Source organism: Corynebacterium falsenii (assembly GCF_020099275.1).
GTDB classification, from domain to species: Bacteria; Actinomycetota; Actinomycetes; order Mycobacteriales; family Mycobacteriaceae; genus Corynebacterium; species Corynebacterium falsenii.
The window spans coordinates 2363481-2478823 of the sequence record NZ_CP083646.1 but is presented as its reverse complement, the minus strand read 5'-3'; the positions used below and the strand labels follow the sequence as shown (position 1 = coordinate 2478823).

The window sequence follows — 115343 nt, the reverse complement described above, 5'->3', positions numbered from 1 at the left end:
CAGCCGAACTCAGTGGATGCACAGCGTGAGGAAGCCGATGCCGTGAAAAGCGCCCTAGACAAGCGCGTTGGTAGCACCCTGGATCCACAGGTGCGGCTCGTTCGGACGCCCGCGGTAAGTAGGGGAGATGTTCCCCAGTTCTCGGGTCTCGTGGAGGCGCTTGTCGAAGGTGCTCGGGAAATTGATTACGAGCGCCCCTACGCGGTCCTCGGTGGCCCCGGCACCGGCAAATCAACTGTGCTTGTGGAGGCCGCTGTGCGCCACATCGTGGCGGGAGGTTCCGCCGACAGCATCATGTTCTTCGCTCCGTCCAAGGACGCTGCGGCGGCGATGCGGGCGCAGATCTTCGCGCGCTTGGCGGGCGACGATGATTACGCCAGCACGGGTTCTGTGGTGCGCTCCGTCCACTCGTGGGCGTTCGCCTTCTATCGGGCCATCCGCGCGGCCGCTGGGGAGTCGTCCCCGCGATTGATGACGGGTGCCGAACACGACATGGCGATCCGCGAGTTATTGCTTGGTACCGCGCAAGACGGTAACCGGTACTGGCCGGAGAACGTGGTCCCCGCTCTGAGCTATGTGGGGTTTGCTCGCCAACTGCGCGACTTTATTTTGCGCGCAACGGAGCGCAACGTCTCCGCTAAGGACTTGGTGGATTATGGAGAGCGTTTTCACCGCCCGATGTGGCAGGCAGCCGGGCACTTCCTGGAGGAGTTCAACCAGGTACAGCGCCTCGGTGTGGCAGACAACCTCAATGCCTCCGAGCTTTTGCATGCCACCCTTGCGGCACTCGACAGCCCCGAGGGGCAGCGCATTGTCGAGGACCAGCGCGCCAAGGTGAAGCTCATCCTTGTGGATGACGCGCACAACTTGGATCCTGCCAGCGCCGCATTCATCGAATCGTTCATGGTGCCGGGCGTGCGCACTCTCATCGCGGGCGATCCCGACCAGTGCGTGTTCCACTTCCGTGGCGCGAGCGAGGACTTCCTTGACCGCCACGCTGCACACGATGATTACCGGGTGGTGCTCAGCGCCTCGCACCGACTGGCGCCGGAGACGGCGGAGGCCGTTAACGCCGTGCGGGCGGAGCTGCCGGCCAGCAGCACGCGGGTGCCGCTGCGCGGCAGCGAGCACGAGCAGAGCCCCAGCATTGAGATGACCGAGGCCGCCACCCTCACCGCTCGGCACCTGCAGATCGCCGATGCAATCCGCCGCGCACATCTTCACGACGGCGTGGCTTGGGAAGACATCGCTGTGATCGTTCGCAGCACAGGCGACATCCCAGCGCTCCGGCGGGTGCTCATGAACCACGACGTTCCCGTGACCATCGATCCCACCGCGGTGGTCCTGGCCGAGCAACCACTGGTGAAGACACTGCTGCTAGCCGTTGAAGCGAGCTACCGCAGTCTCACGGCTGCGGAGGTCCAAGACCTCCTGGAAAGCCCTGTGGGTGGCGCCGATCCGGTGATGGTGCGACGGGTGCAGCGGGCAGTCGCCCGGGCGATACGACGCGCCCGTGCCGAGGGGAGGACACTGCCCCAGCGCGACGATGGGCGCCCGCCGCAGGCAGCGGACCTGCTCGCGGATTACCTCGTGGACCCGAGCGGCTACGAGTGGGTCGCGGAGTTCTTCGGTCCCCGCGAGATCACCGTGGTGGAACGCCTCCAAGCCGTGCTCACTGCGGGTCGCGAGGCCGTGCGGGAGCGGTTGAGCTCGGAAATGGTGTTGTGGAAGATCTGGCAGGCCACGCAGCTATCCACCCGCCTGCAGGCGCACGCCCTACGCGGCGGCACGCTGGGCGCACAGGCGGACCAGGACCTCGATGCGGTCATGAACCTATTTGACCTCGCCGGAGACTTCGCGGAACGAAATCCCCAGGCAGGAGTCTCAAGCCTGGTGCGAGAAGTGCGCAGCCAGGAGCTGCCCACCGGCGGGCGCGACCGCCGCGGCGAGGTTCCCCACGCCGTGGAGATTCTCCCGGCACACGCCGCCGCCGGTCGGCAGTGGCGATTCGTGGTGGTCACCGGATTGCAGGAAGACAGCTGGCCGGCCGGCCCGACGGTCGGAGGATTGTTCGGGCAGCTCGAGCTCGTCGATCTCGTGGACCGGGGAATCGAACCGGGGACGCCCATCTCGCGCATGGCCGATGCCGTGCACGAGGAACGGCGGTTGTTCCTGCTAGCAATCAGTCGCGCCACGGATAAGACTCTCTTGGCCTACGTAAGCAGCTCCGGGGAGGAAGCCCTGGTGCCCTCGAGATTCCTGAAGGACGTTGCGCCCGTGGTGGCGTCGATCAACGGCGACAGCGCCGAGCCTGACGACGCGGAGCGATCCGACCACCGCGACCACCTGCCGCGAGTGCTCGCGGTGGAACCACTCATCGCCGAACTTCGGGATGCGGTGATGGACACCGCTCGTCCCGGGCACGAGCGGCAGGCCGCCGCGCGCAATTTGGCCAAACTGGCCGCAGCAGGGGTGTACGGAGCCGCGCCGGACCAGTGGTGGGGGAGTGCCGATCCGAGCTGCGAACGCCCCATTATCCGTGAAAACCAGATTTGGCTGAGCCCCTCGAGGCTCGAGTCGCTCGAGGAATGCCCCCTGCGGACCTTCCTGGAAAACCAGGGCGGAGTTGCCGAGGATACGGAGCCGATGCGGATCGGCATCCTGGTCCACGCCATCGCGGAGGCCATCGTGGACGGATTGAGCGTGGATGATGCGCACTCGTTGATGTCGACCGCGTTGGCGGCGATCAGCGAGGAACCCGAGTGGAAGCTCACGCAGCTGCAGGATGAGTGGCGCGAGGGCATCGACAAACTGCACGGCTTCATCACCTCCCTGCAAGACGGATCCACGACCCTGGAAACGGAACAGAAGCTCACCGGTTGTGTCGGTGAGACCGACGATGGCATCACCGTGATGCTCGGTGGCCGGATCGACCTCATGACCACCAGCGGCGGTGATGGGGAGCAGACGGAGACGGCGGACACGTATGTCTACGACTTCAAGACTGGTGCCACTGCCGTGAGCGGGGAGACGGCCGAGAACAGCCCGCAGCTAGAGGCATACCAATTCCTCGTCACCATGGATCCTCACCGCGGTCACGCGGCCGGGGCGGCGCTGGTGTACCCGCGCTACAAGAGCAAGGCCATCACCATTCGCCAGCAAGGGGCGCGAAGCGAGGACACCACCGAGCAGTTCCGGCAGCGCGTCCTGCAGCTGGCTCCCCACGCTGCCGGGCCCGTCTTCCCCGCTCTGCCCGGGGACCACTGCCAACACTGTTCCGTAAGACTGCTGTGCCCGGCACAGCCCGAGGGAAAGCAGGTCGTGTAAATGGCGACCACGATGACACACAAGGACATCCCGATGAACCACCGCCCCTACGCGGCCCCCGATGCGCCGGTGATTTCACCCGCCGAGCTGTCCCAGCTCCTCGGGCAGCAGTACGCGCCGACCGACCAGCAAGCGGCCGTGATCAGCGCGCCGGCCAACGGGGCGTTCCTCGTGGTGGCCGGTGCAGGCGCCGGCAAGACCGAAACGATGGCGGCGCGCGTGGTGTGGCTCGTGGCCAACGGCTTTGTGCTGCCCGAGCAGGTGCTGGGCCTCACGTTTACCCGCAAGGCCGCTGCTGAGCTGCGTGAACGCGTCCGCGGGAGGTTGGAGACGCTGGCGCAGAGCGCATTCATGGACACTCTGTCTGCCTCGGATCCGCGCCGGGCAGCGCTGGCGACCATCGCCCCCACGGTGTCCACGTACGATTCCTACGCAGGCGATATCGTCCGGGAATACGGACTGCTCATTCCCATCGAGCCGACCGGGCGGCTGATCAGCGACGCCGAACAGTGGATGCTCGCCCGGGACGTGGTGCGCAATTACACCGGCGAGATGTCGCTGGGGATTTCCCAAGCGACCCTGATCGAGCGTCTGCGGAAGCTCGCCTCCGAAATGGATAACCACTTAGCCTCGTCCGAGGAAGTCGTTGCGGCCTCGCTGGCGGCAAAGGATAACCTCGAGAACCTGCCACGATCGTCGCGAGCACGAACGGAATTCACGAATGACCACGTGAAGTTCATGGACGTCCAACAAGCACGCGTGCAGCTCGTTGGTCTTGTGGAGGCTTACCGCAAGGCCCTAGAGGATCGAAACCTGATGACCTTCGGACAGCAGATGTCGCTGGCCGCAGACGTGGTGACCCGCCAGCCCATGGTCGGAGAGCAGCAGCGCCGCCGTTTCCGGGTGGTGCTGCTCGACGAGTATCAGGACACCGGGCATGCCCAGCGCGTTCTGCTTCGGGGGCTGTTCGGCGACGGGCAGGATGATGCGCTGTCGGTCACCGCGGTGGGTGACCCCATGCAGTCCATTTACCAATTCCGTGGCGCGACGGCCTCCAACCTGGAGAAGTTCCGGCAGGACTTCCGCAGCTCCACCGGTTGCGAGGCCGACAAGCTTCAGCTCACGACATCCTGGCGCAACCCCGCAGGAGTGCTGAACCTGGCGAACGAGGTCTCCGGCTGGTCCATGGAGGGCCGGCGCATGGTGCAACCCCTCGAACCCCGACCCGGTGCCGGTGACGGGGAGGTGTCGCTCGCGTTCTTTGACGAAGAAGACGAAGAACTCACCTGGCTCGCCGACAATCTGCAGCAGCTGTGGCAGGACTACGACAATCAGCGCAAGGCCGCCACCGACCCCAGCACCATCAAGCCGTTCTCGGCCGCCGTGCTCATTCGCAAGAACAAGCAGGCGGTGCCGATCTTCGAGAAGCTTCGTGAACGCGGAGTGCCCGCCGAAATGACGGCCGGGCCGGGCCTGCTGGATCTGCCTGAAGTAGCCGATGTGTACGCAGCGTTGCGCGTTCTTGTGGACCCTTCCGACGACGTCGCGTTGCTGCGATTGCTCACCGGGCCGCGGTGGAACATCGGCGCGGCTGACCTGATGATTCTCGCCAAGCGCGCCGAACAAGTCGCGGCGCGAGGCTCCCATGGACAGGCTGAGGACTCCTCTGGTTCAGCTGACTCTGCTGCCGATTCTGCGATAGACAACGAGCGGCGGGAGGAGAAGATTCAGGAGTACGGCCTCGAAGGCTACCCCGATCACCTCGTGGACCAGGTTCTTAAGCTCATCCCGGATGACAGCGAGATCGGGGTGGGGCTTGCCGACGCCCTCGCCGATGTCTCCGACGCCCGCGACATGGGAATGAGTGAGAACGGTGCCGAACGCATCTCTCAACTCTCCGCGGAACTGGGGCACCTACGCCGCAATTCACTGTCCAAGCCGCTACCGGATCTCATCTCGGACATTGAACGCATGATGGGCGTGCGCACCGAGGTGCTCACCCGCTGGTACCGCGACCCCTCCGCTGGATTAGGCACGAGCCACCTCGACAAGTTCGCCACCATCGTCCGCGAGTTTTCGGAGATCTCTTCGGCAAGCCCCACTGCCCTGGTGGAGTACCTCCGAGCCGCACACGACCAAGAGTCCGGCCTGGAACCCGGGGAAGTGGTCGCCAAGACCAATACGGTGCAGATCCTCACCGTGCACAAGGCCAAGGGCTTGGAATGGGACATCGTGGCGGTACCGCACGCCAACCGCAACCAGTATGAAGATGCGATGCAGGTCAACGCGCGGGACAGCACGTGGGTCAGCGCTGCCGATCAGCTGCCCACCGAACTACGTGGAGACGCTGAGCCGGACGAGCACTCCGCCCCGATGCCGGTGCTCGACATCTCGGGGGTGGAAGACCGGAGCAAACACACGACTGCGGTCAAGGAGTTCGTCCACGAGCTCAAGCAATTTCGGGCCAAGGAATCGGACCGTGTCTTCTACGTGGCCATCACCCGTACCGAGCGGGTCTTGTTGGTATCCGGTTCGGCGTTTTCCACCGGAAAGAAGGGCGTTGACCCTGCGGTGTGCTTCGTGCTCATGCGCAACTACCTGGAGCAGAACCGCGACGGGCAGGGCATCGCACACTGGTCGGAGCTCGGCAAAACCTACGCCAAGCTGGACAAGGAATGGGAGAAGGACCCACTGCCGCGCGAGCACTCGCTCATGCTGCCCACCCCGGAGGTCAACGGGCGGCGCCTGGACTACCAAGAGGACAGGGAAGCCCGTGAGATCGAGGATGCCTTCGCCGGGGAGGCCTTCTGGCCGCGTGGCCACGCCCTCGAGCGGCTACCAGGAGCGGACGAAGCCAGGGATATTGTTGAACGCCTCATTCCCGACGCATCCGAGGAGAAGGCTCTGGGTGATGCAGGCGTAGCGGCGTCGGATAACTCGGATAACTCGGATAATAAGGCCACACCCACGCAGGCGCAGGCCTGGGACGAAGAGACCGAACTGCTGCTGCACGAGCTCGACCAGAGCACCCGAGCGACCGTGGACGTGAACCTCGACGTGAGGCTGACCGCCACCGAGATGGTTGCCCTGCGGGCCAACGAGCAGGAGTTCGCCAAGCGCAAGAGGCGGCCCGTGCCGCTCGAACCCAAACCATTCGCAAAACGCGGAACGGCCTTCCACAACTGGGTTGAGCAGCGGTATGACCACGTCTCCCTGTTGGACGACGAGCAATTGCCCGGAGCGGCCGACGCGACCTATCAGGATCCGCAGCTGCAACGGCTTAAGGACGCATTCCTCCAATCGGAGTGGGCCGACCGGCAGCCCGACAAGGTGGAGGGAGCCTACTCCGTCACCCTGGGCGGGCGCGTGTTCGAAGGCCGCATTGACGCGGTGTTCCACTTCTCCGATGACCCCCGCGACGGCTGGATGATCGTGGACTGGAAGACCGGCCGCAAGCCCGTGGGCAAGGAACTCGAAGCCGCGACTATGCAGCTGGCCGTGTACCGGCTCGCGTGGGCCAAGGTCCTCAGCCACCGGCTCGGGGTGGAGGTGCCGGTGGACAACGTTCGAGCGGCCTTCCACTACGTTGCGTTTAACGAAACGTTCGAACCGCGTACACTACCCACAGCGGAGGAATTAGAGGAGATCCTGGGCGAAAGGGAGAGCAAGTAAATGCGGGATAGGATGCGCGATCGCGTTCGCGCAGACGATGAGGTGGATGAGCTCCCACCTCACGCCCTTCTGAACGTTGTCCAGATTCCCAACACGCAGGTGCAAAGCCCGTGGTGGCTGATCATCCGGAGGATGTTCTACTCCTTCATCCTCGTGTTCATTGTGGCGATCCTGGCCTACGTGGACCGGGATGGCTACTCCAACATGGACACGCTGCTGGACTCCATCTACTACGCGGCCGTGTCGCTATCGACCACCGGCTACGGCGACATCGCCCCCATCACGCAGCACACCAGGCTCATCAACACCGTTGTGGTAACCCCAGCCAGGATCCTGTTCCTGATCCTGTTGGTCGGCACCACGCTGTCCGTCCTCACCGAGGAATCCCGCAAGACCCTCATGATCCGGCGCTGGAGGAAGAACATGCGCAACCACACCATCGTGATCGGCTACGGCACCAAGGGGCGCTCCGCCATCACGGCCTTGCTGGCGGACGGCGTATCGCCCTCCCAGATCGTCGTCATCGACACGGACCGGGGAGTGCTCGACCAAGCCAGCGCCAAGGGGCTGGTGACCGTGCACGGCACCGCCACCCGCTCTGACGTGCTCAAACTCGCCGGGGTCAACCGCGCTCGCGCGGTGGTCGTGGCGCCAAACCAGGACGATACCGCCGTGCTCGTGACACTATCCGTGCGCGAGATCGCCCCGTCCGCCACCATCGTGGCCAGCGTCCGCGAGTCCGATAACTCCCACCTCCTGCGCCAATCCGGCGCCGACTCCGTGGTGGTGTCCTCAGAAACCGCAGGCCGACTCATGGGCCTAGCGACCGTCACCCCATCCGTGACCGAAATGATGGAAGACCTGCTCAGCCCAGACGAAGGCTTCTCAATTGCTGAGCGCATCGTCCTCGAAGAAGAGGTGGGCGGCAACCCCCGCGTGCTGGAGGACGTGGTGCTGGGAGTGGTTCGCTCCGGCGAGCTCTACCGCATCGACTCCTCGGAAGCCGAGACCGTGGAGCCCGGCGACCGCATCCTCTACGTCCGTTCCAATACTGGGCCCCAGGAACAGATCAGCTAAGCGGCGTTCCCAGCGCTTGAAGGTTCACCAGCTCGGCAAAACACGCTAAACACGTCAGAAAGGACTCTGTGGCTCTGTGACACAGGCGACACAGCCCCTCGAAGGACTCGACCCAGAACAGCTCCGAGCGGCGACCGCACCGCGCGGTCCCGTCAGCATTATCGCGGGCGCTGGAACAGGCAAGACCCGCACCATCACCCACCGCATCGCACACCTCGTGAACGGTGGGTTCATCAATCCTGCCCACATCCTCGCCGTGACGTTCACCAAGCGCGCCGCCGCCGAGCTGCGCGAGCGCCTCATGCTCATGAACATCCCCAAGGTGCAGGCCAAGACTTTCCACGCCGCCGCCCTCGGCCAGCTCAACTACTTCTGGTCCGCCTACGCAGGATCAATACCAAAGCAGATCCTCGACCGCCCGTTCCCCCTCGTGGCCCGCGCTGCCCGCGGAGCCGGAGTGGATGCCGGAACCACGATGCTCAAGGACCTCCTGGGCGAGATCGACTGGGCAAAATCCTCCATGGTCTCCCCGGAGGACTACCCCGCGCTGGTGGAACCCCGCCGCCGAGACTGCCCCGTGGACCCCAGGAAATTCGTCGAAGTCTTCAACAACTACGAGGCGCTGAAAAACACCCCGCAGGGGATCATCCTCGACTTCGCCGACATCCTCCTCCACACCGCCGCGGCCATCGAGACCAACCCCGGCATCGCGGACGAGTTCCGCTCGCGCTACCGCAGCTTCGTCGTAGACGAGTACCAGGACGTCACCCCGCTGCAACAGCGCGTCCTCGATGCGTGGCTGGGGGAGCGCGACGACCTCACCGTGGTGGGCGACGCCAACCAGACCATCTACAGCTTCAACGGCGCCACCCCCGACTACCTCCTCGGCTTCACCAGCCGCTTTCCGGAATCCACCACCGTGCGCCTGCACCGCGACTACCGCTCCACCCCGCAGGTCGTCACCCTCGCGAACAAGGTCATCGCCAAGGCCACCGGGCGGGCGGCAGGAACAAAGCTGAAGCTCGAGGGCCAGCGCCCCACCGGTCCCGAACCGGTGTTTACCGAGTACCCCGATGCCACGGCGGAAGCCGTCGGCGTAGCCAAGCAGATCAAAAAGCTCATCAACCAGGGCACCAGCCCCAGCGAAATCGCCGTGCTCTACCGCATCAACGCCGACTCGGCCCCGCTGGAATACGCCCTGGAGCAGGAAGGCATCGGCTACCAGATCAAGGGCGGCACCGAGTTCTTCGAGCGCCGGGAAATCCGCGAGGGCCTCGCCGCGATCTATCAGGCCGCCCAGCGCTTCGACCCCGAGCCAGACGACGTGGTGCCTGCCGTCCGCGCCGCACTCATCCCCGTCGGCCTCACCACCACCGAGCCGACGGGCGCCCAGGAACGCGCGCGCTGGCAATCCCTGCGCGCCCTCATGGGCCTCGTGGAGGAGATCGTCTCCACCTCCACCGTGGGCATCTCACTGCGCACCGTCATGGGCATGCTCAAAGAACGCACGGAATCCAAGAACCCGCCGCGCATCAACGGCGTGACCCTCGTGACCATCCACGCTGCCAAGGGCCTGGAGTGGGACGCCGTGTTCCTCGTCGGCCTCACCGAAGGATCCCTGCCCATCCGCTACGCACTCAAGGGTGCCGGTGCCGCCGATGCCATCGAGGAGGAGCGCCGCCTGTTCTACGTGGGCATCACCCGCGCCCGCGAGCACCTGTACCTTTCCTGGCCGCTGGCCGCCGAACCCGGCGGTAAGGCCAACCGGCGCCGCACCCGCTTCCTTGACGGCCTCGTCCCCGGCGAGGACGACTCGCGAGACGGCTCCCGGCGCAGCCGCGCGGCCTCCACGGGCGCGCCGAAGAACGCCTGCGTGGTCTGCGGCGCCCGCCTGGGCAGCCCAGAGCTAAAGATCCTCGGGCGCTGCGGGGAGCACGCGCCCGAAACGGATCACGTCATGCTGACCGAACTGCGGCAATGGCGCACGGACCTGTCCAAGGAGATGAACGTGCCGGCCTACGTCATCCTCACGGACGCCACCTTGCGCGCCATCACCGAAAAAGTCCCGACTACCGCCGCGCAGCTCGTCTCCATCCCCGGCATCGGCCCGGTCAAGGTGGAGCAGTTCGGCGAGGACATCATCGCCATCACCAGCAACTACGCGTAGAGAACGCGCACGCTGTGGCAGGAGTAGCACCGTGAATCCGCCACCGCCTTGTGCCGGTGCACTACGCCGCCCGAAAGGTCCATGACGCGCCGCTCGGCGAGGATGCCCGGTATGGCGTCGAACCGAGGGCCGGAATTCCACCACGGCAGCAGGTGCTCGGCGACGAGCCCCGCCGTGACCACGCCCAACGCGCGAACCAGCGGCATGTCCTCGGCGAGCGGGCGGGCGGCCGCCTGCATCCTGATGCCACGCCAACCATCGTCGGTGAGGTAGTACCCGTGATCGACGCACGCCAGGCATGGGGTGTGCCCGGGGACGATGAGCGGGCCGCACACGAGCATTCCATCGACCACGCCGGTGGGGTAATGCACGGCTTGCCGCTCCATGAGACCCTGTTGAATATTCGCAGGTGGGAAGACCATTCCGGGGAGCACGGCGAGCCTGCGGTGGGCGTCGCGCGCGCTGGTGATCGTGCGGCTGGGAATGTGCCGGCGAGTGAGCTCGGCCCGCAGCAGCTCCTCGGCCACGCCGGTGCTGAGCAGGTTGACCTCGGCGGAGCCGGTGTAGGCGGCTCGCAGGATCCCCGCCCGCACGAGTTCTTCCACCATGTCCGACGCCACCGTCCGCCCCAACCCACACCCCACCAGTCGGGTGACCAGCGTGTCCTGCTCCATGGGGCTGCGAGCCTGGTGAAATAGCGCCATGACGATGCCCGTGTTGACCTTCGGCGGCAGCGGAAGGATGCGGGCGTGCGCGGGGAGAACCCCGAATTGGATGCCCACGCCGGGCCGGGCCATGACAGCCGTGTGCGCTGGCAGATAGATCATGAGACGTTCCCCCTCGAACTGGTTCGCAACGCCCCCACGTTGCGTGAATGTTCTGTGTGGCTGCCAGCTTAGCGATGATCTAGCGGAGGCGCAGGTCAAGCAAGTAGCATGAGCGGTGACATGATGAACCTTGACAAGTTGGCCTCGCAGGTGTCACGCCGCCTCGGGGAGCAGGTCGACCTCGACGTGAGGTTGTCAGCACGCCGGAAGAAGACCGTGAGCGTGCGACAGGAGGGCGAGACCTACGTGGTGCTCGCCCCGAAAGCGATGTCGCAGGATCACCTCGCGGAACTTGCCGTGGACATGATCGAGCGGCTGCGAAAGCGCAACGGCAAGGCCTGGGGTGCCGCGGCTGGGGACAATGAGGATCTGCGGAAACGGGCGGAGTTCCTCAACCGCCGGTATCTGCAATCGAAGGCGACGGTGGGGGAGGTCGTGTGGGTGACGAACATGACCACACGCTGGGCCAGCTGCACGCCGTCCACCTCGAAGATTCGGGTGTCGCACCGGCTACAGCTGGTACCGGAGTATGTGCTCGACTCGGTGCTGATCCACGAGCTGGTGCACACGTTCATTCCGGATCACGGCAAGGAGTTCCGCAGCTGGGAAGCGAAAGCCCCCGACCTCCAGCGGGCCCAGGGCTACCTGGAAGCCTACCGGCGGTGGGGGTTTGATCGCGGGAACTAGTTAGGCGGTGGGGCCGTCTTTCTTGCCGTCCCCATCGTCGCCATCGTCCTTTTCGTCCTTTTCGTCCTTGTCAGACTCGTCGTTCTTATTGTTGAGCTCCCGCTCGAGCTTTTCGATCTCGCTGATGGGGTTGAAATCCTTCATCTCGTCCTCATCGAAGGCGATGTGACCGATGAACGCTGCCGGATTATCCAGGTCCTCTGCCACGGGCAGGAAGTCCGGGTGATCCCACACTGCGTCGCGCTTGTCGAGGCCCACCGCATCGTTGAGCTTGCGCCACAGGTCCGCGGCCTCATCGGCCTTGGGCGCGGTGAAGCTGATGCCCACGGCATCGGTCAGCGCATCCATGGCGGGGCTGCCGTTGTTACGGAACGATGACCACGCCGCGTTGATCATCGCGGCCTCCGGGATGCGGGAATCCAGGGCGGAGCCGACCACGTAGTCCACCCAACCCTCAACGAGGGACAGGCTGGTTTCCAAGCGCTCGCGGGCGTGCGCGTTGGAGGAGACAACCTTGGGCTTCAAGTCCTCGTTCTGCAGGCCGGCCATGATCTCCTGCATCTTGGCGGGATCGTTCATTGCCTCCGGGTTCAACTGGCCGAGGGCCTCCTGCAGCCCGGAATCGTCCAACGTGAGGCCCACCGCAAACTCTTCGACGTCGAGAATGAGGCGCTCCACCAGCCACGGGACGTGCTGGAACAGGCGATGGTGCGCGGCTTCGCGGGCGCACAGGTAGATCAGCGCCTCGCGCTTTTCACAGCCCAGCTTCTTCGCCATGTCATCGAGGTGACCCGTGGCCACGGCGGCGGTGTTGCCGCTGGCCAGCGGAACACCCCACTGCGTGGAGATGACGACCGACTTCGCGAGCTCACCGAGGGTGGCTCCCAACTGCATGCTGAAGTTCACGGCGTTGATCTGCTTGGCCATCCCGGCGAGCGGGCCGAGCTGGGAACGGATTTCTTCGGGCATGCCGCTCAGGGCGGCGTCGCCCAACTTGTCCGCGAGTGGGGTCACCACGCGCTTCCACGTGTCCATCGTCTCGTCGATCCACTGCGAGGGGCCGAAAGCCACCGAGCTCGTGGCGCCGGCGGGCAGGGTCGTGGCCTCGTCCAGCCACAGTTCCGCGAGTCGGACGGATTCGGCGACCGCCTGCGAGTCGTGGGACTTGGGCTGAGCAGCGTTCTGGACGTGCTGCCGGGCGATGCGCTCGGCCATGGAGTAGTTCACAGGCCCCTTGGCGTCCGGGCTGTTCATGTCCGAGCCGAAGCCGCTGATCATGGCGCCGAACTGGTTGAGGATGTCTCCCAGGTTGCCGCCGCCCATGCCGCCGAAGCCACCCATGCCACCGGATCCGCCCTGTCCGCCGGGGCCGAAGAAGAATCCGAAGGGGTTATTCTGGTCGCGGCGACGATCGTCGTCGGAATCGTCATCCGAGGGGTTGGAGCCAAAGCCGAATTTACTCATGCCACCACCGTACCTAGGTGTGTGCGCCGATCTCACCCCCGCGATCAGGAAAGTCGTGTGCTGATAGCGAACACGCCGGGGCTGGGTGCGCGCCGCCCGTTGGCGCGTGTGGCCTTTCATGGTTTCGCTATAGGAACTGGAAGGTCAGAAGGTAATGTGGCTCAGGTGAGTTTTTGGAATCGTCGCAATCGCACCATCGTTATCGGAGCGGTTCCCGTCATCGCCCTCGTCTCCCTGCTGGGCATGCCGCGGATCCCCGGAACGGATATTGACCTGACTGTTCCCTACGCGGCGGAGGGGAAGGGGCCGACGTTCAACACCCTCGGCGATGTCGATGGTCGCCCCGTGGTGCAGATCGAAGGCGAAGAGCCGGATAAGACGACGGGCCACCTCAACATGACCACCGTGTCCGTGCGCACCAACATGACGTTCGCCCAGGCCATGTCCCGCTGGCTCACCACCGACGACACCCTCGTGCCCATCGAACAGGTCCTGCCCAGCGGTAAGAGCCAGGAAGAGGTGCGGGAGCAGAACGCCGCCGCCTTCGCCGCGTCCGAGTCCAACGCGACGATCTCCGCGATGAACTACCTCAAGTGCCCCCTCGAAACGATGGTGGTCAACGTCCGCGAGGGTTCGCCCGCCGCCGACGTCATCAAGGTCAACGACATCATCACCAAGATCGATGACCAGAAGGTCACGCTGCCCGATGATCTGGCCAAGCTCGTCCAGGAACACAAGCCGGGGGAGGACATCACCGTCACCGTCCTGCGGCAATCCCGGGAGAAGACCTTCACCGTCAAGCTGGCGGAAACCCCCAAGAAGCTGCTCCCACCGCACACCAAGGGACCCGTGGCCTTCCTCGGCGTCACCTCCGTGGCGCAACCCTCCGGCGACCTCAAAGTGAAATACAACCTCACCGACATCGGTGGCCCGTCCGCAGGACTCATGTTCTCCATGGCGGTCGTCGACAAGCTCTCCCCGGACAACCTCACGGACGGCAAGTTCGTGGCAGGCACCGGAACTATCGACGCCGAAGGCAAGGTCGGCCCCATTGGTGGCATCACCCACAAGATCGCCGCGGCCAAGGACGCCGGAGCCACCGTCTTCCTCGTGCCGGATCAAAACTGCAAGGAGGCCGTCACCGGCGACGTCGACGGCATCACCTTGCTCAAGGTCGATAGCCTCAGCGACGCGATCAACGATCTCAAGACCTACAACAGCGGCGGCAACGCCTCCACCTGCCAGGCTGGCTAGCGGTCGTCCTCGAACGTGGCGCGCAGCGTTGCTACCACACCGGGTGCGATGTCCTCGCCGCCCAGCAGTTCGATCTTGTCCTGGGCGAACGGGTCATCCTCCAGGTCTTGCTCTGTGGGGCGCAGCTGAATGAGCGTGCGCTCGGCACCCGAGCCATCCTCACCCGCAAGCACCCCGGAGAACAGGCGGGCCTGCCGCGGCTCCTGATCCGCGCCGGGAGCGGAGTTCACGAACACAATCTCTTGAGCCAGGATGGCCCCGACGACTGGTTCCGGCCAGCGGATCGTGGCCACGTAGCTGCCGAGCTCCTCGGATCCCGGGGGAAGGTCATCCGGCAAGTCCTCTTGGACCACGAGGGCAAGGGGGTTCGTTGGGGCGTCGGAATCAACAACAACATCCGCAACAAGCTCATGGGGAACCAGACCAAACAAGGTGGCAGGGTTATCCCACCCCTCCGCGTGCACGAAATCCACCGCCTCGCGAAGGGCGGCGTTGAGTACCCGAACATCGTGAACATCAACGGACTGATTGGCGGACTGATTCATACGAAAGCTCCTGTGTGAACGCTGTGGATGCGGGCAAAAACTGGGGACCCAAGCTGGGTTATGCCTCGAACGAAATTGTACGTATTCTGGAGGAAATCACCGCCTCGGAGGAGAGACACAAGCTTTGAGTATGACCACGCCACCTACCTCTGGCTCCGCGTCCAGGAAGAACCGGCCCGGACCCAGCCGGCGCTCCAAAATACTCGGCACCATAGCAGCCATCGTTGTCGCTGCCTTTTTCCTGGTGCCCGTGATCGTGGGCACCTATACGGACTTCGCCTGGTTCCGCAGTGTGCAATATCAAGGGGTGTTCGTCAACGTCATCGTGACGCGCATCGTTTTGTTCATCGTCTTCGCACTCGTCGGGGCCCTGATCTCCTGGCTGGCCGCCTACATGGCCTACCGGGCCCGACCGGACGAGCTGGACTCCATCGGATCGTCCTCGCCGCTGGTGGAATACCGGCCACTGATCCGCCGCAACCTGCGCCCGTTCCTCATCGGCATCCCGGTGTTCGTCGGCGCAATCTCCGGGCTCATCGCGCAATCCGCATGGCGCACCGCGATGATGTTCCTCAACGGATCGAACTTCGGCGTGCAGGACCCGCAGTTCCACAAGGACCTGAGCTTCTACGCGTTCAACCTGCCGATGCTGCAGTTCATCCTGTCCACCTTCAGCGTGCTGCTCATCGTGGCATTCGTGGTCAACGGCGTGGGGCACTACCTGCTCGGCTCGATCACCACGGGTAATCCGCGCGTGGGGGAGAAGGCATCCATCACGGATGGCGCGCGCCGACAGCTGGTTATCATCGCCGGCCTGTGGATGCTGCTCAAGGCCGTGGACTACTGGTTTGACCGCTACAGTCTCATGAACAAGAACCACGACACGTTCACGGGCGCTGGCTACACAGACGTCAACGCGGTGCTGCCGGCGAAGATCGTGCTGACGATTATCGCGATCTTCGTGGCAGCGATGTTCTTTGTCACCGTGGTCATCAAGGACCTGCGCATCCCGGCGCTGGCTGTGGCCCTCATGGTCGGCTCCTCGCTGGCCATTGGCCTGGCATGGCCCGCGGCGCTGGAACAGTTCAGCGTGAGCCCGAACCGCGCGGAAAAGGAACGCGAGTACATCGCGCGCAACATCGAGGCAACGCGCTATTCCTACGGCATCGGCGACGACAAAGTGACGTACAAGCCCGATTGGGGCGCCGGTGACGAGCCGAAGAGCCCCGAGGTGAAGAAGTCTGTGGCCGACGACGGCGCGACGCTTTCCAACATCCGGCTGCTCGACCCCGAGGTGCTGAGCCCCACGTTCACCCAGCAACAGCAACTGCGTAACTTCTACGGCTTCCCCAAGGAACTGGCCGTGGATAGGTACAACGTGGACGGGCAGATGCGCGACTTCGTGGTCGCCGCCCGTGAGCTCAACCCGAATACTCTTGACGGCAACCAGAAGGACTGGATCAACCGCCACACGGTGTACACCCACGGCAACGGTTTCGTTGCTGCTCCGGCCCGCAAGGTGGATGAGGTCGCCCGCGACGTGGGATCGGCCCGCGGTGGCTACCCCGTGTACACGGTCGCCGACCTGCAGACGCTCAAGACCGGTAGCGAAGGCGGCGACCTCAAGGTCAACCTCGAACAGCCGCGCATCTACTACGGTCCGGTGATTGCGTCTTCGACCCAGCCGAACTCCGACTACGCCATCGTGGGAACCAAGTCCGGCGAGCCGGTGGAGTACGACACCGACACCGAGAACTACAGCTACACCGGTACCGGTGGCGTGGATGTGTCGAATTACTTCAACCGCGTCATGTACTCGGCTCAGTTCGAGTCCATGAAGATGTTGCTGACCGACCGTATCGGTGAAGGTTCGAAGATCGTGTACGAGCGCGACCCCCGTGAGCGCGTGCACAAGGTGGCACCGTGGCTGACCACCGATTCAAAGACATACCCCGTGGTGATCGACGGGCGAGTGAAGTGGATCGTTGATGGCTACACCACGTTGGATAACCTGCCGTACTCTCAGCGCACGACGCTGACCGACACCACCGCGGATGCAATCAATCCCGGTGGCGTGAATCAGAACCAACTGGTTACCGACTCCGTGAGCTACATCCGCAACTCGGTCAAGGCCGTGGTGGATTCCTATGACGGCTCGGTGGATCTGTACGCCTTCGACGAGGGCGACCCAGTGCTCAAGGCCTGGCGGGGAGCATTCCCCGACGTGGTGAAGCCGAAGTCGGACATCAGCCCGGACCTCATGAACCACCTCCGGTACCCCGAGGATATGTTCAAGGTTCAGCGCGAGCTCATCGCGAAGTACCACGTGTCTGACCCCGGCGTGTTCTTCACCAACGATGCGTTCTGGTCGGTGCCCTCCGACCCGACCGCTCCGCGGGATCGCCAGGAGCTGGCACAGCCGCCGTACTACGTGGTGGCCGCCAACCCCCGCACTGGCAAGTCTGAGTACCAGCTCATCACCCCGTTCCGCGGTCTGCACCGCGAGTACTTGGCTGCGCACATGACGGTCTCGTCCGACCCGAATACCTACGGCCAGATGTACGTGCGCGTGCTGCCGACCGGAACCCAGACCCTGGGCCCGACGCAGGCGCAGGACACGATGATGTCCTCGGACGCCATCGCACGGGAACGCACCCTGCTGGAAGGCACGAACCGCCTGACCAACGGCAACCTGCTGACGCTGCCGGTGGGCAAGGGGCAGATCCTCTACGTGGAGCCCGTGTACTCCCAGCGCAGCGGGCAGGACTCCGCATTCCCGAAGCTCCTGCGCGTGCTGGTGTACTTCAACGGTCAGGTTGGCTACGCCCCGACGATCGCCGAGGCGCTGAGCCAGGTTGGTATTGACGCCGCCCAGGCGACCTCTATCAAGGAAGCCGATGGATCCGTGGTGAAGCCGGAGGACAACTCCTCGGGTACCGACAATAAGGGCCAGCAGGACGGTAATCAGTCCTCGACCAAGCCGAATAACCAGTCCAACGCAGGGTCCGGAGATACCACTCCGGAGCAGCGCGTGCGCGATGCCATGGACAAGGTCAACCAGGCACGCAACAGCGGCAGCTACGAGGACTTCGGCCGAGCGCTGGACGAGCTGGATAAGGCCGTGCAGCAGCTGCAGACGACCCGTCAGGGAGAAGGCCAGTAGTCGGTAGTGGCCAGCAGCCGGTAGGCCGGCGGGTGGTCGCTGACCAGGCGATTTCACTTCTGTAGCGCAGTGCGTTACAGTAGTGGAGTCGCTGACAAGGACGGATGTTCTTGATCATGCACCCGTCGCGGGGTGGAGCAGCTCGGTAGCTCGCTGGGCTCATAACCCAGAGGTCGTAGGTTCGAATCCTGCCCCCGCTACAATGAACCCCTCAATCCTCTTTTCGAGGATTGAGGGGTTTCTTCGTGCTCCTGGGAGCCTCGGATTCTAGGGGTTTCGAGGTCCCCGTGGGCCGTAGTCGAATTCCGCAGTCATCGGGCCGAAAGCCTTCAGTCCGGCTGGCGCATCCTTCGGGTCGAGGTGCAGTTCCACGAAGGCGCCCCTGTCTGATTTGTCTGACCGTTCGATGGCCGCGAGGGCTTCGGCCAGCTCACCTTCGGTCCGCACGGAATAGGAATCCATACTGGGGTTGGCTGCGAACACTGCGGGGAGTTCTGAGTATTTCCAATTCGCAATGTCATTGTATTGGCGATCCATGCCCAGGATGTACCGTTCGATGGTGTAACCCGCGTTGTTGAGCAGGAACACGATCGGCGTTTGTTGTTCGCGGAGGATAGTGGACAATTCCTGGACGGTGAGTTGGAAGGAACCATCACCGATAAACAGGAGGTGGCGTTTTTCGGGGGCGGCCATCTGGCTGCCCATGAGCGCCGGGAGGGTGTATCCGATCGAGCCCCAGATGGCCGAGTTGATGTAGGTGACGTTGGCGGGCATCCGCTGGGCGCTGAGGCCGATGTTTGACGTGCCGGCTTCCGTGATGATCGTGTCGCCCTCTCGGAGAAACTCCTTGAGCTGTGGCCAGAGCCGGGCGTGAGTCAGCTCTGCTTCGGCATGAGGCTCAAAGGGGTCCGCTTCCGGCACGTTGTCAGCAGGCGCGGGCATCTCGCCGGTCGCCGTAGGTACGCGGTCGATGAACTCCCGTAGCACTTGCGTGGTATCCAGGCCCACGTAGTGCGTGCCATGGATATTGACATGCTGATCGCCGAGGTCGATGGTGTGCTCTTCACTGATGGATTGCGAGAAGCTGCCGGAGTTGACCTCGATAAACCGTGGGGTACAGGTGAACAGCAGATCCGCGCCTTCCACCGCCTCTTGCACGCCCGGCCACGACGCCGCACCGTTGTACACCCCAAGGAACAGCGGATGTTGCTCGCTGAGCAGCGCCTTGCCGGAGGACATCAGCGCGTAGGGCAGGTGGGTCTTGTCCACCAATTGCTCGAACAGCGTGAGGAACCCGTGGCGCTGCGCATCCTGGTCAACGAGCAAAACGGGGTTCTTCGCGGCAGAGAACTCCTCCAACAGCGCGTCCAAGACAGCGTCCAATTGCGCTGGATCGGAGGGCTCCAGGGAGGTATCCAGTGGGGCGTCGGGAACGGTGATCTCTAGGTGGGAGATATCGGAGGGGAGCTGAAGGTGGACGGGGCGCTTTTCTCGGAGGGCGGCGCGGATAGCGCTGTCGATTTCGTCGACGGCGTTCATCGGGGTGATGCGATCGGCGACCGCCGCGAAGGGGCGCACGGATTCGAGCATATTGCCGAAGTTGCCGTCGGCTAGGGTGTGGTGCAGAAGCCAACGCTTCTCGGTGGCAAACAGCGGTGGGCTGCCCGCAATGGAGATCATCGGGATGTGTTCGCAGGCCGCGCCGGCCAAGCCGTTGAGTGCGGAGAGCTCGCCCAAGCCATATGTCGTCAGCAGGCAGGAGACGCCGCGGCTGCGGGAGTACCCGTCGGCGGCGTAGGCCGCGTTGAGCTCGTTGGTGGCACCGACAAACCGGATGCCGTCTGCCGCCTCAATTTGTTCGAGCCAGTTGAGGTTGAAATCTCCGGGAACACCGATGATCTCGGTGATGCCGACTTCCTTGAGCCGCCGGATGAGGAAATCGCCGATAGTCATACGCATGAGGCGTACTTTACTCGGCAATCGCGTGCTTGTTAGCGCGCGAAGGTGATGTCCTGATCGGCGTAGGGCTTGAAATTCTCGGTGTGATCGCCAAAGAGCTTGACCACGCACTTGTCTTTCATGCAATCCACGTTCTCGCCCGTGGGGACTGCCTTGAGCTTGACGTCCGCAGTGCCGTCTTCCTTCATGCCCACGGTGCCGCCGGAGCGCTTGACCCACTGCTGAGAGCCGGCATCCCCGCGCTGGCCGGTGCAATCGGGAACGCGGCCTGTGGTGTCCTTCTTGCAGATACCCACGTAGTAGCCCAAGTCTGGATTGAGTCCGGTGAGTTTTACGGTCAGCTCACTGTTCGGCTGAACTGGCTTGTCGAGCGACGGGGTGATGGTCATGGACGTTCCCGTTGCTTCGTCGGCAAGGGCGGCCGTCGCGGAGGTTGCTGCCGAGTCTGCAGCTGATGCGGCAGCGTTGCCCTCGCTGGACACATCGCTGGCGACGTCCTTAGCCTCCTCTGTGGAGCATCCAGCAATGGCAAGCACGGAAGCGCTGAGTACAGCGACTGCACAGGTGCGGAGCGAACGGTTCGGGCGCTGGTGAAACGTCTTTTTACTCATACTTTTATTTTAAGACACTGGATGGAGCGTGGAAAGATGCGAAAATTTCGCTGAAGGGGGATAGAATCACGCCAGAGGGATGTTTTGGGCAGAAACATATACTTCGAGCAGTTTCCATCGACTCGTCACGTAAACGTCAAGAGCAGTTCACCTGCCGTTCACCATCTGTCCCTAGGCTTCTCCTGTGCTAAAAAATAGCGCTCCATCTCCTGTGTGAAAGGTCTCTGTGCGGTGGCAATTCTCAACAATGTCGGAAAAACAGCTATCGCGGCGGTTGCGGCCACTGCAGTGTCGCTGAGCGTTGTCCCCAGCGCTGCTGCTGCCGAACTCCCCGATGGTGTTTCCGTGCCCCCGGTGGCCGGTGCCGAGGCTGTGCCGACGTACCCCACGCCGGTGCATCACCCCGGCGCGCCCGTGCCGCAGCCGTTCAGCCCCGATTATGTGGGCGGCTACATCTCCGACATCAGCTCCTACGATTACGGCGTGTACTGGCAGCCCATCAACGGGTTTGAGGATCTACGCGCGAACCACCCCGAGGTCATGCAGGAGAACCTAGACCGCGTGGTGCAGATCAATAATGAGGCCAAGAACAACCCGGCCCAAATTCAGCGGGCGCAAAACGATGCGATGGCCGATAAGGACGGCGTGCTTAAGGCCTTTTCCGACGCCCTCGGATCGGAACTGGGCGGATACTTCCTCGACGCACTCAACGAGAACCGTCTTCCGAAGACCACTTTCCTGCTGGGCGGCGGCTACACCGCACGTGCTGGTGGCCTGGCTTCCTCCACCTTCGCCGAGAAGGAGTACTTCGGCTACGAGCGTCCCTTCGTTGTGGCGCCGGATCGCATCAACCGTTACGAGTCCCCGCAACGCGATCTCTACGGAACCTCCAAGTCCTTTCCCTCTGGTCACACCAACCAGGCCACCTGGGCAACCACGCTGCTGACCATGGCTCTTCCCGAGCTCGGTCCCCAGATCCTCGACCGTGGTGCCGAGGCGGGCTACAACCGCATGGTGCTCGGTGTGCACTACCCGCTCGATGTCATCGGTGGCCGCATCACCGGCACCGCCGCCGCTGCTGATCGCTGGAACGACCTGAAGATGCGCGATGCCATCCGCCAGGCCGGCGACGAGATCCGCGCGGAGCTGCAGTGGCGCGCAGGGCGCCCCCTTGCCGACGTCATCGCCACGGACACTCCCTACCGCACCACCTCGCAGGCCGTTGCGGAGTACACCCAGCGCATGACCCACGGCCTCAAGCCGGTCTACAACCAGAACGCTCCGATGATCGTGCCGCAGGCCGCCCCCGACCTGCTGCTGCCGAAGTTCCCGAACCTCACCTACAACCAGCGCGCTGAGGTGCTTCGCCAGACCGCGCTGCCGGCTGGCTACCCGCTGGACAAGCAGGGCCCGGAGGGCTCCTGGCAGCGCATCAACCTCGCTGCGGCGTACGCCGCCACGGTTGATGTGGCTGCCGACGGATCTGTCACCGTCCACTAAACGATAGTCTGGATCGCATGATTCGCGCCTTTTCTCGCAGAACCCGTGCCGCTGCGGCAGTTGGTCTCGCAATGACTGTCGCAGCTTCCGTGGTGGCACCGCAGGCGACAGCCCAGAGCTTGTCATCTGACCCGATGCTGTCGTACGAGATCAAACCTCTCGATGATCTTCTCAACGCCACGGGCGAGCCTGGCCCCCACCGCGTCCCGGGTCACTATTTCACCTCGCCGCAGCCACCCCAGGCACAGCTGGACATTGCCCCCACCGCTCTGGTCGGCCCGTCCACTCCTGTGATCGTTGGCGAAAGTGTGTGCACCCTTGCCGTCACCGGTGTCGACCGTGACGGGCACAAGGTTGGCATCACCGCCGGGCACTGCGGCAAAGCTGGGGATCCCGTCACGTCCTTCGACCTTCCCTCCACGGGCCAGATCGGAACGTTCGTGCGCGCCGGTGAGCCCGATTACGGCGTGATCGAATTCAACGACGACGTGCAGATCACGCGGACCTACAACAACGTCACCATCGACCAGCTCGGTGGCGCCCAGCCCGGCCCGTTCCAGCAGCTCTGCAAGACCGGTGTCACCACGGGCACGAAGTGCGGCCCCTTCCTTGGTGTATCCGAGCCGTTCCTCATCAGCCACATCTGCGGATCCATTGGGGATTCCGGTGGCCCGTTGTACCAAGATCGCCGACTCGTCGGCATCGTCAACGGCGGGGTCGGGCAGCTGCCTTCCTGCCACACGCCACTGCAGGGACCGATCCACGCCCCAGTCGCCGGGATGTCGTGGAACGCTATCGCCGCGGACATGGATAAGGTCGGCGGGATCGGCGCCGGCTTCGCACTGCCGGCCTAGTTAATCTCAGCCGAGCCGACCGCGCCCGAGCTGAAGCAGAGCCTTGGCGATATCGACACCTTCGGGGCCAAACTCTTGGCGGAACTGGTTGATGATGGCGACCTCGCGGGTATACACCAACTTCGTGCCGCCGGAACCCAGGCGGGTCTTGCCGATCGCTTTGGACACGTCGCTGCGCCGATGGATAGCGTCGATAATGACGCGGTCGAGGCGGTTGATTTCCTCGCGGTAAGATTGGATTTCTGAATCCGAGAGAGGGTCGTCGGTGCCCGAAGGCATGCGTACCCGGAACTCGTTGTCGCTCATGGCGGTTATTGTACTGCGTGGGAAAGATATGTGGAGCGATGTGGGAAGGCTGCGCGAAGGCTGTGGCAAAGCGATGCGAAGTGTTCAGACGAAAGGAAGGCCGAGGACGCGATGAGTGATCACCTGTTTGACCTACCTCTGCCGGAGGAACCGCCGATGGAGGACGCGCCCCCGGAAGACCTGCCACCGGAGGGGTACGAGGACGTGCTGGCGGCCTTCAACGCTTCCCGCGCGGCCGAGGCGCAACGACCCGCACGGGCAGCGGGGGAGAGCCCACGTGGGGATGAGGGTGAGCACACGGACGCGATTCTCGAGGGGCTTAACCCGCAGCAGAAGCAAGCCGTGATGCACATGGGCAGCCCGCTGCTCATCGTGGCAGGTGCGGGCTCGGGCAAGACGAGCGTGCTGACCCGCCGCATCGCCTACCTGCTGGACCACGGCGTGGCACCGTGGCAGATTCTTGCCATCACCTTCACCAACAAGGCCGCAGCGGAAATGCGCGAGCGTGTCACGGACCTGGTGGGGCCGGACGCTGAGCGGATGTGGGTGTCTACCTTCCACTCCATGTGCGTGCGCTTGCTGCGGGCCAACGCGCACCTCGTGAAGGGCTTGAACACTAACTTCACGATCTACGATTCGGACGATTCCAAGCGGCTTATCACCATGGTGATCAAGGATGCCGGTGCGGATCTCAAGGAATTCGCACCGCGGGCCGTGCTCTCGGTGATCTCCAATTGGAAAAACGAGCTCATCGACCCGCAGGGTGCGCTGGCTGAAGCCCAGGGGAATTCCGATTCCCACCGAATGCAGGTAGCTGAGTTCTACGCCACCTACCAACGGCGGTTGCGGGCGGCTAACGCGGTGGACTTCGATGACCTCATCGGAGAGGTCGTTCACATACTCAAGACCAACCCGGCCGTGGCTGAGCACTACCGCCGGAGGTTCCGCCACGTGCTCGTGGATGAGTACCAGGACACCAACCACGCGCAATATGAACTCGTGTCCACACTGGTGGGCAAGGGCGATACCGCTGGCGAGCTGTGTGTGGTGGGCGACGCTGATCAGTCGATCTATGCCTTCCGTGGAGCGACCATTCGGAACATCGAGGAATTCGAGCGGGACTATCCCAATGCCACCACGATCCTGCTGGAGCAAAACTACCGATCCACGCAGACGATCCTTACCGCTGCAAACGCGGTGATTGATCGCAACCAGGGGCGTCGACCAAAGAAGCTGTGGACCGAATTCGGCGACGGCGACAACATCGGCGGATACGTCGCCGACAATGAGCACGACGAGGCGCGGTTCATCGCCGAGCAGATCGATGATCTCGTGGACAACCACGGCTACCGCTATGGCGATATCGCGGTGATGTACCGCACGAACAATGCTTCGCGCGCGGTGGAAGACGTGCTGGTGCGCTCCGGCCTGCCCTACAAGGTAGTGGGAGGAACGCGGTTCTACGAGCGCAAGGAGATCCGAGACATCGTGGCCTACCTCAAGGTGCTCGACAACCCCGAGGATGCCGTGGCGCTGCGACGGATCATCAACACCCCGCGCCGGGGAATCGGCGACCGCGCGCTGTCGTTGGTGACGGTGCATGCAGACAACCACGGAATCTCCTTCGCCAGTGCGCTGCGGGACGCCGCTGAGGGAAAGGTCGCCCGGCTCTCCGGCCGGGGCCGCAACGGCATCGCGGGCTTCCTGGAGATGATGGACGGCCTACGCGAGCGCATGGACCAGGCGGAAATGACGGCCAGCGACGGCAGCGGCTTAGGGCTGCCGGACCTCGGGCAGATCGTCAAGGCCGTCATGGATGTCACGGGCTACGAGGAGGAACTGGAAAAGTCCAACGACCCGCAGGACGGATCGCGGTTGGACAACCTCAACGAGCTGGTGAGCGTCGGCCACGAGTTCTCGCAAGAAGCCGCGAACCTCAAGGCCTACGTGGACATGCCCGGTGAGGCCGCCGACGGGGAAGTCAACACCGCTGCGCTACTGGCGGAAGGCGAGGCGGAATTGGGGAGCCTGCAGGCGTTCCTCGAGCGCGTGAGCCTCGTGGCAGATGCTGACCAAATCCCAGCGGAAGAACAGGACATGGTCACCCTCATGACACTGCACACGGCCAAGGGGCTGGAATTCCCCGTGGTCTTCCTCACCGGCTGGGAGGACGGGCAGTTTCCGCACATGCGCGCTCTGGGGGACCCCACGGAGCTCGCCGAGGAACGCCGTCTTGCGTACGTGGGTATCACCCGTGCGAAGCGGCGGCTGTTCCTCAGCCGGGCGATCACCCGCAGCGGATGGGGCACACCGGTGACCAACCCGCCCTCACGGTTCCTCTCCGAGGTGCCCGATGAGCTTGTGGAGTGGATTCGGGAGGAACCCTCGCACGGATCCTATGGCGGTAGCTACGGTGGTGGCTATGCAGATGGCACCAGCTTTAGTAGTTCGTGGAGCTCTGGCCGTGGGGAGGATTCGGAATGGACGGCGTCTGCCTACTCGGGAGCTACTGGGGCTACCGGGTCTACAGGGGCTTCTGGGTCTTCGCGATCGTCACGCCCGAGTCCGCAGAGGACTCCCGCACGCAGCGCAGCCGGTCGTGGCGGTGCGAGGGGCGGGCAAGCCAAGGCGTTGGAGCTCGAGGTTGGCGACAAGGTCAACCACGATAAGTACGGTCTGGGGACCGTCACATCCGTGGGGCACAACGGCCCCTTCGCCACGTGCATGATCGACTTCGGCTCCAAGGGTACGGTGCGTCTCATGCTGACGGCGGGCGTGCCGATGGAGAAGCTATAGCAACGACAACAGGCCCCCGCGGAACGGCGGGAGCCTGTGAGAGGTAGTAACGACGTCTTAGACGAAGATGTTGCGGGCTGCGAGCCACGGCACGGGGTCGATGGCCTCGCCACCGCCGGGATGCACCTCGAAGTGCAGGTGAGTTCCGGTGGAGAAGCCCTCGTTGCCCATACCAGCGATCTTCTGACCAGCGGTCACGTGCTGGCCAACGGTGACGTCGATGGTGGCAACGTGGCCGTAGACGGTGATGGTGCCATCATCGTGCTTGACGCGCACCCACTGGCCGAAGCCGGAGGCGGGGCCAGCGTCGATGACGGTGCCGTCCTCCACGGAGAGGATCGGGGTGCCGATGACGTTAGCGATGTCGATGCCCTTGTGCATGGTGCCCCAACGCATGCCGAACGGGGAGGTGAATGCACCGTCTGCGGGTTTCACAGCGAGGGGAGCGCGGGCAGCGAGATCGGCTGCGATGCGCTCCTGAGCGAAACGCAGTGCGGAGTCCAGCTGGCCAGCCAGATCAGACACGGGCTTGGCCTGCGGAACCTCGAGGATCTGGGGAGTCTGGGGCGCCTCCGGAGCAGCCGCTGGTGCGGTACCCTGACCCTGAGCCAGGATTGCCGTGGCGGGGGCGTGACCAGCGTTACCGTCTTCAGCTTGAGCAGCGCCTGCGGTGGCGCCTGCAGCGCCAGCGGAGGTGACGGCACCGGCAGCGACAGCGACGAAAGCGACGCGACGCTTTGCGCTGTTATCGAGCTTGCGGTGTGCACCTGCGCGACGCGCCTCAGAGGAGATCTTCACTGAATCGTTACCTTTTCGTCATGGACGTGTGGATTTTCGTGACCACTTCGTTATCAACGAGACGTAACATTAACGCGTAAGTACCCAGTGGGCAAGCTATTTCGGCAAAAAATAACGATCCGATATCGATTACCGTCGGATTTACTGTGGTGATGGAAGCCTCAGTTCAGTAAAGGTGCAGCTCAACGGCGATTTTGGGCGGGTATGTGATTTGCGGCACTGGGGAGGGGAGGTTTGTTTGTAATATCTGCAAACTCTCCAGCGATGGTTGAAGGTTGGCTGTGCTCTGCCGAGATCTCCCTCCCCAAGGTGAGTCAGTACCACGTTTAGATCACGAGCTAGGCACAATAGATGGGGTGAGTAAGCAACCCGATGCGCAGCGCCCTGGATCCCGCCGTCCTGCCTCGCCCAGCCGCCGCACTCCCCGCAGGGGGACCGGTAGCCAGCGGTCGAGGGACGTGCGGTCTACTCGGCAGTCGGTGACCCCGAACAGGAATACTGAGAGGAAGACCGAAAGGACGCGCCGCGGCAGCGCCGCCCAGGAGAGCTTTGTTGCGGCCCCCTCCACCGCAGTCGGCAGCTCCGCCTCCCGTGCGGTGCCGACCGCGAAGAAGGGGACGGGTAGTGGCGTCGATGTGAAAAAGACATCCGCGATCGGCGCGTGGTGGGAAACATGGAAACCCCACGTTCGCAAGTACGGCCCGCAGATTCTCATTAATCACGGAGCGACCATTGGCGTGATTGCCGTGATTGCTGTGATCGTGGGCATCGGGGCCGGGTTCTCCATTATCCCCGCCACCATCGGTTCCCTGTGGATGGTGTTCAATCTCGCCCCGGTGACGATCGGCGGCGCGGAGCTTGGCTTTAGTCCGCTGTTGCCCGCGATGATTCTGGTAGCAATCCACTCGCGCCGCGCAACGGCCACGCTCGGGAACTCGATCAGCGTGCGGGGATTGCGCGTGTTCGCCACCCTCAGCCTGCTGATCCCCGCCCTGCTGACGTGCATTGCCTGGCTGATGATCTGGGACGCTAGCGGAGTTTACGACGTGTCGCCCCCGAACCTGCTGACGGCACTCGTTGCCACGGTGCTCGTCAACGGTGCCTCCGTAGTCATTGGTATGCGCCCACGGGTGTGGCGCGCCCTGCTGCTGCGCCGACAGCTGTCCACCTGGCCGGTCGAGGCGTTCCGCCTAGCGGGCCGATTCCTCGGATGGATGACGATCGCAGGCGCAGTTGCCGCGCTGATCTCCCTGCTAACGAACCTCAACGCTTTCGAAAGCGCCTACGCCATCACATCCGACACGCTCGGTGTGATCGGCTTGAGTCTTGTGGCGCTGGCCTACCTGCCGAACATTGCACTCGGCGGGGCAGCCGTGTTGCTGGGTGGAGAGTTCCACATCGGAAACGGAGCAGTCAGCCTGTTTACCGCCGACAACGTGAACCTTCCGCCCGTGCCGATTCTGGCGGCAATTCCCAACCAGACGATTCCTTACGGGGGCTTCCTCTTGCTCGTGCCGGCCGTGGTGTCCGTGGTGACGGTCTACGGCTTCGTTCGCAAGCGCGGGTACATCGAGGCGCCGGCGTTGCTGGCCATCGGCAGCGGAGCCGCGGCCGCGTTCATTGGTTTCTGTGCCGCGTGGCTATCCGGTGGCGAGCTCGGGGTCTACGGCAACACTGGGCCCCTCGTGTGGCTCTTTGCGGTCGAACTGGGCGTGTGGCTGCTGGTCCCTGCGACTGTGATCATGGTGGTTATCGCGCGTGCAGGGGACAAGGTGGTCGAGGACGTGCCGGATGTCCCGCCATCCGAAGACAACATTGAGGCGGGCAACGTTGAGGCCGCCGAAGATAATACTGAGGCGGGGGAGAACGTAGCGGCGTCGGATGACAAGGGCGAAAGCCCGGCGGAACCCGAAGACGAACAAGACACAGAAGACACAGCAGACACGGACTCAACAGAGGAAGCAGACAATGGCGGAAACGGCGATGAAGATAGTGATCCTCGCGAGCGGAACGGGAACGCTGCTCCAGAGCGTGATCGACAACGTGGACACGACGAAAATTGACATCCTCGCCGTGGGCAGCGACCGGCAGTGCGAGGCGCTCGACCGCGCCGAGCGCGCCGGGATCCCCACGTTCAGGGTGGACTACATCCCCCGCGCCACCGACCGCGACCAGTGGAACCGCGACCTCGCCGACGCGCTCGCAGGCTACGCGCCGGACCTCGTGGTCAGCGCCGGTTTCATGCGCATCATCGGCGCCCACGTGGTGGAGCGTTTCGCCGGAAAGATCATCAACACCCACCCGGCACTGCTGCCGGCCTTCCCCGGAGCGCACGCCGTGGCGGACGCGATGGCCTACGGGGTGCGCGTCACCGGAACCACAGTCCATATAGTGGATAGTGGTGTGGATACCGGCCCAATCCTCGATCAGCGGCCGGTGACAGTCCACTCAGACGACACAGTTGAGACCTTGCATGAAAGAATAAAGGAAACCGAACGGGCACTGCTCGTGGACGTTTTGCACCGCATCGCGGAGCTCGGGATCAGCATCGAAGGACGAAAGGCCAGGATCGGCAGCCATGACTGACAACAACCAGGACAAAAAGCACATCCGCCGCGCGCTCATTAGCGTGTACGACAAAACCGGGCTTGAAGAGCTCGCTGCCGGCCTGCATGAGCAGGGCGTGGAGATCGTGTCCACCGGCTCCACCGCGAAGAAGATCGCGGATGCCGGCGTGCCGGTCACCGAAGTGGAGCAGCTCACCGGTTTCCCGGAAGTCCTGGAAGGTCGCGTGAAGACCCTGCACCCGCGCGTGCACGCCGGAATCCTGGCCGACACCCGCAAGGATGACCACCTCCAGCAACTCGAAGACCTCGACATCGAGGCATTCCAGCTGGTGGTGGTCAACTTGTATCCCTTCACCCAGACCGTGGCCTCCGGCGCTGGCTTCGACGAGTGCGTGGAGCAGATCGATATCGGCGGGCCCTCCATGGTGCGCGCCGCGGCAAAGAACCACCCGTCCGTGGCCGTGATCGTGGACCCGGAGCGCTATGACGATGTGGTTCGCGCCGCCGAGTCCGGTGGATTCACCCGCGAAGAGCGTGCCCACCTGGCCGCCGAGGCGTTCCGCCACACCGCCAACTACGACATGGCTGTGGCGAACTGGATGGGGCAAGCAATCCTGGACGAGGAAGAGCGCTTCCCCGAATGGCTGGGCTGCAGCTACGAGCGCAAGAACGTGCTGCGCTACGGCGAGAACCCGCACCAGGCCGCCGCGTTGTACGCCAACGGCGAGGGCCTCGCCAATGCCGAGCAGTTCCACGGCAAGGAAATGAGCTACAACAACTACACGGACTCCGACGCAGCGTGGCGCGCCGCCTGGGATCACAAGCGCCCCACCGTGGCGATCATCAAGCACGCGAACCCCTGCGGCATCGCCGTGTCCGATGAGTCCATCGCCGAGGCGCACAAGCGCGCTCACGCCTGCGACCCGGTATCTGCCTACGGCGGTGTGATCGCTGCGAACCGCGAGGTGACCGTGGAGATGGCGAACCAGGTTGCCGAGATCTTCACCGAGGTCATCATCGCCCCCAGCTACGAAGAGGGCGCGATCGACGTGCTCTCGCAGAAGAAGAACATCCGCATTTTGCAGGCGCCGGAGCCGGGCAGCAACCGCCCGATCGTGGAGTCCCGCGAGATCTCCGGCGGCCTGCTGCTGCAGCAGCGTGACCTCATTGACGCCCACGGTGACTACACCAACAACTGGACCCTGGCTGCCGGTGAGCCCGCCGATTCGGAGACTCTCGCCGAGCTGGAGTTCGCATGGCGTTCCGTACGCGCGGTGAAGTCCAACGCCATCCTGCTGGCCAAGGGCGGCGCCACCGTGGGCGTGGGCATGGGGCAGGTCAACCGCGTGGACGCCGCAAAGCTCGCTGTGGAGCGCGCGAACTCCCTCGCAGGGGACGAGGAGCGCGCCCGTGGTGCGGTGGCTGCCTCCGATGCGTTCTTCCCCTTCGCCGATGGCTTCGAGGTTTTGGCCGACGCCGGTGTGCGGGCAGTCGTTCAGCCGGGTGGATCGGTTCGTGATGCCGAGGTTATCGAAGCGGCCAACAAGGCGGGCGTGACGATGTACCTTACTGGTGAGCGGCACTTTGCCCACTAGGGGCTGGCCGGGCCGCGTGAGGCGTTGAGACGAAGAGGTTAAAAGAATGCCCAGTGGAAATGAACCCCAGTGGGGACGTAGCGGCGATCATTCAGGTGATCATCTGAATGATGAGACCCGGATTCAACCTGCGGTGAATAATTCGCCGCGTGACCAGTGGGGATCGGGGCCACAGGGTCCGCGGGGCCCGCAGGGGCCCCAGAAGCCACAGGGTCCGCAGTATGTGTACGGTGGACCGCCTCAGCAACCTCAGCAACCACAACAGCCGCAGTACCAGCAGCAGCCCCCGTGGCAGCGGGTCCAGCCGCAGCAGCTGCAGCAACCACAACAGCCGCAGTACATCCCGGAGGAGTCTTCACCTCGCCGCCGGTCAAAGGATGGCTGGATCGCGGCGGGCATCGTTGTGCTCATCATTGCTGTCGTCATTGCACTGGGCGCTTTCCTGTATCAGAACTATTTCTCCGACAATGGTGATTCCTCGGCATCTGGGGCATCTGGTCCTGCGACGTCGGCCCGTAGCGCAGCTGGGGAGCAGGGGGCGTCGGACGGAGTCAGCTCGTCTACGTCGAGCACGGCAGCAACGTCGTCGAGCCAAGAGGCCGGCCGTCCGCGTGATCCGAAGCTGCCCAGCGGAGCCATCCCCGCCAACGATGCTGCCCGCAGCGGAGCCCCGGCGGGCGACTTCAACAACGTCTACCGCGGAACCACGATTACGTCTGAGCCGTTTGCCCAGGCTGTGCGCGATGCCTTCGTGCGGTACTACCTCGACACCGACAAGACGACCGGCATGGTGGATGCCTATTCCTCCGTCACGGGGAAGCACTACTCCATGGATTGCTCCGATAACGGCGATTACGTCACCTGCCGCGGCGGCAACGATGCGGTGGTTTATATCTCATGATGAGGGCACGTCGGTCCACTACGGCAGTACCTACGGCGATAACTGTGGCCGCCGGTGCGTTGGCGGTGAGCCTGGGGTTGAGTAGTTGCACGATCGGGGACGTTGATTCGTCTTCCCGATCAGCCAGCGGGTCAGCAAGCCCAACAGCGGAGCAATCGGCATCACCGAACCCCACGGAGCCAGGTGAGGGGAGCGCGTCGGCGTCGACCGGTCCTGTGGAAGGAGCCTCGATGGCTGGTTCGGAAGTCCTTTCCGCGCTTCCTGACGGTGTGGATATGGCCATCGGTAACGGTGGCCACTCCAACAATGGGGTGACCGTGCCGCCGTGGTCCACGATCAAGGTTCCCATCGCCATTGCGGCCCTCCGTAACGATTCCGCGGCGGCTCAGCCTTACGTGGCTCCCGCGATCACCCAGTCCAGCAACGAGGCTGCTGCGCAATTGTGGGCTTCTTTGGGAGATCCCAGCCGAGCCGCCACGCTTACCGAGCAGGTTATCAGTGAGGGCAAGAGTTCCGCGACGGTTCAGACGAAAGTTGTCCGCCCCGGGTTTAGCAGCTTCGGCCAGAGCGATTGGTCCGTGCCGGAGCAGGCGACATTCGCAAGCAACCTGCGGTGCATTCAGGGCTCCGAGCCGGTGACTAAGTACATGGGGCAGATCGCCAGTGGCGGCGGTTATGGTTTGGGCATCATCCCCGGCGCACTGTTCAAGGGCGGGTGGGGCCCCGACGAGTCCGGGAACTACGGCGCACGCCAGTTCGGTCTAGTCCCCAACGGTGCCGGGAAGTTCGTCGCGGTAGCTCTCGCGGCCACGAGTCCAGACGGCACCATGGAGGGCGCGCAGGCGCGGCTCACCGAAGCGGTGAAGATCCTGCAGCCCGTTCTGGGGGAGTTGCCCACCGCTGCCTGCTAGGCCGCTCGCGGTCAATCTGTGGGAAAACACTTCAGTTAATGGTGATTTACCACTAAGCTCATTCGCCATGAGCTCCGTCTACCCGCCCGCGCCCTCTGTGGAGGGCCTTTCCGCGCGCTCGGCCGCGAAGGCGGAGCGGCGGGTCGAGCTGCTCCGCGCGGCCGCGGAGATCATGGCGGTGAAGGGGTTTCACTCCACCCGACTCGAGGATATCGGCGAGGCTGTGGGGATCTCGGGGCCGGCTGTGTATCGCCACTTCGCCAGCAAAGATGTCATCCTCCAGGAGCTTCTCACTGGTGTTTCTGAACACCTGCTCCAAGAGAGTACAGCCATGCTGCAGGGGATCACCGAGCCGGCCGATCAGCTCAACGTGCTCGTGGACTTCCACGTGGATTTCGCCCTCAGCCAACCCGCACTGATCCGGCTGCATCAGCGGGAATTGTTTCGTCTCGACGCCACCGGGCTGGACCGAGTTCGTGCAGCTCAGGGGCATTACCTGGGGTTGTGGGCGGAAGCCCTGCGGGGTTACGACTCATCTTTCGCTGGGGAATCGGGGCGCATTACTGCCCAGCTCGTGACGGGCATGATCAACGCGAGCCAGAATACGAGCAAGTGGGCGGGGGAGGCGCTGCTGCGTCGGCAGGTCACTTTGTGTGCCCGCGCTGCGGTGGGCTTGCGCTAGATCGACCTGCGCTGAACCTGGGTGTGTGTCTGCGTATAGCTAATTGCGGGGGTCTGTGAGCTCGGCGGCGTGACATCTCCCGATCGCGACTCCCCCGAGTGGGGGTGAGTCGACCTGCTTGTTTGTTGCCACTAAACATTTTGCTGACAAATTCGATCAGCCCCTCTTGAGTGTGGCGCAGAACACATTACTGTGTGCTTCAACACATTCCGTTAATCACCATTAACCGAATTGATTGCTCGTCACACAGGGAGGACCCTCATGTCAGAAGAGTCTCAGCAAACCACCCGCGACCTCGCAGGCACGACTCACGCCGACTTGGTCGCCGAGCTGAACTCCCGCCTCCAGCGCGCCGCCCAGGGGGGAGGGGAGAAGGCCCGCGCCCGCCACGAGTCGCGCGGCAAGCTGCTGCCGCGTGATCGCATCACCAACCTGCTGGATCCCGGCAGCCCCTTCCTCGAGATCGCGCCCCTGGCCGCCGAGGATATGTACAACGGCAAGGCTCCCGCCGCCGGACTCATCGCCGGTATCGGCCTCATCGAGGGCCGCCTCTGCCTCGTCGCCGCCAACGATGCCACCGTCTCCGGCGGCACGTACTACCCCATGACGGTGAAGAAGCACCTTCGCGCCCAGGAAATCGCCGAGGCCAACAACCTGCCGTGCATCTACCTCGTCGATTCCGGCGGAGCCATGCTGCTCAACCAGGACGAGGTCTTCCCCGACCGCGATCACTTCGGCCGCATCTTCTACAACCAGGCCCGTATGTCCGCCAAGGGCATCCCGCAGCTCTCCGCCGTCATGGGCTCCTGCACCGCGGGCGGAGCCTACGTGCCGGCCATGAGTGATGAGGCCATCATCGTGGAGAACCAGGGCACCATCTTCCTCGCCGGCCCACCGCTGGTGAAGGCCGCCACGGGTGAGGACGTCACCCCAGAGGAGCTCGGCGGCGGCGCCATGCACTCCCGCATCTCGGGCGTGACCGACCACCTCGCCAGCGATGACAACGATGCCCTGCGCCGCATGCGCAACATCGTGGCCACCCTTCCCGAAAACGCCCCCACCCCATGGCTCAAGCAGGAACCGCAGGATCCTCCCCGTCCGCAGACCGACCTCTACGACATCGTGCCCACGGATCCGAAGATCCCCTACGATGCCCACGACGTCATCGAGACCATCACCGATGCTGGCTCCATCCACGAGTTCAAGGCGGAATACGGCTCCTCCATCGTCACCGCCTTCGCCCGCATTGAGGGCCACCAGGTCGGCATTATTGCCAACAACGGCGTGATCTTTTCCGAAGCCGCTGTGAAGGGCGCGCACTTCATTGAGCTGTGCGAGCAGCGCCGCATTCCGCTGATCTTCCTCCAGAACACCACCGGCTTCATGGTCGGCCGGCAGTACGAGGAGGGCGGCATCGCCAAGCACGGCGCGAAGATGGTCAACGCCGTGGCCACCGCCTCCGTGCCCAAGCTCACGGTCGTCACCGGTGGCGCGTTCGGCGCGGGCAACTACTCGATGTGCGGCCGCGCTTACTCGCCGCGCTTTTTGTGGATGTGGCCGAACGCCCGCATCGCCGTCATGGGTGGTCCGCAGGCGGCGATGACCCTGTCCACCGTTCGCCGCGCGCAGATCGAGCGCGCCGGCGAGCAGTGGAGTGCCGAGGAGCAGGAGGAGTTCGAAAAGCCGATCCGCGAGATGTTCGACGAGAAGTCCACCTGCTGGTACTCCACCGCCCGGTTGTGGGACGACGGCGTGATTGACCCGGCCGACACCCGCCGCACCCTCGCCATGGCCTTGGACATCTGCGCCCAAGGCGAATCCACCCCCACCGGCTTCGGCATCTTCCGCATGTAGCTCACTGCACTTTTCCCGCCACCGAGTATGTAAGGCTCCCTCGTGAACACACACGCTACGACCTCTGACGCATCTGACGCATTCGATACTGTCCTCATTGCCAATCGCGGTGAGATCGCGGTTCGGGTTATTCGCACCGTGCACCGGATGGGCTTGCGGGCGGTCGCTATTTACTCCGACGCCGACGCCCACGCCCCCCACGTCCTCGCCGCTGATACGGCGGTCAACGTAGGCCCCGCCGCTGCGGCGGAATCGTATCTCAACATCGATAAGGTGATCGCCGCTGCGCGCGCCAGCGGTGCCCAGGCGATCCACCCGGGGTACGGCTTCCTCTCCGAGAACGCGGCCTTTGCTCGCCGCTGCGAGGAGGAGGGCATCGTCTTCATCGGCCCGCCGGCCACCGCGATCGACAAGATGGGTGACAAGATCACCGCACGCGCCACGGTGGAATCCCGCGACGTGCCGACGGTCCCCGGCATTTCCCGCCCGGGCCTCACGGACGAGGAGATCATCGCCGCGGCGCCGGAGATTGGCTCCCCAGTACTCATCAAGCCCTCCGCCGGTGGCGGCGGAAAGGGCATGCACCGGGTAGATAACCCAGACGATTTGCCGAAGGCCCTGGTCTCCGCGCGCCGCGAGGCCGCCAGCTCCTTCGGCGATGACAGCCTGTTCCTGGAGCACTTCGTGGACACCCCGCGCCACATCGAGGTGCAGATCGTGGCCGACGAGCACGGCAATGTGGTTCATCTCGGCGAACGCGAGTGTTCGCTGCAGCGCCGCCACCAGAAGGTTATCGAGGAAGCCCCCTCGGCCCTGCTGGATGAGGCCACGCGCGAGGAGATCGGACAGTCCGCCTGCGATGCGGCCCGGGCATGCGGCTACCGCGGTGCCGGGACGGTGGAGTTCATCGTCTCCGCCAAGCAGCCGGAGCGCTTTTTCTTCATGGAGATGAACACCCGCCTGCAGGTGGAGCACCCCGTCACCGAGCTGGTCACCGGTGTGGATCTTGTGGAGTGGCAAATCCGCGTGGCTCGCGGCGAGGAGTTGCCGCTGGCCCAGGAGCAGATCACGCTCACCGGCCATGCCGTAGAAGCCCGCGTGTACGCCGAGGACCCGGCGGGCGGGTTCCTGCCCACCGGCGGCACCATTACCGAGTTGAAGTGGCCGCAGACCTCGGGCGTGCGCGTCGATTCCGGTGTGCGTGAGGGGCAGGTCATCGGCAGCGATTACGACCCCATGTTGGCCAAGATCATCACCCACGGCAGCAACCGCGATCAGGCCCTGAGCCGACTGGACCAGGCACTGGGCCACACGGTCGTGGGCGGTTTGGTGACGAACATCAACTTCAACCGCTTCCTGGTCACCTACCCGGACGTTGTCCGCGGCGACATGCATACCGGCCTGCTCGACGAGATCGTGGGGGATTACCGAGATCCCGCAACCCCAGCGATGGCCTACGTGGTGGCGGCTCTCGCTGCGGCGCGCCAGACCCGGCGCGGTCACGACACGCTGGGATCCGCCTGGACCAGCGGAGATTCCTGGCGCGCCGGGGGGACGAGCGCGCCGATCCGCCTGCTGCTCGGTGACGGCTCTGCGCAAGGCGTCAAGGAGGTCGAGCTGCAGCGCGGCGTGGATGGGTCCACCTGGTCGGCCACGGTCGCCCCGGTGCAGGAGGGCTCAGCGCAGGAGGGTGAAGACGAGGCTGCGGCCCCGGAACACGTGAGCTTCGCGGTCATCAACAGCGGTGACGACTGCGTTCAGCTCGCAGAGCATGCTGAGGGCACCAAACGGGGCACCGAACAGGGCACCGACGGCGCACACGGTGAGATCGTGCCCACCCAGCGCTGGACCATCGCCACCTCGCACGGACAGCACCTTGTCCTCTCCGGCCCCTCGGGCAGCTATGAGCTCCAGCAGCTCTCCCGCTCCGCCGCGCTGGCTGAGGCCGCCGCAGGGGATGCGGACATCACCAGCCCCATGCCCGGCACGGTTATCTCCATCGAAGTCGCAGACGGCGAGGAGGTCGCCGAAGGTCAGGCAGTGCTGGTCATCGAGGCCATGAAGATGGAGCACACGCTCACCGCGGCCCATTCCGGGCAGGTCACCGTGCACGTCGGCGTGGGAGACAAGGTGACGACCGGGGAGGTGCTTGCCGGCGTCGAAAAACACGAAGAGTGACCACAGACAACCAGCAACAAACAAGCGACAAACAACCCACAAAACCAACAAGGAGAACCCCATGAGCATTCTCAGCCCCGAGCACGAAGAACTTCGCCGCAGCGTGGAACAGTTCGCCAACGAGGTCGTCGACCCGGTCGCGGCCAAGCACGACAAGGAGCACAGTTTCCCCTACGACGTGGTCAAGCAGATGGGCCAAATGGGCCTGTTCGGCCTGCCCATCAGCGAAGAATACGGCGGCATGGGTGGCGATTACATGGCGCTGGGCATCGCGCTGGAGGAGCTCGCCCGCGTGGACCAGTCCGTTGCCATCACCCTGGAAGCAGGGGTCTCGCTGGGCATCATGCCCATCTACCGCTTCGGCACCGAGGAGCAGAAGCAGAAGTGGCTGCCAGAGCTTGTCGCGGGCGAAGGCCTGGCGGGTTTCGGCCTCACCGAGCCGGAAGCCGGTTCCGATGCGGGCGGCACTAAGACCACCGCGAAGGAGGACGGCGATGAGTGGGTGATCAACGGCAACAAGCAATTCATCACCAACTCGGGAACCGACATCACCAAGCTCGTGACCGTCACCGCCGTGACCGGGCAGAAGGATAACGGCAAGAAGGAAATCTCCGCCATCATCGTGCCCAGCGGCACACCCGGGTTCACCGCGGAGCCGGGCTACGACAAGGTCGGCTGGAACGCCTCCGACACCCACCCGCTGACCTTCAGCGACGTGCGCGTACCCAAGGAGAACCTGCTGGGGGAGAAGGGGCGCGGCTACGCTCAGTTCCTTTCCATCCTGCAGGAAGGCCGCGTGGCCATCGCTGCGCTGGCCACCGGCGCTGCGCAGGGCTGCGTGGACGAATGCGTGCGCTACGCCCAAGAACGCACCAGCTTCGGCCAACCCATCAGCTCCTACCAAGCCGTGAGCTTTAAGATCGCTCGGATGGAGGCGCGGGCCTTCACCGCGCGGCAGGCGTGGTACGCCGCGGCAGCGAAGATGGTCGCGGGCCAGGACTTCTCCAAGGAAGCCAGCATCGCGAAGATGGTGTGCTCCGAAGCCGCGATGGACAACGCTCGCGACGCCACCCAGATCCACGGCGGCTACGGCTTCATGAACGAATACCGCGTGTCTCGGCACTACCGCGACTCCAAGATCCTGGAGATCGGTGAGGGCACTACCGAGGTGCAGCAGATGCTCATTGCGAAGGCGCTGGGGCTGTAGAGAGAGCCGAGCCCGGCGACAACCTAGCGCGAGTCAAGCGAGAGCCCACAGAAGGAGATTGTGACACCATGACCACCCCCGCACCCGAGCAGGCAGTTGTCCAGCGCGGCCTGTGGTTCGAGGAATTTCAGGAATGCACCACCTACCTGCACCGCCCCGGCCGAACCATCACCGAGGCGGACAACACGCTGTTCACCACCCAGACGATGAACACCCAGCCACTGCACCTCGACGCCGCCTGGGCCGCCACCCAGCCCGGCTTCCGCGGCGAGCGCCTGGTGAACTCGATGCTCACCCTCTCCACGGTGGTCGGGCTGAGCGTTTCCCAGCTCACCCTCGGCACCATCGTGGCGAACCTCGGCTTCAAGGAGATCACCTTCCCCGCGCCGATGTTCCACGGCGATACCCTCTACGCCGAGACGAAGGTCATCGGCAAGCGCCTGTCTTCTTCCCGGCCGAACCAGGGCATCGTGGAGCTGCACCACATTGGTCGCAACCAGGAGGGCACCGTGGTGTGCACGGCCACCCGCAGCACGATGATGCAGTGCCGGCCGGTGGCGGATGCCCCGGAAGTACCGAATGCCCCGGAAGTACAGGGAGGCCAGGCATGAGTTCCCTGACCTGGCTCCCCGCCGGCCCCGCGCTGCTGTTTGCCCCGGCCGATCGCCCCGAGCGCTTCGCCAAGGCTGCGGACCGTTCCGACATGGTGATCCTCGACCTCGAGGACGGCTGCCGCGCCGAGAACCGCACCGAGGCCCGTACCAACATCATCGACTGCGACCTGGACCCGAATCGCACCATCGTGCGCATCAACCCCGTGGGCTCGCCGGATTTCCTCGACGACGTGGAAGCCGTGCAGCGCAGCCCCTTCCATCAGGTCATGGTGCCGAAGATGGAAGATCTTTCTTTGTTCGACGCCACAGTCTCCCCCACCGACGTCGTAGATGGGTGGAACGTGATCGCCCTCATCGAAACACCGAGGGGCGTGCTCAACCTCACGGCGATCGCGAACCACCCCAACGTGGTCGCGCTGTTCTGGGGAGCCGAAGACCTGACTGCGGCCTTGGGAGGGACCTCATCGCGCTACGGACTCAACGAAGCGCCCACGCTCGGCGGCGGCATCTCCGGCCACCCGGGCGGCTACCGGGAGGTTCCCCGGATGGTGCGTTCCATGGTTCTCCTCCACGCTGCTGCCGCTGGAATCGTTGCACTGGACTCGATCCATGCTGATACTGCTGACGTCGACGGTGCGGAGGCCGAAGCCGAGGACGCAGCCGGCAGTGGATTCGCCGCCACGGTGAGCATCCACCCCGCGCTGGTGCCCGCGATTCGGCAGGCCTATGAGCCCACGCCGGAGCAGGAGGACTGGGCGCGGAAGGTGATCGCCGGGGCGAAGGAGAACTCCGGTGCCTTCGCCGTGGACGGGCAGATGATCGATGCCCCGCTGCTGCGGCAGGCGGAGGTTATCGCGCTGCGGAGTCCGAACATCACCTAGTTGACAGACCTAGCTGGCAGACACAGTTTTCCACCCCTTTTTCACCACTTTTCAATCCCCGTGCGAACCCCAGCGTTCCACTTTGTGCTCGAGGAGTTGTATCCATCATGACTACACACACCACTTCCCGCCTGTTGGGTGCTCCCGAGGGGCGACCTACCCCAACGTTGACCGATCCCGCGACGATCGACCCGGCACTGTCGCACTCCGTCGGCCCCACCGACGTGCGGCTGCTCAACGAGACTCTGGGGCAGAACCTGGCACGCATCGTGGCGCAGTACCCGGACAACGAGGCCATCGTGGACCTCTACGGCGACGTGCACATGACCTACAGCGAGTTCCACCGCAAGGTGCAGCGGCTGGCATCCGGGTTGCACGCGGCCGGCTATCGCAAGGGCGACCGCATCGGCATCTGGGCCCCCAACCGGTGGGAATGGTCCATCGTGCAGTACGCCACGGCGGAGATCGGTGCGATCCTCGTGTGCATCAACCCGACATACCGGACCCGCGAGCTGAACTACGTGATGAACCAAGCGGGCATCCGAGCACTGTTCTCCGCTGGCCGCTTCAAGGACTCGAACTACCGGAAGATGATCCACACCACGGAGCACGAGTTTGATAACAACTTCAAGGAAGTCATCTTCTTCGGCTCCGAGCGGTGGAACGAGCTGTCCAACCACGCGATCGTTGACCTTAACCCCGTGCGGGACCAGCTCGATCCGCACGACCCGATCAACATTCAATACACCTCCGGAACCACGGGAATGGCCAAGGGCGCCACGCTGACCCACCACAACATCCTCAACAACGGGTTCATGGTGGGCGAGCGGTTGAGCTACACCGACCAAGACCGCGTGGTGATCCCCGTGCCGTTCTTCCACTGCTTCGGCATGGTGATGGGCAACATCGGTGCTTTCTCACACGGCGCGACCACGGTCATTCCCGGCCCCGTGTTTACCCCGCGCTCGGCACTGGAAGCGGTGCACCACGGCGAGGCCACGTCGCTGTACGGTGTGCCCACCATGTTCATCGCCGAGCTGCAGGACCTGGCCACCAGCTCGGGCAAGAGCTTCGACCTGTCGCACCTGCGGACGGGCATCATGGCAGGTACTTCGTGCCCCACCAAGACCATGCAGGAAGTCATCGACATCATGGGAATGAAGGAAGTGGGCATTTGCTACGGCATGACCGAAACCTCGCCGGTGTCGATCCAGACTCTGCCCGACGATCCGATCGACAAGCGTGTGAACACCGTGGGCCGGCCGGGTCCCCACATCGAAGTCAAAATTGTGCATCCGGATACCTGCGAAATCGTTCCGCGTAACGACCAAGGCGAGGTCCTGGTGCGTGGCTACTCCGTGATGAAGGGCTACTGGGACATGCCCGTCAAGACCGCCGAAGCCATCGACGAGGAAGGCTGGATGCACACCGGCGACCTAGGCATGATGGATGACGACGGTTACGTGATGATCACCGGCCGCATCAAGGACATGGTCATCCGCGGCGGCGAGAACCTCTACCCGCGCGAGATCGAGGAATTCCTTTACTCCCACCCGGATATCTCCGATGTGCAGGTCATTGGTGTGCCGGACGAGAAGTACGGCGAGGAGCTCATGGCCTGGATCATCATGAACGACGGGGCAGAGCCACTCACCGCAGAAAGCCTGCGCGAATTCTCCGAGGGCCACCTGGCGCGCCACAAGATCCCGCGGTACGTGCACATTGTCACCGAATACCCGATGACGCTCTCGGGCAAGGTGCGCAAGGTTGAGATGCGTGAGAAGGCCATCGACATTCTGGGGATGTACCAGAAGTAACCGGAAGTAGGGGAAATAAGGGCCCCGCCCGGCAGTGTTGTGGAACACTGTGAAGTAGACAAAACGGAAAGGTTGAGAAAACACTATGGCTGAACACAACGCTAGTTCTGCAGCTCCCAAGGCCCCCGAAGATATTGTCATCGTAGGCGCGACCCGTACGCCTCAAGGCCGCATGCTCGGTTCGCTGGCTTCCAAGTCCGCAGTGGATCTGGGCGCTGCCACCATCAAGGCTTCCCTGGAGCAGGCAGGAATCGCCGCCGACACGGTTGATTACGTCCTCATGGGCCAGGTGGTGCAGGCCGGTGCTGGTCAGAACCCCGCCAAGCAGTCCGCCGTCGCCGCAGGTCTGCCGATGCAGGTGCCGGCCATGACCGTGAACAAGGTCTGCCTTTCTGGTCTCGACGCCATAATCAGCGCTGCCCGCATGATTAAGACGGGCGACGCCACCGTGGTGGTTGCCGGCGGCCAGGAATCCATGAGCAACGCTCCGCACCTCGCTGCGGGTGTGCGCGCCGGTAAGTCCTACGGCTCCCTGGCTCTGCAGGATTCCCTGGAGCGCGATGGCCTCTCCGACGCGGTGCACGGCACTGCCATGGGTCTGGAAACCGACGAGGGCAACGAAGATCGCGGCATCACCCGCGAGGAGCAGGACGAGGTTGCTGCCCGCTCGCACCAGCTCGCCGAAAAAGCCACCGAGGAGGGCATCTTCGACGACGAGATCGTTCCCATCGAGGTCAAGGGCCGCAAGGAAACGGTTACCGTGACTAAGGATGAAGGCATCCGACCCGGAACCACCGCCGAGGGGCTCGCTAAGTTGCGCCCGGCGTTCCGCAAGGACGGAACGATCACCGCAGCGTCGGCATCCCAGATCTCCGATGGTGCAGCGTCCGTGGTTCTCACCACTCGCGCGTATGCCGAGGACAACGGACTCGAGGTGCTCGCCACCCTGAGCGCTCACGGTCAGACTGCTGGTCCGGACACCAAGCTGCACTCCCAGCCCTCACAGGCCATGTCCGCAGCCTTGGAGAAGGCAGGGTGGGTCGTCGACGATCTGGACTTCCTAGAGATCAACGAGGCGTTTGCGTCGGTGGCCATCCAGTCTCTCCGTGATCTGAACTACCCGCTGGAGAAGACGAACATCCACGGTGGCGGCATTTCTTTGGGCCACCCGATCGGCTGCTCGGGAGCGCGGTTGGTCGTGCACGCCGCCCACGAGCTCAAGCGCCGCGGTGAGGGTCACGCAGGCGTTTCCCTCTGTGGTGGCGGTGGCCAAGGCGATGCACTGTTGCTCTGGCGCTAGTACCTTGGGGTCATAGCCTCACCGATTAATGGTGGGGGTGTGACCCCCTTTTTTCTGTTACTTGTTACCCGTTCAGGAAGGCCAACTTCTCCGATGAACCACAAGCACAATAACCGGTATCACTCCAAGGATTCCCGCATTGAGCTCAACCCGCTGTTTACCCGGGATGAGTAAGCCACGGACATCCCGCGGTACAAGATTCCGGAGGAGGAGAACCTTCCCTCGACCGCGTACCAGTTTGTGCACGACGAGTCGATGCTGGATGGCAATGCTCGCCTGAACCTCGCCACCTTCGTGAGCACCTGGATGGAGGACGAAGCGCAGCGTCTGTACCTAGAATCTGCCGATAAGAACATGATCGACAAGGACGAGTACCCGCGTACCGCCGAGATCGAAACGCGCTGCTGGCGGATGCTCGCTGACCTGTGGCACGCACCGGACGTGGAGCGTGCGATCGGCTGCTCCACGGTGGGCTCCTCTGAGGCATGCATGCTCGGCGGTCTCGCGCTTAAGCGCCGGTGGCAGCACGCGCGCCGAGAGAGGGGATTGTCTACCGAAAGGCCCAACCTCGTTCTCTCGAGCGCAGTCCAGGTGTGCTGGGAAAAGTTCTGCAACTACTTCGACGTTGAGGCCCGCTACGTGCCGATTTCCATGGAGCACAAGGTGCTCGATGGACATGACCTGGATTCCTACATCGACGAAAACACTATCGGTGTGGTGGCGATTATGGGTGTGACCTACACCGGCATGTACGAACCGGTAAAGCAGATCGCCGAGGTTCTCGACCAGATCGAGTCCGAGCGTGGCTTGGACATCCCCATCCATGTCGACGGTGCCTCTGGTGGCATGATTGCCCCGTTCATTCAGGAAGACCTCGAGTGGGACTTCCGCATCCCGCGCGTCGCATCCATCAGCACGTCCGCCCACAAGTACGGCCTGGTGTACCCCGGCCTGGGCTGGGTCGTGTGGCGCGATACGGACGTCCTCCCCGATGACCTTGTGTTCAAGGTCAGCTACCTCGGCGGCGAGATGCCGACCTTCGCGTTGAACTTCTCCCGCCCCGGTGCCCAGGTGCTGCTGCAGTACTACCTGTTCCTGCGCCTCGGCAAGGAGGGCTATCGCCGCGTGCAGCAGGCAACCCAGGACGTTGCCGTGTACCTGTCGTCCAGCATCGGAGAGATGCCTCAGTTCGAGCTATGGAACGACGGAACGGACATCCCCGTCTTCGCCTGGAGCATGAAGGAAGGCCATACGAAGAACTGGAACCTGTACCATCTCTCCGAGCGTCTGCGCACGAAGGGCTGGCTCGTTCCGGCTTACCCCATGCCCGCTGACGTGGAAGCTCTCACCGTGCAGCGTGTGGTGGTGCGCAATGGCTTCAGTCACGACCTAGCCAAGCAGTTCCTGGCTGACCTCAAGGACGAGGTTGATTACCTCGACTCCCTCGATGGCCCCATGCCGGAGCCGAATCACAGCATGTCTTTCACGCACTAGTCCGTCCCCCGAAAAAACTTTCTCGGCGGACGGATAGATACTCGAGTACTGAGGCAGTACTAAGGCTCAGACAAACTCTTTGCCGAAGTATGGCCCGTAATAGTGAGGCCCCTGCGGATTGGAGGGGAGTTTCTTTCCGAGGTACCGCGCCTGAATCTCCTCGGAAGCGGTACGTCCTACGAATTCGTACCGGTTCGAATCCGCAAAGCCGTTATCGTCCCTCAGAAAGTAGTTTGTTGACCCTGCCGCCAAGCAAGCTGCAACAGACATCACATAGACCACATGGGAATCGACGACTCCGAGAATGTACTCAGCGGCATCGGCCTTCTCTTCGTTCAGTGCCCAAATTCCGCGGGTAGATTCGTATAGAGCTTGTTCGTCGTTACCATACCGCTTATATGTATCTTTGATCGAAACAGCAATGAGATTGTCCGGGAAATGATCGAGATCTTCGGAATCTAAGCTGTGCATCAGGGCTAGGGCTCCGATACGTCCGTAAGTACGGCTGTCGGTGCCACGGTTACGGTTAAGTAGGTTATCGATGCGATTAAGTCAATGCACGTGGCTTCAACTTTCCTAGCCTCGTTTTCGTCGAGGCCAAAAGCGAGAAAGTCTACTTCCCAGGATCCATCGGCCAGTCGTTCCGCCAGGTCTGCGTTGTGGCTTGCCGATACGTGACTGAAGATCCTCTTCCCCTTGCCCCTCCCGATGTAGAACGGCTCCTTGGTTACAGAGTCGTAGTACATGTAAACGTAATTCTCGAGCTTGTCGGCTTGTGTTGGCGTGACCTTGTAAACGCTGAGCCTTTCTAGGGGTTCACTGCTCATTGTTTTCCTCTCTCGAATTTGCTTGCGTTCCGAAAATAGTTTAGCTGAGGAAAAGTACAAGTGCAGCCATCACGGGAAGTGAAAGCGCCGTGGATACCACTGCAGTGTCTCGCGCGAGAACCTTATTGATGTTAAATCGCTGCGCGTAGGTAAAAACATTTTGGCCAGTGGGCAATGCAGCCACCACGGCGATGGTGAGGAGAAGCTGCGTAGAGGCGTCGAAAAGAAAATAGCCAATCGCCAGGGCAATGAGCGGGTGCACAACAGCTTTCACGAAAGAAGCCGCCCACACGCTCCGCCGTGGGCTGCGGCCGCGCTGGAGCACCCGGACCTCCGCCATCGACATGCCGAAGGCGATGAGCGCACAGCCTACGGTGGCGTCTGCGATGATTCCCACCGGCTCGGCCACAATGCCGGGCACACGCCACTGAGTATTGTGCTGCAGCAGGGAAATTCCAATTCCGACGCCAGCCCCCAGAATCAGCGGATTTCGGATGATGGTGAGGATGATGTCACGAATAAAATGCGCACGGGCTTTTGTGCCGGTCTGCATATCCAACAACATCACCGTCATGGGACCATAGAACCCAACCTGGAAAAGAATGACGGGGAGAGTCAGCGTGGGGTCTTTAAGCAAATGCGCAGCGAGCGGAATGCCCAAATTTGACCCATTGCAATATGAACACGCCAACATTGCAATGAGGGAATCGGGTGTGGAACGGTGAGCGATATAGCGATAGCCCACAAAGCCGAGCAGACCCGCACCGAGTGTGGAGAGGGCGACGACCGCGAGGTTGACGCCGAAGAGTTGGGCGATGTCCGTCTCCGACATGAATTTGATAAGCGTGGCCGGCAGCGCGATCCAGAAGACGAACATGTTGAGGGTGTACACAGCGTTCGGGCCGAGAACCTTCGACCGCCCCACGGCGAAACCGAGGGCGATGATGAGGATCACCACGCTAAAGCCCGTCAACACATTAACCACGCATCCATTAGATCAAATCCGCATGGATGCGTGGTTAAGGAGGTTGCCCCCGTTGAGAGGGGGAGCGAGGAGAGGGGAGGGGCGAAACCGCCTAGGGCTTAGTTCTTGTCGACGACGACCGTGCCAGCCCACTTGTCAGCAAAGGACTGCTTGATGGGGCTCCGGGAGATCGTGACACCCAAAGCGATGTAGAGCACGAGACCGAGCAGAATGCCGAGCATATTGAGCGCGCCGAGCAGGCTCAAGACGAGGAACCAGCTATTGCGCTTGAAGGACTCCAGCGCGGTGGGGTTCGTGCCGTTGGCGTTGATGACTCGGTTGCCCAAGGCCATGTGACCCAGGCTGCCACCCTTCGCGGTCTCCATGAGGATGCGGTAGGCGAACCACACAACGAGGCTCAGAATCGAGGCGGTGGCCAAGGAGCCGTAGGGCATGTCGGGAGCCTCAACGCCGGCCTGCGCAGCGTCGACGCTGGCTTGGATCCATTCGTTGATGGCCTCGCCTGCAATGAAGTAGGTCAGGAGGCCGCCAACGATGAGCTGGATAAGGATGAAGTCGATGAGGTAGCCGAGGAAGCGCTTGCCCGCACTGGTGTACTGGCCGTTAGGGGCCATCTCGTTGCCGGTGGTGGGGTAGGCGCCGTAGCCCTGCTGGCCCGGCTGGCCCGGGTAGCTCTGGTAGGAGTTGTCAGCCTGGTACCCCTGGCCGGTTCCGTAGGGCTGGTCTGTCTGAGGCTGCTCACCGTAAGCCTGCTGGCCGTAGGGCTGCTGCGGGCTAGCTTCCGGATTTCCGGTGTTGCTTGAGTCGCTTGCGGGGTAGCCAGGGAAGTTGTTGCCGTTGGCTGGCTCCTGCGGGGAAGAACCGTAAGGGTTCTGATTGTTGGAGTCAGAACCGTAAGGGTTCGAGCCATAGGGGTTGTTATTCGTCATGGGATCCTTTCGCGGGTGCAGGCTGGCTGCACGAGAATGTACACAAGGATCCTAACAGAGCAACTGCTACCGAACATGGACACGCCAAGAGCCCGACCCCCTGAAGGGATCGGGCTCTTGGCGTGTTATGTAAAACGTCGACCGAGTCAGTCAAGCTGCTGATGCCGAGACTCGGTGAAGGCAGCTGTGAATCAGCGGCTGTGGAACGGCAGCAGTGCCATTTCACGAGCGTTCTTGATTGCGGTAGCAACCTGACGCTGCTGCTGCGGGGTCAGGCCGGTCACGCGGCGAGAGCGGATCTTGCCACGGTCGGAGATGAACTTACGCAGCAGGTCGTAGTTCTTGTAGTCAACCGCGTCAATGCCTTCGGCCTTGAGCGGGTTCTTCTTCGGGCGGCGGGACTGCTCCATCCGCGCCTTCTTCATGTTGGTGCGCTTCATTGTGAGAGCTCCCCCTTACCAGCTGGACTTACGGACGCCCGGCAGCTCACCGCGGTGAGCCATGTTGCGGACGCGTACACGGGACAGGCCGAACTTGCGCAGGTAACCGCGGGGGCGACCATCGGCGGCGTCGCGGTTACGAACGCGCACTGGAGAGGCATCGCGTGGCTGGCGGTTCAGCTCGTACTGAGCGTCCAGGCGATCCTCGTCAGAGGTGTTCGGGTTCTTGATGATCTTCTTGAGTTCAGCGCGACGCTCCGCGTAGCGGGCGACGATTTCCTTGCGCTGCTCGTTCTTGGCGATCATGGACTTCTTAGCCATAAATTATCGCTCCTCGCGGAATTCGACGTGCTTGCGGACGATCGGATCGAACTTCTTGAGAGTCATGCGATCGGGGTTGTTGCGCTTGTTCTTACGGGTGACGTAGGTGTAACCAGTGCCAGCCGTAGACTTCAGCTTGATAATTGGGCGAATATCGTTACGTGCCATGTGTTAGATCTTCTCCCCACGGGCTCGGATCTTGGCAACGACGGACTCGATGCCATCACGGTCGATGGTCTTCAGACCCTTGGTGGAGACGTTCAGCGTGATGGAACGACCCTCCGAGGGCAGGTAGAACGAACGACGCTGGATGTTCGGGTTCCAGCGACGGCTCGTGCGGCGGTGCGAGTGAGACACAGATTTGCCGAAACTCGGCTTGCGTCCCGTGACCTGGCAATATGCCGACATGGGTTTTCTCCTTCCGTCCGACATCCTCATGTCGCCTCGCACATGGCTGACTCTGCGGTTAGACGGGCCGAGAGGGCACATGGGGGCGCGGGTTGTCGAGACGATGACGTTTACATAGACAACAGCGGGAGCCAACTTTACTCCAGTTCGCGCGCAATACCTAATCCCGTCTTGATCCCGCCCTGATTGCACGATTGCAGGGCGGCGGTTCCTGTACCAACTCCGGCGTTGATACCGGTGGTGCTGCCGATGGCTAGGGGAGTGGCCCAGTGAGAGCAGCTGGTGATTTCGGAAGGTGGGGCACTTTCCGCTAAGGTATTCAGACTGTACGTATTTGGCCCACCGGGTCAGTGCGAATTCTTGCCCGACTCAGGCACGACCACCTGCGCAACGCTAGCCGCTGTGGACCGACCTGATGTACACAACCTAAGGGAATGAAGGAAGCATGAAGAAGGATATCCACCCCGACTATCACCCCGTAGTCTTCAAGGATGCGAGCACCGGTCACCAGTTCTTGACCCGCTCCACCGCCACCTCCGATCGCACGGTCGAGTGGGAAGACGGTAACGAGTACCCGCTCATCGTTGTCGACGTGACCAGCGAGTCCCACCCATTCTGGACCGGTGCACAGCGCGTGATGGACACCGCCGGCCGCGTGGAGAAGTTCCAGCGCCGCTACGGCAACATGACCCGCCGCAAGAAGAAGTAAGACGCACCAGTCCTAGAAGACCTGAGGAGGTCACACCACCATGGCAGTTCCAAAGCGCCGCATGTCCCGTGCTAACACCCACTCCCGTCGTTCTCAGTGGAAGTCTGACAACGTCGCCCTGCAGACCGTGAAGGTCCAGGGTCAGGAAGTGCAGATCCCCCGTCGTCTCGTCAAGGCTGCTCAGCTCGGCCTGATCGATCTCGACAAGTAAAAACTAAGCAAAGCTCCCCTAGCAGCAAGTTTGTTGACTCGTCATGCTTTAGCGTGGCGATACGAAACTTTCTCTCGCGTCACGGAGTGCTTAATCCCCCGCAGAGCCGGATAATATTATTCCGGAACGCTGCGGGGGATTTTTCTGTGCGAATTTCAGGAAATTATATTCCGAGTGGTGAACTGGGAAAACGCAGGTTGCGAATCTGTATCCAATCTTAGAATTCTAAACATTTGCTAAAAAGGTCAGGGCAGTTGTTCGATCTGCGCCCACGAACCGGCACAATGGCGACATGAAGATTCTTGTTGTAGACGACGACCAAGCAGTACGCGAGTCACTGCGACGTTCGCTGATCTTTAACGGGTACACCGTTGTTCTCGCCCGCGACGGGCAGGAAGCCTTGGACTCCATCGCTACCGAGCGGCCGGATATGGCAATCCTCGACGTGATGATGCCCAAGATCGACGGCCTTCAGGTCTGCCGGCAACTGCGCAGCCAGGGCAATGAACTGCCCATCCTGCTCCTCACCGCCCGCGACTCTGTGTCTGAGAGGGTCGCTGGGTTGGACGCCGGAGCCGACGACTACCTCGCGAAGCCATTTGCGCTCGAGGAAATGCTGGCCCGAACCCGTTCCCTGATCCGGCGTGCAAGTCGTCCCGCAACAACCTCGAACGATTCGCCCGGGTACCTGTCCTTCGAGGACCTCACGATGAATCCCGAGACACGCGACGTGAAGCGTGGCGATCGGCAGATCAGCCTCACGAGGACCGAATTCGCCCTGCTCGAACTTCTCATGCGGAATCCACGCAAGGTTCTGAACCGAAGCACAATTCTCGAAGACGTGTGGGGTTATGATTTCCCCACATCCGGAAACGCGCTGGAGGTCTACATCGGCTACCTCCGACGCAAAACTGAAGCAGGAGGAGAATCGCGCCTGATCCACACCGTGAGAGGAGTGGGTTACGCTCTGCGCGAAACCGCACCGTGATATTACGTCGATTGCCGAGCCCCGCTCGACCCGCTGCTCGCCCCACGCGGGTGAGCAAGCGTAACTTTTACGCTTCGCAACCGGAGAGCGCCCATCGCTCACGGGTGCCCCGCGGGGTGCAGCCGCTGCTCTACCTCCTGCAGGGCCTATCCCTTCGCACGCGGCTTGCCATCATGACAGCGATCACCGTCATGATCTCCATTGCGGTAATCACCGGCGTGGCCTACACAACCGTTTCCCGCGGCCTGGAGCAAGAACTCGATAAAAACCTTCACACACAGGCGCAGAGCGTCATCGACTCCGGATACACCTTCCCCGCAGAGCAAGAAGGCCAAGGCGACACGTACCAGCCGGAATTCAGGGAAAACAACAGCGACGTCGGCGTGCTCGTCGTTCCCGAGGACAACACCGGCGCGCGAACTCCAGTGCGCAAGTTCGACTCCGTTCTTCCACCGGAGGCCCTCGGCGTGATCGAAGGGGAAGAGATCTACTCCTACAGCACCGACGGCCACTACCGGTACTTCGCAGTGCGGGCCGCCGACGGCAGGGTTGTCGTTGTCCGCCAAGACATCACCTTTACCAAACAAACCCTCGACGCGCTCTCGCTCGTACTTCTGCTCGTGGCCGTCACCGGCTTCCTCGGGGCAATCGTCACCGGCATCGCCGTGGCCTCCTCGGCTCTCCAACCTATCGCTCGGCTCCGACGCGCCACCGACCGAGTCACGAAGACCGGGCAGCTCAGGCAGATCCCCGTTTACAACAGGGACGAGCTCGGTGCGCTCACCGAGTCCTTCAACGACATGATGGAGGCGCTCCAGGATGCGCAGACGAAACAGAAGAATCTCGTCGCCGATGCCTCCCACGAGCTCAAGACGCCCCTGACCTCCCTGAGGACGAATATCGAATTGCTGATGTTGGCGTCGAAAAGTGACAGCCCAGCCATTAGCCAGCAGGACCGTGACGACATTGAAAGAGACGTCATCGCCCAAATCGAGGAGATGAGCACTCTCATCGGCGATCTCGTGGATCTCGCGCGGGAGGACGAACCAGCCAAGGAACTGACCACGGTGGAGGTGTCGCAGATCATCACGGAGGGCATCGACCGAGTTCAACGGCGACGTCCCGACGTGGAATTCGACGCCAAACTCATCCCATGGGAGCTTCGCGGGGATCAATTCGGACTTTCTCGGGCGCTGCTCAACGTGTTAGATAACGCCGCGAAATGGTCGCCGGCCGGGGCCACAGTGAGAATTCGAATGACCGACCTCGGCGAACACTCCAATTACATTGACGGGCACCCTGCGGTGCTCATCAGCGTGGCGGACTCCGGACCGGGCATCGCGGCAGAAGACAGACCCAAAATCTTCGACCGTTTTTACCGGTCTATTAGCTCAAGGTCAATGCCCGGATCTGGGCTCGGGTTGGCCATCGTCAAGCAGGTGATCGATCGGCACGGGGGAGTAGTGTTCGCAGAGGAATCCGACGACGGCGGGACGCTCATGAACGTGGTGCTGCCCGGTAAAGCTGTGAGCTCGCTGAGAGGTGACTGATTGTGGTCGCCGAGGAGGTAGGGAAAGATGCTCAGTTTCTCGACAAGCTGGTAGGGATATAGCAGCTAGCGAGGCGGGCATTTCTAAGTTCGCGGTGAATAATGGCTCGCATGAGTGAGAGGGAAGAAAGCATGAACAACAACGGAGGGGACAACGGTCAGTTCCCAGGACAGCCCGACTTCAGCAAGAACAACCACTACCGCCAGAACGACCACAACGGTGAAAACCTGCACTGGAACGGCCAGGGAGGCGTGAACCACCCGGCGCAGACCCATTCGCACTATGCGGGTCAGCCGAACCAGCAGGGACCGGCGGGGCAGGGTCAGCAGGGGCAGCCGAGTGATGTGGGTCGGACGCAGAGCATGCCGCCGGTAGGCGGATCGGCGCACGCTACGTCGGCACAGTCACAGCCGGGCTTCGGCTCGGGCATGGCTGCCGGAATGGCTGGAGGACAGGGGCCGCAGGGACCGCAGGGTCCGCAGAGCCCACAAGGTCCGCAGGGATACCCCGCGGGCGGTCAGACCGCAACGGCACCGCGCCGCTGGTCCACCCCGGCCGTGGCAGCGCTGCTGCTCGCCGGAGCTGTGCTCGCGTCCGGCACCACCTACGTGGCGATGGACCAGTTCGGAGGTAGCTCCAACACCGTGACCTCCTCGTTCAACTCTGCACCGGAGCAGGGCAAGAACACCGAGAACACGTCCAACCCGCCCCAGCCCGGAACCGTGTCCGCCGTCGCGGACAAGGTCCTGCCCTCGGTGGTGTCCATCAACGTGACGACCGCCCGTGGTGGCGGTGAGGGCTCCGGCTCGATCATCAGCTCCGATGGTCTCATCATGACTAACAACCACGTCATCGCCGGGGCCGATCAGCCGGGCGGCAAGATCGAGGTCATGCTCAATGACGGCCGCGCGCTTCCCGCCAAGGTAGTTGCCGCCGACCCGCAGACCGACATCGCCGTGATCAAGGCCGAGGGCGCCAACGACCTCAAACCCATCACCTTCGGCAACTCCAACGATGTGCAGGTGGGCGAGAACGTGGTCGCTATCGGCTCACCCTTGGGTTTGAGCTCCACGGTGACCACGGGCATCGTGTCCGCCAAGAACCGCCCCGTTCAGGCCACAGGTGAGCAGGGTGGCGAGGCATCGCTCATCGACGCCATCCAGACCGACGCTTCCATCAACCCCGGCAACTCCGGCGGCGCTTTGGTGAACATGAAGGGCGAACTGATCGGCATCCCGTCAGTCATCGCCACCACCGGCGGTAGCGGATCCGATACGGGCGGATCGATCGGCCTGGGCTTCGCGATCCCCGTCGACCAGGCTGAGCGCATCGCCAAGCAGCTCATCGATACCGGCAAGGTTCAGCACCCCATCATTGGCGCCAAGATCAACACACAGGCCAACGTGCTCGGTGCACAGATCGTGGAAGTCAACCCCGGAAGCCCGGCAGAAAAGGCTGGTCTCAAGCCCGGCGAGATCGTCACGCGTGTGGATGATCGACGCGTCGAATCGGGTGTGGGGCTCATTGCCGCCATTCGCTCGCATGCGGTGGGGGACAAGGTCAGCCTCACGGTCGTCAACGCCAATGGCGGCGACGAGCACAATGTTGACGTGACCCTGACTGCCTCGGACTAAGTTCGGTGCTGCACCTCAACATCCCCCTGTAAAGACTCATTTCGTTAACGATGTGTTCGTTCGTCTGTACAGGGCGGGTCTGTCGGGATACGGTGAGGGCACGCACAGGTCGCGACACCATGACCACGCAGCTTGATTGTTACTAGCTGAACACGCATCAGCTCGGAAGAGGAGTTTCATCGATGGCCTCGGAGTCCCCAAGCCAGTCCGCCCCGTCCTCCCGCGGAGGGCATCACGCCGAGCATGGGCAGCATCATTCCCAGGGGCATACCCAGCAGCACGGCGGTCATCATTCGCGCGTGGACGATCTACTGGCTGCCGCCGGCATGGATTCCGTTGATGCGTCGCACATGGAACGGCTGACCTCAGAGATTCCCGAGCCCGATGATTCGATCTTCCACACCCTCGATGCTGAGGATCGTACCCGTGGCGAGCGCCCCCTCAACCCGCTGCTCCACGCCATGGTCGTGATTGTCTCAGATGCCCCGGAGGGGGAGAACCGCTCCGGCGAGCTCGTGGCCGAGCTGCTGTCCGAGGAGGACTTCCTCGTGGACGCTGTTCTTCAGGTGGAATCCCGCAAGCCCGCTATCCGCCAGGCGATCCAGACGGCAGTTGTCGGCGGCGCCGATCTTGTGGTGACCATCGGCGGCACGGGCACCGGCCCGCGCGACAAGGCCCCCGAGGCCACCCGCGCCGAGCTGGACCGCAAGGTTCCAGGCATCGCCGAGGCCATTCGCGCGTCAGGCCTGTCGGCGAACTCGCTGGATGCCGGCCTGTCTCGCGGTGTCGCAGGCATCTCCGGATCCACCGTGATCGTTAATCTCGCGGGGTCGCGCGGCGCGATCCGCGACGGCATGGCTACCCTCGGACCGCTGGTCCGCCACGTCATCGCCGACATGAACCGCTAGGCCACCAATGCCCAGCGAATCTGCCTCGCCCCGGCGCAGGGGGCGTCGCGTGTTCGGCAAGGTCGGCGGTTCGGGGCGGCGCTCCGCCGACACCCTCTCTTCTTTTTCTTCCGACGCCACCCCGCGCATCCCCGACCACACCACCGCCGAGGACCTCGAGGGGCAGTTCGACAAGAGCTTCTGGGAAGAGCAGCGGCCTCCGCACTGGGGGTAGAACAGGGGGTTCGAACAGGAAGTTAATCCTTCTGCGGGGTATCCGTGGTTCTAGGGACCTGAGCATTCGCAGCGTTTGCAGTGCCTGCGGATGTTGCCTTCTGCTGGGCAGCCAGCAGGTCGCGGATCTCAGTAAGGAGCTCAGTTTCGCTCGCGCTGGTGGCTTCATCGGGGTCGATGCCCTTACGGGCTGCGTTGAGCTCGGCGAGCTTATTCATCGGCACGATCATGAGGAAGTAGATCACTGCTGCCACGATGAGGAAGTTGATGGCGGCGGTGATGACGCTTCCGATATCCACGAACGTGGCGTCCTGACCCGCACGGATGTGGAAACCCAAGCCGATATCCGGCGAACCACCCACAGCGGCCAGCAGCGGCTCGATAATTCCCTTCGTGAATGCGGTGACAATTGCGGTGAATGCAGAGCCGATGATCACGGCGACGGCCAGTTCCATGACATTGCCGCGCATGATGAATTTCTTAAAGCCAGCGAACACTGGTGATCCTTTCGCTTAAAAAGTGAGTGTTCCCCTCGTGTGGAGAACGGGGAACGGCGAAACAGTACAACGGGAAACGGGAGGTTTAGGTGTTGATAATGTGCAGCCCGCTGGGCGTCACCACACTATCGACCCTCAGGTCATGCTCCTCGCACGGGACGGTCGGTAGGAACTCCTCATCGTCCACCACGGCGCACAGGCGCGGAGGCGTGGGTAAGCGGTTCCGGTGCTGGAGAGCCCGATCGTAGAAACCCCCTCCTTGCCCAAGGCGAGCACCGCTGAAGCTTACCGCCAGTGCCGGCACCACGATAACTGCCGCGGACGCCTCATGCAGTTCGAGGGGAGCTCCCGTCGGTTCGGGGATCTCCCACGTGCCCGGGCGCAAGTTGTCCTGGGTGCATTCCACCCACACGAGGTGCTGATCTTGGGTGCCGCGAACCTCGTTCGCGCCGATCGACGGGAGGGGCTCAATCCTCGGCAGGATGACCCTGTGCCCCGCGGACATCAGTACATTTGGCAGGTCCTGGCCGCCCGGTTCGCCAGGCAGCGGACTAAACGCGACGACCGCGGAGCCGCGAGAACCGAGAACTTCCTGAAGATGTGCCTGGATGGCGGCGTCGCGACGAGTGCGTTCAGCGTGAGGAACACCGCGACGATGATCGCGAAGAGTGCGCCGAAGCGCTGCCTTGGATTCCACAGGTGGGGTCATGGGACGTCACCTTAGCAACCGTGAATAGCCCTACGTGGGGACAGAGGCGGGCATCATGCGTGTGCTTACACGGCAAAAGCCGCCGGGGACTGTACGATTTGGCACATGACTTCTATCCCTACAACCCACCAGACCACAGGCGCCGAGGGAGTTTCGTCCTCTCACGGGGCGCTTCGAACGGTTGTTGTCCCCGCCGCCGGTCTGGGCACTCGTTTCCTGCCTGCCACGAAGACGGTTCCCAAGGAACTGCTTCCCGTGGTTGATACCCCAGGCATCGAGCTCATCGCCCGAGAGGCCGCAGAAGCCGGCGCTCAGCGACTGGCGATCATTACCGCGCCGAAGAAGACGGGCATTATGGGGCACTTCGCCAGCGACGAAGCCCTCGAGAGCACGCTGGAGGGGCGAGGCAAGGACGAGCAGCTGGCCAAGGTTCGCGCCACCGACGGGCTCATCGAGCCCATCTCCGTAGAGCAGGACGAGCCCCTGGGGTTGGGACATGCCATCGGGCTGGCGGAGAAGGTCCTCGATGACGATGAAGAATGCTTCGCGGTCATGCTCCCCGATGACCTCGTTCTGCCCATCGGCGTAATTGATCGCATGATGGAGGTTCGCGAGGAATTTGGCGGCACCGTGCTGTGCGCATTCGAGGTGCCGCGCGAGGAAGTGAGCAACTACGGCGTCTTCGACGTGGACCGCTCGCAAGAAGCGGACGTCAAGAAGATCAACGGCATGGTTGAAAAGCCGGACGTGGACGACGCACCCTCCAACCTCGTGGCCACCGGCCGCTACCTGTTGGACCGCGCCGTCTTCGACGCTCTGCGCCGGACTAAGCCGGGTAAGGGCGGAGAAATCCAAATCACCGACGCGATCGAGTTGATGATTACTGAAGGCCACCCGGTGCACATCGTCGTTCACCACGGACAGCGCCACGACCTGGGCAACCCCGGCGGCTACATCCGTGCGTGCGTGGACTTCGCTCTCCAGGACGACACATACGGCCCCAGCCTGAAGCGCTGGCTCACCGAGCGCTTGGAGCAGGAAGACTAACGAGCGAACGCTGGAGGTCGAGGGATAGCGTTTTCGCTGATAAGGAGATAACCCATGCGGACAGTTGAAGAGCAATTGGCGGTGATCACCGCAGCGGCGGTCACGCCGGAGCCGGTTCGCATTGCCATTTCCGAAGCCCTGGGACTGCGCTGCGCCGAGCGCGTGGAGGGCACCAGCGCGCTGCCCGGATTCGACCAGGCTGCCATTGACGGCTATGCCGTCCGCAGCGTGGACATTCGCCAGGCCCTAGAGGCGGCGGAGTGGGATGGCTCCGATGATCCCGATAGTCCCGACAATTCCGGTATTTCCGGTGCGCGGGACGGATCGCGCCAACGAGTGCGGGACGTCCTCCCCATCGTCGGCGAGGTCACGGCCGGGTCCCTTCGACCGATTAGGCTGCAACCGCGCCAGGCCGTGCGCGTGCACACCGGTGCCCCGCTGCCCGCGCTCGCCGATGCAGTTCTTCCCCTCGACTGGGCAGACATTGAAGGCCGCAGGATCCGGCCGCTCTACCCGGTTGCATCGGGAGAGTTTGTTCACCGGGAAGGCTCGGATGTGCAGCCCGGCGACGTTGTCGTGGAACAGGGCGCAGTGATCGGCGCGGCGCAGGTGGGGCTGCTGGCCGCCGTGGGGCGGTCTAAGGTGCTGGTGTACCCGCGCCCGCGCATGTCCATCATCTCGTTCGGTCAGGAGCTCGTGGACATTGACCGGGAGCCCGGCCTGGGTCAAGTGTACGACGTGAACTCGTACGCCCTCGCCGCGGCCGGTCGCGAAGCCGGCGCCGACGTACACCGCATCGGTATCATGCGCGGCGAGCCGAGGAAGATGCGCGACATTATCGAAGGCCAGCTCATCCGCTCGGAAATTGTGGTCATCGCAGGCGCCGTGGGCGGCGAAGCGAGCGACCGGCTCCGTGAGGTTCTGGACGACCTGGGAGATATGGATGTCTCCCGCATCGCCATGCACCCGGGGTCTGTCATGGGCTTCGGCACGCTCGGCGCGGATCGAGTGCCGACCTTCCTGCTGCCGGCTAACCCCTCGGCCGCGCTGGTGGCCTTCGAAGTGATGGTTCGGCCGCTCGTCCAGTTGATCCGTGGCCAGCGGCAAGCCAACCGACGCATCGTCAAGGCGCGTACCATCGCTTCCATCTCGTCCATACCGCACCGGCGTGGCTTCATCCGCGGACAGCTCATGCGCGACCGCGAAACCAGGGAGTTCCTCGTCGATCCCCTGGGCGCGGCCAACGCCGGCGAGCCGACCCACCTGCTGGGAAGCCACGGTCAGGCGAACTGCCTCATAGTCATCCCCGCCGACTGGGACCACGTGGCACCTGGGCAGGAAGTCGACGTGATGTTCTTGAACAACAAGGCCTAAAATAGGCGCTCTCCGTACGCCGGCCCATCGTCAACGCCGGCTATCCCATCGATCACCGAGCCCTTGCTCACGGGAGGAACGTCGTGGCATTCACACTGCATCCAGGCTGGCCGATAACCACGCCGACCGTCATGAGCAGGGGGTATGCCACACAGCGCGACGATTCCCCGGGAAAGCGCGTCCGGATACGCCCGTTGACACGGTCGGATGGGACGCTGTGGCGTCGACTAAGAATAGACGACCAGAAGTACCTACAGCCCGTGGAACCGACGATCAAAGGTGATTGGGCGCAGGCGCACAGCAAAGACACGTGGCGGAGGACGTACAGCGGGCTGAAGAAGCTCGCCCGCGGCGGCATCGTGGTGCCCGGCGTGATCGAGGTCGACGGAGAGTTTGCCGGCCAACTGACGCTCGGAACCATCCAACACGGGGCGATCGCCAGCGCATGGATTGGTTATTGGGTGCACAGCGACTACACCGGTCACGGGGTGGCCGTGGCGGCTGTTGCCCTCGGTGTGGACCACGCGATGGGGCAGGTGGGGCTCCACAGGCTCGAGGCCACCGTGATGGAGAACAACATGGCGAGCAGAGTCGTGCTCGAGCGCACGGGATTCCGGCAGGAAGGATTCCTGCAACGCAATCTCCACATCAACGGGCGGTGGACGGATCACATACTTGTGGCACAGACGAAAGAAGAAATCCCACCCGGAGGGAAAGTCCGCGAATTAATCAATGCGGGAATCCTGGGAATAGCATCACGCCGCTGACGAGCTGCGGCGTGGCACCACGACGGTGGGAATGTGCGCGAGTAGCGTGATTAGTATTCGACTATTTGACTGCTCGATTACCCGACCGATGTCCGCGTCCTATTCGAGGAGGACCATCCACAGTGTCCGGCTCCCTGCTGCTCATCGCCGCCGTCTGGCTCGTACTGCTGGCTCCCTTGCTGCTGCGTAACCAGCGGCCGGTTCGGCGTACCGCGCCAGCGTTGAATAACACCCGAGTGCTCCACGAAGGTGGTGCGCCGCTGCGCGGCAAGCGTAAGCTGCGGCCCACGGACACCCTCTACCATCCTGATGTGGACGACGACCTCGAGCTGCTCGACGCCGAGCCGGAGTACGTCCTCATCGAGGACGACGGTAGCGGTTCGACCTCCTCGCGGGACGAGAAGCGGGGTGCCCAAGGTGCAGGGGACGCACGGGCCGCGCGCGAAGCTCGCAGCGGGCGGGCATGGGGCCGGCTGGGTGCTGCTGGGCGGAAGGCTGATAAGGCAGATAAGGCTGCCAAGGCTGGCGCCGGTAAGAGCGCACAGGACACCGACATCATCGAGACCGTGGACGCCGTGGAGATCATGGAGCCGGAGAGTGCCGTTCGTCGCCGCGCGACGGGGGCATCGGCGGACTCTGTGGCGATGAGCGCCGCTTATTCCTCGAATGAGACCAGCGAGAACATTGAGGCCGTGGAATACGTCGAGACTGTTGAGGCAGTAGAGGTGGAGGTTGTGCCGGAGGCCGACGGTGGTGATGCGAGGACTGATGGCGACGCAGACGTTGCAGGGACCGCAGCCAAGCACGAGGGCAGGGGCGAAGGTTCCGATATAGATGGTGCGAACAGCGCAGACGCTGCGGACGCTGCCGCTATCGTGGACGGCGAAGTCGTGGATGATGCCGCTGAGGATGATGCTGAGGGCAATGCCGAAGCCGAGAGTGCCGAAGCCGACAGTGCAGAGGACGACAGCACCGCGAGCACCGCAGATTCCCAACCAACCGTTGCCTACAAGGGCCATGACGATACCGACACCGGTGAGTTCGCTCCCGTCAACATCCTCGGCAAGCTGACCCACCGACTGCGCCCGCGTACCGAGCAGGGGGCCGGTGAGGCTGTGGACGTCAACGATCGGCCGGAGGACGCAGACAGCTCTGCCTCACGCAACGCGGCCGACGAGCTTCACGAGCGCAGGCAGCGCCGCTACGACTCCGTGCCGGCAGCCTACCTGCGCGGCGGTGACGTGCACGCCCACCCCGACGTTGTCGACTCCGTGGACGAGCCACAGACAACCGCCGTGGACTTTGCGCTGGCCGAAGAATCGGACGAACCCAGCGCGGATGACCTCGCCTACGTCAATTCCCGCCGCGGCCGTGGGGTGTACGACCCGGTGGCGTCGTGGGAACGAGAACAACAGCGACTACGCCGCCGCAAGCAGGTGCTCATGGTGCTGGGCCTGACCACGGTTATCTCCTTCGTGCTGGCGTTCATTCTCGGGGGAGCAGTGTGGTGGGCCCCGGTGATCAGCTTGGCCTTCAGCGTGTTCTATCTCGTGGTGCTGCGCAAGCAGGCCATCGAGGAACAGAAGCTGCGCCACCGCCGGATGGCTCGCATGCGCCGTGCCCGCCTGGGCGTGCGCAACACTGAGGATGACGAGCTGGGCGTGCCCGACCGCCTCCAGCGCCCCGGCGCGATCATCATGGAGACGGACGATGCCGATCCCGAGTTCCAGCACCTCGACTACATCGACGGTGCGGAGTTCTTCGGAGACCCTGCTGGCCCCGCTGACTCTGCTGATCCCGCTGATCCTGGCTATTCTGCCGGTCGTGCCCATGGTGGCTACTACCACCCAGATGAGCCGATCTTCGACGACGATGAGCACGGTCGCCCCACCGTCGTCCGCCGCCACTTCCGGGCCGTATAGGGCATAGCCAATGAACCATCCTGCTGTCCGGGATGCGGCGCTATTGCTGCTGCGGCTAGCCCTGGGGATCATCTTCATCGCCCACGGCTGGCAGAAGGTCTTCATCGATGGCATGAACGGTACGGGCGGAACGATCGCCCAGCTCGAAAAGCTCGGGGTACCCCAGCCGGGCGCGAGTGCGTGGCTGGTGTCCGCGCTGGAAATGCTCGGCGGGGCGCTGCTCATCATCGGTCTGCTCACCACGGCCGTGGCGACCATGCTGATTATCTACATGGCCGCAGTGGTGTGGTTCGTCCATTGGGGACACGGCTTTTTCACCGCCGACGGGGGCTTCGAGCTGGCCATGCTGACGATGGTGGCACTGTTCGTCATCGTGGTGTTTGGCGCCGGTCGCGCGAGCCTTGACCGCGCGCTGTCCCGCTTTTCCTAGGCATTGTCAGGGCATTGTCGGCACTGTCGGCATAGTCTGGGCCGCAAGCGCGGGCTTCTTACCGCAGGGCAGTAGATCGGCCCTATGGTCATTCGGGAACTCGGCGCCCGATGGGCTAGATTCGATAGCGAAGCGACCCAATGGCCAGCAGGCAGCAGTAGAGCCACAAAAGAGCCATAAAGTGCCACAGTAGGGTCAGGATAGGAAGAGGTCATCCGTGGAGTGCAGCGAGGTCCGAGCAGCCCTCTCCGCCCGGCTCGACGGTGAAGAGGCCAAGCTCCCTGACGATCTCGTCGACGCCCACCTCGAGGCCTGCTCCGAGTGCCAACAGTGGTACGCCACCGTCACCGCCCTCGGGCGCAATCTTCGGATGGGCACCGCACAAGCCCCCGCCGGCCCGCAGATCGACGCCGAGCAACTCGCCCAATCCGTTCTCTCCACCGCCGAGCAGCACCCCAGCGTGTTCGTCGGCATGCGCCGCCGCACCTTGCCGCTCATGCTGGGGCGCGTCGCCCTAGTCGTGCTGGCCGTCGTATACGTGCTGTGGGGCGGATATCTGTTATTCAGTCCCACCGGCGGGTTGCTCAGCAACGCGGTCGAGACCAGCTCGGATCCCGCCACCTCCGGTTTTATCGGCGACGCCGCCACCGTCCGCTTCGCCCTCGCCGGTGGATTAGTCTGGACGGCCTGGCGCCCCAAGGTCGCCTCCGGCGTGTTGCCTATCTACCTGGGACTTTTCGCGTTTAGTGCCGGATTTGCCGCGCGCGACATCATCGTGGGACTCGTGGGATCCGACTCTGTGGCTACCGATATTTCCACCCCTGTGTTTACCGTAGTGGTCTACGCCGCCTCAGCCCTCGCGCTCCTGGTCGTGTGGTTGGCACGCCACCACGTATTCACGCCGTTACGCCAGTCACTGCGGATGATGCTGGCCCAGCCGGTGACATTTAGCCCCGGGGATGTGCAACGAAACTCCAACTTCCGGCTCGGCGACCGCCGCCCACCTTCCGACGGGCAACTCGGATAGCGTCGGCGACGGATAGTTCTACCTCCACGATGGCAGCCACATGCGCATGTGGAATTCCATATCGTTGAGCGGCATGGCGGTGTAGATCGGCAGGAAGAACAGGAAGTTCCACACCACCAGCGTCAAGTAACCCACCACCACGATGGGGCCCGCGTACTTCCGCATCAGTCGAGCCGCCTGGTACCGTTTCACCCCCGGCCGAGCAACCGGTTCGGGAATCCGCCAGTTGAGCAGCTGGCCCAGCGTGAGCGCTATCGCGATGATGAGGAACGGCGCGAGGTTGAGCGCGTAGAACAGGTACATCTGCCGATCCAGATCGAGCAGCCACGGCAGAAAACCGGCGGCAAATCCCACCACGGGCACAGCCCAGCGGGCATCGCGGTGAATGATCAGGCACCACAGGGCCCACAGCATCACCGGCACGCAGAACCACCACACGGCGGGGGTTCCCACGAGCAGCACGATCTTGTGCACCCCGGAATCCGAGGACGGGTTGTAGTACATCAGCGATCGGGACGACACCAACCACGACCACGGCTTTGATTCCCACGAGTGGTAGTGGCCGTTGGAATTCGTCAGCGAGGTGTGGAACTTCAGTACCGACTGGTGATAGTAGATGAAATTCTGCAGGCTATCCGGCAGGAAAGACCAGAACCACCCGTTGGTTTCTGGGTAGCGTCCACTCTCCACGGCGTGCCGGAAAGCTCCTGTTTCCGACGCGAACCAGGGGCGCCACGTCAGCAGATACACGCCCACCGGAACAATGACCACTGAAAAGAACGACGGGACAGCATCCAACACCAAGGCCCCGCGCAGAGGCTTGGGCACTCCGAACTTGTGGCGTCGGAAATAATCGGCAATCGTGATGGCTACGCCCACGAAAGCCATGTAGTACAGTCCCGACCATTTCACCGCCAGGGCCAGGCCCAGAGCCACGCCCGCCGCAAAACGCCACCACCGGAAGCCCATGCGGGGGCCAAGGGGGCTGCGTGCGATGCGCCCCTCCGCCCACACGCGGATGAAGCGCTGCTGCATCTGCTCGTAGTCGCGGATGATGAAATACGCCGCGAGGCATACGAAAAGCGTCTGGGTGTGGTCCAACATGCCGGAGCGACCGGTGACGAACAGGATGCCGTCGCACAACGCGATGATGCCGGCCGCGAGGCCGACGAAATCCGAGCGCGACAAGCGCCGGGCGATGGTGGCGATGAGGAGGATGACGGCTATCGCGCACAACGCGCTGACGATACGCCAGCCCCACGGCGAGTAGCCGAAGACCATCATCCCGAGCGCTTCCATCTGCTTGGCCAGTGGTGGGTGAACGACCAATCCGAAGCCGGGGTTATCCTCAATGCCACCGATGAGCGGGTTATCCCAGCTGCGGGCGATCTGCCACGACTGCGGCACATAATGCTTTTCGTCGAAGACGGGAGTGTGCGCGTCCGTCGGGCGATTGAGCATGGTCAGGCGACTTAAGGCGGCGAGCACCGTGAGGCACACGAGAATGAGTAACCATCGCGTCCACCAGATGCCAGCGAATTTCGCTACCCGCGGGGAATCGCCGGTGCGCGGCGCGCGTGCTGGTGCGGACGCGGCGCGGCCAGGCAATGGGGGAGCCAAGGTGGAAGCAGACACGGCTCCATACTTTAGTTGCTTGGGTGGACAGGGGGTAGTGCCGTGGGCATGGCATGCTGGAGGTCATGTTAGAGGCCATGGACGAACAGGCGCGGGACGATGCAGGCGTGAGCTCGGAAACAGCTGGAGCAGCCGGGGTAGAGGGGTTGCTTGAGCGTGCCGCTGACCAACGGCGCAAGTACCCCGGCGGGCGGATCGTGTTTGCGGCCACGCCCCTAGGCAATCCGCTCGATGCGTCGATCCGGCTGATCGACGCGCTGGGGAGCGCCGACGTGATCGCGGCAGAGGACACTCGCCGGACCCGCGCACTCGCCGCATCGCTGGGAGTGAGCATTCATGGTCAGGTGATCTCCAATTTTGATCACAATGAGGTGCAGCGGGCGGAACAGTTCGTGGAGATGGCACGGAGCGGCAAGACGGTGCTGCTGGTCACGGATGCCGGAATGCCGGCGGTGTCCGACCCCGGATTCGCGCTGGTTACCGCGGCGAACGAGGCAGGGGTGCCGGTGACGTGTCTGCCCGGTCCGTCGGCGGTGACCACTGCGTTGGCCCTGTCCGGCTGTGCGATGGGACATTTCAGTTTCCTGGGATTCGTGCCCCGCAAGGAGGGGGCGAGGAAGGACCTGTTTCGCCAGTACGCTGAGCTGCCCCACGCGATGTGCTTCTTCGAGTCACCCCACCGGTTGGCGGCGACGCTGGCGAGCGCTGCGGAGGTGCTCGGTGCCGACAGGATTGGGGCCGTGTGCCGAGAGCTGACGAAACCGTACGAAGAAGTAAAACGCGGCACACTCGGTGAGCTGCGCGACTGGGCCGGTGGGGGAGTCAAGGGCGAAATCTGTGTGGTGATCGATGCTGCGGGAGAGAAGACTGAGGCGGAAATCGGTGCACTCATCGAGGATCTGGTCGCTGTCGTGGAGGCAAGGGTGAGCGCGGGCGAGCGGCTCAAGTCGGCGGCCGGCGACGTGGCGAAAGAGCACGGGGTGAGCAAACGGGAGTTGTACCAGGCTGTGCTGGATGCCCGCTGAGGCGGGGAGAACTGAGAGGAGAAATCAGGGGAGAACTGGGCATCCTTCGCGCCAGCCGCGGATTGTTACGGAATCGTTACTAACTGCGGTGAGGTGAGCCTATAGTGCCGTGAACTGTACCTATAGGGGGGTAATTCTCAAAGAAGGGCAGGCGGGGATGGGCTTTCCCGTGCTGAAAAGGAGGTTTTCAGGTTGAAAACAGGAGATTTTTAAGATCATTATTAGAGAATGAGTGTTTCAGAGGCTAAACGAACCAATGGTGCTGACGGTGGCGCCAGCAGCTCTGGAGACGTGAACGACGGCGGTCACGTCATTCAGAAAGACGAGAATGCGCCCATCGACTGGGTAGTGACGAGCGCCGCGGCCGTCCTTATCCTCGCCGTCGTGGCATGGGGACTGTTCTTCGGCGACAGCTTCTCTAGCTTCGCCTCCTCCGCATTGAGCTACGTGGTTGACGATTGGGGATGGCTGTACGTCCTAGCCAGCTCCGTGTTCGTCTTCTTCATCCTGTTCATCGCGTTCAGCCGCTTCGGCCACATTCGCCTTGGCAAGGACACGGAAGCTCCAGAATTCAGCACCGTGTCGTGGGTGGCCATGATGTTCGCCGCAGGCATGGGCATCGGCCTGATGTTTTACGGCGTCACCGAGCCCCTGACCCACTACCGCGATGGCGTTCCCGGCGGAGAACCCGGAAACGTCGGTAACGCCATGGCAACCACCTTGTTCCACTGGGGACTTCACCCCTGGTCCCTCTACGCCATCGTGGCACTTGCTATTGCCTACGGCACCTTCCGCCTGGGCCGTAAGCAGCTGCTGTCCGCAGCCTTCATTCCTCTGATTGGCGAGCGTCGCGCCGAGGGCTGGCTGGGCTGCGTCATTGATACCGCAACCATCTTCGCGACTGTCTTCGGTACTGCTGCATCCTTGGGTATCGGTGCAGTGCAGATTCAATCCGGACTCGATTCCACCGGCCTGATCCACAACCCCGGCACGTGGGTCATCGTCGGCACCATCGTGCTGCTCAGCGTCTGCTTCCTCATCTCTGCAGCGTCAGGTGTGGGCAAGGGCATTCAGTACATTTCCAATGCCAACATGATCCTCGCTGGTCTGCTCGCGCTGTTCGTCCTCATCGTCGGCCCGACAGTGGTCATCCTCAACATGATCCCGACCTCCCTGGGCAACTACCTGTCCCAGTCCTTCGAGATGGCTTCACGAACCGCCGACTCTGATGCGGATGCAGGTAAGTGGCTGGGAAGCTGGACCATCTTCTACTGGGCATGGTGGGTTTCCTGGTCCCCGTTCGTGGGCATGTTCCTCGCACGCATCTCCCGCGGCCGCACCATCCGCGAGTTCGTTTCCGTCATTCTGCTCGTTCCCACCATCGTGACCCTGATCTGGTTCGCCATCTTCGGTGGTTCCGCGATCCACCTGGACGAAATCGGTCAGAGCATCTGGGGCGACGGCGACTCTACTCGCCAGTTGTTTAACCTCCTCGAGACCTTCCCCATGGGACACGTTGCGTCCATCCTCGCGATGATCCTGCTGGCTACCTTCTTCATCACCTCGGCAGACTCCGCCTCGACCGTGATGGGTACCCTGTCCCAGAACGGCCGCCTGGTCGCCGACCGCAAGGTCACAGTGCTGTGGGGTGTACTCACCGCCGCTATCGCTATCGTGCTCCTCATCTCCGGTGGCGACGGCACCTTGACCAACCTGCAAAACGTCACGATCATCGCAGCCAGCCCGTTCGTGTTCGTGATCATCGCCCTGATGTTTGCGATCGTTAAGGCGCTGTCCAATGACCCGCTCTACCTCGATGAAAAGCCCCAGCGTGAACATTCGCTGCGCGCGGCACGCGAGCGTCGTCTCGGCGAACAGCGGAACCGGGCAGGCCGGAAGTCTCGCGCCGTTCGCAAGGCCGGAGCCACCGTGGCAACCGGCGTTCCCCAAGAAGATGTTGCCGACGGAACGCTGGATGCCGAAATCGAAGCCGGACCGGTGGCCGATGACTACCGCGAAGCCTCCGATCCTCAGCTGGCACACCGCCAAGATATGGAATACGCCGAGCACGCAGCCACGCTCGATTCCGACGAGGTGGATCTCGACGAGGCGACGGCTCAGTCGGATTCCTCGGAGTCGCAGAAGCCTCACCGCGACCCCACCAAGCCCAGCGACCGGGATGACGATGACAGCCAGAACGGACGCAACAGCCAGTAGCGGCACAACATAATTCAGCTGACTCCATGTCACCATGGGGCCGGCTGAGTCATGTCTGCAGCTAAAGTGCCCGCGTGGTCTGCATACCTTTGCGCGAACTGCATCCCGCACCCCTGTCCGCACTAGGTCGGGGCTGGGGTGGCGGAAGCTTGTGGCGTCGAGAAAAAATCAGTCGGTGGCAGAAGACCCCTGCGACTCAGAGGTGTCCTCGGATTCCGTACCGGCAGTCACCCGATCAGTGTGGATAATGTCCCTAATCGTGTGCGTATTGAGCACATCGAAGAAAGCATCCTGCGCCTCGACGAGAGCCTTCGTCAACGGACATGTGGGCTTCATGGTGAAGGTGCTGCTGCTGAGACGGTCAATGATGTCCTCATCGCCCTCGAGCTCCTTGATGAGATCGCCCAAGGAGAAGTCGAGCGCACCGGGAGCCAGCAAAATCCCGCCTGTACGGCCGCGCGACGACTGGATGACACCCATATCGGCTAGCCGAGAGACAACCTTGGCAACGTGGGTCTGCGAAGCGTTAATAGCTTCCGACACGGAGGATGTGGTGGTACGAGGATGAGACCCCTCCTCACCGTCAGCGGCACGCACAGCTGTATCAGCGAGCTGCATTACGATCCTCAGACCGAGATCTGTAAAGCGTGTCAGCTGCATAGCTTTTCGATTCCCTCTACGCAAGAATTCATTCGGTTGCCGGGCGAAACCATCGTCCCAGAGAGTTTTTCCTTGGGAAAAGCCACGCCAGCTGAACCTGAATACAAGTTTACTCCATTAAGCGGTACTAGGGTAGCACACTGAAAGCCCCGTGCAGAACATGTGATACCGGTTTTAGGGCAGGTCGCGGGGGTGAAATCAGATGTGCAGTCCACTGTGTAGAGCGGTGAAATTGGGACGGATTTTGTTGATTATCGACGCCACCATGTTCAACACTCGTCGGAAATGCCATGGGCGTAGCATGCTGCGCCGACGAAAGCTGCTTGAGTGTCGCTTGAGTGGCAGTGACTCGTCACCGAACCCGAGTGAACAACCCCAAGCGAACAACCCCGAGGCCCATTCGCGACCGCATGGTGCATGACATAGTCTGTAATACATGTCCAAACGTGTTCTTACCTGTGTAGCTTGGCCCTACGCCAACGGCCCCCGTCATATCGGGCACGTCGCTGGCTTCGGAGTTCCCTCCGACGTTTTCGCGCGGTATCAGCGCATGGTCGGAAATGACGTTCTGATGGTCTCCGGCACGGATGAACACGGCACGCCCCTGCTGGTGCAGGCCGAGAAGGAAGGGGTCGGCGTTCAGGAGCTCGCCGACCGGTACAACCGCGTCATCGTGGAAGACCTCGTGGGGCTCGGGTTGTCCTACGACCTGTTCACTCGAACGACCACGCGTAACCACTACGCCGTGGTGCAGGAGCTCTTCCGCGGGCTGTACGCCAATGGCTACATGATTACGCAGACCACCCGTGGCGCGATCAGCCCGTCGACCGGACGCACCCTGCCGGACCGCTACATCGAGGGCACGTGCCCGATCTGCGGCGCTACCGACGCCCGCGGCGACCAGTGCGATACGTGCGGCAACCAGCTCGACCCCGAGGACCTCATCAATCCCCGCTCGAAGGTCAACGGCGAAACCCCCGAGTTCGTGGACACCGAGCACTTCATGCTGGATCTGCCCGCGCTCGCCGAGGCTCTCGAAGAGTGGCTGAAGGAGCGCAAGGGCTGGCGCCCCAACGTGCTGAAGTTCTCCCTTAACCTCCTAGAGAACATCCGCCCCCGCGCCATGTCCCGCGACATCGACTGGGGCGTGCCCATCCCCGTCGAGGGCTGGCAGGATAACAACGCCAAGAAGCTCTACGTGTGGTTCGACGCCGTGGTGGGCTACCTATCCGCATCCATCGAATGGGCCTGGCGCACCGGAGACCCCGAAGCATGGCGGAAGTGGTGGAACGACCCAGAGGCCCTGTCGTACTACTTCATGGGCAAGGACAACATCACATTCCACTCCCAGATCTGGCCGGCCGAGCTGCTCGGCTACTCCGGCGAGGGATCCCGGGGTGGGGAAGCAGGTCCGCTGGCTGAGCCCACCCTCAACCTGCCGACGGAGGTTGTCTCCTCCGAATTCCTCACCATGTCCGGCTCCAAGTTCTCGTCCTCCAAGGGCGTGGTCATTTACGTGCGCGACTTCCTTAAGGAGTTCGGTCCGGATCCGCTGCGTTACTTCATCGCCATGGCCGGCCCGGAGAACACCGACACGGACTTCACCTGGGACGAGTTCGTGCGCCGCATCAACTCGGAGTTGGCCAACGAGTGGGGCAACCTCGTGAACCGAACCGTGTCCATGGCCCACAAAAACTTCGGCGCCATCCCCACCCCCGGCGAGTTCACAGAGGAGGATCAGGCGCTGCTCGACGAGGCCGCACGCGCCTTCGGCATCGTCGGCGATAACCTCAACCGTTCCCGCTTCAAGGCTGGCATCACCGAGGTCATGCGCATCGCCGGGCGGGCCAACCAGTACATCGCCTCCATGGAGCCGTGGAAGCTTGCCAAAAACAAGGACAATGACGAAGAACAGCGCGAGCGCCTCGCCACCGTGCTCTACGTGGCCCTCCAGGTGGTCAGCGACGTCAACGCCATGCTCACCCCGTACCTGCCGTTCTCCGCGCAGAAGGTATACGAAACCCTCGGCGGCGAAGGCATTTGGGCCGCACAACCCGAGGTTGTGGAAGTCACCGACGACTCTCCCCGCGAGCCCGTCGGAACCGGCGTGCCCGCCGCCGGCCGCAGCTACCCCGTCATCATGGGTAACTACGCCGATCAGGCCGCGCGCTGGGGCCGCATTGAGCTCACCCCGGGCGTGGAATTGCCCAAGCCCAAGCCGCTGTTCCAGAAGCTGGACGCCGAACTTGCCGAAACCGGCCCCGAGTGGGCTCCTGTGACAAAGTAAGGTGCTGTGACACCTCAGCACCACACCGGCCGCCCCGCCACCACACCACCCAGTACGGCCAGTACGGCTAGTGAAGCCAGTACGGCTAGCGAGCCCGCCAAGGCCATCAGCCTTGTGTCGGTCATCGCCGTCGTGGCAGTGCTGCTCACCAGCTCCAATCTGCGCAGCCCGGTGAGCTCCTTCCCGCCCATCGCGGATGTCGTCTCCCGCGCTCTTGGTGCCGATACGCTGTTTGTTGGCATCGTCGGCATGGCGCCCACCGCGATGTTTGCTGTCGCCGCCGTGTTGTCCGGCCCGCTCGCGCGAGCACTCACCTTCCGCGCCGTTACCACAACCGCGATGGTGCTCGCGACCGTAGGGTTCGGCCTGCGCGCCATCACCTCCAACGAGATCGTCTTCCTCATCGGCACGATGGTGGGTCTCGTCGGCGTGGGCATCACCAACACGTTGCTGCCCGCGCTGGTAAAGGACTACTTTCCCTTCCGACTGACCACCATGTCCATCGCCTACATGGTCGCCGGGCAGATTTCCATGGCTACAGCCTCAGTCGTTGCCGTCCCACTTGAACAGTGGGGTGGGTGGCGCCTGGCCATCGGCATCTGGGCTGTTCCGCCGCTGCTGGCCGCGCTGTGCTGGGCATTGCTGGTCTTCGCGGTCGCGCCGGGCTCGGCCGCGGAACGCGGTCGGCACGTCCTGCGGCGCTCGCATCCGCGACAACTCGTGCGGGCTTTCCGTGGTGGGCGCATGGTGGCGTCGACGGAAAAGAAGCAACATAACGACCAGAATCCAGATCACGCAGAGGCGCGGGCCGGGTATCGACACATCTGGCGACACCCCGTGAGCTGGGGCATCGTGGCAATGTTTGCGATGACCTCATCCATTTCTTACTGCTTCATCACGTGGGCTCCGAAGATCGTCGTGCAGGCGGGTGGGTCGCCGACGTTCGGCGGTGTCGTGGGTGGCGTGTTCGCGGCCATGGGTATTGTCACGGCCTTCCTGTGCCCGTGGGCGGTGGAGCGGTTCCGCGCCGGGGCGTACGTGGTGACGATCCTGTCGGCGGCATGCATGTACACCGCGCTGGCAATGCTCCTAGTCAACCCCGCATTCCTGCCCGTGGTGTGGATCTCGCTCGTCGCGCTGGGCTGCGCGACCTTCCAGCTCGGCCTGATTCTCATCGCCACGCGAACGAGGCAAGCGGGCGCGGCGGCGGCACTATCTTCCGGAGCGCAGGGGATCGGATACACCGTGGCGAGCGTCGGGCCGTTCGTGTTCGGCGCACTGTTCGACGCCACCGGCTCGTGGACCCCCGGGCTTGTGATGCTGCTCGTCTTCAACACCGTGCTGTTCGGCGCAGGCCTGATCGCCGGGCGCCCGGTATTCGTCGACGACCCGAGGTAGCGCTGAGGGCCGGTTGTTTAAGCTGGAGGGCATGTCGAAAAAGAAGCCACGCCCCACGCCCGTGCCCGCCGAACGAATCTTTCCTTTGTTCGACGCCCATACGCACCTCTTCTCCACGGCCAAGAAGGATCGCAACCGGGTGAACGCCGATGGGGGATTGACAGGGCAGGCCTACGCCGAGGCCGTCACCGCACTCATGGATCGCGCGGAAGAAGCCGGCATCGTGGGGGCCTGCACGGTGGGGGACGGTATCGCCGAAACCGAGCGCGCAGTGGAGGCTGCACACATGGATCCGCGCGTCTGGGCGGCGGTGGCCGTCCACCCCACCGAAGCGGCGACCGTGAACGACGAGGTTAAGCGCAGGCTGACGGAACTTGCCCACGACCCGCGCTGCGTGGCAATCGGGGAGACCGGGATGGATACGTACTGGATTGGCAAGGATGACTCCACGGCAGACATTGACACCCAAGAGGAGATCTTTCGCTGGCACATCGAGCTTGCCTGCGCGACGGGCAAGGCGCTGATGATTCACAACAGGGAGGCCGATGAGCAGATCATGCGCGTGCTGGCGGATTCGCCGGAACCGCCGGCCGTGATTCTGCACTGTTTCTCCTCCGGGATAGAGGTGGCAGAAGAGGCAATCGAGCGTGGCTACGTGCTGTCATTCGCTGGCAACACGACTTTTAAGCGGAACGAGGAGCTGCGCGGGGCGGCGCGCCGGGCGCCGGCGGAGCAGATCCTCGTGGAAACCGACGCGCCGTACATGACCGCCGCGCCCTTCCGTGGTGCTCGTAACGAACCGGCCTTCGTGGGGCACACGGCCAAGGTGATCGCCGAGCAACGCGGGATTTCTGTGCAGGAACTGGCCCGCACGGTGACGGCGAATGCGCGGCGGATCTACCAGATCGGCAAGTGATCGTCGCGCGGCTGGCTCGTGGGGGGGGGGCGGCCGGTGGCTGCTGTTATGACGTGTTGGCCTGTGTGGTCAGTGTTAATGCCTGTGGTTAGCAGCCGTGTGATGTGAAGAACAAAAATCTCCAAATACTTGGACGTAACCGGATTGTTACCGTATTGTGACAAACATTGATCGTTGCGCCCCCGCTGGGGAAAGCGACGAACCTGGCGAGATAAGCCAGGAAACCTGGAAGAAGATCCTGAAAGAAACTGGAAAAACAAGGCACAACGTGGGCTCGGATAATAACCACAGACCCGAGTGCACCTGCTGATCAATCGAGAGGTAACAACCAACGTGTCGCCTAAGAAGAAGTCCCGACTTCACCGCATCAACAACACCAACTCCACGCCACTGCGCGTAGCCACCGGTGGCATGCTCGCCACCCTCGTCGTCGGCGGCGGCGTGGCCGTGGCCGGACAGAAGGACGTGACCCTGGATGTCGACGGAGACATCATTCACGCCAACACCATGTCCGGCAACGTCGAAGGTGTCCTGAAGTCCGCTGGCGTCAACATTGACGACACCGCACTCGTCACCCCGGCGCTCAGCGAGTCCATCGGCGACAACTCCACGATCACCGTGCGCAGCGCCCGCCAAGTGGCCCTGGTGATCGACGGCAAGCGTCAGACCATCGACACCACCGCCCTCACCGTCGGCAACCTGCTGGATCAGCTCGGCCGATCGGACGGCGGCGCGCTGCTCTCCAGCGCCCGCGATCAGAAGATCCCGCGCGAAGGCATGGACCTAGAGATCACCACCCCGAAGAACTTCACCATCAACGATGGTGGCAAGCCGGGCACCATGAGCCTGCCGGCTCGCACCGTGGGCGAGATCTTCAAGATGCGTGGCGTTCCGCTGCAGCCCGAAGACGTCGTTAATCCCCCGGCCGACACGCCGGTCACCGAGGGCATGCACATCGACGTGCAGCGCATCAGCACCAAGGAAGTCAAGGAAGAGCAGGACGTTCCCGCGCCCGTCCAGGTGCGCGAAGACGACCAGCTCGAGGCTGGCGTGGAGAACGTCGTTCAGGCCGGCGCTCCGGGTCGCGCACTGGTGACCTACAAGGTCCGCACCGTCAACGGCGAGGAAGCTGGCCGCGAAGAACTCAACCGCGAGAATGTCGCTCCGGCTCAGGAGCGCATCGTGGTCCGCGGCACTAAGCCGAAGGCCTCCACTGCATCCAATACCGGCGCATCCGCCCCCTCCGTGGCCGGCGGTTCCGTATGGGACCAGCTCGCTCAGTGTGAGTCCGGCGGAAACTGGGCAATCAACACCGGCAACGGATTCTCCGGCGGGCTGCAGTTCACCGACTCCACTTGGGCGGGCTACGGCGGTACCCAGTACGCACCGTCCGCACACATGGCAACCCGCGAGCAGCAGATTGCCGTGGCCGAGAAGGTACGGGCATCCCAGGGTTGGGGCGCATGGCCGGCCTGCAGCGCTAAGCTCGGCCTGCGCTAGAACCACCCGCAACCACCCGCGCAGTGGCGGGGCATGCCGTCGCGTGCGGAGCTTAAGCGGTAGTGGACTATCCTTGTGTGGGTGACAGCTCAACCGCAATCGTCAAGCTCTCCAGCGCATCTCCTTGGCCCCCAGGAGGTGCGCGCACTCGCGGATGAATTGGGGATTCATCCGACGAAGAAACTGGGGCAGAACTTCGTTCATGACCCGAATACGGTCCGCAAGATTGTTGCGGAATCCGGCGTCGATACAACAGACAACGTTATTGAGGTCGGCCCTGGTCTCGGGTCGCTCACGCTTGCTCTGATCGATTCTGTGGCTCACGTGACGGCCGTCGAGTTGGATCCACGCCTCGCGGAGAAATTGCCCGACACTGTGCAGCAGCGGGCCCCGCAGCGCGCAGACCACCTTGAGGTGATCCATGCGGACGCCCTACAGCTCACCAGACAGGATCTCGACGCGCGGGGGATCGACTACCCGACGGCGCTCGTGGCCAACCTGCCTTACAACGTGTCCGTGCCGGTGCTACTTCATCTGCTGCATGAATTCCCCACGATCACACGCGTGCTCGTGATGGTTCAGCTGGAGGTCGCCGACCGGCTCGCCGCCACACCCGGAAGCAAGATCTACGGCGTGCCGAGCGTGAAAGCCAGCTTCTACGGCCGGGTCAAACGCGCCGCGACGATTGGCAAGAACGTGTTCTGGCCCGCGCCGAAGATCGATTCCGGCCTGGTCCGTATCGATCGGTACGGCGCGGGGGAGGCACCGTGGGACAACGGAAGCGATGAAAGCGCTGAGGTGGTCAGCGGAGAAGAACTGCGTAGGGAAGTGTTCGCCCTCGCCAATGCGGCCTTTTTGCAACGGCGCAAGACCCTGCGAGCAGCCCTCGGAGGCCACTTCGGTGGCGCGAGCACTGCCGAAGATGTACTCCACGCGGCGGGCATTGACCCGAAGGAACGCGGCGAGAAGTTATCGATCGGTGATTACGTTCGATTGGCGCGGACCTCGCTCGTCCACGCGGCAACGACCGGCGGTGGCAGCGAGAACGACACGGGAGCACAAGAATGACAGCGAACCGCAGTACAGCGACCGCACAGGGAAAGATCAATCTGCACCTCGCCGTCGGCGACGTGCGGCCGGACGGATACCACGAGCTCACTACGGTGTTTCAAGCGGTGGATCTGACGGAGCGCGTCACCATCGAATATGTGGGCGACGCGGATAGCTCTGGGATTCGGTCGTTGACAGTCAGCGGATTCGACGCCCACCTCGTGCCCACCGACAGCTCCAACCTGGCGTGGCGAGCGGTCGAGGCAATCCAGAAACTCGATGGCGCTCATACCGGCGGTCAATCCGTGTCGATTCACATCGACAAAGGCGTTCCGGTAGCCGGAGGAATGGCCGGAGGCTCCGCCGACGCCGCGGCGGCACTGCTCGCGGCTAGCGACCTGTTCTTCCGAGACAACCCGGCGGACGCGCCAGACATGAACACGCTCATGTCCATCGCCGCCGAGCTCGGCGCGGACGTTCCCTTCTGCCTCCACGGCGGGACCGCACTGGGAACGGGAAAGGGAGAGAACCTCGTTCCGGTGATGACGAGCGGTACGTACCACTGGGCCATCGCAACCGACAAGCGAGGGCTGAGCACCCCATCGGTCTTCGCTCAGCTCGATAAGCAACGTGAGGCAGCCGCAGCCGGTCAGCGCCCCAACCGTCGCACCGGCACCCCCGACGCGCTCATGCTCGCGCTCCGCAGCGGCGATCCCCACCAACTCGCGGAACACCTATCGAACGACCTCCAAGCACCAGCAATCAGCCTGCTGCCCAGCCTGCGCCAAACCCTGCAGGCCGCCCGGGAGGCAGGTGCGCTCGCAGCCATCGTCTCCGGCTCCGGCCCCACCGTGGCAATGCTGTGCACAGATCACGATCACGCAGTAGATGTAGCCACCGCCGTGTCCGTGTCAGGCACCGCTAGCGCTACCCTCACGACGTCCACGCCGGGGCCGGCTGCGGGCGTCGAGAAATAAGAAGACCCATAACGACAACCGGCCGCAAACATACAAGGACACGAGATTGAGCAACCTCATTAACCTGGAAAACGTCACGAAATCGTACGGGCTGAAAACGCTGCTGGACGGCGTGAGCCTCGGCATCAACACCGGCGATCGCGTGGGCGTGGTGGGGCTCAACGGCGGAGGAAAATCGACCCTGCTCAACATCCTCAGCGGAGTTGATACGCCCGATAGTGGCCGGATCAGCCACAACAATGACCTGCGCATGGCGATGGTCACCCAGGATGTACTGCGGGAAGCCCTCACCGACCCCGAGGAAGCAGGCGTGACCGTGGGCGACGCGGTGCTGCGACCGCTCGACATGGAGGTGTACGAATGGGCATCAAACTCAAAGGTGCGCGCAGTCCTCAACGGTCTGGGGATCACTGACCTAGGTCTCGACACCCCGGTCCGCGACCTCAGCGGTGGCGAGCGGCGCAGGACCGGCCTCGCAGCAGCGCTCGTGCAAGACCTCGACCTGCTCATCCTCGACGAGCCGACCAACCACCTCGACGTGGAAGGCGTGCAATGGCTCGCCGAACACCTGCTGGGCCGCAACTGCGCACTCGTGATCGTGACCCACGACCGCTGGTTCCTCGACACCGTGGCCAACCACACCTGGGAAGTCCACGACGGCGCCGTGGACGTGTACGAAGGCGGATACAACGACTGGACCTTCGCCCGGGCAGAACGAGCCCGGCAAGCTGACGCCGCCGAACAGCGGCGCCAAAACCTAGCGCGCAAAGAACTGGCCTGGCTCCGCCGCGGAGCGCCGGCCCGGACCTCGAAGCCGCGCTACCGGATCGAAGCAGCCGAGGCCCTCATTTCGGATGTACCTCCCGTGCGCGATTCGGTGGAACTCATGCAATTCTCCGCGCGCCGCCAGGGCAAGAAAGTCATCGACCTAGAAAACGCCACCATCACGACACCCGACGGGCGAGTGCTGGTAGACGATCTGACCTGGCGGCTGGGGCCGGGCGAGCGCATCGGCCTGGTCGGAGTTAACGGCTCCGGCAAAACGACGCTCCTCCGCGCGCTGGCCGGGGAACTGGATCTGGAATCCGGGGTGCGCAAGGAAGGCAAGACAGTCCGTCTGGGATGGCTGCGCCAAGAACTCGACGACCTTGACCCGACTCGCAGGCTCATCGGCGCGGTCGAAGACGTGGCGACATACGTGACCTTCGGCGACAAGGAAATGTCGGCATCGCAACTGGCCGAGCGGCTGGGATTCTCCGCGAAGAGGCAGCGGACACCGGTGGGTGACTTGTCCGGTGGCGAGCGGCGACGCTTGCAGCTCACCCGCGTGCTCATGGCTGAACCCAACGTGCTGCTACTCGACGAGCCGACGAACGACCTCGACATTGATACGCTTCAGGAACTCGAAAGCCTGCTGGATAGCTGGCCGGGCACCCTCGTTGTCATTTCCCACGACAGGTACCTCATCGAACGCATCTGTGACAGCACATGGGCGTTATTCGGCGACGGTAAACTGACGAATCTCCCCGGAGGGATTGAACAATACCTGGAGATTCGCAAGAAGCAGGAGCGTGCTGAGGGGCGTAACGACAACGTCTTGGAGCTGGGACACAGCCGGGGTGGCGACGGCCAGGCAGGCTCTGATGCAGATACCGGGAAGGGCGCAGGAGAGGGGCCGACGAGCTCTGCTCCGCGGTTGAGCTCGCAACAAGAACGAGAGTTGCACAAGGAAATGAAATCCGTTGAACGCAGCCTCGATAAGATCGATAAGAAGCTGGCCAAGCTCAATGACCAGATGGCGACAGCAGCAGGCGAAGCTGCAGAGGGCAAGTTGGATTCAGACAAGCTGCGGGATCTCGACAGCCAGCTGAAGACCACCCAGGATGAACGGGAGGAATTAGAAATGCGGTGGTTAGAGTTGGGCGAGATGCTAGAAGGGTAGCTAGGGGACTCGCGGCGACGTGCGATAGGGAGCGAGCTAGGGGAAAGTACGCCGGAAAGAACGGCTCCTTTGCGAATGAGTCCTACAGGAGTACGAGGCTGAGACGATAGGCAAAGGGACCAGAAAATCTGGTAGGTTTCCTTTTATTCATATTTTCGCACCCTATAGAGATGCCAGAGACCGGAGCGCCAGCGCTTGGTCTGTGACGGTCAGGGGAGTTCACAATATCTTTGTCTCAATAGGTATAAGAGGCTTGAGAGGATTGAGCAGTACACGGGCGAAACGGCTTCTACAGGTCGTTTTCTTGCCGATGCTTAGGTGAACTAGCGAAGATTTCGAGCAACGTTTTTGGTGAGGCACATTGATGGAAGACACTCCTTCCCCAGAGATTAAAGGACAGGCTCAACCGAATCCGGGCGCTTCCAGTGGAACTTCCAGTGTTGACAAGCCACGCGAAAGTTCTTCTGATCAGGCAACTCAAGCGACAAAAAGTTCTCAACCGGGGGAGACGGGTCCAATTGGATCTGCGATTCCATTTGCGTCTCTCGTCCGTAATAACGAAAAAGCGGAGCAGTTTACGCGGACTCTGCAGAAACGATTCGTGCGACTCGACCCGGGTGCCCTCATTCTCGGAGGGCTGGGGTTCGCATTCTCCCTCACCCCCTCATTGCTCCCACGCGACTGGCTGTTCCAAGGAGTCGCAGCAGGACTCTCTGCCGGAACCCTGTACATGATCGGTGTGGTGATTCACTGGTTCTGGGACGTATGGATCTACGAACTCGTGGAGCAGCCCCTGGCACAGATGAAGGATCGGGCGCGCAAGACGTTCAAGAGAACGGAAAAACGCGCAGGTCTGACTGATCAAGAGGTAGAACGATGGCGGTCCAGAGCTGAACTCGGCTTAGCGGCACTCATCATTATCGGGCTCATCGTATGGGTGAGCTTCGCCCTTCGGTGGCAACGTGAGCTAGCCAATCTGATGGGAGCCGAGACTTACAGCACGGCGGAATTCCTCCTTGTGGTGCCGGTGGGTGTGTTCATTTGGGCTGTGATCATCGCTTTCGGAAAGGCCATACTCTGGGTCGTGGATAAGTTGGCCAACAGCACGATCGGCCGACACCTGGGCAAAATCCCCCGTTTTATGTTGGCCTGGGGTGCCGTTCTTGTTGTTCTCCTTCTGCTCTTTGACAAGGTGGTTCCGGGAACCATCGTCGGTGCAGCTGAAGATGTGTTCTCCATCCGAGACAGGGAGATTCGCGAGGACCTCGTTCAACCGCAGAATCCAGAGCGATCCGGCAGTCCGAGTTCACCCAACAAGTGGGAAGACCTAGGAGCCTATGGCACCCGCTTCGTGGGCTTGGGGCTGCATAAGAAAGAACTGGAAGAGCTCACTGGCCGGCCGAGTAAAGAACCCATCCGTGTGTATGCGGGTCTGCGTAACGGTGACAATGACATCGAACGCGCGCAGAGCGTGGTGCGCGAATTGGAGCGCACAGGTGCGAAAAATCGCAAGGCCTTGTTGGTTGTTCCCACCACCGGAACCGGCTGGGTCAACCCCACTGCGGCTCAGGCATTTGAGCTCATCAACGACGGCGATTCAGCGATCGCATCGGCGCAGTATTCTTACCTCCCCAGCGCCATCCAATTCATCGCCGACCAGCAGCGGGTCGAGGATGCCGGAAAGGCCCTTATTTCGACAGTGGCCGACTGGTGGAACACGCTGCCGCGCGACAATCGCCCCAAGCTTTATGTCTACGGCGAATCCCTCGGAACAACCGCAGGAGCAGGTGCCTTCTCGGGCTTGAGGGACGTCGTTTCCACCGTAGATGGAGCGCTGTGGGTAGGTCCGCCGAACAGCAATAAGCTCTGGAAGGATCTCGTCGATCGTCGCGATCCGGGCAGCCCAGAGGTATCGGCCGTGTATGCGGGTGGATTGATTGTCCGTTTTGCAGAAAATTCGCAGGAAATCTGGCGCTGGCGCGAGCAACAGGACTTGGATTCCCCGACCGGGTTGCTGCACCCGCGCGTGCTGTTCATCCAGCACCCATCGGACCCTGTGGTGTGGTGGTCTCCCTCATTGATCTTCAATGAACCAGATTGGCTCAAGGAGCCCCCAGGATTCGATAGGTCTCCATCGATGAGATGGATCCCATTCGTGACTTTCTGGCAGGTGACCCTTGACCTGCCGCGTGCAGCTAACGTGCCGAATGGGCACGGCCACAACTATGGCTCCGCCGTGCTGGAAGGAATGCTGGCCATGATCGGTGGCAAGGACTTCAACCCCGAGCGATCGCAGCAACTGGTCGACCAGCTGGACGAAGCGATGAAGGGGCAAGGACCTGAGAAGGAAATCGGTGTAGACAACGGTTAGATGCGAACTATTTCGATGGGGTTTGGTCGAGAGTTCACAGTTGGCGGTTCGGTGATTTCTTTTGAGTGCTGTTGAACGCCATCGAACCCACTGGGGCATACGCCGGTAAGCTGGGGCCATGATCCTCATCAATGTGAAATACCAAGTACTTCCCGAGCACGCAGACGATTTCCTCGACAAGGTTTCGTGGTTCACTGACGCGACCCGCGCCGAGAATGGCAACATTTTCTTCGACTGGTTCCGCAACCCGGAGAAGCCCACTGAGTTTATTCTGGTGGAATCCTTCCACGATGATGCAGACGTTGCCCATGTGGAGTCGGATCACTTCAAGCGCGCATGCGAAGAAATCCCTCAGTACCTTCAGGAAACACCCCAGATCATCAACACCAAGATCCCCGGCAAGACTGAGTGGGACGAGATGGCGGAGTTCAAGGTGGAAAAGTAACCCACCTAGCCACTGTGGTGCGTGCTCTCCTGTGATGGAGGGCTGATGGGAAGCGTGGGCGGGGGCCCGCGTTTATCTGACACCACGGTCGGCGCCACGGGGGAATCATTACACTGTTGCTCATGACAGTGAGCGTTTTCGACCTTTTCCAAATTGGTGTGGGACCATCCTCATCCCACACTGTTGGTCCCATGCGTGCGGGGCTGAGCTTCGCCCGCGATCTAAAAGCCGTAATGGATGCTCAAGAAGAATCCACGTCGGCCGAAACGCCCCCCGACACATCCCTCAAGCAGCTTGCCGATGACGGGTCGCACGTCAAGATTGCAGACGTGGTCACTCCTCCAACAACCGAGGAAACTGCCATTTCAATCATTCTCTACGGTTCCTTGGCTGCTACAGGGTCAGGTCACGGAACTCTCGGAGCATGTCTCCTTGGTCTGGACGGATGCGATCCAGCCACGGTTGATCCCGACTACATGGACATGCGGCTGAAGCAAATTAGGGACACAAGGCGCATTGACCTCGCGGGGGATCCTAATCGTCCAGTGGTCTGTGGATTCGAGGACATTATCTTGCGACCAACAATCCGCCGCACAATCCACACAAATGCGGTGACTTTTGTCGCCCACGCCTCCACAACGGGGGACTCGAATCCTGTCGACGCCGACAATCCCAGCAAAGACCGCAGCAAAGACCGCAGCAAAGATCTCAGCGCAGCAGATCCGCGCCGTGACCACGATTCCGAGGCAATGCCAGGAGCCAAAGGGTTTAAGCAGACCTACTACTCCATCGGTGGTGGCTTCATCCGCACCGATGAGGAGAAACCCTCACTGGATGGCCTATCTGGTCCGTGGCTCTTTACCTCAGGCGATCAGCTCATTGAGCTCGCGCAACGGGCAGGCCTTGCCATTTCCGAGGTTCAGAGAAACTGCGAGCAGTCGTTGAGGACCGATGACGAGATCAGTGAGAATCTCGATGCCATCGCCCAAGCGATGGAGGACTGCTCGAAGAGAGGCGTGACCTTCGACGGGGTGCTGCCAGGTTCCCTGCACGTGCGCCGTCGTGCAAAGCGCTGGTACGACCAACTCTTGGATGAGGATCCGCACCAAACAGCCGAGTTTTCCGAGGACTGGGTCAACCTCATTGCGCTTGCTGTGAACGAAGAGAACGCTGCCGGAGGCAGGGTTGTTACTGCACCGACGAATGGCGCTGCCGGCATTCTCCCGGCCGTGTTGTTCTATGCACGGAACTTCACCCCTGCGGGCAAGGACGATCCGCGAGAGGTCAATCGCCGTTTCCTTCTCGCTGCGGGCGCCATCGGCAGTCTGTACAAGGAGCGCGCCAGCATCTCCGGCGCTGAGGTCGGTTGCCAGGGTGAAGTAGGGTCGGCAGCGTCCATGGCTGCAGCCGGTCTTGCCGAAGTTCTTGGTGGCTCGCCCCGGCAAGTCGCCAATGCCGTAGAGATCGCGATGGAGCACTCGCTCGGCCTCACATGCGATCCGATCGGTGGGTTGGTACAGATTCCCTGCATTGAGAGGAACGCGATCAGCGCAGGTAAGGCGATCAATGCAGCAAAGATGGCCCTGCGTGGCGATGGGGATCACCATGTCACTCTCGACGAGGTCATTGAGACCATGCGACAGACCGGTGTCGACATGTCAGATAAGTACAAGGAGACTGCAGGTGGCGGTCTGGCCACGAACGTGGCTGTGAACGTGCCGGAGTGCTAGCTGAACCACTTGCTGGGGATAATCTTAGTGACACCCCGTCGTCTACATTCGAGTTTCCATTCGAGCATGCCGAAAAGGCACGGGTTTTACCTACCGTGCCTACAATCTTCGGCCACTCTGCCCCCTACTCCCTCGGCCACTTCAGTCACTTCAACCACTCGATCCGCCAACCCCACCAGTTCTCGCTCTCGCCCGTCCCGATAACTGACTGGTGGGATGCTTGTTGCTCCGAGGTACCCGGTCAGGATCAACGTGTTCGGGTGGGATCCACAGCACTCGGTCGTCACTTCCTGGACCGGGTCTTTCGGTGTGCCACCTGTTGGGGTTGCTTCGGTCATCGTCCACTGTGCCGTGGTGGTACGGGCTGGCGAAGGTGAGATTGTCGAGGTTCGTCTCCCCACCGTGTTTCCAACCGTCTACGTGGTGAATGTGGCAGTAGGCCGCCATAGCCGAAGACCCTGGAGCCGAGCTCAACAGTTCTTCGCCCACAAGAGCAAGGTATTGCTCCATGCTCGCCAGGCGGGTGGAGCGTCCTAGGTAAAGCGTCGCTCCCCGCAGATCGAGAAGCTGAACATAGAAGTCCGTGCAATCGGTGCGCGCGATCAAACCTTCTACGTCAAGGTGCGTTCCCGTATCCGTGATCGCCTTTCCTCGTTGCGTCAGCACATCTTCCAGCCGGGCTGTCGCCACGATCGTTGTTGTGCCCCGTCGTGGCCTCAGCGGCTGAGAAGCTCTGTCCTTTGCAGATGAATCCTTCCGTGCGAACCCAGCGAACAGGCACGCCTCGAGTGCGTCGTGTCTACGCTGTTCCGGGGTCCTTTCATCGGCGAGCGGATCGCCCGCGCTCGATGCCTCTGGCCCATCTCCCTCGGCTGCTCCTCCTTGTAGATCGCCGGGCTTTGCGTGATCTGCGAAAAGCCGTTGCAGTCCCGCGGCGAACTCGGGTGTCGCGAGTCCGCGGAATGAGCTCATGCCGTCCTCGGCTTGTGGGGATAGGGTGAAGGATCGCTTTCGTTGGCGATCTTCGTGTGTGTAGGGGTCGTCGGCGCCCACGAGGTCTCTGAGGTAGGTCGAGATCTGCCCCATCGCATCTGGGCCGTTGCTCTTTGCGATCTCGGCGATGGTGTCGTCGCATTCACTGGTTACCCGGTCTTGGGCACTGCTCGGCAGTGCTCGGATGGCTCGGTCGACGGTGGCCACGGCATCGTAGCCGAGCGTGCCGGCCCGCACTGCCTCTCGTACGTGGGGCATGTATTCCGGTTTGGGCGCCTGATCAGCATTATCGTCGCGGTTGTCAGGTTCGTGATCGAGCCGGTGGAAGCTCTCTAGTCTGGCTTTAGCTTCCCGGTGCGGCATGGCGAAGACTCTTTTGAGGTAGCTGATCTGGCGTTGGCTGCTCAGCGGCATGTCTTTTTCATGGGCGCGGAAGAATGGCGCGTCAGCGAGGGCCAGTTTGCGTTGGATTTCCTGCAGCTGGCGGTACAGCGCGGTCCGCTGCGATGCGGGGAGCTCAGCCCACCCGTGTGAGTCATGTTCGATGATCGACTCCGCTGCTTCGTCAAGATCGCGGATCGCTTCGCTGATGGTCATGGTTCCCTCCTTCCCCTGGTTTCTCGTTCTCGACGCCACCCCAGTGCTCCCCTTGCCCGGATTCCGCTATCGGGCTGTCTCGGTGGCTCTTACTGCTGCGTCTGTCGTCAACGTATCTGCTCGCATTTGTGGGAAACAGCAGGGGAGTTGTCAGCTTGGGGATAACTCCATGCCGTTGAGCCTGCTATCCCCACTGACTCGTTGTGCCCCTAGCTGAATTGCCTTCGCTGAATGCATGATGAGAGGTTGGTTCATCCGGACCTTTGCCGGGGCGGTCAAATGGGGTTGGAAAAATGCAATTGCGTTTAATTTTCCCTGTTCGGTGCGACTACTATGGGAACAATGAGTAAGTCGTCGTTGCCGAAGTTGGATAAGAAAGCCTACGAGGAAGAGCTGAAGCGTCTTCAGGCTGAGCTCGTGGAAATGCAGCAGTGGGTTGTGGAGACCGGTGCACGCATCGTCATCGTGATGGAGGGGCGTGACGCGGCGGGCAAGGGTTCTGCGATTAAGCGGATCACCCAGTACCTCAACCCTCGCGTGTGCCGCATCGAGGCTTTGCCGGCTCCGAACTCCCGCGAGCAGGGCCAGTGGTATTTCCAGCGCTATATTGAGAAGCTTCCGACGGCCGGCGAGATCGTGATCTTTGACCGCTCGTGGTACAACCGCGCCGGGGTGGAGCGGGTGATGGGATTCTGCACCACGCAGGAGTACCGCCGATTCCTGCACCAGGCCCCGATTTTTGAGCGGCTTCTTGTGGAAGATGGCATTCTGCTGCGCAAGTACTGGTTCTCCGTGTCGGATGAGGAGCAGATTCGTCGCTTTAAGTCCCGTCAGTCCGATCCGCTGCGCCAGTGGAAGTTGTCTCCCATGGATCTGCAGTCGATCACTCGCTGGGAGGATTACTCTCGCGCCAAGGATGAGATGTTCGTTCACACGGATATCCCGTCTGCTCCTTGGTACACCGTGGAGTCCGAGGACAAGAAGCGTTCCCGCATTAACGTGATCTCTCACCTGCTGAACACCATTCCGTGGGAGTATGTGGAGAAGCAGGTTCCGAAGATTCCGGATCGTCCGGATTCGAAGTTCACCTACGAGCGCCCTCCGCGTGCACAGTTCCGTTACGTGCCTGATGTGGCCGAAAAGCTAGAGAAGCAGGCGGTTAAGGAGGCACAGGAATCCAGCGACGATGACTCGTCGAAGGATAAGAAGGCGAAGAAAGAAAACAAGTCCGGCAAGAGCTCCAAAAAGAATCACAAGCACAAGGGCCACAAGAACAAGAAGTAAAGCACCGGCCTTGCCGCAGCAAAACTTCACAATGTTTGCACACGAAAGTGTTATTCGTGTCACCATGGAGCTATGTCTGCAGCACAGGAAAATACCCAGCCCCACATCCGATCGTTCGTTCGTGGCACCACGGGGGTGATCGAACTCGATCGCCCAAAGGCTCTCAACTCCTTGGATCTTGAGATGCTCCGCGGCATCGATGATGCCCTCGATAAGTGGGAGCACGACAATGCCGTCCAACAGATCGTCATTACGTCGAGTAAGGATCGAGCCTTCTGCGCCGGCGGCGATGTTCGGTGGGTCAGGGAGGAAGACGCTCGCGGCAACTACGCAGCAGGAGATGACTTCTTCGAAGAGGAGTATCGCCTGAACTTGCGGTTGGGTAAGTTCCACAAGCCACTTGTGGCTCTGCTGGAAGGTGTTGTCATGGGGGGTGGCTTTGGCATCTCGGCCCATGGCTCGCATCGAATCGTGACACCGCGAACGCTCGGCGCCATGCCGGAGATGGCCATTGGCTTCGTCCCAGATGTTGGCATGAGCTACACCCTCACGCATCTCGATGTGAGCCCTGTCATGGGACTATTCATCGGCCTCACCGGTTGGCGTCTCAGCCCCGCTGACATGCTCTACACGGGCCTGGGCACCCACGCGGTGGAGGATATTCATGCCTTCCTCGACGATCTCTGCGCGGTGGACAGCCGTTCCGAGGACGCGCTTCACGCCGCTTTGTCCAAGCACGCCCTCAGCGATGAGGACTTCGCGAAGCTTGTCGACAACCCCCAGTCCGAACTGCAAACCCACCGCGAGTTCATTGAGCAGACGTTTGCGAGCGGTTCGTGGGTCGATATTCAGAATCGCTTGGCAGATGCGACAGCGGCGGCACAGAAGGAATCGCCCAGCGAGGAAGATGCCCCAGACGATCCCCAGAACTTCCGCGCCTTCCTCGACAAAGTGAATGATGCGATCGCCGTTGCCAACCCGGAAAGCCTCGTGGCTGCCGTGGAGCTATTCCGACGTAGCACGAAAACGGATCTCGAAACTGCGCTGGATAATGAGCGTGCCGTGGGCAATCAGCTCCGCCGTCAGGAGAATTTCCTCGAAGGTGTCCGTGCTGTACTCATCGATAAGGATCGCAACGCATCGTTCGATCCATCAGATGCACGCGATGTTGATGTGGAGAAGTGGCGCCAACTTCTCTCTTAGCTTCTCTCTTAGGCTGCAGCTTCCTTCCGTTGCACGCGCAGCCACACCACAAACCCCCACAGCACGAATGCCCCGTACACCACGTAAAGGGTTGCTGAGGGGTAGTACCCGGCCATGACCAGCAGCGGAACGCCCACCACGTCTACTCCGAGCCAGATCAGCCAGAATTCCGTCCATCCTCGGGCCATTCCGTATGTGGCCAGGATGGAGCCGGTGAAGATCCACGCGTCGGCCCACGGGCCCCAGGATCCCAGCGCGTCGAAGATCAGCGCGAACACCAGGGTGCCGGCAATTGCGAACAGCACCATCCCGATGCGCTGCTTGGCCGTGGCCCACCGTGGTTGCACCGCAGCTGTGTCCGCAGCTGGCTCACTGACGATCGATCGTGCGGGGTCGGTATGCTCCGGTTCGTGAAGGCCTTGCTGGCGCGCCTGTCTCCACTGATACCAGCCGTACAAGGACACAATGAGGAACATCACCTGTCGGCCTGCTTGGCCGTAGAGGTTCAAATCTTGAGGTGTGTGGAATAGCCCGCCCATGAACACGGTGAAAAGCAAAATATTGCCGATGATGCCCACGGGCCACGCCCAGACAACCCGTTTCATGCCTCCCACGGCTGATGCTAGCCCAAAGAGGTTGCCGACAATCTCTCGCCATAGGATCGGGTACCCACCCACGTAGAGCGTCGCATTGAGCAGGGTTGTAAAGAGATTGTCGCTATCCACGTGTGACATTGTTCCCGTCGAAGCGGGGGATGTCTATTCTGCTTCAGTTTTCGCCGCGCCGAATCCCGCCGCGCCGAATCCCGCCGTGGTGAGTGCAAACGCTTCGTCGAGCATCTCTCGGTCGCTGCGCCCTTCGGCGTAGTCCGAGCGGGAGGCCGTTTCGCTGATATTCGCGCAGATCCAGATTGCGTTGTTGAGCAGCAAGCTGGCGTGGAACATGCTGAGCTGTTGATCGTTTCGGTCAGCGTAATTGCGCAGGGCGTCGACGAGCGGCGCCATAAATGTGACGGGGTCTTTGTCGCTGCCGATGGTGCAGCCGGTCGCGGATGTGTCTGCAGCGCAGTGGGCGAGGTGTTCAACCACGCGGCGCAGCGTCTCGATGCTGTTGAGCGGTTCGTTGGGGTGGAAGTACAGCTCGTAGGCGAGGTTTTTCGTTGCGTCGATGACGGTCTGTCCATCTGGGGTATTGTCCACCGTCCGCGCGAGGTTGACCACCATTTCTTCGAGGTGGTGTAGTAGCGCAGCTTCGAGGTTGTGGAAGGTGCGGGTGCTGATTGCCGCTTGTTCGGCGATGTTGGCGATGGTGGTGTGTTCGGGTCCGTGGTAGACGAACAGTTCCACCGCGGCGCGTGCGATGTTGGCTCGGGTTTCGGCCTTCTTCCGGTCGCGTAGCCCCGCTGTGGTCCTGTTCGTTGTCATGGTTGGTGCCTCGTTGGGTTGTTGTGGCTTGTTGTTTTTTCGGTCGACGCCACCATGCGGCGACGCCGACGGGTCAGCTAGTGCGTGCTGTCTGCCTTCTCAGCTTCGGCATCCTTGCCGTCCAGATGGTTGAGTTGCTCACCCTCCACATCGACCTTGGGCAGGATCTTGTTGAGCCAGGAGGGGATCTTCCAGGCGTGCTCACCGAGCAGGAACATGGCTGCCGGGATGAAGGTCATGCGGACAACGAAGGCGTCGAAGAACACGGCGATTGCCAGCGCGAAGCCCATGACCTTGATGAACTGTTCGTCCATGAGCATGAATGCGGAGAACACGGAGATCATGATGAGCGCTGCTGCGGTCACCACGCGAGCGCCGTGCTTGAATCCGTTCGCCGTGGCGTTGCCTGCGGTCTTGCCGTGGGCCCAGCCTTCTCGCATGCGGGTGACGAGGAAGACTTGGTAGTCCATGGCCAGGCCGAAGACGAGGCCGATCAGCATGATGGGTAGGAAGCTGATGATTGGTTGCGGGTCGTTGACGATGCCGGCGAATCCTTCTTGCCACAGTGCCACGGTGACACCGAATGTTGCAGCCACCGAGAGGGCGAATCCCAGGGCGGCAACGAGCGGTACCCATAGTGAGCGGAACACGATCATCAGGAGGATGAATGCGAGTCCAAGCACGATCGCGATGTACGGGATCAGGGCGTCGGACAGGCGCTGAGAAATGTCCTCGTAAACGGGCGTGGTGCCTGTGATGGCGTAATCCGCACCGGTGGTGTCGGTGAATTCTGCCTTGCGGTCGCGGAGGTCGCTGAGCACCTCAGAGGCGTGCGGGTCGGTGGCACCGTACTCCGGGGTGATGAGGATTTGGGCGGCGGTTCCGAGGTCTGCGGGGTTTGCTGGGTCGGTGCTGTTGGTTGCGATGACCTGAGCGTTGGTGACCCCTGGGGTGGTGCTGATGGTCTTGAGGGTCGCAGCGGTGGCTTCAGCCTTCTGTTGAGCCTGCAGGTTGCCGTAGTCGAGGAGTGCCACCATCGGCGCGTTACGGCCGGGGCCGAAGCCTTCGTCGATCATTTCGTAGGCTGTGCGGTTGGGCGTGCCCTTGGCCATCGTGCCGTCGTTCGGCATGGCGAGGCGCAGGTTGGAAGCGGGGATGGCCAGCAGCGCGAGCACGATGACAGTAGCACCGAGCCACAGGGCGGGGTGCTTGCGGATGATGCGCACCCACTTCAGGCCTATGGTGGGGGTGGAATTTTCCGGATCCGGTGCCTTCACAATGGGTGCGCGGCCGGAGAAGACCTTGGTGCCGAAGAGGCCCACGATGGCGGGCAGCAGGGTCAGGGCCACGATGACTGCAATGGCCACGGTGCCTGCAGCGGCCAATGCCATGGCGGTGAGGAACGGAATGTTGATGATCGACAGAGCAGCCAGGGCAATGAGCACGGTCAGGCCGGCGAATACCACGGCGGAGCCTGCCTTGCCCACGGCGAGCCCGGCAAGGTGGGCTCGGTCGGTGACGGAGATTTTCTTGATCTTTTCCGCGAGTTCCTTCGGAGGCAGGTCTTCGCCGCCAACGTGGGCGATGAGCTCCGAGCGGAAGCGGGAGAGGATGAACAGGGCGTAGTCGATGCCCACGGCTAGGCCGATCATGGAGGCCAGGGTGGGGGTGAGGTCGTTGATGTTGTCGGTCAGCGCGGTGGCCGCGTAGACCAGCCCGATGCCGGTGCCCACACCACACACCGCGGTGAGTAGCGGAAGGCCGGCGGCCACGAAGCTGCCGAAGGTGACAATGAGCACGAGCGCGGCCACGGCAAGGCCCACGATCTCAGAGATGCCGCCAATGGACTTCGTTTGGAAGGCATTGCCGGACCAGCCGACCTTGAGGTCTCCGGAGTGTTCACGCACAGTGTTTTCGAACGTGGAGACTTGGTCTGAGGTGATGTCCATGGGGCTGTCGGCATTGAAGGTGATGTCGACGATGCCGGTGCGGCCGTCCTTGCTCAGCGGGCTGAGCGCGGCGATATCCTGCTTAATTTGTGGCTCGGGCACGCCTTGCGCGGCCTTGGCCTTGGTCAGTTGTTGCTCTAGCCCCTGAGCTGCGATCACAGGGGAGACCAGCGTGTCCTTCTTGGTGAGGAAGTCGAGGCCCTGCAGCGACTTCAGTAGTTCTTCAGTGCTGGCAGCGGCTGGCCCGGAGGCGAGGGTTTGTCCTTCGGGTGCTTGGATGACGAGCTTGCCCGTGGGGGCCTCGAGCGGGTTGCCGTTATCGGAGTTGGGGAATTCCTCCTGAATTTTCTCCTGGGTCTGGATGGATTCCAGGCCGGGGATGCTGAAGGAGGTGGTGGTGGGTTGGGACAGTGTTGCGGCGGCGGTGCCGACTCCGGCGATGATGAGGAGCCAGACGGCGAGGAAGCGCCATTTGTGGAGGTACGCGGCGTGGCCTACGCGATACAGGAATTGTGCCATGCGCAGAATTATTGCATAGCTATGGAAATATTGCGATGTCCGCGCAATGACCTCGTCAGCGCCACAGAGGAGCCCCAGAGGACTAGTCAGCCACGAGCGGTTCCATCGTCAGCTCTGGGTGCTCCTTCTCCACGAACGCCAGTTTCCACTTGTCGCCAAACAAGGCGATCAGTTCGCCGTCGGTTCGGGTAAATATTTCGACGCCACGCTGCTTGGCCAGCACTGGGGCGGACTCGGCATCCGTGCGGCGTGCCACCGAGTAGGGCACAGGGTCGGCGACGGTTTCCACGTTGTATTCCACGTCCATGCGGGCCTGCATCACTTCGAACTGCATGGGGCCGACGGCGGCCATGACGGGGTTGGCGTCGCCGCGGGCATCGTTGCGCAGAATCTGGACAACACCCTCGGAGTCCAGCTGTTCCAGGGCCTTGCGGAACTGCTTGTACTTGCCCAGGGACTTGGCCCGCAGGGTGCGGAAGTGCTCGGGAGCGAATTGCGGCATCGGCGGGAACTGTACTTTCTTGCCCGCGTAGATGGTGTCGCCGGGGGCTAGAGAGCCGGCGTTGACGAGGCCCACGATGTCGCCTGGGTAGGCGGCCTCCACAGTCGAGCGGGTGCGTCCGAACACGGTGAGGGCGTATTTCGTGGAGAAGGTTCGCCCAGACTGCGCGTGGGTGGCCTGCATGCCGCGTTCGAAGACTCCCGAGACGACGCGCATGAAGGCCAGCGAATCGCGGTGGTTGCGGTCCATGCCGGCCTGGACTTTGAAGATGACTCCGGAGAAGTCATCTTCCGGCTCGCGCCGGGCATCGATGGCGCCGCTGTTGCCGCCTGCTGCTGCCTCGAGCACTTTCGGGTCGCTGTCTCGTCCCGCCGGCGCTGGTGCGAGGGCGCACAGCGTGTCGAGGATCTGGTGCACGCCAAAGTTCAGCATCGCGGAGGCGAAGATGAGCGGAGAAGTGGTGCACTCCAGGAACAGCTCCTCGTCGTGGAGCGCGCCGTCTGCGGCGAGCAGCTCGACTTCCTCGGCGGCGGTGTCCCACACGTCGCCTTCCTGAGCTGCCGCTTCCTCCGGGTTGTAGTGCTCCTCGGGGGCGATCGTGGAGCCACCAGCAGTGCGCAGGAAGTGAATGTATTCCTCAGCTTCACCGTCATCGTTGATTCGCGCGAGGCCGCGGAAGTCTCCTGCTTCGCCTACCGGCCAGAACAGGGGAGTGGGCTGGAGTTGGATCTCGGTGACGATTTCGTCGACGAGCTCCAGGGGTGTGCGTCCCGGGCGGTCCCACTTGTTCACCACCGTGATGATGGGCAGGCCGCGGGCCTTGCACACGCGGAAGAGCTTCAGCGTCTGCGGCTCGAGGCCCTTGGCACCGTCGATGAGCATCACGGCGGCGTCGACGGCCGAGAGCACGCGGTAGGTGTCCTCAGAGAAGTCGGCGTGGCCAGGGGTGTCCACCAGGTTGATCATGTAGGGCTCGCCCTCGTGGCCTTCAGGGGCGTACTCGAACTGTAGGGCCGATGACGCGATGGAGATACCGCGATCTTTTTCCATCTCCATCCAGTCGGAGACGGTTGATTTGCGGCCCGCCTTCCCGTGGACGGCACCGGCTTCTTTGATCATGTGCGCGTGGAGCGCCAAGGCCTCGGTGAGGGTGGATTTACCGGCATCCGGGTGTGCGATGACGGCGAAGGTGCGGCGGCGTGCTGCCTCGGATGCGGTTGTACTCATAGTGTCCTAAGCCTAGTCGGCTCTCGTCGCCACCACCCAACCGCACCCAACCGCTATCCCCGCCGGAAGCTCCTGGCAGCCAGCGGTGCGAAGATCACCACGAACATCACAATGCCGACGAGCGACATCACCAAAGAGTGCTGCATCGGCCACACCGTGGGCTCCGGCATGGCGCCGTTGTTGCCGAACAGGGTTCGCGTGGCGTGCACCAGCGCGGATACGGGGTTCCATTCCGCGAAGACGCGCAGCACGGTAGGCATGCTGTCCGAGGGCACGAAGGCGTTGGAGAGGAAGGTCAGCGGGAACATCACCATGAACGTCGCGGAGTTGAAGGCTTCCACGGACTTGATTTTCATGCCGACCCAGATCAGCACCCACGAGAATGCCCAGCTGAAGGCCAGCAGCAGTGCCATGCCGCCGATGAAACCACCAATGCCCGCTTCCGGGCGCCAGCCCACGATGAGCCCGGTTATGACCATCGCGGAGAGCGATACCGTGTTGATGGTCAGGTCGGCAATCGTCCGAGCGATGAGCACCGCGGAGTTGGACATGGGCAGGGTCTTGAAGCGGTCGAGCAGTCCGTCCTTGCGGTCCTGGATCATAAACATGCCGGAGAACGTGGCGCCGAACACTGCGGTCTGCGCGAAGATGCCGGCCATAAGGAAGTTTGTGTAGTCCACGCCGGGCACCTTGATAGCACCGCCGAAGACTTGCGAGAACAGCAGCACGAACATGATCGGCTGCAGCACTGCCCATACGAAGACGTCTGCGGTGGAGCGGAAGCGGATGAGGTTGCGGATCGTGACCGCTCGAATGTCTGTCAGCCAGTTGCTCACTGTCCGTCACCAGCCTTTCCACCGGTCAGGGAGAGGAAAACGTCGTCGAGGGAGGGCCGCGCCATTCCGGCGTCGTGCAGCTCGATGGATGCTGCCCGCAGCTCCTCCAGAGCCTTTTGTAGAGCGTCCGGTCCAGAGTCCACCTGGCAGCTCATGGTGTTGCCTTCTCGGTGCACGTCGCCATGCGCCAGTGTCTCGAGAATCCGCGTTGCGGAGTCCACGTCGCCCTCGTCGACCACCGTGATGGATACGCGTTGACCGCCCACCTGGCTCTTGAGCTCGTCCGCGGTGCCCTCGGCGATGACGATGCCGTGGTCGATAACGGAAATCTCGTCGGCCAGTGCGTCCGCCTCTTCGAGGTATTGCGTGGTCAGCAGCAAGGTGGTGCCCTGGCGCACACGGTCGCGGATCACGTCCCACAGCGCCAGTCGAGCAGCCGGATCCAGGCCGGTCGTAGGTTCGTCGAGGAAGAGAATCTTCGGGTCGTTGACTAGCGACGCCGCCAGGTCCGCCCTGCGCCGCATGCCGCCCGAGAAACCTTTAATGGGGCGGTTGGCAGCCTTCTCCAGCGCGAAGATCTCGAGGAGTTCGTCGGCCCGGGCCTTCGCGGTGGCGTCGCCCATATGAAACAGCCGTCCGATCATCACGAGGTTCTGGCGAGCGGAGAGCTGCTCGTCGATGGTGGCGTATTGCCCTGAGGCGCCGATGATGTCGCGCACTTGCTTGCCTTGTGTGGTGACGTCGAGTCCGTCGACGGTGGCCCGGCCACTCGTGGGTTTGATGAGGGTGGTGAGGACCTTGACGGTGGTGGTCTTTCCGGCACCGTTGGGGCCGAGGAGGCCGCGGACGGTGCCTTCTTCGACGGAAAGGTTGAGCCCGGCGAGGGCGTGTACGTCGCCTCCCTTGACGGGGTAGGTTTTGCGCACGTCGCGCATCTCGATCAGTGACATGGGGGAGGGGGCTCGCTTTCCTCAGGGTGTGTAGATGTGTGGCCGTGTGTGGGGGGCTATGCAGCGGTGGGGGCAGCTTGTGGCCGCTCTTAGCGACTGTGAATCTGATTCTGTGCTGCACCGAGTCCTTGCTCCACGAGGATACCGACCGCGTCGGCGGCGGTCGCAATGCAGGAGGTGATCCACGCGGAGTCGTCCTCGTCGAAGGGGGCGAGGACGTAGTCGACCACGCCGGTGCCCTGCGGCGGGCGGCCGATGCCCATGCGAATGCGCAGGTAATCGCGGGTCCCGAGGCGCTCGGTGGTGGACTTGAGGCCATTGTGGCCGTTTTCCCCGCCACCCTTTTTGACTCGGACTGTTCCGGCGGAGAGATCGAGCTCGTCGTGGATGACGATGATGTGGTCGATGTGTTCGGGGGTAATACCGGCGCTGTCGGCCAGGGCGCGCACGGCGTCGCCGGAGTCATTCATGTACGTCGTAGATCTCGCGACAATAACCTGCGCCTCGCCCAGGGTGATCGTGGCGGCGGACGCCGGATGGTTGCGCACAGGCTGTAGCGTGGCGCCGTGGCGCTCGAGCAGCTCATCGATGGCCATGTAGCCAATGTTGTGCCGCGTGGCCGCGTACTCCGGCCCGGGGTTGCCGAGTCCGATGACCAACCAGGTTCCCTGCGGTGCATCGATGCTGCGACGCGAGCCGGTGCGCGAGCCCCCGGGCGAGCCAGCGCCCTCGCCACCAGCCTCAGCAGCGGTCGCGTGGTGAGAAGAGCGGGAGAATAGCCGGTTGAAGAAGTGGGAGATTCGAGACACGACAGTCAGTGTCTCACACTGTGCTGCGAAGCCACGCCTTGCCCAGCAGTGATCATGCCTGACCGGTGATGATCACCCGTTCGACCGCGTCGGCCGCATCGGCGCACATGATCGCCACGTCCGCGTCCTCGCTTTTAGGGAACGGCTTGAGGACGTAAGCCGCCGGATCCATCCTGCCCGGGGGCCGGCCGATGCCGCACGATAAGCGCCAGTAATCCTTCGTGCCTAAGGAGGAGCTGATGGATCTCAGGCCGTTGTGCCCCTTGTCGCCACCGCCGCGTCGCAGTTGTGTATCGCCTGGGTCGCGTTCGAGGTCGTCGTAGATAACGATGAGGTGCTCTGCGGGGATCTTGTAGAATTCGGCGAGCGCTTTCACCGGTCCTCCGGAGACGTTCATATACGTCCGCGGGTACGCCAGGATTGCTTTGTGACCCGCCCCCACCGGCCCGATGGTGACGTCAGCGACCTCTGTATTGGTGCGCTTGTGGGTGGCGAAACTCGCCTGCGGCACCTGCCTGCCGGCCAGTTCTCCGAGCACCATCCGCCCTACGTTGTGGCGCGTGTTGGCGTATTTCGGCCCGGGGTTGCCGAGACCGATGATGAGCCAGGGGGTGCCCTCAGGGATGGGTGAGCCGGTTGCCCCCTTCTGTGTCCGTCCTGCGCGGGGTGTCTTTGTTGGTCTTTGTTTCGACGCCATCACACTGGGCATTGTCTCACATCGGGGTCATCCGGCAGCACGGCCATGGCTCCCGTACGTTCTCTTTACCGAGTTGCCTGCGCAGTAGTCATGGCAAAAAAGTCATTGCAGAAATGACAAGAGCGGCGGGATCTTCCGCTCAGTGCTGCTTGTTATCACTGAGCGGACGATCCCGCCGCTAGGCCACCAGTGCCGGAGCGCTGGGGTACTGACACACAAGTGCGTCAGCGGGGGAGAGGGGATTACTCCTCGGAGTCGTTGTCCTCGGAGCCTTCGCCGGTGGTGCCTTCCTCGGTACCTTCCTCGTCGGCAGCCTCGCCGAGAGCCTCGTCCTCGCCCTCTTCGCCGGGCTCAGGCAGCTCTTCTTCCTCGGGCTCGACGATGTTGATGATGAGGGTCTCCGGGTCGGAGACCAGGGAAGCGTTGCCCGGCATCTGAACGTCGCCAGCGGTGATCTGGAAGCCGATTTCCTTGCCCTCGATGTCGAGAACGATCTCTTCCGGGATGTTCATGACGTCGGCCTCGATGGTGATGACGTCCGCATCCTGGGTAACCAGTGCGCCCGGAGCAGCCTCGCCCTGGAAGACGACCGGCACGTCGACCTCGACCTTTTCGCCGCGCTTCACGTTGAGCAGGTCGGCGTGGTCAACGTCGAGGGTCAGAACGTTCTGATCCACGGCCTTGATCATGACGAGGTGGTCCTGGCCTTCAACCTCGAGCTCGAGGACGGCGTTGACGCCCTCGTTACGCAGGATTGCCTGGAACTCCAGGATGTCGACGTGAACGTGCATCGGGTCGAGGCCGTTGCCGTAGACGACGGCGGGGATGCGGAAGTCGCGGCGCAGGCGACGGGAAGCGCCCTTGCCGAACTCGGTGCGCAGTTCGCCCTTGAGGCGGGTGATGTTGTGAGCCATGGGTTCTCCTTGGGGTAATGAACGGTTGTGTCGTGAACGTTGCTGTTCTTGGTGCGCGCCTCTTGGGGTTAACCAATGAGCACGCTGCGTTGCAGGTACCGCGGGCATGAAAAAAGCCGCGGCGTCTCGCGGCGGCAATAGTGTGTCCATTGCACCCAAAGTGACCTCTGGCTGATCCGTGCCTGCTTGTCCTACTGGACGAACACACAGCGGGTGCCTCGTGAGCACTTTGCGGTGAAAGTGGGTTTGTCGCGCCGATAACGGCCAGCCGAAGCCAGCCCTCGCCGAGATGCAGCAATCATAATAACAAAGCGCCGCCCGGTTAGGAAAAACCGGTGCGGCGCGGGTGATTCGCTCGAATTACTCGAACAGGGTCGTCACGGAACCGTTCTCGAAGATCTCGTGGATGGTCTTGGCGACCAGCGGCGCGATCGGCAGCACGGTGAGGTTGTCCCAGCCCTCGGTGGACTGCGGCAGGGTGTCGGTGGTGATGATCTCGCGGGCACCGCAGTTGCTTAGGCGCTCGCGGGCGGGGCCGCTGAACACGCCGTGGGTGGTGGCGATGATGACATCGCCTGCGCCGGCTTCGCGCAGCACGCCCACGGCGCCGGCGATGGTTCCGCCGGTGTCGATCATGTCGTCGAGCAGCACGCAGGTGCGGCCTTCCACGTCGCCGACCACGCGGTTGGAGGTCACCTCGTTGGCGACGTCAACGGAGCGGGTCTTGTGGATGAAGGCCATGGGGGCATCGCCCAGGGTGTTGGCCCACTTCTCGGCGACCTTCACGCGGCCGGCGTCGGGGCTGACCACGCAGATGTTGTCCAGGTTGTAGTTCTGCTTGACGTAGTCGGTGAGGATCGGCATGGCGTGCATGTGATCGACCGGGCCGTCGAAGAAGCCCTGGATCTGGTCGGTGTGCAGGTCCACGGACACGATGCGGTCGGCACCTGCGGTCTTGAGAAGGTCGGCGACCAGGCGGGCGGAGATCGGCTCGCGGCCGCGGTGCTTCTTATCCTGGCGTGCGTACGGGAAGAAGGGCAGCACGGCGGTGATGCGCTTCGCGGATCCGCGCTTGAGCGCGTCGATCATGATGAGCTGCTCCATCAGCCAGTTATTCAGTGGCTGGGGGTGGGACTGCAGCACGAAGGCGTCGGAGCCGCGGACGGACTCTTCGAAGCGGACGAAGATCTCGCCGTTGGCGAAGTCGCGCGCGGTGGTGGGGGTGACCTCGATGCCTAGCTCGCGGGCTACGGCCTCGCCCAGAGCGGGGTGCGCGCGGCCGCTGAACAGCATCAGGTTCTTTTGGTTGTCGATCCAATGGGTGGTGGACACGTGTTGTCTGACCTTCCGAAAGTTGTCCAATGGTGTTGCGTCCACGCACGTACTGCGAGCGGACGCTCCCGAGCTAAAACCAGGCTAAGACCCAAGCTAAACCGCAGCGACACCGTCACACAAGCACAGCGGGTGCGAATCAGCCGAATAAGCCTTTTCCCAGTTTAGTCGAGATCATTCCTCGCGTTGCTGCGGGGTAGTGGTGGGGGAGCCACCGTTGGCGACGCGCTGGGCGGCTTCCTCGCCGGCCTTCGCTGCTGCGGAGCCGGGGCGCTTCTTTGCCACCCAGCCCTCGATGTTGCGCTGGTGTCCGCCGGAGACGGCGAGGGCTCCCGGCGGCACGTCGTCCTTGAGCACGGTTCCGGCGCCGGAGTAGGCACCATCGCCGACGACGACGGGCGCGATGAACATGGTGTCCGAGCCGGTGCGCACGTGCGATCCCACGGTGGTGTGGTGCTTGTTCACACCGTCGTAGTTCACGAACACGCTGGATGCGCCGATGTTGGAGTATTCGCCGATGGTGGCGTCGCCCACGTAGGTCAGGTGCGGCACCTTGGAGCCGCGACCGATGTTGGCCTTCTTGGTTTCGACGAATCCGCCGAGCTTGCCCTCGTCGCCGAGCACGGTGCCGGGGCGCAGGTAGGTGAAGGGGCCGACTTCGGCGTTGGCGCCGATGGCGGCGTCGATGCCGTGGGTGCGGATTACGGACGAGCCTTCCCCGACCGTGACGTTGGTGAGCGTGGTGTCTGGGCCCACGGTGGCGTCGTCGGCGATGGAGGTGCGGCCGAGCAGCTGGGTGCCGGGCAGGATGGTGACGTCCTGGCCGATGGTGACGTCCACGTCGATGCGCGTGGTGCGCGGGTCGATGATGGTGGCTCCGCCTCGCATGGCGGCTTCGACGGTGCGGCGATTGAGCTCGGCGCCGGCTGCGGCTAGTTGTACTCGGTCGTTGACGCCAGCAAGTTCGCGTGCGTCTTCGGCCATGTGGGCTCGCACGGGGTGTCCCTCGGAGCGGGCGATGCTCAGCACGTCGGTAAGGTAGAGCTCACCTTGAGCGTTGTTGGTGTTCAGGCCACTGAGGGCGCTGCGCAGGATGGCGGCGTCGAAGGCGAAGACGCCGGAGTTCACCTCGGTGATGCGGCGCTGATCTTCGGAGGCGTCTTTTTCTTCGACGATGGCGGTCACTTCGCCGTCGTCGGAGCGCAGGATGCGGCCGTATCCGGTGGGGTCGTCCTGTTGGACGGACAGTACGGTCACGGCGGTGGGGACCTCGGTGTGGGCGGTGATGAGCCGGTCAAGGGTGGCGCTGGTGAGCAGCGGCACGTCGGCATTGGTGACGATCACGGTGCCCTCAAAGCCGTCCAGCTCGGCCATGCCGCACTGCACGGCGTGGCCGGTGCCGTTTTGTTCTTCCTGAACGGCGGTGGCGATGGGCCGATCCAGCTCGCCGGCGACCTCGTCGACGGCGGGGCCGACCTGCTCACGGCCGTGGCCGATGACTGCCACGATATGATCGGGGTTCACTCCGGCGGCGGCGTGCAGGCTGTGGGAGAGCAGGGTGCGCCCGCCGATGGCGTGGAGCGTCTTCTGCGTCTTCGACTTCATGCGCGTTCCCGCGCCCGCTGCGAGCACGATCACGGCGGTGTGTGCTGCGGAGGAGGGGAGCGAGGAGTTGTCGCTGGGCTGGCGTGCTGTGTCGTCGGTTGTCGTCACGGTTATGTGTGGTCCTTCGGTCCTTAGTGGGGCTTGTAGTAAAGCTAGTAAAAGCTAGAAAAGCTAGTAATGCTTCTGTATGGGTGTTTACGGTCGAGCGGCTGCGCGAGTAGCCCGGCCGCTCGTTGTTCTAGCCGGTTATTCTCCCCAGCATAGTGATGGCTGCCTCATTCTCAACGAGTTCTGGCCAGTTCCCGTCAGTTCCAGCGACTTCCCACCAGCGGCACCAGCTTGTCCGCTCGGCCTACTGCTTACCCAGCGACACCTCGGGCAGCGTGTGCGAGAGCGCCGCACCGGTGAAGCCGAACAGCGCCAGCGCCGCCAGCGCCCACTGCGGACCACCGATGGCCAGCACAGACGTGAAAGCACCAACGATGAGCAGAAGGATGCCCATGAGCGTGTTGGCCACGGACACGTAGCGTGTGCGCTGTTCGCCTTCGGCCATGTCCACGATGTATGTGCTGCGGGCCACGCGAATGGCGGCGTGCGCGAGCGACACCACGAAGAACGCCACGGGCAACCACCAGATCAGGGCTATTTCGGCTCCAGTTCGGTCGGGTGTCTGTGGGTTGCTGGTGGCGTCGGATATCAGGGTGAGAACCACCGTGATCACCAGGATCGTCGACGCCAACAGGGCGGCCCCCGTCATCGTGTTGCGACTGGAAACATCAGAGAGCCACCCCGACACGCGGCCAGCCAGCAGCGAGGCCACGCCGGAGGCGAGCACGAAGGTGCCGAGGCCGGTGAAGATGCTGGCGGCGAGACCGTCGGCGCGGACGTGGCTGGCGATGGCGACGATGAATGTCGGCGACAGGGCACTGGTGAGCAGCAGGGTACGGACGATGACGAAGCGGCGGAAGGCGGGGTCGGAGCTCAGCAGGTCGCGGATGTCGACCCAGACTTGGCGCAGCCAGCCGTCCTCTTTGGAGGGGACGTTGCCGACGTCCTCCACGACCTGCTCGCGGATGCCTCTAAAGAACATGATCGCGGCGACCCAGGAGAGCGCGGCGATGACGAACAACACGGCAAAAGTTGTGGTCGTGAGGTCGCCGCGCAGCGCTTGCAGCACGATGCCCACGACGATCGCGACCGCGCCCGAGAGCGTGGTGGCGAAGCCGGTGAGGTGGCCGCGGTAGCCCTTGGGCACCACGCGGCCGGCGACGTCCTTGCTGGTCAGCGAGACCAGCGCGCGGGCGGTGGCGAGCAGCGCCAGGGAGGCCAGAATGAGCAAACCCGCTACCGTGCCATGCGCGAACAAGGCGGTGAACAGCATAATGACGCACGCGACGGCCTGGCCAGCGGCGCCGACGAGCATGAACGGCAGCCGGCGATGGAAGTGTTGCAGCCACGGGCGCAGGAACGCCTGGGGGAGCATGGAGCCGGACTCGCGCACCGGGACGAGGAAGGAGATCACCCACGCGGGACCGCCGACGGAGGTGAGGAACCACGGCAGGACGGTCTTGGCGGAGACGATCTGATCGCCGATGTTTTGCGCGCCGAAGCCGAGGGAATAGCGCCCGGAGTTTTCCTCCACGTTGTCGAGGTCGGAATCGGGCGGGGTGCCGACGAACTTGTCGGTGAACCACTTCCAAGAAATGTGCATAAAAAAGCTCTCCCACCAGGACTCGAACCTAGAATGACGGTACCAAAAACCGTAGTGTTGCCAATTACACCATGGGAGACCGCGCGGTACGCGCACCGGTCACATTACATGAACCTCTCTGCCGGTTAGAAATAGATGGGTGGAATAAGAGGTTCCTGCCCCGTGGTTAGACTTAATGATCATGACCACACCCCATGGTAATCCCCGTATCCCGTCCGCCAACTCGCCCAGTCTGGAGGGCGTGCTGCGCGCCGCCGCCCAGGATGACAAGCTGCGCGGCATGCTCACGCATGTGGGGGAGCCGAGCCTGCACATGCAGGCACCCGATGGCGCGTGGCCGTTCGTGGTGGGCGCGCTGGCGCAGCGCAGCCCCGTGTTGGTGGTGACGGCCACGGGTAGGCAGGCCCAGGACCTCACGACGGTGTTGAAGTACATGCTCGGGGAGGCGGTGGAGCTGTTCCCGTCGTGGGAGACGTTGCCGCACGAGAAGCTGTCGCCTGCCGTGGAGACGGTGAGCACGCGGATGCGGGTGCTGCGGCGCCTGGCTCTGGCTAGCGGTGCAGCGGGCACGGCAGCCAATAAGGCAGCCACCGACCCGCAGGGCCCGCTGAAGGTCGTCGTGGCCCCGACGCGCGCGCTGGTGCAGCCGGTGCAATCCAATCTGGGCGCCGTGGAGCCGATCCGCCTGGCCGAGGGGGAGGAGCTGGAGTTTGATTCCCTCCAGCAGCGCCTCGTGGAGCTGGGTTACAGCCATGTCGATGTGGTGGGCAAGCGCGGTCACTTCGCCATCCGCGGCGGCATCGTGGATATCTTCCCCGCCACGGAGGAGCTGCCCGTGCGCGTGGATTTCTGGGGTGATGAGGTCAGCGAGGTTCGCCCGTTCAACGTGGGCGATCAGCGCACCATTCCTGGGGTCGAGGCCCCGGAGGTGTTCGTGTACCCCTGTCGTGAGCTCATCATCACCGATGAGGTGGCGGGCAAGGCCGCGAAGGCTGCCCAGGACCTTGCGGGTCAGGCGGAGCTTGCGGAGATGCTGGACAAGATCAGCCAGAAGATCCAGGTCCAGGGTATGGAGTCGCTCATTCCGTTGCTGCACACCGCACCGATGGTGGCTCTTCCGGAACTCATGCCTGATCGCACGCACACTATTGTGGTGACGCCCGCAGCCGTGGAACGCCGGGCTGTGGATCTGGCGGAGACAGGGCAGCAATTCCTGGAAGCCGGCTGGGACGTGGCGGCGATGGGCGGCGATGCGCCCGTGGACGCCGCCGGGGTGACGGGCGATGTGGCCTACCTCAGCGTGGCTGCCGTGCAGAAAACTCAGCAGAAGTTGGGCCGGCCGTGGTGGACGCTGTCGCCGCTGGGCATGGCCGACTTCAGTGCCGGCGTTGCAGATGCCGCAGCTGCCCCAGATTCCACTGATGCCGCAGGCGACGTGCTCACCCTCGAGTACGAGTCCGCCCCGCGCCCGCACGGTGACATGGATGCCATCGGCACCCTCATGTCGGACGTGCGCAAGCGCGTGGAATCCGGCGGGCGCGTGGTCTTCGCAGCCCCGACCCCCGCGGTGGCCGCGCGCATGCTGCGCCGCTTTCACGAGGCGGGCATCGCCGCCGAGGCCGTGGGTGTGGACCTGACCGGTGCCCACGGCTTGGGGCGGCTGCGCAAGCCCAAGCACACCACCGCCGATGAGCCCGCGCCGGGGCAGGTCACCATTCTCCACGCCGTGGCGTTTGAAGGGTTGCAGTTCCCCTTCGCCGGTGATGCCAAGCGCTCCAGCTTGCTGTTTTTTACGGAAACGGACCTCACCGGCAACCGTGTGGACGCCAAGGCCACGGGCAAGCGCAAGCCTGCGAAGAAGCGCAACCGCGTGGACCCGCTGGCCCTGGAGCCCGGCGATCTGGTGGTTCACGATTCCCACGGCATCGGCAAGTTCGTGACCATGATGGAGCGCACCATCGGCAAGGGGGCGGATGCTTCCCGCCGCGAGTACCTGGTTCTCGAGTACGCTCCGTCCAAGCGCGGCGGCCCAGGCGATCAGCTGTACGTGCCGATGGATCAGCTGGATCTGCTCTCCCGGTACGTGGGTGGGGAGAAGCCTGCGCTGTCCAAGATGGGCGGCGCGGACTGGAAGAACACGAAGCGCAAGGCCCGCGGCGCCGTCCGCGAGATCGCCGGTGAGTTGGTGCAGCTCTATGCGGCTCGTCAGGCCGCGCCGGGGTACGCGTTTGCTCCCGATTCCCCGTGGCAGCGGGAGATGGAGGAGGCCTTCCCCTTCACCGAGACCGAGGATCAGTTCAACGCCATCGAGGCCGTGAAGGCGGACATGGAAAAGCCGGTGCCGATGGACCGCGTGATCATCGGCGATGTGGGCTATGGCAAGACCGAGGTGGCCGTTCGCGCTGCCTTCAAGGCGGTGCAGTCCGGCAAGCAGGTTGCCGTGCTGGTGCCCACCACGTTGCTGGCGCAGCAGCACATGAAGACGTTCACGGAGCGCATGCAGGATTACCCCACGACGATCCGCGAGCTGTCGCGCTTTACTTCGCCGGCGGAGTCCAAGGAGATCCTTAAGCAGATGGCGTCTGGTGAGGTGGATATCGTCATCGGCACGCACCGCCTTCTGCAGACTGGTGTGCAGTGGAAAGATCTCGGCCTGATCATTGTGGACGAGGAGCAGCGGTTCGGCGTCGAACATAAGGAGCACATCAAGTCGTTGCGCACGCACGTGGATGTGCTCACGATGTCGGCCACGCCGATCCCGCGCACGCTGGAGATGTCGATGGCGGGTATCCGTGAGATGTCGACGATCCTCACCCCGCCGGAGGATCGCCACCCGGTGCTGACCTACGTGGGCCCGCAGGAGGACAAGCACGTGGCGGCCGCGATTCGCCGCGAGCTGCTGCGCGACGGTCAGGTCTTCTACGTCCACAACAAGGTCAAGACGATTGAGCAGACGGCGTCCGATATCCGCCGCCTCGTGCCGGAAGCCCGCGTGGTCGTGGCACACGGCCAGATGAGTGAGGAACAGTTGGAGACCACGGTGCAGGGTTTCTGGGACCGAGAGTTCGATGTGCTCGTGTGCACCACGATCGTGGAGACCGGCCTGGATATTTCCAACGCGAACACCCTGATCGTGGAGAACGCTCACCACATGGGCTTGTCGCAGCTGCACCAGTTGCGCGGCCGAGTGGGCCGGTCGCGGGAGCGGGGCTATGCGTATTTCCTGTACCCGCGCGGCGAGGTGCTCACGGAGACGTCCTACGATCGCCTATCCACGATTGCCCAGAACAACGATCTGGGCGCGGGCATGGCGGTGGCCATGAAGGACTTGGAGATGCGCGGCGCCGGCAACGTGCTGGGTGCGGAACAGTCCGGCCACATCGCCGGCGTGGGCTTCGACCTCTACGTGCGACTGGTCAGCGAGGCCGTGGAGGCGTTCCGCGCGATGGCCGATGGCAAGCCGGTCGATGGCCGCGAGGAGGAGAAAAAGGAGATCCGCATCGACCTTCCCCTCGATGCGCACATCCCGGTGGAGTATATCGCCTCGGAGCGGCTGCGCCTGGAGGCCTACCGGAAGTTCGCCACGGCGGAATCGGATGAGGCGATCGAGCGCGTCATCGAGGAGCTGCGGGATCGCTATGGCGAGCCGCCGCGGGAGATCGAGCTCATCGCGGTCGTCTCGCGCCTGCGGTTGCTGTGCCGCGATCTAAAGGTGCACGAGGTGGTGGCGACAGGCAGCAAGATTAGTTTCAGCCCCATTGATTTGCAGGAATCGGGTCAGGTGCGATTGAAGCGGCTTTTCCCGGCGGCGAATTATCGCGCAACGACGAAAATTGTTCTTATTCCCGCACCGAAGGTGGGGCAGGGAATGCGTGCTGTGCCACTGCGTGATGAGGAGCTTGTGCAGTGGTGTGCCGATGCCTTGACCCAATTAGCGGGCATTCCGCAGAGGGATATTCGTGGAAAGGAACCTAATACCAGGTAGGATATTTGTCTATGGCTGTCGTTCTCCTCGATCCGCGTTTTCCCGGCATGATCCCCGTGGACGCCGTTGACCTGCTCCGCAACGATGTTTCGTACACGGAGGAGGTTCCCATTCGCGTGCGATGGGTGATCGCCGATTTGGGTGGGCACACCGTTGATGAGTCCGATGTGTTGGTCACCACCGATCCGGAGAACGAGTTGGTGTTGTTCCGCCTGGAGCAGGGCGAGGAGATGATCACTGCCCCGAGTTTGGCGGTGCATCTGGAGCCCTCGAAGGAGCTCGAGGCGGGTTCTGCTGGTGCTTCTGAACCTTCGTCGCTCGACGCCGCTACGTCCGCAACCACCGCCGGTGAGCTGGGCGGTGGCCAGGGGGTTTCTGGCGCTGCTGGTTCTGGGGGAGCGAAGCACGCTAAGAGCGATGTGGATGCTGATGTGGATACTGAGGACGTTCAGTATTCCGGCGGCGGTGTCGTGGATGGCGAGATCGTGGGCACCGATGAGCACACGGTGGCCGTGGCGGGCCTGCGCCGCACGGCGCGCACGGAGGTGCCGGCGTCTGTCATGGATGAGATTGAGGACGCCGTGGCGCTTATGGCTCGGTCGTTGCGCCAGGGTGAGTGGGAGCGCAGCATGACGCACCAGTCGCTCATGGCTTACCTGCGCGAGGAGACCGACGAGCTCGACCGGACGATTGAACTGGCCCAGGCTTATGGCGAGGGCGAGGCTCCGGAGTGGCTGGAGCAGGACCTGTGCTCGGAGCTGTCTGACATTTTGCTGCAGGTGCTGTTTCACGCGGAGATCGCAAACCGCCGCGGGGCGTTCGACATCGGTCACGTGGCCGGGGCGTTTGTCGCGAAGCTGCGTTCGCGTGCGCCTTACCTGTTTGAGGAGATCGAGCGAGATGTTCCTCGGACCGAGCAGGATCGTCTGTGGGATGAGGGCAAGAAGCGCGAGCGTTCCGCGCGCGTGGAGAAGTACGGCGAGGAGTACGCGGAGTACTTGGAGCGCAAGGACGCCGCAGCCGATAAGGCCACAGACGAGGCCACGGACAAGAACGCTGACAAGAACGCTGACAAGGCAGCCGATAATGCGGCCAACCAGAGCGCAGCAACCACTAAGGCCGCCGACGAGGCTGCCGAGCAGTCGGGTGAGAAGTCGGGTGAGGGTGTGCAGGAGCAGCCCCGTACTGAGCCGCACGCCAAGACCTTCCCGGCTGTGAACTCTACCCAGCTTCCGCAGCATAAAGCGGCTTTCACGGGACGCGCCTCGGGCGACCAGCCGGTGCAGGCCCAGCCGTCTCAGGAGCCCTCCCAGCAGGTGACCCAACACTCGGGTCCACAGTCCGGGTCGGCTCTCGCTGCCGCCGAGCAGGTCATCCGTGAGGCTCGTCAGATGGGCCTGCGGGATGCCGATATCCCCACTGATATCCGCTTCCCCATGGTTGGGCTGGAGCTCGACGAGCCCGGCGAATCGGATCGCCGCCTCATGGATGCCGTCTCCGCGTTCCGAGCCCAGCTGCAGCAGCTGGAGTCAGGAGCCGGAGCTGGCATCGCCTCTAGTTCGGCTCGTCAGAAGTAACGGCATCTCCCGTTTGGGCGCTCGTTTGGCTGCCTGTTTGGTTCCAGAGCGTTGTGGAGCTGCTCCGTGTGGATCGTCGTCGTCTGACCACCACGCCCTCGCGTGGGGCGAAGAGGTAAACCAGGGTAAATATCGCAGCTTGGACGAGCACAATCGTGCCGCCGGTGGATACATCCCAATTAAAGCTGAGCCAGATTCCGGCCAGGGCGCTGAGTAGTGCGACTGCGGGGGATAAGACGAGCATGACGGACATCCGCCGGGTGAGTAGGTAGGCGGTGGCTCCTGGGGTGATGAGCATTGCCACGACGAGAATCACTCCCACAGCCTGAACGCTGGCTACAACAACGCACGCCATGCAGCCGAGTAACAGCCACCGGATGAGCCGGGTGTTGAACCCCACGGTGTGCGCATGGTTTGCGTCAAACGCCCACAGCGTGAACGCGCGCCCTGCGCACACGATGACGAGTACGGCTGCGCCGCCGAAGCCGATGATTTGCCACAGCGACGTGTCCGAGATCCCTAGAAGGTTGCCGAAGAGAATCTCCTGCATGTGGGTGGCAGCGGGCGTGACTGAAATGAGCACTAACCCCAGTGCGAACATGGCGGTGAACACGATCCCGATGGAGGTGTCTTCCTTGAGCGAGGTCTGCTCACGTACTGTTCCTACGAGCCACACTGCGACGAGGGCGGCCGCCACCGCTCCTACGGCATAGGGCAGGCTCAGGGAATAGGCGATCACCACGCCGGGCAGAATCGCGTGAGAAATGGCGTCGCCGAGAAGTGACCATCCAATGAGGACTAACCAGCAGCTCAACAGGCCCGCAACGAGAGCCATAATGCTGGCGGCGAGGATCGCGCGATGCACGAAACTGTAGTTCAACGGCTCGGAGAGGAAGTTCGTGGCGAAGGTGCCGGAGGCAAGGATGTGGTAGTGCGGCGCCAAAATCATTGGGCCTTCACCTCGCCAAAGGACTTCACAAGGGTGTCGGGATCGAGCACTGCGTCTACCGGCCCATCGGCCACTACTTTTTGCTTCAGCAAGATCGCGCGTGGGCAGAGCTCGGGGAGGTTGCCAAGATCGTGGGTGCTCACGAGTATCGTCGTCCCATCCTCGGCGAGCGTGTGCAGGAGCGACGTGATGGCAGCGCGAGAGGTGTCATCCACGCCGGCGAATGGCTCATCGAGCAACATGATGCTCGCTCCCTGCGCGATGCCACGAGCGACGAATGCTCGCTTCTTCTGCCCGCCGGAGAGCTGGCCGATCTGACGATCCGCGAGCTCCGTGAGTTGTGTTTGCGCTAGCGCCCGTTTAACACTGAGTCGATTCTCTTTCTTCAGGCGGCCTGCCCACCTCCATCCCCACAGGGGCCACTGGCTCAGAGCGGAACCACGAGCCGTGCCGCTGGCGACGACGTGGCGGACGGAGAGTGGGAAGTTCCAATCGACATCGTGGTGTTGGGGAACGTAGGCGATGGACTGTGGCCCACCGTGGGCGTAGACGTCGCCGCTGACTGGGGGCACGAGCCCCATGATGGCGTTGAACAGGGTGGATTTCCCTGCACCGTTGACTCCGATGAGGCCGGTGATTGTTCCTGGCTGCAGGGTGAAACTGACGTCGTTGAGGGCCGGGGTGGCCGTGCCGTAGGACACCGTGAGGTGAGCCACGCGCAGGGCGGGCGGAGCCGGACTTGTGCCGTCGTTGCTTAGGTGGTTTAGGTGCTGAGCGGTCATGAGGCTGAGACTCCGTTGTTTCCGCCGAGCCCCTTGACGATCGTCTTGGTGTCGTACGTCAGTAGATCGAGGTAGGTCGGCACCGGCCCGCTGCTATCCGAGAGTGAATCGACGTAGAGAATTCCGCCGTTTTTCGCGCCCGTATCCCTGATCAGTTGTTCCTGTGGCCCCGGTTCCACGGTGGATTCGCAAAAGACGGCTGGCACGTCATTCTTCTTGACCATGTCAGCGGCCCGGGCGATCTGCTGAGCTGTGATATCCCCATCGTTGTTGACCGGCCAGATGTACCCTTCCTTCAAGCCAGCCTCTTTGGCGAGGTAGCTGAAGGCGCCCTCGCAGGTGACGAGTGTGCGGTGGTTGTCAGGAAGTGTCGCCAATCCGTCGAGGAGATCGGTGTTGACCTTGTTGATTTTCTTCTTGTACTCGCTTGCGTTGTGCCGGTAAGTGTCGGCGTGTTCGGGTTCAAGGTCGCTGAGGGCTTTGGTGATGTTATCCACGTAGGTCAGGGCGAGGGCGGGGCTCATCCACGCGTGCGGGTTGGGGTTGTCGGTGCCGGCAATCGGGAGCGGCGTGATGCCGTCAGTTGCCACCATCGTGGCAGCGGGGGAATTGTCGGTGAGTTTGTGGACCCAGTGTTCTAAGCCCAACCCGTTGCTGATGATGAGGTCTGCTCGTTCAGCGGCGGCCACATCGTGGGGTGTGGGTTCGTATCCATGGATTTCCGCACCGGGGCTGGTGAGGCTGCGGACTTCCACGGAGTCACCCGCGACTTCTTTGGTCATGTTTTCCAGGATCGTAAACGTGGTCATCACCTGGGCTTTGTCGCTGCCGCTGCCGGGCGCATTCCCGTCACTGCAGGCGGTGGTAATCGCCGCCACTGTCAGGCAGCTTGCCAGTGCAGCCGCCATTTTTCGCATGGTCCTCACGAAATGTTCCTTTCTATAAAACACAAAAGTTCAATACGATGAACAATTAAGCATGACCTAACGAAGTTGTCAATCGCTGGGATTCTCTCATTTCCCTTTAAGATGGTGAACATGCATGTCTCCGACCTCCCCGAGCGCTCGCAGGATTACTTGAAAGCCATCTTCGATCTGCAGGAATGGGGGAGCTCCGGGGTTTCCCTCAGCGAACTCGCCACCCACCTCGGCCAACGGGCATCCACAGCGTCGGAGGCGATTAAGCGCCTGGTGAAGCAGGGATTGGTCGAGCACCGTCCGTATGGCGACATTCAACTCACCGCTGCTGGCCAGGAGTTGGCTCTTGCCATGGTTCGCCGGCACCGTCTGATCGAAACCTTCCTCAGCGTCCATCTGGGGTACCCCATGGACGAGGTCCATGCTGAGGCTGAGATCCTCGAGCACGCAGTGTCGGAAACGTTTCTCGAGCGCATCGATGCGCTCATGGGGCACCCTCAGCGCGATCCACATGGTGATCCCATCCCAGATTCCGCCGGTGCGATGCAATCGCTGGCCGTAACGTCGTTGTCCGACGCCACGACGGGCGACATCGTCTATGTCGACCGGGTGAGTGACAGGGATCCCTCGCTCTTGCGGTACCTATCGCAACGGGCGATACTGCCAGGGGCGCAGCTCGAGGTGCTCGCTCCCGCCTTCGCAGACATGGCGGAGTTTCGAGTATCGGGAGAGCATACGGTGCAGCTACCGGTAGCAAGCTTGTCGTCGATTCTCGTCAGTGCACAACCCCCAACCGCAGTGTCTGCGGCGACGAATAACACGACGAACAACACACGGAGTGGGACACCCAACTCGACGAAAAAACCCGACATATCCAGAAAGGCGGCGGTGCAATGAGCCCGCAGAAAAAGCGCGGTCACGTGCCACCGTCGCGTGCGCAGTCCACACGCCAGGCGCAGTACATTCCCCCGGCTGGCGCATCCGGCTCCGGTAGCAATGGCGGCCGTGGCACCAAGGCGAAGCAAAACCGCGGGATGTTCGGCGGCTGCGGCCTGTTCGTCGTGGTCGTTGCTCTACTGGCCATCATCGCGCTCGTGGGGTTCCTCGTGTCCGGCCTGATCACGCAGAAGGGCTCGGGAAGCGATCGCATTCCTGTGCCCGATAACGTGCCCCCGGCCGCGGCGAAGCCCGCGCCTGATATCGACATTCATCAGCCCGGCCGCACCTCCGAGCAGCTGCGGCGCTGGGCGCAGCCCATCTCGGAGCAGACGGGCATCCCGGTGCCAGCGCTCATGGCCTACGGCAACGCCGAAGTGATCGCGCGGGAGACCCGCCCGGAGTGTCACATCACGTGGAACACCCTGGCTGGTCTCGGATACCCCGAGACCCGCCACGGCACCTACGATGGTCGCAACTTTGGGGCGTCGGAAATCCAAGACGATGGCGTGGCGCGGCCGCCGATCATCGGGCCGCGCCTAGACGGCAACGGGTTCGCCGAAGTCGGCGATACGGACAATGGCGAGTTGGACGGCGATAAGGAATACGATCACGCGGTCGGTCCGATGCAGTTCATCCCGGAATCGTGGAAGCGCTTCGGGGTGGATGCCGACGGTAACGGCGAGGCTGACCCGAACAACATTGACGACGCGGCGGCGTCGGCGGTGCGTTTGCTGTGCGACCAGCAACGAGACATGGCTACCCCAGAAGGGTGGACCAGGGCGATCCGGGCGTACAACCTCAGTGGGGAATACGTGCGCAAAGTGCGGGATGCGGCGGCGAACTACGCGTTGGGGCAGCGTCCCGCCGGTTAAGCGCCGGAATATCTGGAACAATGGTGGTGGACCTGCGTCGGCGGCCGAATGGGGTCTGCCGAGGAGTTCGCCAGGAAAGTTTTGCCACAAACGTCTGCCAAGGAGGCGCACACAAACATGGCTGAGATCATGCAGATCATTGCCCGCGAGATTCTGGATTCCCGCGGTAACCCGACCGTTGAGGTAGAAGTTGGCTTGGACGATGGCTCCATCGGCCGCGCTGCCGTTCCCTCCGGTGCATCCACCGGTGTTCACGAGGCTCACGAGCTGCGCGACGGTGGCGAGCGCTACCAGGGCAAGGGCGTGCGCAAGGCTGTGGAGAACGTCCTCGAGGAGATCGACGAAGCACTCGTTGGTCTCGAGGCAGACGATCAGCGACTCATTGACAACGCGATGATCGCCCTGGACGGCACCGACAACAAGTCCCGCCTGGGCGCCAACGCCATCCTCGGCGTGTCCATGGCTGTGGCGCACGCTGCCGCGGAGTCCGCTGGCCTGCAGCTGTTCCGCTACGTCGGCGGCCCGAACGCCCACGTGCTGCCCGTGCCGATGATGAACATCCTCAACGGTGGCGCGCACGCGGATTCCGGCGTGGACGTTCAGGAATTCATGATTGCCCCCATCGGCGCTGACACCTTCAGCGAGGCGCTGCAGATGGGCGCCGAGGTGTACCACACCCTGAAGAAGGTCATCAAGGACAAGGGCCTGTCCACCGGCCTGGGCGACGAGGGCGGCTTCGCTCCCTCCGTTGACTCCACCAAGGCTGCGCTGGACCTCATCGTGGAGGCCATCGAGAAGGCTGGCTACAAGGTCGGCGAGGACGTCGCCCTGGCACTGGACGTTGCGTCGTCCGAGTTCTACAAGGACGGCAAGTACCACTTCGAGGGTGGCGAGCACACCGCCGAGGAGATGTCCAAGGTCTACGAGGAGCTCATCGACGAGTACCCGATCGTCTCCATCGAGGACCCGCTGCAGGAGGACGACTGGGAGGGCTACACCACCCTCACCGCTGCCATCGGCGACAAGGTGCAGATCGTCGGCGACGACTTCTTCGTCACCAACCCGGAGCGCCTGCAGCGCGGCATCGATGAAAAGGCCGCCAACGCTCTGCTGGTGAAGGTCAACCAGATCGGTACCCTCACCGAGACCTTCGACGCCGTGGAGCTGGCTCACCGCAACGGCTACCGCACGATGATGTCCCACCGCTCCGGCGAGACCGAGGACGTCACCATCGCCGACCTGGCCGTCGCCCTGAACTGCGGCCAGATCAAGACCGGCGCCCCGGCACGCTCCGAGCGCGTGGCGAAGTACAACCAGCTGCTGCGCATCGAGCAGTACCTGGAAGACGCCGCAGTGTACGCGGGTCGTTCCGCTTTCCCGCGTTTCAAGGGCTAAACTGAGCGGTTATGACCAAGCCCCAACGCGATCCCGCTGGCTCCTCCCTTCCGCGCCCGCGGTCGGTGCAGCGCCAGGAGGAGCGCAGGCAGCGAGCGCATGACGCTCCTGCCCGCATGGCGCGGTCGTTCGTGAAGCTGCCCCAGCGGCTCAATCCCGTGGGGTTGGTGGCCGCTGCGGTGCTGCTGATCTTTTTGGCTGTTTCTATCGCGACGCCACTACGGAATTACTTCGAACAGCGCAGCGAATTGGCTCACATTAATGAGACGATCGCAGCGCAACAGGAGCGGAAAAAGGACCTCACGGAGGAACTGAACCGCTACCAGAACGAGGACTACATCAAGGAACAAGCGCGCGTGCGCTTGGGGCTGATTGAGCCGGGCGAGTCCGCCTACCGCATTGTTTCGCCTGGCATCCAGGCGGGAACGCCGGGTGAAAATCCGGGTGAGGAGGATCCCAAGAAGGATCAGCGCTGGTACAGCAAGCTGTGGGACTCCATTTCCGTGCCGGAAGATCAAGCCGTGGATGATACGACGCCCGATGGGGTGGAAAATCACCACCTGCCGACGGTCCCTGGCACCGATCCTTCGCCAGCTCCTGCACCTGGACAGTAGCGCGGGGCCCGGAAACGGGGGTACGGCACCGCAACGGGCTACGGCGCCGGTAACAACGCAGCGGGGCGGCACACCATCATGGTGTGCCGCCCCGCTGCGTTTGTCCTTAGCGTGGGCTGGGTTTTCTTTCCTTAGCCCATGAGGGAGCCGGCGATTTCGCCGACGCCGCCGAGAACCTTCTTGACGATGTCGACTGCGAAGTCGAGAGCGTCGTGGTCGAAGTATCCGGGGAATGGTGCCTGTCCTTCTGGCATGATGAAGATCCTTTCTGGTGATCTATCGAGCTTCTCTCGAGAGATGATGGGGGGGGGAGGTGCAGTGCTCCGGGGAGCACAGTGCTTACTTTGGTGCCTACTTGATGCTTACTTGATGGTGACGATGCCGTTGGGATCGTTGTAATCCGTCCACGCGGCAACGGGGGCTACGCGTTCGCACTTCAGGACGCACTTCGGGTCGGCCTTCTCAGGTCGGCCGTCCTGCCGAACGTCCTGGGCACGGTACACCACTGGTGCGGCAACAACCCGCTCGCCGGACTGGGCCCGATTCACCGGCATGTAGAGACGGAGATCGATGTGGAGCTTGCCGTCTGCGGTTGCCTTGTAGGTCAACCACGTGTACACGCCCCAGTCACGACCGTCTCCAGCGGTGCGCCCAGTGATGCGAACGGTGTACCGCTCGCCGGGGTGGAATCCCACGCCGGTGGCTTGGACGCGGGCGTAGTGCTCGCCGTCGCCCTTCTCGATGGTCTTGTCGCCGTCGGCACTGTCGGTGACCCTGAGGTCAGTGATGGAACCGTGGGCGTACTGTCCCGGAGGAGACTCGATCACCTGGGTCGGGTCCCATGCCGGGCGCTTGTTCATGTCGAAGGTGTCCAAGAGATCGGACGAGGTGAGGCTGCTGGAATCCGCAGCCAGGGCTGCCGGTGCGAGCCCGGTGCCGAGCGCCAGCGTGGTCGCCGCGATCACTGCGGCGCGCTTGGCGATGTTGCGAGTGGTCATGAAGGTGACCTTTCCGTTGATGAGGGGTTGTACGTGATCTCGTGAGGGGAGTGGCTCAGAGGAACCAGTTGAAAGCGAATCCGAGCATCGCCTTGATGGCTTCCCACAGGCTCGGGCCGACTTCCTGGAACCAGTGCAGCACGGGGTACTCGTCGTGCTGGGGGTCCAGCGGGATGTCGCTGGGGCTGGTCTGCCGGCCGGAGGACAGCAGTGAGGACATGGACGACGCCGGCGATTCCGCCACGGTCGCACCCGTGTCTGCGCCGGCGGCTGCGTCGGCACCAGCATTCACACCGGCATCCACGCCAGCGGTGTTTGCATTTTCCACTGCCGTCTCCGGTGAGGTTTCCGTGACCGCCTGCGTTGCGGTTGAGGTATCGGACACTGCGATCTCCTTGTGATCTTTGCTGTGATCTTTCCTGCGATTCTTACTGCGGCGCACGCTCCGTGAGGGGTGATGATGCGGGGCGTGCTGTGATCACTACTTAAGTACCTTCACAGTGTCTTCTCAACCCCTGATACCGCCCACCACCTGCATTTTTAGCCTATTTTCACCCCGTCCGCGTGTGGTCAAAAGTACCCCTTTTGCATATACTTTCGTATATTTCCCCAGCTAGGCCCCTATCTGACGTGCAGCCCCGCAGCGCACCGTGAAGTTTTCCCACCCGCTAAGCTAAAAGGCGATGAGTGACAACGAAAACACACC

The 115343-nt window shown here is 62.8% G+C and carries 95 protein-coding genes and 2 tRNA genes (1 of these 97 only partly in view); 58 read left to right on the top strand and 39 right to left on the bottom strand.

Annotated features, from left to right (window positions below; genetic code table 11):
• The 4 genes from LA343_RS10660 to LA343_RS10645 all read left to right on the top strand — a co-directional run.
• Positions 1-3327 carry the 3' portion of an ATP-dependent DNA helicase gene (locus LA343_RS10660; protein WP_025403320.1) on the top strand. The gene continues 15 nt to the left of window position 1, outside the view, so 3327 of the gene's 3342 nt are visible here — the last part of the coding sequence; the start codon falls outside the window, past its left edge; the stop codon is at positions 3325-3327.
• A complete protein-coding gene (locus tag LA343_RS10655) occupies positions 3328-6999 on the top strand; it encodes a UvrD-helicase domain-containing protein (protein WP_224209165.1) in 3672 nt (1223 codons plus the stop codon).
• Positions 7000-8076: a potassium channel family protein gene (locus LA343_RS10650; RefSeq protein WP_025403318.1), complete on the top strand. Its 1077-nt coding sequence runs from the start codon at positions 7000-7002 to the stop codon at positions 8074-8076.
• Positions 8077-8152: 76 nt separating this feature from the next.
• Entirely contained in the window at positions 8153-10243 is a 2091-nt protein-coding gene (locus LA343_RS10645; protein ID WP_025403317.1) for an ATP-dependent DNA helicase UvrD2, read from the top strand.
• Here LA343_RS10645 and LA343_RS10640 read toward each other — a convergent pair.
• Complete coding sequence (locus tag LA343_RS10640) at positions 10234-11070, bottom strand: hypothetical protein (RefSeq protein ID WP_025403316.1); 837 nt, start codon at positions 11068-11070, stop codon at positions 10234-10236. The two genes, LA343_RS10645 and LA343_RS10640, sit on opposite strands and share 10 nt — an antisense overlap.
• Positions 11071-11190: 120 nt before the next feature.
• On the opposite strand from LA343_RS10640, the gene LA343_RS10635 reads away from it, so the two are divergent.
• Positions 11191-11757 carry a M48 metallopeptidase family protein gene (locus LA343_RS10635; protein ID WP_081737435.1) on the top strand — a complete coding sequence of 189 codons (567 nt, stop codon included), beginning with the start codon at positions 11191-11193 and terminating at the stop codon, positions 11755-11757.
• On the opposite strand, the gene LA343_RS10630 is transcribed toward LA343_RS10635, so the two are convergent.
• The gene (locus tag LA343_RS10630) at positions 11758-13221 is read right to left on the bottom strand and encodes a zinc-dependent metalloprotease (protein ID WP_025403314.1); all 1464 of its coding nucleotides are present in this window, start codon (positions 13219-13221) and stop codon (positions 11758-11760) included.
• 165 nt (positions 13222-13386) lie between these two features.
• Here LA343_RS10630 and LA343_RS10625 point away from each other — a divergent pair, with 165 nt between their 5' ends.
• Positions 13387-14475 carry a YlbL family protein gene (locus LA343_RS10625; RefSeq protein ID WP_025403313.1) on the top strand — a complete coding sequence of 363 codons (1089 nt, stop codon included), beginning with the start codon at positions 13387-13389 and terminating at the stop codon, positions 14473-14475.
• Here the strand turns inward: LA343_RS10625 and LA343_RS10620 are convergent.
• Positions 14472-15020 (bottom strand): PPA1309 family protein, encoded by a 549-nt coding sequence (locus LA343_RS10620; protein ID WP_025403312.1) that lies wholly within the window; start codon positions 15018-15020, stop codon positions 14472-14474. The genes LA343_RS10625 and LA343_RS10620 overlap by 4 nt on opposite strands.
• A gap of 130 nt (positions 15021-15150) precedes the next feature.
• Between LA343_RS10620 and LA343_RS10615 the strand changes: the two genes are divergently transcribed.
• Positions 15151-18183: a UPF0182 family protein gene (locus LA343_RS10615; RefSeq protein WP_025403311.1), complete on the top strand. Its 3033-nt coding sequence runs from the start codon at positions 15151-15153 to the stop codon at positions 18181-18183.
• Positions 18184-18309: 126 nt separating this feature from the next.
• Positions 18310-18383: transfer RNA gene (locus tag LA343_RS10610), tRNA-Met, on the top strand.
• A 67-nt stretch (positions 18384-18450) separates the two neighbouring features.
• Here the strand turns inward: LA343_RS10610 and LA343_RS10605 are convergent.
• Together LA343_RS10605 and LA343_RS10600 are read right to left on the bottom strand one after the other, a co-directional pair.
• Positions 18451-20142, bottom strand: a complete 1692-nt coding sequence (locus LA343_RS10605) for an alpha-keto acid decarboxylase family protein (RefSeq protein ID WP_025403310.1) — start codon at positions 20140-20142, stop codon at positions 18451-18453.
• Between the two features lie 32 nt (positions 20143-20174).
• Positions 20175-20753 carry a neocarzinostatin apoprotein domain-containing protein gene (locus tag LA343_RS10600; RefSeq protein ID WP_025403309.1) on the bottom strand — a complete coding sequence of 193 codons (579 nt, stop codon included), beginning with the start codon at positions 20751-20753 and terminating at the stop codon, positions 20175-20177.
• Positions 20754-20984: 231 nt separating this feature from the next.
• Between LA343_RS10600 and LA343_RS10595 the strand changes: the two genes are divergently transcribed.
• Positions 20985-22253, top strand: coding sequence for an acid phosphatase (locus tag LA343_RS10595; RefSeq protein ID WP_224209164.1), 1269 nt, complete (start codon positions 20985-20987; stop codon positions 22251-22253).
• 71 nt (positions 22254-22324) lie between these two features.
• Positions 22325-23107, top strand: coding sequence for a S1 family peptidase (locus LA343_RS10590; protein ID WP_025403307.1), 783 nt, complete (start codon positions 22325-22327; stop codon positions 23105-23107).
• 6 nt (positions 23108-23113) lie between these two features.
• Here LA343_RS10590 and LA343_RS10585 read toward each other — a convergent pair whose 3' ends face one another.
• Positions 23114-23413, bottom strand: coding sequence for a chorismate mutase (locus tag LA343_RS10585; protein WP_025403306.1), 300 nt, complete (start codon positions 23411-23413; stop codon positions 23114-23116).
• Positions 23414-23569: 156 nt separating this feature from the next.
• Here LA343_RS10585 and LA343_RS10580 point away from each other — a divergent pair, with 156 nt between their 5' ends.
• Positions 23570-26209, top strand: a complete 2640-nt coding sequence (locus tag LA343_RS10580) for an ATP-dependent helicase (protein WP_039911577.1) — start codon at positions 23570-23572, stop codon at positions 26207-26209.
• Positions 26210-26266: 57 nt separating this feature from the next.
• Here LA343_RS10580 and LA343_RS10575 read toward each other — a convergent pair whose 3' ends face one another.
• Positions 26267-27007 (bottom strand): M23 family metallopeptidase, encoded by a 741-nt coding sequence (locus LA343_RS10575; protein ID WP_025403304.1) that lies wholly within the window; start codon positions 27005-27007, stop codon positions 26267-26269.
• Between the two features lie 356 nt (positions 27008-27363).
• On the opposite strand from LA343_RS10575, the gene LA343_RS10570 reads away from it, so the two are divergent.
• From LA343_RS10570 to LA343_RS10505, 14 genes are all read left to right on the top strand, one after another.
• Complete coding sequence (locus tag LA343_RS10570) at positions 27364-29070, top strand: cell division protein PerM (RefSeq protein WP_039910961.1); 1707 nt, start codon at positions 27364-27366, stop codon at positions 29068-29070.
• Positions 28991-29593, top strand: coding sequence for a phosphoribosylglycinamide formyltransferase (gene purN / locus LA343_RS10565; RefSeq protein ID WP_025403302.1), 603 nt, complete (start codon positions 28991-28993; stop codon positions 29591-29593). Before LA343_RS10570 ends, purN begins: the two co-directional genes overlap by 80 nt.
• The gene (gene purH / locus LA343_RS10560; RefSeq protein ID WP_025403301.1) at positions 29586-31169 is read left to right on the top strand and encodes a bifunctional phosphoribosylaminoimidazolecarboxamide formyltransferase/IMP cyclohydrolase; all 1584 of its coding nucleotides are present in this window, start codon (positions 29586-29588) and stop codon (positions 31167-31169) included. The genes purN and purH overlap by 8 nt, the downstream gene beginning before the upstream one ends.
• 46 nt (positions 31170-31215) lie before the next feature.
• Positions 31216-32070: a hypothetical protein gene (locus LA343_RS10555; RefSeq protein WP_224209163.1), complete on the top strand. Its 855-nt coding sequence runs from the start codon at positions 31216-31218 to the stop codon at positions 32068-32070.
• Positions 32071-32300: 230 nt separating this feature from the next.
• Positions 32301-32981 (top strand): hypothetical protein, encoded by a 681-nt coding sequence (locus LA343_RS10550; protein ID WP_025403298.1) that lies wholly within the window; start codon positions 32301-32303, stop codon positions 32979-32981.
• A gap of 67 nt (positions 32982-33048) precedes the next feature.
• Positions 33049-33663: a TetR/AcrR family transcriptional regulator gene (locus tag LA343_RS10545; RefSeq protein ID WP_025403297.1), complete on the top strand. Its 615-nt coding sequence runs from the start codon at positions 33049-33051 to the stop codon at positions 33661-33663.
• A 261-nt stretch (positions 33664-33924) separates the two neighbouring features.
• The gene (locus LA343_RS10540) at positions 33925-35517 is read left to right on the top strand and encodes an acyl-CoA carboxylase subunit beta (RefSeq protein WP_039910960.1); all 1593 of its coding nucleotides are present in this window, start codon (positions 33925-33927) and stop codon (positions 35515-35517) included.
• A gap of 42 nt (positions 35518-35559) precedes the next feature.
• Positions 35560-37695: an acetyl/propionyl/methylcrotonyl-CoA carboxylase subunit alpha gene (locus LA343_RS10535; RefSeq protein WP_025403295.1), complete on the top strand. Its 2136-nt coding sequence runs from the start codon at positions 35560-35562 to the stop codon at positions 37693-37695.
• A 61-nt stretch (positions 37696-37756) separates the two neighbouring features.
• A complete protein-coding gene (locus LA343_RS10530; RefSeq protein WP_025403294.1) occupies positions 37757-38902 on the top strand; it encodes an acyl-CoA dehydrogenase family protein in 1146 nt (381 codons plus the stop codon).
• Positions 38903-38970: 68 nt separating this feature from the next.
• The gene (locus LA343_RS10525) at positions 38971-39513 is read left to right on the top strand and encodes a MaoC family dehydratase (RefSeq protein ID WP_025403293.1); all 543 of its coding nucleotides are present in this window, start codon (positions 38971-38973) and stop codon (positions 39511-39513) included.
• Positions 39510-40397: an HpcH/HpaI aldolase/citrate lyase family protein gene (locus LA343_RS10520; protein WP_025403292.1), complete on the top strand. Its 888-nt coding sequence runs from the start codon at positions 39510-39512 to the stop codon at positions 40395-40397. Before LA343_RS10525 ends, LA343_RS10520 begins: the two co-directional genes overlap by 4 nt.
• 107 nt (positions 40398-40504) lie before the next feature.
• The gene (locus LA343_RS10515; protein WP_025403291.1) at positions 40505-42214 is read left to right on the top strand and encodes an AMP-binding protein; all 1710 of its coding nucleotides are present in this window, start codon (positions 40505-40507) and stop codon (positions 42212-42214) included.
• Positions 42215-42299: 85 nt separating this feature from the next.
• A complete protein-coding gene (locus LA343_RS10510) occupies positions 42300-43514 on the top strand; it encodes an acetyl-CoA C-acetyltransferase (protein WP_025403290.1) in 1215 nt (404 codons plus the stop codon).
• A 183-nt stretch (positions 43515-43697) separates the two neighbouring features.
• Positions 43698-45008: a glutamate decarboxylase gene (locus tag LA343_RS10505; RefSeq protein WP_224208559.1), complete on the top strand. Its 1311-nt coding sequence runs from the start codon at positions 43698-43700 to the stop codon at positions 45006-45008.
• A gap of 66 nt (positions 45009-45074) precedes the next feature.
• Here the strand turns inward: LA343_RS10505 and LA343_RS10500 are convergent, their stop codons facing one another.
• From LA343_RS10500 to rpmB, 8 genes are all read right to left on the bottom strand, one after another.
• Complete coding sequence (locus LA343_RS10500; protein WP_025403289.1) at positions 45075-45479, bottom strand: hypothetical protein; 405 nt, start codon at positions 45477-45479, stop codon at positions 45075-45077.
• A gap of 5 nt (positions 45480-45484) precedes the next feature.
• Positions 45485-45835: a GIY-YIG nuclease family protein gene (locus tag LA343_RS10495; protein ID WP_025403288.1), complete on the bottom strand. Its 351-nt coding sequence runs from the start codon at positions 45833-45835 to the stop codon at positions 45485-45487.
• A 40-nt stretch (positions 45836-45875) separates the two neighbouring features.
• Positions 45876-46820 carry an AEC family transporter gene (locus LA343_RS10490; protein ID WP_025403287.1) on the bottom strand — a complete coding sequence of 315 codons (945 nt, stop codon included), beginning with the start codon at positions 46818-46820 and terminating at the stop codon, positions 45876-45878.
• Positions 46821-46918: 98 nt separating this feature from the next.
• Positions 46919-47749, bottom strand: a complete 831-nt coding sequence (locus LA343_RS10485; RefSeq protein WP_025403286.1) for an RDD family protein — start codon at positions 47747-47749, stop codon at positions 46919-46921.
• A gap of 191 nt (positions 47750-47940) precedes the next feature.
• Positions 47941-48189 carry a 30S ribosomal protein S18 gene (rpsR, locus tag LA343_RS10480; RefSeq protein WP_025403285.1) on the bottom strand — a complete coding sequence of 83 codons (249 nt, stop codon included), beginning with the start codon at positions 48187-48189 and terminating at the stop codon, positions 47941-47943.
• 15 nt (positions 48190-48204) lie between these two features.
• The gene (gene rpsN / locus LA343_RS10475) at positions 48205-48510 is read right to left on the bottom strand and encodes a 30S ribosomal protein S14 (protein ID WP_025403284.1); all 306 of its coding nucleotides are present in this window, start codon (positions 48508-48510) and stop codon (positions 48205-48207) included.
• A 3-nt stretch (positions 48511-48513) separates the two neighbouring features.
• Positions 48514-48678, bottom strand: coding sequence for a 50S ribosomal protein L33 (gene rpmG, locus LA343_RS10470; protein WP_025403283.1), 165 nt, complete (start codon positions 48676-48678; stop codon positions 48514-48516).
• 3 nt (positions 48679-48681) lie between these two features.
• Positions 48682-48918 (bottom strand): 50S ribosomal protein L28, encoded by a 237-nt coding sequence (rpmB, locus tag LA343_RS10465; RefSeq protein ID WP_025403282.1) that lies wholly within the window; start codon positions 48916-48918, stop codon positions 48682-48684.
• A gap of 445 nt (positions 48919-49363) precedes the next feature.
• Between rpmB and LA343_RS10460 the strand changes: the two genes are divergently transcribed.
• The 7 genes from LA343_RS10460 (at position 49364) to LA343_RS10430 (ending at position 55132) form a co-directional block, all read left to right on the top strand.
• The gene (locus tag LA343_RS10460) at positions 49364-49627 is read left to right on the top strand and encodes a type B 50S ribosomal protein L31 (RefSeq protein WP_025403281.1); all 264 of its coding nucleotides are present in this window, start codon (positions 49364-49366) and stop codon (positions 49625-49627) included.
• Positions 49628-49667: 40 nt separating this feature from the next.
• A complete protein-coding gene (rpmF, locus tag LA343_RS10455; RefSeq protein ID WP_025403280.1) occupies positions 49668-49838 on the top strand; it encodes a 50S ribosomal protein L32 in 171 nt (56 codons plus the stop codon).
• A 292-nt stretch (positions 49839-50130) separates the two neighbouring features.
• Entirely contained in the window at positions 50131-50826 is a 696-nt protein-coding gene (locus LA343_RS10450) for a response regulator transcription factor (protein WP_025403279.1), read from the top strand.
• 173 nt (positions 50827-50999) lie between these two features.
• A complete protein-coding gene (locus LA343_RS10445; protein ID WP_144084511.1) occupies positions 51000-52376 on the top strand; it encodes a sensor histidine kinase in 1377 nt (458 codons plus the stop codon).
• A 110-nt stretch (positions 52377-52486) separates the two neighbouring features.
• Complete coding sequence (locus LA343_RS10440; protein WP_039911569.1) at positions 52487-54010, top strand: S1C family serine protease; 1524 nt, start codon at positions 52487-52489, stop codon at positions 54008-54010.
• 326 nt (positions 54011-54336) lie between these two features.
• Positions 54337-54918: a MogA/MoaB family molybdenum cofactor biosynthesis protein gene (locus LA343_RS10435; protein ID WP_119664221.1), complete on the top strand. Its 582-nt coding sequence runs from the start codon at positions 54337-54339 to the stop codon at positions 54916-54918.
• A 7-nt stretch (positions 54919-54925) separates the two neighbouring features.
• Positions 54926-55132, top strand: coding sequence for a hypothetical protein (locus LA343_RS10430; RefSeq protein WP_144084510.1), 207 nt, complete (start codon positions 54926-54928; stop codon positions 55130-55132).
• 22 nt (positions 55133-55154) lie between these two features.
• Here the strand turns inward: LA343_RS10430 and mscL are convergent, their stop codons facing one another.
• The gene (mscL, locus tag LA343_RS10425) at positions 55155-55628 is read right to left on the bottom strand and encodes a large conductance mechanosensitive channel protein MscL (RefSeq protein WP_025403275.1); all 474 of its coding nucleotides are present in this window, start codon (positions 55626-55628) and stop codon (positions 55155-55157) included.
• Positions 55629-55713: 85 nt separating this feature from the next.
• Positions 55714-56337, bottom strand: coding sequence for a 5-formyltetrahydrofolate cyclo-ligase (locus LA343_RS10420; protein WP_081737353.1), 624 nt, complete (start codon positions 56335-56337; stop codon positions 55714-55716).
• 105 nt (positions 56338-56442) lie between these two features.
• Here LA343_RS10420 and LA343_RS10415 point away from each other — a divergent pair, with 105 nt between their 5' ends.
• From LA343_RS10415 to LA343_RS10390, 6 genes are all read left to right on the top strand, one after another.
• A complete protein-coding gene (locus LA343_RS10415) occupies positions 56443-57384 on the top strand; it encodes a UTP--glucose-1-phosphate uridylyltransferase (RefSeq protein ID WP_025403272.1) in 942 nt (313 codons plus the stop codon).
• A gap of 54 nt (positions 57385-57438) precedes the next feature.
• The gene (gene glp, locus LA343_RS10410; RefSeq protein ID WP_025403271.1) at positions 57439-58758 is read left to right on the top strand and encodes a molybdotransferase-like divisome protein Glp; all 1320 of its coding nucleotides are present in this window, start codon (positions 57439-57441) and stop codon (positions 58756-58758) included.
• An 83-nt stretch (positions 58759-58841) separates the two neighbouring features.
• Positions 58842-59525 carry a GNAT family N-acetyltransferase gene (locus tag LA343_RS10405; RefSeq protein ID WP_025403270.1) on the top strand — a complete coding sequence of 228 codons (684 nt, stop codon included), beginning with the start codon at positions 58842-58844 and terminating at the stop codon, positions 59523-59525.
• Between the two features lie 122 nt (positions 59526-59647).
• The gene (sepX, locus tag LA343_RS10400) at positions 59648-61447 is read left to right on the top strand and encodes a divisome protein SepX/GlpR (RefSeq protein WP_025403269.1); all 1800 of its coding nucleotides are present in this window, start codon (positions 59648-59650) and stop codon (positions 61445-61447) included.
• Between the two features lie 10 nt (positions 61448-61457).
• The gene (locus LA343_RS10395) at positions 61458-61877 is read left to right on the top strand and encodes a DoxX family protein (protein WP_025403268.1); all 420 of its coding nucleotides are present in this window, start codon (positions 61458-61460) and stop codon (positions 61875-61877) included.
• 217 nt (positions 61878-62094) lie between these two features.
• Positions 62095-62904: a zf-HC2 domain-containing protein gene (locus LA343_RS10390; RefSeq protein ID WP_025403267.1), complete on the top strand. Its 810-nt coding sequence runs from the start codon at positions 62095-62097 to the stop codon at positions 62902-62904.
• Between the two features lie 18 nt (positions 62905-62922).
• Here LA343_RS10390 and LA343_RS10385 read toward each other — a convergent pair whose 3' ends face one another.
• Entirely contained in the window at positions 62923-64365 is a 1443-nt protein-coding gene (locus tag LA343_RS10385) for a dolichyl-phosphate-mannose--protein mannosyltransferase (protein WP_081737433.1), read from the bottom strand.
• A 239-nt stretch (positions 64366-64604) separates the two neighbouring features.
• On the opposite strand from LA343_RS10385, the gene rsmI reads away from it, so the two are divergent.
• Both rsmI and LA343_RS10375 read left to right on the top strand, forming a co-directional pair.
• Entirely contained in the window at positions 64605-65564 is a 960-nt protein-coding gene (gene rsmI, locus LA343_RS10380; protein WP_224209162.1) for a 16S rRNA (cytidine(1402)-2'-O)-methyltransferase, read from the top strand.
• A 228-nt stretch (positions 65565-65792) separates the two neighbouring features.
• Entirely contained in the window at positions 65793-67781 is a 1989-nt protein-coding gene (locus LA343_RS10375; protein ID WP_025403264.1) for a BCCT family transporter, read from the top strand.
• 168 nt (positions 67782-67949) lie between these two features.
• Here LA343_RS10375 and LA343_RS10370 read toward each other — a convergent pair whose 3' ends face one another.
• Positions 67950-68441, bottom strand: coding sequence for an RrF2 family transcriptional regulator (locus LA343_RS10370; protein WP_025403263.1), 492 nt, complete (start codon positions 68439-68441; stop codon positions 67950-67952).
• Between the two features lie 436 nt (positions 68442-68877).
• On the opposite strand from LA343_RS10370, the gene metG reads away from it, so the two are divergent.
• The 10 genes from metG to LA343_RS10320 all read left to right on the top strand — a co-directional run bounded on the left by metG (position 68878) and on the right by LA343_RS10320 (position 83057).
• Positions 68878-70728, top strand: a complete 1851-nt coding sequence (gene metG / locus LA343_RS10365; protein WP_025403262.1) for a methionine--tRNA ligase — start codon at positions 68878-68880, stop codon at positions 70726-70728.
• A gap of 6 nt (positions 70729-70734) precedes the next feature.
• A complete protein-coding gene (locus LA343_RS10360; RefSeq protein WP_025403261.1) occupies positions 70735-72126 on the top strand; it encodes an MFS transporter in 1392 nt (463 codons plus the stop codon).
• 31 nt (positions 72127-72157) lie between these two features.
• A complete protein-coding gene (locus LA343_RS10355) occupies positions 72158-73042 on the top strand; it encodes a TatD family hydrolase (protein ID WP_025403260.1) in 885 nt (294 codons plus the stop codon).
• A 333-nt stretch (positions 73043-73375) separates the two neighbouring features.
• Positions 73376-74542 (top strand): resuscitation-promoting factor, encoded by a 1167-nt coding sequence (locus tag LA343_RS10350; RefSeq protein ID WP_025403259.1) that lies wholly within the window; start codon positions 73376-73378, stop codon positions 74540-74542.
• An 81-nt stretch (positions 74543-74623) separates the two neighbouring features.
• Entirely contained in the window at positions 74624-75610 is a 987-nt protein-coding gene (rsmA, locus tag LA343_RS10345) for a 16S rRNA (adenine(1518)-N(6)/adenine(1519)-N(6))-dimethyltransferase RsmA (protein ID WP_224209161.1), read from the top strand.
• The gene (locus LA343_RS10340) at positions 75607-76569 is read left to right on the top strand and encodes a 4-(cytidine 5'-diphospho)-2-C-methyl-D-erythritol kinase (protein WP_025403257.1); all 963 of its coding nucleotides are present in this window, start codon (positions 75607-75609) and stop codon (positions 76567-76569) included. Before rsmA ends, LA343_RS10340 begins: the two co-directional genes overlap by 4 nt.
• 46 nt (positions 76570-76615) lie before the next feature.
• Positions 76616-78511, top strand: a complete 1896-nt coding sequence (locus LA343_RS10335) for an ABC-F family ATP-binding cassette domain-containing protein (protein WP_025403256.1) — start codon at positions 76616-76618, stop codon at positions 78509-78511.
• A gap of 364 nt (positions 78512-78875) precedes the next feature.
• Entirely contained in the window at positions 78876-80882 is a 2007-nt protein-coding gene (locus LA343_RS10330) for an alpha/beta hydrolase (protein WP_081737351.1), read from the top strand.
• A gap of 118 nt (positions 80883-81000) precedes the next feature.
• Positions 81001-81327 (top strand): putative quinol monooxygenase, encoded by a 327-nt coding sequence (locus LA343_RS10325; RefSeq protein ID WP_025403254.1) that lies wholly within the window; start codon positions 81001-81003, stop codon positions 81325-81327.
• Positions 81328-81449: 122 nt separating this feature from the next.
• Positions 81450-83057, top strand: coding sequence for an L-serine ammonia-lyase (locus LA343_RS10320; protein WP_081737350.1), 1608 nt, complete (start codon positions 81450-81452; stop codon positions 83055-83057).
• 150 nt (positions 83058-83207) lie between these two features.
• On the opposite strand, the gene LA343_RS10315 is transcribed toward LA343_RS10320, so the two are convergent.
• Positions 83208-84647, bottom strand: a complete 1440-nt coding sequence (locus LA343_RS10315) for an HNH endonuclease signature motif containing protein (protein WP_025403252.1) — start codon at positions 84645-84647, stop codon at positions 83208-83210.
• 342 nt (positions 84648-84989) lie between these two features.
• Here LA343_RS10315 and ppk2 point away from each other — a divergent pair, with 342 nt between their 5' ends.
• Positions 84990-85931, top strand: a complete 942-nt coding sequence (ppk2, locus tag LA343_RS10310; RefSeq protein ID WP_025403251.1) for a polyphosphate kinase 2 — start codon at positions 84990-84992, stop codon at positions 85929-85931.
• Between the two features lie 72 nt (positions 85932-86003).
• A complete protein-coding gene (locus tag LA343_RS10305) occupies positions 86004-87134 on the top strand; it encodes an enoyl-CoA hydratase/isomerase family protein (protein ID WP_025403250.1) in 1131 nt (376 codons plus the stop codon).
• Positions 87135-87142: 8 nt separating this feature from the next.
• Here the strand turns inward: LA343_RS10305 and LA343_RS10300 are convergent, their stop codons facing one another.
• The 13 genes from LA343_RS10300 to LA343_RS10240 form a co-directional block, all read right to left on the bottom strand.
• Positions 87143-87868: a nicotinamide mononucleotide transporter family protein gene (locus LA343_RS10300; protein ID WP_025403249.1), complete on the bottom strand. Its 726-nt coding sequence runs from the start codon at positions 87866-87868 to the stop codon at positions 87143-87145.
• 24 nt (positions 87869-87892) lie between these two features.
• Positions 87893-88558: a TetR/AcrR family transcriptional regulator gene (locus tag LA343_RS10295; protein ID WP_025403248.1), complete on the bottom strand. Its 666-nt coding sequence runs from the start codon at positions 88556-88558 to the stop codon at positions 87893-87895.
• Between the two features lie 77 nt (positions 88559-88635).
• On the bottom strand, positions 88636-91026 hold the full coding sequence (locus LA343_RS10290) for an MMPL family transporter (protein ID WP_025403247.1): 2391 nt from the start codon (positions 91024-91026) through the stop codon (positions 88636-88638).
• Between the two features lie 82 nt (positions 91027-91108).
• The gene (locus tag LA343_RS10285; protein WP_025403246.1) at positions 91109-92755 is read right to left on the bottom strand and encodes a peptide chain release factor 3; all 1647 of its coding nucleotides are present in this window, start codon (positions 92753-92755) and stop codon (positions 91109-91111) included.
• Positions 92756-92808: 53 nt separating this feature from the next.
• Entirely contained in the window at positions 92809-93591 is a 783-nt protein-coding gene (locus LA343_RS10280) for an ABC transporter permease (RefSeq protein ID WP_025403245.1), read from the bottom strand.
• Complete coding sequence (locus LA343_RS10275; protein WP_025403244.1) at positions 93588-94541, bottom strand: ATP-binding cassette domain-containing protein; 954 nt, start codon at positions 94539-94541, stop codon at positions 93588-93590. The genes LA343_RS10280 and LA343_RS10275 overlap by 4 nt, the downstream gene beginning before the upstream one ends.
• A gap of 89 nt (positions 94542-94630) precedes the next feature.
• The gene (gene pth / locus LA343_RS10270) at positions 94631-95350 is read right to left on the bottom strand and encodes an aminoacyl-tRNA hydrolase (protein WP_025403243.1); all 720 of its coding nucleotides are present in this window, start codon (positions 95348-95350) and stop codon (positions 94631-94633) included.
• A gap of 52 nt (positions 95351-95402) precedes the next feature.
• Positions 95403-96047 (bottom strand): aminoacyl-tRNA hydrolase, encoded by a 645-nt coding sequence (gene pth / locus LA343_RS10265; protein ID WP_081737431.1) that lies wholly within the window; start codon positions 96045-96047, stop codon positions 95403-95405.
• Positions 96048-96289: 242 nt separating this feature from the next.
• Positions 96290-96961, bottom strand: coding sequence for a 50S ribosomal protein L25/general stress protein Ctc (locus LA343_RS10260; RefSeq protein ID WP_025403241.1), 672 nt, complete (start codon positions 96959-96961; stop codon positions 96290-96292).
• Between the two features lie 360 nt (positions 96962-97321).
• Positions 97322-98293 carry a ribose-phosphate diphosphokinase gene (locus LA343_RS10255; RefSeq protein ID WP_025403240.1) on the bottom strand — a complete coding sequence of 324 codons (972 nt, stop codon included), beginning with the start codon at positions 98291-98293 and terminating at the stop codon, positions 97322-97324.
• Between the two features lie 174 nt (positions 98294-98467).
• A complete protein-coding gene (gene glmU, locus LA343_RS10250; protein WP_025403239.1) occupies positions 98468-100006 on the bottom strand; it encodes a bifunctional UDP-N-acetylglucosamine diphosphorylase/glucosamine-1-phosphate N-acetyltransferase GlmU in 1539 nt (512 codons plus the stop codon).
• A 244-nt stretch (positions 100007-100250) separates the two neighbouring features.
• Positions 100251-101609: an MFS transporter gene (locus LA343_RS10245; protein ID WP_039910958.1), complete on the bottom strand. Its 1359-nt coding sequence runs from the start codon at positions 101607-101609 to the stop codon at positions 100251-100253.
• Between the two features lie 7 nt (positions 101610-101616).
• Positions 101617-101688, bottom strand: a tRNA-Gln gene (locus LA343_RS10240).
• Between the two features lie 102 nt (positions 101689-101790).
• Between LA343_RS10240 and mfd the strand changes: the two genes are divergently transcribed.
• Positions 101791-105594 carry a transcription-repair coupling factor gene (mfd, locus tag LA343_RS10235; RefSeq protein WP_224209159.1) on the top strand — a complete coding sequence of 1268 codons (3804 nt, stop codon included), beginning with the start codon at positions 101791-101793 and terminating at the stop codon, positions 105592-105594.
• A gap of 11 nt (positions 105595-105605) precedes the next feature.
• Positions 105606-107171, top strand: coding sequence for a MazG nucleotide pyrophosphohydrolase domain-containing protein (locus LA343_RS10230; RefSeq protein WP_025403236.1), 1566 nt, complete (start codon positions 105606-105608; stop codon positions 107169-107171).
• Here LA343_RS10230 and LA343_RS10225 read toward each other — a convergent pair.
• From LA343_RS10225 to LA343_RS10215, 3 genes are read right to left on the bottom strand one after another with little or no spacing between them, the layout of a single operon-like run.
• Positions 107149-108120: a metal ABC transporter permease gene (locus LA343_RS10225; protein WP_081737349.1), complete on the bottom strand. Its 972-nt coding sequence runs from the start codon at positions 108118-108120 to the stop codon at positions 107149-107151. The two genes, LA343_RS10230 and LA343_RS10225, sit on opposite strands and share 23 nt — an antisense overlap.
• The gene (locus LA343_RS10220) at positions 108117-108902 is read right to left on the bottom strand and encodes a metal ABC transporter ATP-binding protein (protein WP_025403234.1); all 786 of its coding nucleotides are present in this window, start codon (positions 108900-108902) and stop codon (positions 108117-108119) included. Before LA343_RS10220 ends, LA343_RS10225 begins: the two co-directional genes overlap by 4 nt.
• Positions 108899-109810, bottom strand: a complete 912-nt coding sequence (locus LA343_RS10215; protein ID WP_025403233.1) for a metal ABC transporter solute-binding protein, Zn/Mn family — start codon at positions 109808-109810, stop codon at positions 108899-108901. The genes LA343_RS10220 and LA343_RS10215 overlap by 4 nt, the downstream gene beginning before the upstream one ends.
• A 129-nt stretch (positions 109811-109939) precedes the next feature.
• On the opposite strand from LA343_RS10215, the gene LA343_RS10210 reads away from it, so the two are divergent.
• The 4 genes from LA343_RS10210 to LA343_RS10195 all read left to right on the top strand — a co-directional run bounded on the left by LA343_RS10210 (position 109940) and on the right by LA343_RS10195 (position 113639).
• Positions 109940-110716 carry a metal-dependent transcriptional regulator gene (locus tag LA343_RS10210; protein ID WP_025403232.1) on the top strand — a complete coding sequence of 259 codons (777 nt, stop codon included), beginning with the start codon at positions 109940-109942 and terminating at the stop codon, positions 110714-110716.
• A 137-nt stretch (positions 110717-110853) separates the two neighbouring features.
• Positions 110854-111630 (top strand): lytic transglycosylase domain-containing protein, encoded by a 777-nt coding sequence (locus LA343_RS10205; protein ID WP_039911542.1) that lies wholly within the window; start codon positions 110854-110856, stop codon positions 111628-111630.
• A 117-nt stretch (positions 111631-111747) separates the two neighbouring features.
• The gene (eno, locus tag LA343_RS10200; protein WP_025403230.1) at positions 111748-113025 is read left to right on the top strand and encodes a phosphopyruvate hydratase; all 1278 of its coding nucleotides are present in this window, start codon (positions 111748-111750) and stop codon (positions 113023-113025) included.
• An 11-nt stretch (positions 113026-113036) separates the two neighbouring features.
• Entirely contained in the window at positions 113037-113639 is a 603-nt protein-coding gene (locus LA343_RS10195) for an FtsB family cell division protein (protein WP_025403229.1), read from the top strand.
• A 131-nt stretch (positions 113640-113770) separates the two neighbouring features.
• Here LA343_RS10195 and LA343_RS11770 read toward each other — a convergent pair whose 3' ends face one another.
• The 3 genes from LA343_RS11770 to LA343_RS10185 all read right to left on the bottom strand — a co-directional run bounded on the left by LA343_RS11770 (position 113771) and on the right by LA343_RS10185 (position 115022).
• Complete coding sequence (locus tag LA343_RS11770; RefSeq protein WP_259342610.1) at positions 113771-113893, bottom strand: hypothetical protein; 123 nt, start codon at positions 113891-113893, stop codon at positions 113771-113773.
• Between the two features lie 108 nt (positions 113894-114001).
• Positions 114002-114637, bottom strand: a complete 636-nt coding sequence (locus LA343_RS10190; protein WP_025403228.1) for a hypothetical protein — start codon at positions 114635-114637, stop codon at positions 114002-114004.
• Positions 114638-114692: 55 nt separating this feature from the next.
• Entirely contained in the window at positions 114693-115022 is a 330-nt protein-coding gene (locus tag LA343_RS10185; RefSeq protein ID WP_025403227.1) for a hypothetical protein, read from the bottom strand.
• Positions 115023-115343 lie beyond the last annotated feature (321 nt).

What these genes read in the sequence shown, in the direction of transcription:
- LA343_RS10300 (WP_025403249.1), bottom strand. Translation starts at nt 87,868, where the DNA reads ATGTCACACGTGGATAGCGACAATCTCTTTACAACCCTGCTCAATGCG.
- LA343_RS10435 (WP_119664221.1), top strand. Translation starts at nt 54,337, where the DNA reads ATGGATTCCGTTGATGCGTCGCACATGGAACGGCTGACCTCAGAGATT.
- LA343_RS10210 (WP_025403232.1), top strand. Translation starts at nt 109,940, where the DNA reads ATGCATGTCTCCGACCTCCCCGAGCGCTCGCAGGATTACTTGAAAGCC.
- LA343_RS10340 (WP_025403257.1), top strand. Translation starts at nt 75,607, where the DNA reads ATGACAGCGAACCGCAGTACAGCGACCGCACAGGGAAAGATCAATCTG.
- LA343_RS10320 (WP_081737350.1), top strand. Translation starts at nt 81,450, where the DNA reads ATGACAGTGAGCGTTTTCGACCTTTTCCAAATTGGTGTGGGACCATCC.
- pth (WP_081737431.1), bottom strand. Translation starts at nt 96,047, where the DNA reads ATGGCGTCGAAACAAAGACCAACAAAGACACCCCGCGCAGGACGGACA.
- LA343_RS10630 (WP_025403314.1), bottom strand. Translation starts at nt 13,221, where the DNA reads ATGAGTAAATTCGGCTTTGGCTCCAACCCCTCGGATGACGATTCCGAC.
- LA343_RS10655 (WP_224209165.1), top strand. Translation starts at nt 3,328, where the DNA reads ATGGCGACCACGATGACACACAAGGACATCCCGATGAACCACCGCCCC.
- LA343_RS10485 (WP_025403286.1), bottom strand. Translation starts at nt 47,749, where the DNA reads ATGACGAATAACAACCCCTATGGCTCGAACCCTTACGGTTCTGACTCC.
- LA343_RS10650 (WP_025403318.1), top strand. Translation starts at nt 7,000, where the DNA reads ATGCGGGATAGGATGCGCGATCGCGTTCGCGCAGACGATGAGGTGGAT.
- LA343_RS10275 (WP_025403244.1), bottom strand. Translation starts at nt 94,541, where the DNA reads ATGTCACTGATCGAGATGCGCGACGTGCGCAAAACCTACCCCGTCAAG.
- rpmG (WP_025403283.1), bottom strand. Translation starts at nt 48,678, where the DNA reads ATGGCACGTAACGATATTCGCCCAATTATCAAGCTGAAGTCTACGGCT.
- LA343_RS10325 (WP_025403254.1), top strand. Translation starts at nt 81,001, where the DNA reads ATGATCCTCATCAATGTGAAATACCAAGTACTTCCCGAGCACGCAGAC.
- LA343_RS10515 (WP_025403291.1), top strand. Translation starts at nt 40,505, where the DNA reads ATGACTACACACACCACTTCCCGCCTGTTGGGTGCTCCCGAGGGGCGA.
- LA343_RS10295 (WP_025403248.1), bottom strand. Translation starts at nt 88,558, where the DNA reads ATGACAACGAACAGGACCACAGCGGGGCTACGCGACCGGAAGAAGGCC.
- ppk2 (WP_025403251.1), top strand. Translation starts at nt 84,990, where the DNA reads ATGAGTAAGTCGTCGTTGCCGAAGTTGGATAAGAAAGCCTACGAGGAA.
- LA343_RS10585 (WP_025403306.1), bottom strand. Translation starts at nt 23,413, where the DNA reads ATGAGCGACAACGAGTTCCGGGTACGCATGCCTTCGGGCACCGACGAC.
- LA343_RS10445 (WP_144084511.1), top strand. Translation starts at nt 51,000, where the DNA reads ATGACAGCGATCACCGTCATGATCTCCATTGCGGTAATCACCGGCGTG.
- LA343_RS10415 (WP_025403272.1), top strand. Translation starts at nt 56,443, where the DNA reads ATGACTTCTATCCCTACAACCCACCAGACCACAGGCGCCGAGGGAGTT.
- LA343_RS10260 (WP_025403241.1), bottom strand. Translation starts at nt 96,961, where the DNA reads ATGGCTCACAACATCACCCGCCTCAAGGGCGAACTGCGCACCGAGTTC.
- LA343_RS10195 (WP_025403229.1), top strand. Translation starts at nt 113,037, where the DNA reads ATGACCAAGCCCCAACGCGATCCCGCTGGCTCCTCCCTTCCGCGCCCG.
- LA343_RS10215 (WP_025403233.1), bottom strand. Translation starts at nt 109,810, where the DNA reads ATGGCGGCTGCACTGGCAAGCTGCCTGACAGTGGCGGCGATTACCACC.
- mfd (WP_224209159.1), top strand. Translation starts at nt 101,791, where the DNA reads ATGACCACACCCCATGGTAATCCCCGTATCCCGTCCGCCAACTCGCCC.
- LA343_RS10225 (WP_081737349.1), bottom strand. Translation starts at nt 108,120, where the DNA reads ATGATTTTGGCGCCGCACTACCACATCCTTGCCTCCGGCACCTTCGCC.
- LA343_RS10315 (WP_025403252.1), bottom strand. Translation starts at nt 84,647, where the DNA reads ATGACCATCAGCGAAGCGATCCGCGATCTTGACGAAGCAGCGGAGTCG.
- LA343_RS10330 (WP_081737351.1), top strand. Translation starts at nt 78,876, where the DNA reads ATGGAAGACACTCCTTCCCCAGAGATTAAAGGACAGGCTCAACCGAAT.
- LA343_RS10590 (WP_025403307.1), top strand. Translation starts at nt 22,325, where the DNA reads ATGACTGTCGCAGCTTCCGTGGTGGCACCGCAGGCGACAGCCCAGAGC.
- rpmB (WP_025403282.1), bottom strand. Translation starts at nt 48,918, where the DNA reads ATGTCGGCATATTGCCAGGTCACGGGACGCAAGCCGAGTTTCGGCAAA.
- LA343_RS10440 (WP_039911569.1), top strand. Translation starts at nt 52,487, where the DNA reads ATGAGTGAGAGGGAAGAAAGCATGAACAACAACGGAGGGGACAACGGT.
- LA343_RS10385 (WP_081737433.1), bottom strand. Translation starts at nt 64,365, where the DNA reads ATGCTCAATCGCCCGACGGACGCGCACACTCCCGTCTTCGACGAAAAG.
- LA343_RS10420 (WP_081737353.1), bottom strand. Translation starts at nt 56,337, where the DNA reads ATGACCCCACCTGTGGAATCCAAGGCAGCGCTTCGGCGCACTCTTCGC.
- LA343_RS11770 (WP_259342610.1), bottom strand. Translation starts at nt 113,893, where the DNA reads ATGCCAGAAGGACAGGCACCATTCCCCGGATACTTCGACCACGACGCT.
- rpmF (WP_025403280.1), top strand. Translation starts at nt 49,668, where the DNA reads ATGGCAGTTCCAAAGCGCCGCATGTCCCGTGCTAACACCCACTCCCGT.
- LA343_RS10450 (WP_025403279.1), top strand. Translation starts at nt 50,131, where the DNA reads ATGAAGATTCTTGTTGTAGACGACGACCAAGCAGTACGCGAGTCACTG.
- LA343_RS10305 (WP_025403250.1), top strand. Translation starts at nt 86,004, where the DNA reads ATGTCTGCAGCACAGGAAAATACCCAGCCCCACATCCGATCGTTCGTT.
- LA343_RS10205 (WP_039911542.1), top strand. Translation starts at nt 110,854, where the DNA reads ATGTTCGGCGGCTGCGGCCTGTTCGTCGTGGTCGTTGCTCTACTGGCC.
- LA343_RS10540 (WP_039910960.1), top strand. Translation starts at nt 33,925, where the DNA reads ATGTCAGAAGAGTCTCAGCAAACCACCCGCGACCTCGCAGGCACGACT.
- LA343_RS10580 (WP_039911577.1), top strand. Translation starts at nt 23,570, where the DNA reads ATGGAGGACGCGCCCCCGGAAGACCTGCCACCGGAGGGGTACGAGGAC.
- LA343_RS10375 (WP_025403264.1), top strand. Translation starts at nt 65,793, where the DNA reads ATGAGTGTTTCAGAGGCTAAACGAACCAATGGTGCTGACGGTGGCGCC.
- LA343_RS10370 (WP_025403263.1), bottom strand. Translation starts at nt 68,441, where the DNA reads ATGCAGCTGACACGCTTTACAGATCTCGGTCTGAGGATCGTAATGCAG.
- rpsR (WP_025403285.1), bottom strand. Translation starts at nt 48,189, where the DNA reads ATGAAGCGCACCAACATGAAGAAGGCGCGGATGGAGCAGTCCCGCCGC.
- LA343_RS10510 (WP_025403290.1), top strand. Translation starts at nt 42,300, where the DNA reads ATGGCTGAACACAACGCTAGTTCTGCAGCTCCCAAGGCCCCCGAAGAT.
- LA343_RS10430 (WP_144084510.1), top strand. Translation starts at nt 54,926, where the DNA reads ATGCCCAGCGAATCTGCCTCGCCCCGGCGCAGGGGGCGTCGCGTGTTC.
- purN (WP_025403302.1), top strand. Translation starts at nt 28,991, where the DNA reads ATGAAGATAGTGATCCTCGCGAGCGGAACGGGAACGCTGCTCCAGAGC.
- LA343_RS10640 (WP_025403316.1), bottom strand. Translation starts at nt 11,070, where the DNA reads ATGATCTATCTGCCAGCGCACACGGCTGTCATGGCCCGGCCCGGCGTG.
- LA343_RS10190 (WP_025403228.1), bottom strand. Translation starts at nt 114,637, where the DNA reads ATGACCACTCGCAACATCGCCAAGCGCGCCGCAGTGATCGCGGCGACC.
- glp (WP_025403271.1), top strand. Translation starts at nt 57,439, where the DNA reads ATGCGGACAGTTGAAGAGCAATTGGCGGTGATCACCGCAGCGGCGGTC.
- LA343_RS10495 (WP_025403288.1), bottom strand. Translation starts at nt 45,835, where the DNA reads ATGAGCAGTGAACCCCTAGAAAGGCTCAGCGTTTACAAGGTCACGCCA.
- LA343_RS10285 (WP_025403246.1), bottom strand. Translation starts at nt 92,755, where the DNA reads ATGAGTACAACCGCATCCGAGGCAGCACGCCGCCGCACCTTCGCCGTC.
- LA343_RS10220 (WP_025403234.1), bottom strand. Translation starts at nt 108,902, where the DNA reads ATGACCGCTCAGCACCTAAACCACCTAAGCAACGACGGCACAAGTCCG.
- LA343_RS10605 (WP_025403310.1), bottom strand. Translation starts at nt 20,142, where the DNA reads ATGCGTATGACTATCGGCGATTTCCTCATCCGGCGGCTCAAGGAAGTC.
- LA343_RS10600 (WP_025403309.1), bottom strand. Translation starts at nt 20,753, where the DNA reads ATGAGTAAAAAGACGTTTCACCAGCGCCCGAACCGTTCGCTCCGCACC.
- metG (WP_025403262.1), top strand. Translation starts at nt 68,878, where the DNA reads ATGTCCAAACGTGTTCTTACCTGTGTAGCTTGGCCCTACGCCAACGGC.
- LA343_RS10520 (WP_025403292.1), top strand. Translation starts at nt 39,510, where the DNA reads ATGAGTTCCCTGACCTGGCTCCCCGCCGGCCCCGCGCTGCTGTTTGCC.
- LA343_RS10500 (WP_025403289.1), bottom strand. Translation starts at nt 45,479, where the DNA reads ATGCACAGCTTAGATTCCGAAGATCTCGATCATTTCCCGGACAATCTC.
- LA343_RS10230 (WP_025403236.1), top strand. Translation starts at nt 105,606, where the DNA reads ATGGCTGTCGTTCTCCTCGATCCGCGTTTTCCCGGCATGATCCCCGTG.
- LA343_RS10355 (WP_025403260.1), top strand. Translation starts at nt 72,158, where the DNA reads ATGTCGAAAAAGAAGCCACGCCCCACGCCCGTGCCCGCCGAACGAATC.
- LA343_RS10460 (WP_025403281.1), top strand. Translation starts at nt 49,364, where the DNA reads ATGAAGAAGGATATCCACCCCGACTATCACCCCGTAGTCTTCAAGGAT.
- LA343_RS10555 (WP_224209163.1), top strand. Translation starts at nt 31,216, where the DNA reads ATGCCCAGTGGAAATGAACCCCAGTGGGGACGTAGCGGCGATCATTCA.
- LA343_RS10620 (WP_025403312.1), bottom strand. Translation starts at nt 15,020, where the DNA reads ATGAATCAGTCCGCCAATCAGTCCGTTGATGTTCACGATGTTCGGGTA.
- LA343_RS10530 (WP_025403294.1), top strand. Translation starts at nt 37,757, where the DNA reads ATGAGCATTCTCAGCCCCGAGCACGAAGAACTTCGCCGCAGCGTGGAA.
- LA343_RS10395 (WP_025403268.1), top strand. Translation starts at nt 61,458, where the DNA reads ATGAACCATCCTGCTGTCCGGGATGCGGCGCTATTGCTGCTGCGGCTA.
- LA343_RS10615 (WP_025403311.1), top strand. Translation starts at nt 15,151, where the DNA reads ATGACCACGCCACCTACCTCTGGCTCCGCGTCCAGGAAGAACCGGCCC.
- eno (WP_025403230.1), top strand. Translation starts at nt 111,748, where the DNA reads ATGGCTGAGATCATGCAGATCATTGCCCGCGAGATTCTGGATTCCCGC.
- LA343_RS10245 (WP_039910958.1), bottom strand. Translation starts at nt 101,609, where the DNA reads ATGCACATTTCTTGGAAGTGGTTCACCGACAAGTTCGTCGGCACCCCG.
- LA343_RS10525 (WP_025403293.1), top strand. Translation starts at nt 38,971, where the DNA reads ATGACCACCCCCGCACCCGAGCAGGCAGTTGTCCAGCGCGGCCTGTGG.
- LA343_RS10550 (WP_025403298.1), top strand. Translation starts at nt 32,301, where the DNA reads ATGGCTGGTTCGGAAGTCCTTTCCGCGCTTCCTGACGGTGTGGATATG.
- LA343_RS10290 (WP_025403247.1), bottom strand. Translation starts at nt 91,026, where the DNA reads ATGGCACAATTCCTGTATCGCGTAGGCCACGCCGCGTACCTCCACAAA.
- rsmI (WP_224209162.1), top strand. Translation starts at nt 64,605, where the DNA reads ATGTTAGAGGCCATGGACGAACAGGCGCGGGACGATGCAGGCGTGAGC.
- purH (WP_025403301.1), top strand. Translation starts at nt 29,586, where the DNA reads ATGACTGACAACAACCAGGACAAAAAGCACATCCGCCGCGCGCTCATT.
- rpsN (WP_025403284.1), bottom strand. Translation starts at nt 48,510, where the DNA reads ATGGCTAAGAAGTCCATGATCGCCAAGAACGAGCAGCGCAAGGAAATC.
- LA343_RS10545 (WP_025403297.1), top strand. Translation starts at nt 33,049, where the DNA reads ATGAGCTCCGTCTACCCGCCCGCGCCCTCTGTGGAGGGCCTTTCCGCG.
- LA343_RS10635 (WP_081737435.1), top strand. Translation starts at nt 11,191, where the DNA reads ATGATGAACCTTGACAAGTTGGCCTCGCAGGTGTCACGCCGCCTCGGG.